103 protein-coding genes, 1 tRNA gene, 7 pseudogenes and 1 other annotated feature (2 of these 112 cut by a window edge) are annotated in these 115,343 nt (G+C 55.3%); of the genes and pseudogenes, 61 read left to right on the top strand and 50 right to left on the bottom strand.

The window, feature by feature from the left end:
• From dnaX to O1723_RS16405, 7 genes are all read left to right on the top strand, one after another.
• Positions 1 to 1,843, top strand: partial view of a DNA polymerase III subunit gamma/tau gene (gene dnaX / locus O1723_RS16435; RefSeq protein ID WP_023336828.1) — the 3' portion only. 83 nt of this gene lie to the left of the window's left edge; 1,843 of the gene's 1,926 nt are visible here — the last part of the coding sequence; its start codon lies beyond the left edge, outside the window; it ends in the stop codon at positions 1,841 to 1,843.
• Positions 1,173 to 1,237: a sequence feature (DnaX frameshifting element), on the top strand. It overlaps the preceding gene by 65 nt.
• A 54-nt stretch (positions 1,844 to 1,897) precedes the next feature.
• Complete coding sequence (locus O1723_RS16430) at positions 1,898 to 2,230, top strand: YbaB/EbfC family nucleoid-associated protein (protein ID WP_014882811.1); 333 nt, start codon at positions 1,898 to 1,900, stop codon at positions 2,228 to 2,230.
• A complete protein-coding gene (gene recR, locus O1723_RS16425) occupies positions 2,230 to 2,835 on the top strand; it encodes a recombination mediator RecR (RefSeq protein WP_014882812.1) in 606 nt (201 codons plus the stop codon). Before O1723_RS16430 ends, recR begins: the two co-directional genes overlap by 1 nt.
• A gap of 110 nt (positions 2,836 to 2,945) precedes the next feature.
• Entirely contained in the window at positions 2,946 to 4,820 is a 1,875-nt protein-coding gene (gene htpG / locus O1723_RS16420; protein WP_248190909.1) for a molecular chaperone HtpG, read from the top strand.
• A gap of 194 nt (positions 4,821 to 5,014) precedes the next feature.
• Positions 5,015 to 5,659: an adenylate kinase gene (adk, locus tag O1723_RS16415; protein ID WP_006809841.1), complete on the top strand. Its 645-nt coding sequence runs from the start codon at positions 5,015 to 5,017 to the stop codon at positions 5,657 to 5,659.
• A gap of 124 nt (positions 5,660 to 5,783) precedes the next feature.
• On the top strand, positions 5,784 to 6,746 hold the full coding sequence (gene hemH, locus O1723_RS16410) for a ferrochelatase (protein WP_014882814.1): 963 nt from the start codon (positions 5,784 to 5,786) through the stop codon (positions 6,744 to 6,746).
• Positions 6,747 to 6,808: 62 nt separating this feature from the next.
• Positions 6,809 to 8,113, top strand: a complete 1,305-nt coding sequence (locus O1723_RS16405) for an inosine/guanosine kinase (RefSeq protein ID WP_023336829.1) — start codon at positions 6,809 to 6,811, stop codon at positions 8,111 to 8,113.
• Positions 8,114 to 8,297: 184 nt separating this feature from the next.
• Here O1723_RS16405 and ybaL read toward each other — a convergent pair whose 3' ends face one another.
• Positions 8,298 to 9,974: a YbaL family putative K(+) efflux transporter gene (gene ybaL / locus O1723_RS16400; RefSeq protein WP_023336830.1), complete on the bottom strand. Its 1,677-nt coding sequence runs from the start codon at positions 9,972 to 9,974 to the stop codon at positions 8,298 to 8,300.
• A 232-nt stretch (positions 9,975 to 10,206) separates the two neighbouring features.
• Positions 10,207 to 11,409, bottom strand: coding sequence for an MFS transporter (locus O1723_RS16395; protein ID WP_014882817.1), 1,203 nt, complete (start codon positions 11,407 to 11,409; stop codon positions 10,207 to 10,209).
• 164 nt (positions 11,410 to 11,573) lie between these two features.
• On the opposite strand from O1723_RS16395, the gene ushA reads away from it, so the two are divergent.
• The gene (gene ushA, locus O1723_RS16390; RefSeq protein WP_014882818.1) at positions 11,574 to 13,226 is read left to right on the top strand and encodes a bifunctional UDP-sugar hydrolase/5'-nucleotidase UshA; all 1,653 of its coding nucleotides are present in this window, start codon (positions 11,574 to 11,576) and stop codon (positions 13,224 to 13,226) included.
• Positions 13,227 to 13,315: 89 nt separating this feature from the next.
• Here the strand turns inward: ushA and ybaK are convergent, their stop codons facing one another.
• The 3 genes from ybaK to copA form a co-directional block, all read right to left on the bottom strand.
• Positions 13,316 to 13,795: a Cys-tRNA(Pro)/Cys-tRNA(Cys) deacylase YbaK gene (ybaK, locus tag O1723_RS16385; RefSeq protein ID WP_014882819.1), complete on the bottom strand. Its 480-nt coding sequence runs from the start codon at positions 13,793 to 13,795 to the stop codon at positions 13,316 to 13,318.
• A 199-nt stretch (positions 13,796 to 13,994) separates the two neighbouring features.
• On the bottom strand, positions 13,995 to 14,789 hold the full coding sequence (locus O1723_RS16380) for a TraB/GumN family protein (RefSeq protein WP_014882820.1): 795 nt from the start codon (positions 14,787 to 14,789) through the stop codon (positions 13,995 to 13,997).
• 50 nt (positions 14,790 to 14,839) lie between these two features.
• Entirely contained in the window at positions 14,840 to 17,338 is a 2,499-nt protein-coding gene (gene copA, locus O1723_RS16375) for a copper-exporting P-type ATPase CopA (protein ID WP_023336831.1), read from the bottom strand.
• Between the two features lie 108 nt (positions 17,339 to 17,446).
• Between copA and cueR the strand changes: the two genes are divergently transcribed.
• Positions 17,447 to 17,857: a Cu(I)-responsive transcriptional regulator gene (gene cueR / locus O1723_RS16370; protein WP_014882822.1), complete on the top strand. Its 411-nt coding sequence runs from the start codon at positions 17,447 to 17,449 to the stop codon at positions 17,855 to 17,857.
• Here cueR and O1723_RS16365 read toward each other — a convergent pair.
• Positions 17,854 to 18,306: an NfeD family protein gene (locus O1723_RS16365; RefSeq protein ID WP_023332259.1), complete on the bottom strand. Its 453-nt coding sequence runs from the start codon at positions 18,304 to 18,306 to the stop codon at positions 17,854 to 17,856. The genes cueR and O1723_RS16365 overlap by 4 nt on opposite strands.
• Positions 18,303 to 19,217, bottom strand: a complete 915-nt coding sequence (locus O1723_RS16360; protein ID WP_008499312.1) for an SPFH domain-containing protein — start codon at positions 19,215 to 19,217, stop codon at positions 18,303 to 18,305. Before O1723_RS16360 ends, O1723_RS16365 begins: the two co-directional genes overlap by 4 nt.
• Before the next feature lie 136 nt (positions 19,218 to 19,353).
• On the opposite strand from O1723_RS16360, the gene fetA reads away from it, so the two are divergent.
• Together fetA and fetB are read left to right on the top strand one after the other, a co-directional pair.
• A complete protein-coding gene (gene fetA, locus O1723_RS16355) occupies positions 19,354 to 20,025 on the top strand; it encodes an iron efflux ABC transporter ATP-binding subunit FetA (RefSeq protein ID WP_014882824.1) in 672 nt (223 codons plus the stop codon).
• Positions 20,018 to 20,800: an iron efflux ABC transporter permease subunit FetB gene (gene fetB, locus O1723_RS16350; RefSeq protein WP_023336832.1), complete on the top strand. Its 783-nt coding sequence runs from the start codon at positions 20,018 to 20,020 to the stop codon at positions 20,798 to 20,800. The genes fetA and fetB overlap by 8 nt, the downstream gene beginning before the upstream one ends.
• Before the next feature lie 86 nt (positions 20,801 to 20,886).
• On the opposite strand, the gene O1723_RS16345 is transcribed toward fetB, so the two are convergent.
• Genes O1723_RS16345 through tesA form a run of 3 tightly spaced genes read right to left on the bottom strand, consistent with a single transcriptional unit; the run spans position 20,887 to position 23,222 of the window.
• Complete coding sequence (locus O1723_RS16345) at positions 20,887 to 21,741, bottom strand: co-chaperone YbbN (RefSeq protein ID WP_014882826.1); 855 nt, start codon at positions 21,739 to 21,741, stop codon at positions 20,887 to 20,889.
• Positions 21,742 to 21,799: 58 nt separating this feature from the next.
• Entirely contained in the window at positions 21,800 to 22,570 is a 771-nt protein-coding gene (locus O1723_RS16340; protein WP_014882827.1) for an SDR family oxidoreductase, read from the bottom strand.
• 28 nt (positions 22,571 to 22,598) lie between these two features.
• Entirely contained in the window at positions 22,599 to 23,222 is a 624-nt protein-coding gene (gene tesA / locus O1723_RS16335; RefSeq protein WP_032628733.1) for a multifunctional acyl-CoA thioesterase I/protease I/lysophospholipase L1, read from the bottom strand.
• On the opposite strand from tesA, the gene ybbA reads away from it, so the two are divergent.
• From ybbA to O1723_RS16320, 3 genes are all read left to right on the top strand, one after another.
• A complete protein-coding gene (gene ybbA / locus O1723_RS16330; RefSeq protein WP_014882829.1) occupies positions 23,193 to 23,879 on the top strand; it encodes a putative ABC transporter ATP-binding protein YbbA in 687 nt (228 codons plus the stop codon). The genes tesA and ybbA overlap by 30 nt on opposite strands.
• A complete protein-coding gene (ybbP, locus tag O1723_RS16325) occupies positions 23,876 to 26,290 on the top strand; it encodes a putative ABC transporter permease subunit YbbP (protein WP_038421231.1) in 2,415 nt (804 codons plus the stop codon). The genes ybbA and ybbP overlap by 4 nt, the downstream gene beginning before the upstream one ends.
• 182 nt (positions 26,291 to 26,472) lie before the next feature.
• On the top strand, positions 26,473 to 27,618 hold the full coding sequence (locus O1723_RS16320; protein WP_014882831.1) for a porin: 1,146 nt from the start codon (positions 26,473 to 26,475) through the stop codon (positions 27,616 to 27,618).
• Positions 27,619 to 27,705: 87 nt separating this feature from the next.
• On the opposite strand, the gene mnmH is transcribed toward O1723_RS16320, so the two are convergent.
• The 6 genes from mnmH to ppiB all read right to left on the bottom strand — a co-directional run bounded on the left by mnmH (position 27,706) and on the right by ppiB (position 32,181).
• A complete protein-coding gene (mnmH, locus tag O1723_RS16315; protein WP_023336836.1) occupies positions 27,706 to 28,776 on the bottom strand; it encodes a tRNA 2-selenouridine(34) synthase MnmH in 1,071 nt (356 codons plus the stop codon).
• A gap of 94 nt (positions 28,777 to 28,870) precedes the next feature.
• Entirely contained in the window at positions 28,871 to 29,938 is a 1,068-nt protein-coding gene (gene purK, locus O1723_RS16310) for a 5-(carboxyamino)imidazole ribonucleotide synthase (RefSeq protein ID WP_014882833.1), read from the bottom strand.
• Complete coding sequence (purE, locus tag O1723_RS16305; RefSeq protein ID WP_014882834.1) at positions 29,935 to 30,444, bottom strand: 5-(carboxyamino)imidazole ribonucleotide mutase; 510 nt, start codon at positions 30,442 to 30,444, stop codon at positions 29,935 to 29,937. The genes purK and purE overlap by 4 nt, the downstream gene beginning before the upstream one ends.
• Before the next feature lie 170 nt (positions 30,445 to 30,614).
• Positions 30,615 to 30,824, bottom strand: a complete 210-nt coding sequence (locus O1723_RS16300) for a YdgH/BhsA/McbA-like domain containing protein (RefSeq protein ID WP_023336837.1) — start codon at positions 30,822 to 30,824, stop codon at positions 30,615 to 30,617.
• Between the two features lie 136 nt (positions 30,825 to 30,960).
• Positions 30,961 to 31,683: a UDP-2,3-diacylglucosamine diphosphatase gene (lpxH, locus tag O1723_RS16295; RefSeq protein ID WP_023336838.1), complete on the bottom strand. Its 723-nt coding sequence runs from the start codon at positions 31,681 to 31,683 to the stop codon at positions 30,961 to 30,963.
• 3 nt (positions 31,684 to 31,686) lie between these two features.
• The gene (ppiB, locus tag O1723_RS16290; RefSeq protein WP_014882836.1) at positions 31,687 to 32,181 is read right to left on the bottom strand and encodes a peptidylprolyl isomerase B; all 495 of its coding nucleotides are present in this window, start codon (positions 32,179 to 32,181) and stop codon (positions 31,687 to 31,689) included.
• A gap of 175 nt (positions 32,182 to 32,356) precedes the next feature.
• Here ppiB and cysS point away from each other — a divergent pair, with 175 nt between their 5' ends.
• Entirely contained in the window at positions 32,357 to 33,742 is a 1,386-nt protein-coding gene (gene cysS / locus O1723_RS16285; protein ID WP_248190907.1) for a cysteine--tRNA ligase, read from the top strand.
• Positions 33,743 to 33,831: 89 nt separating this feature from the next.
• Here the strand turns inward: cysS and O1723_RS16280 are convergent, their stop codons facing one another.
• From O1723_RS16280 to folD, 5 genes are all read right to left on the bottom strand, one after another.
• Positions 33,832 to 34,359 carry a metal-dependent hydrolase gene (locus O1723_RS16280; RefSeq protein ID WP_023336839.1) on the bottom strand — a complete coding sequence of 176 codons (528 nt, stop codon included), beginning with the start codon at positions 34,357 to 34,359 and terminating at the stop codon, positions 33,832 to 33,834.
• Positions 34,360 to 34,432: 73 nt separating this feature from the next.
• On the bottom strand, positions 34,433 to 35,449 hold the full coding sequence (gene malI, locus O1723_RS16275; protein ID WP_023336840.1) for a Mal regulon transcriptional regulator MalI: 1,017 nt from the start codon (positions 35,447 to 35,449) through the stop codon (positions 34,433 to 34,435).
• An 86-nt stretch (positions 35,450 to 35,535) separates the two neighbouring features.
• Positions 35,536 to 37,035, bottom strand: a complete 1,500-nt coding sequence (locus O1723_RS16270; protein ID WP_014882840.1) for a PTS transporter subunit EIIC — start codon at positions 37,033 to 37,035, stop codon at positions 35,536 to 35,538.
• 282 nt (positions 37,036 to 37,317) lie between these two features.
• Positions 37,318 to 37,530, bottom strand: a complete 213-nt coding sequence (gene ybcJ, locus O1723_RS16265; protein ID WP_004143016.1) for a ribosome-associated protein YbcJ — start codon at positions 37,528 to 37,530, stop codon at positions 37,318 to 37,320.
• A 1-nt stretch (position 37,531) separates the two neighbouring features.
• Entirely contained in the window at positions 37,532 to 38,398 is an 867-nt protein-coding gene (folD, locus tag O1723_RS16260) for a bifunctional methylenetetrahydrofolate dehydrogenase/methenyltetrahydrofolate cyclohydrolase FolD (RefSeq protein ID WP_014882841.1), read from the bottom strand.
• A gap of 309 nt (positions 38,399 to 38,707) precedes the next feature.
• Between folD and fimA the strand changes: the two genes are divergently transcribed.
• The 6 genes from fimA (at position 38,708) to sfmF (ending at position 44,718) form a co-directional block, all read left to right on the top strand.
• Positions 38,708 to 39,271: a type 1 fimbrial major subunit FimA gene (fimA, locus tag O1723_RS16255; protein WP_014882842.1), complete on the top strand. Its 564-nt coding sequence runs from the start codon at positions 38,708 to 38,710 to the stop codon at positions 39,269 to 39,271.
• A 67-nt stretch (positions 39,272 to 39,338) separates the two neighbouring features.
• Complete coding sequence (gene fimI, locus O1723_RS16250; RefSeq protein ID WP_014882843.1) at positions 39,339 to 39,884, top strand: type 1 fimbrial protein subunit FimI; 546 nt, start codon at positions 39,339 to 39,341, stop codon at positions 39,882 to 39,884.
• A 34-nt stretch (positions 39,885 to 39,918) separates the two neighbouring features.
• Positions 39,919 to 40,611, top strand: a complete 693-nt coding sequence (gene fimC / locus O1723_RS16245; protein WP_023336841.1) for a type 1 fimbria chaperone FimC — start codon at positions 39,919 to 39,921, stop codon at positions 40,609 to 40,611.
• Positions 40,612 to 40,625: 14 nt separating this feature from the next.
• Positions 40,626 to 43,187: a fimbrial biogenesis usher protein gene (locus O1723_RS16240; RefSeq protein WP_023336842.1), complete on the top strand. Its 2,562-nt coding sequence runs from the start codon at positions 40,626 to 40,628 to the stop codon at positions 43,185 to 43,187.
• Entirely contained in the window at positions 43,180 to 44,187 is a 1,008-nt protein-coding gene (fimH, locus tag O1723_RS16235) for a type 1 fimbria D-mannose specific adhesin FimH (protein WP_248190904.1), read from the top strand. The genes O1723_RS16240 and fimH overlap by 8 nt, the downstream gene beginning before the upstream one ends.
• 9 nt (positions 44,188 to 44,196) lie before the next feature.
• A complete protein-coding gene (gene sfmF / locus O1723_RS16230) occupies positions 44,197 to 44,718 on the top strand; it encodes a fimbria assembly protein (protein ID WP_023336843.1) in 522 nt (173 codons plus the stop codon).
• 51 nt (positions 44,719 to 44,769) lie between these two features.
• On the opposite strand, the gene fimZ is transcribed toward sfmF, so the two are convergent.
• From fimZ to O1723_RS16215, 3 genes and pseudogenes are all read right to left on the bottom strand, one after another.
• Complete coding sequence (fimZ, locus tag O1723_RS16225) at positions 44,770 to 45,402, bottom strand: fimbria biosynthesis transcriptional regulator FimZ (RefSeq protein ID WP_248190902.1); 633 nt, start codon at positions 45,400 to 45,402, stop codon at positions 44,770 to 44,772.
• An 812-nt stretch (positions 45,403 to 46,214) separates the two neighbouring features.
• A complete protein-coding gene (locus O1723_RS16220) occupies positions 46,215 to 46,931 on the bottom strand; it encodes a helix-turn-helix transcriptional regulator (RefSeq protein ID WP_023336844.1) in 717 nt (238 codons plus the stop codon).
• Between the two features lie 24 nt (positions 46,932 to 46,955).
• Positions 46,956 to 47,468: pseudogene (locus O1723_RS16215) on the bottom strand (EAL domain-containing protein); the annotation flags it as partial.
• Positions 47,469 to 47,542: 74 nt separating this feature from the next.
• Here O1723_RS16215 and O1723_RS16210 point away from each other — a divergent pair.
• A protein-coding gene (locus O1723_RS16210) for an IS3-like element ISSen4 family transposase (protein ID WP_096147877.1) occupies positions 47,543 to 48,663 on the top strand; the annotation gives its coding sequence in 2 pieces (ribosomal slippage) (positions 47,543 to 47,801 and positions 47,801 to 48,663; 1,122 coding nt in all).
• A gap of 33 nt (positions 48,664 to 48,696) precedes the next feature.
• Here O1723_RS16210 and O1723_RS16205 read toward each other — a convergent pair.
• Positions 48,697 to 48,879, bottom strand: a pseudogene (locus O1723_RS16205) (EAL domain-containing protein); the annotation flags it as partial.
• A 278-nt stretch (positions 48,880 to 49,157) separates the two neighbouring features.
• Here O1723_RS16205 and O1723_RS16200 point away from each other — a divergent pair.
• Positions 49,158 to 49,234: transfer RNA gene (locus tag O1723_RS16200), tRNA-Arg, on the top strand.
• 15 nt (positions 49,235 to 49,249) lie between these two features.
• On the opposite strand, the pseudogene O1723_RS16195 reads toward O1723_RS16200, so the two are convergent.
• From O1723_RS16195 to O1723_RS16175, 5 genes and pseudogenes are all read right to left on the bottom strand, one after another.
• Positions 49,250 to 49,559: pseudogene (locus O1723_RS16195) on the bottom strand (tyrosine-type recombinase/integrase); the annotation flags it as partial.
• 113 nt (positions 49,560 to 49,672) lie between these two features.
• Entirely contained in the window at positions 49,673 to 51,145 is a 1,473-nt protein-coding gene (locus tag O1723_RS16190; RefSeq protein WP_248190901.1) for a hypothetical protein, read from the bottom strand.
• On the bottom strand, positions 51,142 to 52,083 hold the full coding sequence (locus tag O1723_RS16185) for a glycosyltransferase family 2 protein (RefSeq protein ID WP_014882853.1): 942 nt from the start codon (positions 52,081 to 52,083) through the stop codon (positions 51,142 to 51,144). Before O1723_RS16185 ends, O1723_RS16190 begins: the two co-directional genes overlap by 4 nt.
• The gene (locus tag O1723_RS16180; protein ID WP_014882854.1) at positions 52,080 to 52,442 is read right to left on the bottom strand and encodes a GtrA family protein; all 363 of its coding nucleotides are present in this window, start codon (positions 52,440 to 52,442) and stop codon (positions 52,080 to 52,082) included. The genes O1723_RS16185 and O1723_RS16180 overlap by 4 nt, the downstream gene beginning before the upstream one ends.
• A gap of 539 nt (positions 52,443 to 52,981) precedes the next feature.
• Complete coding sequence (locus O1723_RS16175; protein ID WP_023336847.1) at positions 52,982 to 54,115, bottom strand: acyltransferase family protein; 1,134 nt, start codon at positions 54,113 to 54,115, stop codon at positions 52,982 to 52,984.
• A gap of 284 nt (positions 54,116 to 54,399) precedes the next feature.
• On the opposite strand from O1723_RS16175, the pseudogene O1723_RS16170 reads away from it, so the two are divergent.
• The 8 genes and pseudogenes from O1723_RS16170 to pheP all read left to right on the top strand — a co-directional run bounded on the left by O1723_RS16170 (position 54,400) and on the right by pheP (position 66,239).
• A pseudogene (locus O1723_RS16170) lies at positions 54,400 to 54,811 on the top strand (HumD family translesion DNA polymerase).
• Positions 54,812 to 55,093: 282 nt separating this feature from the next.
• A complete protein-coding gene (locus O1723_RS16165) occupies positions 55,094 to 56,314 on the top strand; it encodes a cytochrome P450 (RefSeq protein WP_023336848.1) in 1,221 nt (406 codons plus the stop codon).
• 332 nt (positions 56,315 to 56,646) lie between these two features.
• Positions 56,647 to 57,663 carry an iron ABC transporter substrate-binding protein gene (locus O1723_RS16160; RefSeq protein WP_014882857.1) on the top strand — a complete coding sequence of 339 codons (1,017 nt, stop codon included), beginning with the start codon at positions 56,647 to 56,649 and terminating at the stop codon, positions 57,661 to 57,663.
• 24 nt (positions 57,664 to 57,687) lie between these two features.
• Positions 57,688 to 59,262: an ABC transporter permease gene (locus tag O1723_RS16155; protein WP_014882858.1), complete on the top strand. Its 1,575-nt coding sequence runs from the start codon at positions 57,688 to 57,690 to the stop codon at positions 59,260 to 59,262.
• 1 nt (position 59,263) lies between these two features.
• Positions 59,264 to 60,286 (top strand): ABC transporter ATP-binding protein, encoded by a 1,023-nt coding sequence (locus O1723_RS16150; RefSeq protein ID WP_014882859.1) that lies wholly within the window; start codon positions 59,264 to 59,266, stop codon positions 60,284 to 60,286.
• Positions 60,287 to 60,463: 177 nt separating this feature from the next.
• Positions 60,464 to 62,647, top strand: a complete 2,184-nt coding sequence (locus O1723_RS16145) for a TonB-dependent receptor (RefSeq protein WP_023336849.1) — start codon at positions 60,464 to 60,466, stop codon at positions 62,645 to 62,647.
• A gap of 127 nt (positions 62,648 to 62,774) precedes the next feature.
• Complete coding sequence (locus O1723_RS16140; RefSeq protein WP_023336850.1) at positions 62,775 to 64,748, top strand: PhoX family protein; 1,974 nt, start codon at positions 62,775 to 62,777, stop codon at positions 64,746 to 64,748.
• 102 nt (positions 64,749 to 64,850) lie between these two features.
• The gene (gene pheP, locus O1723_RS16135; RefSeq protein ID WP_014882862.1) at positions 64,851 to 66,239 is read left to right on the top strand and encodes a phenylalanine transporter; all 1,389 of its coding nucleotides are present in this window, start codon (positions 64,851 to 64,853) and stop codon (positions 66,237 to 66,239) included.
• 110 nt (positions 66,240 to 66,349) lie between these two features.
• On the opposite strand, the gene O1723_RS16130 is transcribed toward pheP, so the two are convergent.
• Positions 66,350 to 66,649, bottom strand: a complete 300-nt coding sequence (locus O1723_RS16130) for a helix-turn-helix domain-containing protein (protein ID WP_014882863.1) — start codon at positions 66,647 to 66,649, stop codon at positions 66,350 to 66,352.
• Positions 66,637 to 66,999: a type II toxin-antitoxin system RelE/ParE family toxin gene (locus tag O1723_RS16125; protein WP_014882864.1), complete on the bottom strand. Its 363-nt coding sequence runs from the start codon at positions 66,997 to 66,999 to the stop codon at positions 66,637 to 66,639. The genes O1723_RS16130 and O1723_RS16125 overlap by 13 nt, the downstream gene beginning before the upstream one ends.
• Positions 67,000 to 67,204: 205 nt before the next feature.
• Between O1723_RS16125 and O1723_RS16120 the strand changes: the two genes are divergently transcribed.
• From O1723_RS16120 to O1723_RS16105, 4 genes are all read left to right on the top strand, one after another.
• Positions 67,205 to 68,440: an MFS transporter gene (locus O1723_RS16120; protein WP_023332295.1), complete on the top strand. Its 1,236-nt coding sequence runs from the start codon at positions 67,205 to 67,207 to the stop codon at positions 68,438 to 68,440.
• Between the two features lie 15 nt (positions 68,441 to 68,455).
• Positions 68,456 to 69,481, top strand: coding sequence for a sugar phosphate isomerase/epimerase family protein (locus O1723_RS16115; RefSeq protein WP_032665301.1), 1,026 nt, complete (start codon positions 68,456 to 68,458; stop codon positions 69,479 to 69,481).
• Positions 69,474 to 70,616: a Gfo/Idh/MocA family protein gene (locus O1723_RS16110; protein WP_023336852.1), complete on the top strand. Its 1,143-nt coding sequence runs from the start codon at positions 69,474 to 69,476 to the stop codon at positions 70,614 to 70,616. The genes O1723_RS16115 and O1723_RS16110 overlap by 8 nt, the downstream gene beginning before the upstream one ends.
• Positions 70,617 to 70,691: 75 nt before the next feature.
• Positions 70,692 to 71,663 carry a LacI family DNA-binding transcriptional regulator gene (locus O1723_RS16105; protein ID WP_014882868.1) on the top strand — a complete coding sequence of 324 codons (972 nt, stop codon included), beginning with the start codon at positions 70,692 to 70,694 and terminating at the stop codon, positions 71,661 to 71,663.
• Here the strand turns inward: O1723_RS16105 and O1723_RS16100 are convergent, their stop codons facing one another.
• Positions 71,664 to 72,908: a mechanosensitive ion channel family protein gene (locus O1723_RS16100; protein WP_248190898.1), complete on the bottom strand. Its 1,245-nt coding sequence runs from the start codon at positions 72,906 to 72,908 to the stop codon at positions 71,664 to 71,666.
• A 66-nt stretch (positions 72,909 to 72,974) separates the two neighbouring features.
• Positions 72,975 to 74,411 carry an MFS transporter gene (locus O1723_RS16095; RefSeq protein WP_248190896.1) on the bottom strand — a complete coding sequence of 479 codons (1,437 nt, stop codon included), beginning with the start codon at positions 74,409 to 74,411 and terminating at the stop codon, positions 72,975 to 72,977.
• Positions 74,412 to 74,518: 107 nt separating this feature from the next.
• Here O1723_RS16095 and O1723_RS16090 point away from each other — a divergent pair, with 107 nt between their 5' ends.
• Together O1723_RS16090 and O1723_RS16085 are read left to right on the top strand one after the other, a co-directional pair.
• Positions 74,519 to 75,388: a helix-turn-helix transcriptional regulator gene (locus tag O1723_RS16090; RefSeq protein ID WP_014882871.1), complete on the top strand. Its 870-nt coding sequence runs from the start codon at positions 74,519 to 74,521 to the stop codon at positions 75,386 to 75,388.
• A gap of 153 nt (positions 75,389 to 75,541) precedes the next feature.
• Positions 75,542 to 76,144: a hypothetical protein gene (locus O1723_RS16085; RefSeq protein WP_479983841.1), complete on the top strand. Its 603-nt coding sequence runs from the start codon at positions 75,542 to 75,544 to the stop codon at positions 76,142 to 76,144.
• Positions 76,145 to 76,171: 27 nt separating this feature from the next.
• Here the strand turns inward: O1723_RS16085 and nfsB are convergent, their stop codons facing one another.
• The 3 genes from nfsB to O1723_RS16070 form a co-directional block, all read right to left on the bottom strand.
• On the bottom strand, positions 76,172 to 76,825 hold the full coding sequence (gene nfsB, locus O1723_RS16080) for an oxygen-insensitive NAD(P)H nitroreductase (RefSeq protein WP_014882873.1): 654 nt from the start codon (positions 76,823 to 76,825) through the stop codon (positions 76,172 to 76,174).
• 120 nt (positions 76,826 to 76,945) lie between these two features.
• Complete coding sequence (locus O1723_RS16075) at positions 76,946 to 77,314, bottom strand: MmcQ/YjbR family DNA-binding protein (RefSeq protein WP_014882874.1); 369 nt, start codon at positions 77,312 to 77,314, stop codon at positions 76,946 to 76,948.
• Complete coding sequence (locus O1723_RS16070) at positions 77,304 to 77,894, bottom strand: TetR/AcrR family transcriptional regulator (RefSeq protein WP_014882875.1); 591 nt, start codon at positions 77,892 to 77,894, stop codon at positions 77,304 to 77,306. Before O1723_RS16070 ends, O1723_RS16075 begins: the two co-directional genes overlap by 11 nt.
• A gap of 190 nt (positions 77,895 to 78,084) precedes the next feature.
• Here O1723_RS16070 and O1723_RS16065 point away from each other — a divergent pair, with 190 nt between their 5' ends.
• Positions 78,085 to 79,188, top strand: coding sequence for a RomA family MBL fold metallo-hydrolase (locus O1723_RS16065; protein ID WP_023332301.1), 1,104 nt, complete (start codon positions 78,085 to 78,087; stop codon positions 79,186 to 79,188).
• Between the two features lie 32 nt (positions 79,189 to 79,220).
• Entirely contained in the window at positions 79,221 to 79,562 is a 342-nt protein-coding gene (locus O1723_RS16060; RefSeq protein ID WP_014882877.1) for a RamA family antibiotic efflux transcriptional regulator, read from the top strand.
• A gap of 56 nt (positions 79,563 to 79,618) precedes the next feature.
• Here O1723_RS16060 and O1723_RS16055 read toward each other — a convergent pair whose 3' ends face one another.
• Positions 79,619 to 79,867 carry a DUF1158 domain-containing protein gene (locus tag O1723_RS16055; RefSeq protein WP_023332302.1) on the bottom strand — a complete coding sequence of 83 codons (249 nt, stop codon included), beginning with the start codon at positions 79,865 to 79,867 and terminating at the stop codon, positions 79,619 to 79,621.
• Positions 79,868 to 80,355: 488 nt separating this feature from the next.
• On the opposite strand from O1723_RS16055, the gene O1723_RS16050 reads away from it, so the two are divergent.
• From O1723_RS16050 to O1723_RS16040, 3 genes are all read left to right on the top strand, one after another.
• Positions 80,356 to 83,064, top strand: a complete 2,709-nt coding sequence (locus tag O1723_RS16050; RefSeq protein WP_023336856.1) for a cation-transporting P-type ATPase — start codon at positions 80,356 to 80,358, stop codon at positions 83,062 to 83,064.
• A 109-nt stretch (positions 83,065 to 83,173) separates the two neighbouring features.
• Positions 83,174 to 84,235, top strand: coding sequence for an efflux RND transporter periplasmic adaptor subunit (locus O1723_RS16045; RefSeq protein WP_023336857.1), 1,062 nt, complete (start codon positions 83,174 to 83,176; stop codon positions 84,233 to 84,235).
• Between the two features lie 9 nt (positions 84,236 to 84,244).
• Positions 84,245 to 87,379, top strand: a complete 3,135-nt coding sequence (locus O1723_RS16040) for an efflux RND transporter permease subunit (protein ID WP_023336858.1) — start codon at positions 84,245 to 84,247, stop codon at positions 87,377 to 87,379.
• Here O1723_RS16040 and O1723_RS16035 read toward each other — a convergent pair.
• Positions 87,330 to 88,451: a YbdK family carboxylate-amine ligase gene (locus tag O1723_RS16035; RefSeq protein WP_014882882.1), complete on the bottom strand. Its 1,122-nt coding sequence runs from the start codon at positions 88,449 to 88,451 to the stop codon at positions 87,330 to 87,332. The genes O1723_RS16040 and O1723_RS16035 overlap by 50 nt on opposite strands.
• A gap of 105 nt (positions 88,452 to 88,556) precedes the next feature.
• Here O1723_RS16035 and O1723_RS16030 point away from each other — a divergent pair, with 105 nt between their 5' ends.
• Positions 88,557 to 89,447, top strand: coding sequence for an oxidoreductase (locus O1723_RS16030; protein ID WP_023336859.1), 891 nt, complete (start codon positions 88,557 to 88,559; stop codon positions 89,445 to 89,447).
• On the opposite strand, the gene O1723_RS16025 is transcribed toward O1723_RS16030, so the two are convergent.
• Positions 89,444 to 90,238, bottom strand: a complete 795-nt coding sequence (locus tag O1723_RS16025) for an AraC family transcriptional regulator (RefSeq protein WP_014882884.1) — start codon at positions 90,236 to 90,238, stop codon at positions 89,444 to 89,446. The two genes, O1723_RS16030 and O1723_RS16025, sit on opposite strands and share 4 nt — an antisense overlap.
• 76 nt (positions 90,239 to 90,314) lie before the next feature.
• Between O1723_RS16025 and O1723_RS16020 the strand changes: the two genes are divergently transcribed.
• From O1723_RS16020 to O1723_RS15970, 11 genes are all read left to right on the top strand, one after another.
• Positions 90,315 to 92,297, top strand: coding sequence for an FUSC family protein (locus O1723_RS16020; protein WP_248190891.1), 1,983 nt, complete (start codon positions 90,315 to 90,317; stop codon positions 92,295 to 92,297).
• Positions 92,290 to 92,505, top strand: a complete 216-nt coding sequence (locus tag O1723_RS16015; protein ID WP_014882886.1) for a DUF1656 domain-containing protein — start codon at positions 92,290 to 92,292, stop codon at positions 92,503 to 92,505. The genes O1723_RS16020 and O1723_RS16015 overlap by 8 nt, the downstream gene beginning before the upstream one ends.
• Positions 92,502 to 93,386, top strand: a complete 885-nt coding sequence (locus O1723_RS16010) for an efflux RND transporter periplasmic adaptor subunit (protein WP_248190890.1) — start codon at positions 92,502 to 92,504, stop codon at positions 93,384 to 93,386. Before O1723_RS16015 ends, O1723_RS16010 begins: the two co-directional genes overlap by 4 nt.
• A gap of 51 nt (positions 93,387 to 93,437) precedes the next feature.
• Entirely contained in the window at positions 93,438 to 93,875 is a 438-nt protein-coding gene (locus tag O1723_RS16005) for a DcrB-related protein (protein ID WP_023336862.1), read from the top strand.
• Between the two features lie 17 nt (positions 93,876 to 93,892).
• Positions 93,893 to 98,080, top strand: coding sequence for an RHS repeat-associated core domain-containing protein (locus O1723_RS16000; protein WP_032665305.1), 4,188 nt, complete (start codon positions 93,893 to 93,895; stop codon positions 98,078 to 98,080).
• A 2-nt stretch (positions 98,081 to 98,082) separates the two neighbouring features.
• The gene (locus O1723_RS15995; protein WP_023336864.1) at positions 98,083 to 98,640 is read left to right on the top strand and encodes an imm11 family protein; all 558 of its coding nucleotides are present in this window, start codon (positions 98,083 to 98,085) and stop codon (positions 98,638 to 98,640) included.
• 161 nt (positions 98,641 to 98,801) lie between these two features.
• Positions 98,802 to 99,368: a hypothetical protein gene (locus O1723_RS15990; protein WP_023336865.1), complete on the top strand. Its 567-nt coding sequence runs from the start codon at positions 98,802 to 98,804 to the stop codon at positions 99,366 to 99,368.
• A 157-nt stretch (positions 99,369 to 99,525) separates the two neighbouring features.
• Positions 99,526 to 99,912 carry a hypothetical protein gene (locus tag O1723_RS15985; protein ID WP_014882892.1) on the top strand — a complete coding sequence of 129 codons (387 nt, stop codon included), beginning with the start codon at positions 99,526 to 99,528 and terminating at the stop codon, positions 99,910 to 99,912.
• A gap of 233 nt (positions 99,913 to 100,145) precedes the next feature.
• A complete protein-coding gene (locus O1723_RS15980) occupies positions 100,146 to 101,114 on the top strand; it encodes an IS5-like element IS903B family transposase (RefSeq protein ID WP_000654804.1) in 969 nt (322 codons plus the stop codon).
• 307 nt (positions 101,115 to 101,421) lie between these two features.
• Positions 101,422 to 101,730: an HNH endonuclease signature motif containing protein gene (locus O1723_RS15975; protein ID WP_248190753.1), complete on the top strand. Its 309-nt coding sequence runs from the start codon at positions 101,422 to 101,424 to the stop codon at positions 101,728 to 101,730.
• Positions 101,730 to 102,116: an SMI1/KNR4 family protein gene (locus tag O1723_RS15970; RefSeq protein WP_014882894.1), complete on the top strand. Its 387-nt coding sequence runs from the start codon at positions 101,730 to 101,732 to the stop codon at positions 102,114 to 102,116. Before O1723_RS15975 ends, O1723_RS15970 begins: the two co-directional genes overlap by 1 nt.
• A gap of 486 nt (positions 102,117 to 102,602) precedes the next feature.
• Here O1723_RS15970 and O1723_RS15965 read toward each other — a convergent pair whose 3' ends face one another.
• From O1723_RS15965 to O1723_RS15950, 4 genes and pseudogenes are all read right to left on the bottom strand, one after another.
• Complete coding sequence (locus tag O1723_RS15965; RefSeq protein ID WP_014882896.1) at positions 102,603 to 103,076, bottom strand: GNAT family N-acetyltransferase; 474 nt, start codon at positions 103,074 to 103,076, stop codon at positions 102,603 to 102,605.
• Positions 103,077 to 103,244: 168 nt separating this feature from the next.
• On the bottom strand, positions 103,245 to 103,835 hold the full coding sequence (locus O1723_RS15960) for a hypothetical protein (RefSeq protein ID WP_014882897.1): 591 nt from the start codon (positions 103,833 to 103,835) through the stop codon (positions 103,245 to 103,247).
• Positions 103,836 to 103,966: 131 nt separating this feature from the next.
• Positions 103,967 to 104,384: pseudogene (locus tag O1723_RS15955) on the bottom strand (helix-turn-helix domain-containing protein).
• Positions 104,381 to 104,690 (bottom strand): annotated as a pseudogene (locus O1723_RS15950) (type II toxin-antitoxin system HigB family toxin). The pseudogenes O1723_RS15955 and O1723_RS15950 overlap by 4 nt, the downstream one beginning before the upstream one ends.
• A 146-nt stretch (positions 104,691 to 104,836) precedes the next feature.
• Between O1723_RS15950 and O1723_RS15945 the strand changes: the two are divergent.
• The 3 genes and pseudogenes from O1723_RS15945 (at position 104,837) to O1723_RS15935 (ending at position 108,304) form a co-directional block, all read left to right on the top strand.
• Positions 104,837 to 105,625: a phosphotransferase family protein gene (locus O1723_RS15945; protein ID WP_032665307.1), complete on the top strand. Its 789-nt coding sequence runs from the start codon at positions 104,837 to 104,839 to the stop codon at positions 105,623 to 105,625.
• 324 nt (positions 105,626 to 105,949) lie between these two features.
• Positions 105,950 to 106,263 (top strand): annotated as a pseudogene (locus O1723_RS15940) (IS110 family transposase); the annotation flags it as partial.
• A 346-nt stretch (positions 106,264 to 106,609) separates the two neighbouring features.
• Complete coding sequence (locus O1723_RS15935) at positions 106,610 to 108,304, top strand: thiamine pyrophosphate-binding protein (RefSeq protein ID WP_014882900.1); 1,695 nt, start codon at positions 106,610 to 106,612, stop codon at positions 108,302 to 108,304.
• On the opposite strand, the gene O1723_RS15930 is transcribed toward O1723_RS15935, so the two are convergent.
• The 6 genes from O1723_RS15930 to O1723_RS15905 form a co-directional block, all read right to left on the bottom strand.
• Entirely contained in the window at positions 108,305 to 109,219 is a 915-nt protein-coding gene (locus O1723_RS15930) for a LysR family transcriptional regulator (RefSeq protein ID WP_023338151.1), read from the bottom strand.
• A 420-nt stretch (positions 109,220 to 109,639) separates the two neighbouring features.
• Positions 109,640 to 110,425 (bottom strand): flavin monoamine oxidase family protein, encoded by a 786-nt coding sequence (locus O1723_RS15925; protein ID WP_014882902.1) that lies wholly within the window; start codon positions 110,423 to 110,425, stop codon positions 109,640 to 109,642.
• Positions 110,422 to 111,105: a cupin domain-containing protein gene (locus tag O1723_RS15920; protein ID WP_023336871.1), complete on the bottom strand. Its 684-nt coding sequence runs from the start codon at positions 111,103 to 111,105 to the stop codon at positions 110,422 to 110,424. The genes O1723_RS15925 and O1723_RS15920 overlap by 4 nt, the downstream gene beginning before the upstream one ends.
• A 39-nt stretch (positions 111,106 to 111,144) precedes the next feature.
• Entirely contained in the window at positions 111,145 to 111,489 is a 345-nt protein-coding gene (locus O1723_RS15915) for a carboxymuconolactone decarboxylase family protein (protein ID WP_007712977.1), read from the bottom strand.
• 33 nt (positions 111,490 to 111,522) lie between these two features.
• On the bottom strand, positions 111,523 to 111,801 hold the full coding sequence (locus tag O1723_RS15910; protein WP_014882904.1) for a hypothetical protein: 279 nt from the start codon (positions 111,799 to 111,801) through the stop codon (positions 111,523 to 111,525).
• Between the two features lie 216 nt (positions 111,802 to 112,017).
• A complete protein-coding gene (locus tag O1723_RS15905; protein WP_014882905.1) occupies positions 112,018 to 112,932 on the bottom strand; it encodes a LysR substrate-binding domain-containing protein in 915 nt (304 codons plus the stop codon).
• A gap of 176 nt (positions 112,933 to 113,108) precedes the next feature.
• Between O1723_RS15905 and O1723_RS15900 the strand changes: the two genes are divergently transcribed.
• The 4 genes in view from O1723_RS15900 to O1723_RS15885 are tightly spaced (at most 45 nt apart) and all read left to right on the top strand, a layout consistent with a single transcriptional unit that may run on beyond the window.
• Positions 113,109 to 113,885, top strand: a complete 777-nt coding sequence (locus O1723_RS15900) for an SDR family NAD(P)-dependent oxidoreductase (RefSeq protein ID WP_014882906.1) — start codon at positions 113,109 to 113,111, stop codon at positions 113,883 to 113,885.
• Positions 113,886 to 113,930: 45 nt separating this feature from the next.
• A complete protein-coding gene (locus tag O1723_RS15895; RefSeq protein ID WP_014882907.1) occupies positions 113,931 to 114,413 on the top strand; it encodes an OsmC family protein in 483 nt (160 codons plus the stop codon).
• A 37-nt stretch (positions 114,414 to 114,450) separates the two neighbouring features.
• Positions 114,451 to 114,969, top strand: a complete 519-nt coding sequence (locus O1723_RS15890; RefSeq protein WP_023336872.1) for a carboxymuconolactone decarboxylase family protein — start codon at positions 114,451 to 114,453, stop codon at positions 114,967 to 114,969.
• Between the two features lie 26 nt (positions 114,970 to 114,995).
• On the top strand, positions 114,996 to 115,343 hold the start of the coding sequence (locus O1723_RS15885) for an alcohol dehydrogenase catalytic domain-containing protein (RefSeq protein ID WP_014882909.1). The gene runs 681 nt beyond the window's last position; 348 of the gene's 1,029 nt are visible here — the first part of the coding sequence; its start codon is at positions 114,996 to 114,998; the stop codon falls past the right edge of the window.

The raw sequence follows: 115,343 nt of genomic DNA, 5'->3' as shown, positions 1-115,343 counted from the left end.
GGCGAACGGCTTGTCGCTAGGTCGCATCCATCACGCCTATCTTTTCTCCGGCACCCGCGGCGTCGGTAAGACCTCAATTGCCCGTTTGCTGGCGAAAGGTCTCAACTGCGAAACCGGGATCACCGCCACGCCGTGCGGCGTGTGTGATAACTGCCGGGAGATCGAGCAGGGGCGTTTTGTCGATCTGATCGAGATCGACGCCGCCTCGCGCACGAAAGTGGAAGATACCCGCGATCTGCTGGACAACGTACAGTACGCCCCAGCGCGCGGTCGCTTCAAGGTCTACCTGATCGATGAAGTGCACATGCTGTCGCGCCACAGCTTTAACGCCCTGCTGAAAACGCTGGAAGAGCCGCCCGCGCACGTGAAATTCCTGCTGGCGACGACCGATCCGCAAAAGCTGCCGGTCACCATTCTGTCCCGCTGCCTGCAGTTCCACCTGAAGGCCCTGGACGTAGAACAGATCCGCGCCCAGCTCGAACACATTCTCGACGAAGAGAAGATCGTCCACGAGCCGCGCGCCCTGCAACTGCTGGCACGTGCAGCGGACGGCAGCCTGCGTGATGCGCTGAGTCTGACCGACCAGGCGATTGCCAGCGGTGACGGTAAGCTCTCTACCGAAGCAGTCAGCACCATGCTCGGTACGCTGGATGACGATCAGGCGCTTTCACTCATCGAAGCGATGATTGCCGCCAACGGTGAGCGCGTCATGACGCTGGTCAATGCTGCTGCTGGCCGGGGGATTGAATGGGAAGCGCTGCTGGTTGAGATGCTCAGCCTGCTGCACCGCGTGGCGATGCTGCAGCTTTCTCCGTCGGCAATTGGCGCAGATATGGCCGCCATTGAACAGCGGATGCGTGAACTTGCCCGCACCGTGCCGCCTGCCGATGTACAGCTTTATTACCAAACCCTGCTGATTGGCCGTAAAGAGCTGCCGTTCGCGCCGGATCCCCGGATGGGCGTAGAAATGACGCTGCTGCGCGCGCTGGCGTTCCACCCGCGCATGCCGCTGCCGGAGCCGGAAGCGCCGCGGCAGTCTTTTGCCCCGGTCGCCCCAACGGCGGTGATGTCACCTCAGCAGGTGCCACCGCAGCCGACACCGCCGCCGCAAAACGTGCCGCTGTCGGATGCCACCAGTTCGGTGCTTGCCGCTCGCAGTCAGCTGCAGCGTGCGCAGGGAGTAACCAAACCAAAAAAGAGTGAACCGGCAGCGCCAGGAAGAGCGCGGCCGGTGAACAACGCCGCGCTTGAACGACTGGCCTCGGTAACGGAGCGCGTACAGTCGCGTCCGGCACCGTCCGCGCTCGAACAGAAAGCCCCGGCGAAAGAAGAGGCATACCGCTGGAAGGCGACCACCGTTGTCGAAACGGTAAAGGAAGAGGTCGCTACGCCGAAAGCGCTGAAAAAGGCGCTGGAGCATGAGAAAACGCCGGAGCTTTCCGCGAAGCTCGCAGAAGAATCTATTGCCCGCGATGCCTGGGCCGCTGAGGTCAGCAAACTCCAGCTGCCGAAGCTGGTCGAGCAGGTTGCGCTGAACGCCTGGAAAGAGCAGGACGGTAATCAGGTGCGTTTACACCTGCGTCCTGGTCAGCGACACCTGAATTCGCCAGGCGCGCAAAAGGCGCTGGCCGAGGCGCTCGCCACATTACAGGGTGCGCCGGTTGAATTGACTATCATTGAAGATGATAATCCGGCAGTGAAAACGCCGCTTGAGTGGCGCCAGGCCATTTATGAAGAGAAACTCGCGCAGGCGCGCGAGGCGATTATTGCGGATAACAACATTCAGACCCTGCGCCGGTTCTTCGACGCCGATCTGGATGAAGAGAGTATTCGCCCCATTTGATCGTGAGTCTGACTTACGGTTGTAATCCTTAAACGTGAAAGAAGAGAGAAGCCTATGTTTGGTGGAAAAGGCGGTCTGGGTGGCCTGATGAAGCAGGCTCAGCAGATGCAGGAAAAAATGCAGAAGATGCAGGAAGAGATCGCTCAGATGGAAGTCACGGGTGAATCCGGTGCCGGTCTGGTCAAGGTGACCATCAACGGTGCGCATAACTGCCGTCGCGTTGAAATCGACCCAAGCCTGCTCGAAGACGACAAAGAGATGCTGGAAGATCTGGTTGCTGCCGCGTTTAACGATGCTGCGCGCCGTATCGACGAAACCCAGAAAGAGAAAATGGCCTCTGTTTCCAGCGGTATGCAGCTGCCGCCGGGCTTTAAGATGCCATTCTGATGCAAACCAGTCCGCTGCTCACGCAGTTAATGGAAGCTCTGCGCTGCCTGCCGGGCGTTGGCCCGAAGTCGGCGCAGCGCATGGCGTTCACGCTTTTGCAGCGCGATCGCAGCGGCGGGATGCGCCTGGCGCAGGCTCTGACCCGCGCGATGTCAGAAATTGGTCACTGTGCGGATTGCCGCACCTTTACCGAGCAGGATGTGTGTAACATCTGCTCGAATCCGCGTCGTCAGGAGAACGGTCAGATTTGCGTGGTGGAGAGTCCGGCGGACATCTATGCCATCGAACAAACCGGTCAGTTTTCCGGCCGCTATTTCGTGCTGATGGGGCATCTCTCCCCGCTGGACGGTATCGGCCCGGACGATATCGGTCTTGACCGCCTTGAACAGCGTCTTGAGTCCGAAACGATTAAAGAGGTGATCCTCGCCACCAACCCAACGGTGGAAGGGGAAGCAACCGCCAACTACATCGCCGAGCTGTGCTCACAGTACGGCGTAGACGCCAGCCGCATCGCCCACGGCGTGCCGGTGGGCGGCGAGCTGGAGATGGTGGACGGCACCACGCTGTCGCACTCTCTGGCCGGGCGTCACAAGATTATTTTCTGACCAAGCGGAGGCTGCGTTCGCGGCCTCCGCTTGAAATTTCTCTCCCTTATCCCCATCTCTCACTCAACGTTTTACAACCCCATTAAATGGCATTGTTGAGGTCGACTTAGATGAAAGGACAAGAAACCCGTGGTTTCCAGTCAGAAGTAAAACAGCTTCTGCACCTGATGATCCATTCCCTGTATTCCAACAAAGAAATCTTCCTGCGTGAGCTGATTTCCAACGCCTCCGATGCGGCGGACAAGCTGCGCTTCCGCGCGCTGTCTAACCCGGATCTGTACGCAGGCGACGGCGAGCTGCGCGTGCGCGTCTCTTTCAATAAAGAGAACCGTACCCTGACCATCGCTGATAACGGCATTGGGATGAACCGCGACGAGGTGATCGACCACCTCGGCACCATCGCCAAATCCGGCACTAAAGCGTTCCTTGAGTCAATGGGCTCTGACCAGGCGAAAGACAGCCAGCTGATCGGTCAGTTCGGCGTGGGCTTCTACTCAGCGTTCATCGTGGCGGACAAAGTCACCGTGCGTACCCGTGCGGCGGGCGACAGCGCGGAGAACGGCGTGCTCTGGGAATCCAAAGGCGAAGGTGAGTACACCGTTGACGACATCACCAAAGCAGACCGCGGGACTGAAATCACCCTGCACCTGCGTGAAGGGGAAGATGATTTCCTGAACGACTGGCGCGTACGCTCCATCATCAGCAAATATTCCGATCACATCGCTCTGCCGGTTGAGATTGAAAAACAGGAAGAGAAAGACGGCGAAACCGTGGTTTCCTGGGAGAAAATCAACAAGGCGCAGGCGCTGTGGACGCGCAACAAGTCTGAAATTAAAGACGACGAATATAACGAGTTCTACAAGCACATCGCCCACGACTTTACCGACCCGCTGACCTGGAGCCACAACCGCGTGGAAGGGAAGCAGGAGTACACCAGCCTGCTGTACATCCCGGCGCAGGCCCCATGGGATATGTGGAACCGCGATCACAAGCACGGCCTGAAGCTGTACGTGCAGCGCGTCTTCATCATGGACGACGCCGAGCAGTTCATGCCGAACTACCTGCGCTTCGTGCGCGGTCTGATCGATTCCAACGATCTGCCGCTCAACGTCTCCCGCGAGATCCTGCAGGACAGCACCGTTACCCGTAACTTGCGCAACGCCCTGACCAAACGTGCGCTACAGATGCTGGAAAAACTGGCGAAAGACGATGCGGAAAAATACCAGACCTTCTGGAAACAGTTTGGCCTGGTGCTGAAGGAAGGCCCGGCAGAAGACACCGCAAACGTTGAAACCATTGCTAAGCTGCTGCGCTTCGCCTCCACGCACACCGACTCCTCCGCGCAGACCGTGTCGCTGGAAGAGTATGTCTCCCGCATGAAAGAAGGGCAGGAGAAGATCTACTTCATCACCGCCGACAGCTACGCGGCGGCGAAGAGCAGCCCGCACCTGGAGCTGTTGCGCAAGAAAGGCATCGAAGTGCTGCTGCTGTCTGACCGCATCGACGAGTGGATGATGAACTACCTGACCGAGTTCGACGGTAAAGCGTTCCAGTCGGTTGCAAAAGCCGATGAGTCCATCGACAAGCTGGCGGATGAGGTAGATGAAAGCGCGAAAGAAGCCGAGAAGGCGCTGGAGCCGTTCGTTGAGCGCGTGAAAACCCTGCTGGGTGACCGTGTGAAAGAGGTACGTTTCACTCACCGTCTGACCGATACCCCGGCCATTGTCACGACCGATGCCGACGAAATGAGCACTCAGATGGCGAAGCTGTTCGCTGCGGCGGGCCAGGCGGTGCCGGAAGTGAAATATATCTTTGAGCTTAATCCGGATCATCCGCTGGTGAAACGCGCGGCGGATACCCAGGACGAAGCACGCTTTGCCGAGTGGGTTGAGCTGCTGCTGGATCAGTCCCTGCTGGCCGAGCGCGGCACGCTGGAAGACCCTAACCTGTTCATTAAACGTGTGAATGCGCTGCTTCTGGCGTAACTGACCACGCCTCCCCTGGTCTTCTCCCTCTCCCCGTGGGAGAGGGCCGGGGTGAGGGCCCAGACCGCACTCACCCAAATTATCTCCCCCCGTTAACCGTTTCAGCCTTCCCGCCTTCCTTGAGCGATGTCCGTTCTGGTGGTATTGTTTAGCGCTTTTGAAAAATTGAAACGACATTTGAGGGGATTTTCGCAATGCGTATTATTCTGCTTGGCGCTCCGGGCGCGGGTAAAGGAACTCAGGCTCAGTTCATCATGGAGAAATACGGTATTCCGCAAATCTCCACCGGTGACATGCTGCGCGCCGCTGTAAAATCTGGCTCCGAGCTGGGTAAACAAGCGAAAGACATCATGGACGCAGGCAAGCTGGTAACCGACGAGCTGGTTATTGCGCTGGTCAAAGAGCGCATTGCTCAGGAAGATTGCCGTAACGGTTTCCTGCTGGACGGCTTCCCACGCACCATTCCTCAGGCTGACGCCATGAAAGAAGCGGGCATCAACGTGGACTACGTTCTCGAGTTCGACGTACCGGACGAGCTGATCGTTGACCGTATCGTTGGCCGTCGCGTACACGCTGCTTCTGGCCGCGTTTACCACATCAAATTCAACCCGCCTAAGGTTGAAGGTAAAGACGACGTGACCGGCGAAGAGCTGACCACCCGTAAAGACGATCAGGAAGAGACCGTGCGTAAACGCCTGGTGGAATACCATCAGATGACCGCGCCGCTGATCGGCTACTACACCAAAGAAGCGCAGGCGGGTAACACCAAATACGCCAAAGTCGACGGCACCAAAGCCGTGGCTGACGTACGTGCAGAGCTGGAAAAAATCCTCGGCTAATCGCGCGCCTCTCACCCGGGTCCCCGGGTGAGAAATATTCTCACCTTACCTATTACAGCAATGGGTTTCGTTTAAACGCATTTCCGCTACAATTGACAACCTATCAAATGGTTAAGAGGCGTGAATGAGTCAGGCGAAAACCGGCATCCTGCTTGCCAATCTGGGCACTCCAGAAGCACCTACATCAGACGCGGTAAAACGCTACCTGCGACAATTTTTAAGCGACACGCGCGTTGTGGATTTCCCGAGACTGCTGTGGTGGCCGCTGCTGCGTGGCGTGATTCTGCCGATTCGTTCTCCGCGCGTCGCCAAACTCTATCAGTCCGTCTGGATGGAGGAGGGCTCGCCGCTGATGGTTTACAGCCGTCGTCAGGAAAAAGCGCTGGCTGCCCGCCTGCCGGATATGCCCGTCGCGCTCGGCATGAGCTACGGAAAACCGTCCCTGGAAAGCGCAGTGGAATCACTGCTGGCGCAGGGTGTAGACCATATCGTGGTGCTGGCGCTCTACCCGCAATACTCCTGCTCGACGGTGGCCGCCGTCTGGGACGAGCTGGCGCGCATTCTGGCGACCCGTCGCCGCATTCCTGGCGTGACCTTTATTCGCGATTACGCCGATAACGATCTCTACATCAAGGCGCTTGCCAACAGCGCGCGCGCGTCGTTTGAAAAGCACGGCGAGCCGGATCTGCTGCTGCTCTCCTATCATGGGATCCCACAGCGTTTCGCCAACGAAGGGGATGATTATCCGCAGCGCTGCCGCGATACCACCCGTGAGCTGGTTTCCGCCCTCGGCCTGCCGCCGGAAAAAGTGATGATGACCTTCCAGTCGCGCTTCGGTCGCGAGCCGTGGCTGACACCGTACACCGATGAAACCCTCAAAATGCTTGGCGAGAAGGGGGTTAAGCACATTCAGGTGATGTCGCCAGGCTTCTCGGCGGACTGCCTGGAAACCCTGGAGGAGATCGCGGTGCAAAACCGGGAATTTTTCCTTGAGGCTGGCGGCGAAAAGTACGAGTACATTCCGGCGCTTAACGACTCGCCTGAACATATTGACATGATGGTCTCGCTGGTGACGAACAGCCGCTGATCGCACTCCAGGCCGGGTTTGTGCTACCATTCCCGGCCCATATTCTTCATACAGTTCAGACCATGAAATTTCCCGGTAAACGTAAATCCAAACACTACTTTCCCGTTGATGCGCGCGATCCGCTCCTGCAGCAAATCCAGCCTGAAAATGAAACCAGCGCCGCCTGGGTCGTTGGTATCGACCAGACGCTGGTGGACATTGAAGCGAAAGTGGATGATGAGTTTGTCGCCCGTTATGGTCTGAGCGCCGGTCACTCCCTGGTGATCGAAGACGACGTTGCCGAAGCGCTGTACCAGGAGCTGGTGCGTGAAAATCTCATTACCCATCAGTTTGCCGGGGGGACCATCGGTAACACTATGCACAACTACTCCGTGCTGGCTGATGACCGCTCGGTACTGCTCGGCGTGATGTGCAGTAACATTGAAATCGGTGGTTATGCCTACCGCTATTTGTGCAACACCTCCAGCCGTACCGATCTGAACTATCTTCAGGGCGTTAACGGGCCGATTGGCCGCTGCTTTACGCTGATCGGCGAATCTGGCGAACGGACTTTTGCCATCAGCCCGGGTCATATGAATAAGCTGCGCGCCGAGAGTATTCCGGAAGCGGTGATTGCGGGTGCCTCTGCGCTGGTATTGACCTCCTATCTGGTACGCTGCAAGCCGGGCGAGCCGATGCCGGAAGCGACCATGAAAGCGATCGAGTACGCCAAAAAGTACGACGTGCCGGTGGTTCTCACGCTGGGCACCAAATTCGTGATTGCCGATAACCCCGAGTGGTGGCAGGCGTTCCTGAAAGAGCACGTCTCAATTCTGGCGATGAACGAAGAAGAGGCCGAAGCGCTCACCGGTGAGAGCGATCCGCTGCTGGCCTCTGACAAAGCGCTGGACTGGGTGGATCTGGTGCTCTGCACTGCCGGCCCCGTCGGGCTCTATATGGCGGGCTTTACGGAAGAAGAGAGCAAACGCAAAACCCAGCACCCGTTGCTCCCTGGCGCGATTGCCGAGTTCAACCAGTACGAGTTCAGCCGCGGTATGCGCCATAAAGATTGCCTCAACCCGCTGCGTATCTACTCCCACATTGCGCCTTATATGGGCGGACCGGAGAAGATCATGAACACCAACGGGGCGGGTGACGGCGCGCTGGCAGCACTGCTGCACGACATTACCGCCAATGCCTACCACAAAACCAACGTACCCAACTCCAGCAAACACAAGTTCAACTGGCTGACCTATTCGTCGCTGGCGCAGGTGTGTAAGTACGCGAACCGCGTGAGCTATCAGGTGCTGAACCAGCATTCACCGCGCTTAACGCGTGGCCTGCCGGAACGGGAAGACAGCCTCGAAGAGGCTTATTGGGACAGGTAAAAGCAAAACGGCAACCCGGTTGCCGTTTTTAGTGTTTTTTCCCTCTCTCCGTGGGAGAGGGCCAGGGTGAGGGCATCAGACCGCACAAGGTAAAAGCAAAACGGCAACCCGGTTGCCGTTTTTAGTGTTTGTTCCCTCTCCCCGTGGGAGAGGGTCAGGGTGAGGGCATCAGACCGCAAAAATCTTACCCCGTAGCAGCTTCTTCAACCGGCGGTTTCGCCAGCAGCGTCAGCATCGTGTTCGCAATCTCACGTTCGCCCATCACTACCTTATCCGCACCGCGCTCGGTGATGTACTCCACCTCATCGTCATAATGTGCCCGGGCGATAATCTCAATATTGGGGCACTTCTCACGCGCGGTGGCTACAATCTCACCCGCTTCATAGCCATTCGGAATAGTCAGCAGCAGCCAGCGCGCGCAGTCCAGATGCGCCAGCGCCATAATCTCCTCGTTCGCCGCATTGCCCAGTACCGCACGTATACCACGCTCGCGCAGTTCATCAACGCGGGTGCGTGAGGTTTCAATCACCACCAGCGGAATGCCCTGCGCCATCAGCTTCTCACCGAGCAGGCTGCCCACGCGACCAAAGCCGACCAGCAGCGCATGGTTGCAGATATCCACCGGGATCTGCTTCTCCTCTTCGATGGCTTCTTCCAGCGTCTGCTCTTCCAGCGTTTCGGTTTTATCGAGGTATTTTTCCAGCAGGGCAAACAGGACCGGGTTCAGCATAATCGACAGAATTGCCCCCGCCAGCACCAGATTCTGCCCGGCCTGGGGCAGCAGGTTCAGAGCCATACCCAGACCCGCGAGGATAAAGGCGAACTCACCAATCTGCGCCAGGCTGGCGGCAATCGTCAGCGCCGTACGCGGGGAGTGGCCGAACATCCGCACCAGGAAGAAGGCGGCGAGCGACTTACCGAAGATAATGATCGCCAGCGTGCCCAGCACGGCCAGCGGCTGCTGAACCAGAATCATCGGATCAAACAGCATGCCGACGGAGACAAAGAACAGCACGGCGAAGGCATCACGCAGGGGCAGGGTGTCATGCGCGGCGCGGTGGCTCAGCTCAGACTCGTTCAGCACCATTCCGGCGAAGAACGCGCCCAGGGCAAAGGAGACGTCGAACAGTTCAACAGCGCCAAAAGCGATCCCCAGCGCCAGCGCCAGCACGGAAAGCGTAAACAGCTCGCGGGAGCCGGTCGCCGCGCTGCGGGACAGGATCCACGGCACCAGACGACGGCCCACCAGCATCATGATGGCGATAAACGCCACCACTTTACCTATGGTGATACTCATATCCAGCGCCAGCGAGGCGAAGCCGATGTTGTCTTTTTCCATCATTCCGGCGACGGCTGGCAACAGCACCAGCGTCAGCACCATCACAAGATCTTCCACAATCAGCCAGCCTATCGCGATTTGCCCGCGCTGGCTGTCTATCAGCTGTCTCTCTTCAAGCGCGCGCAGCAGCACCACGGTACTGGCGGTTGAGAGACACAGCCCAAATACGATACCGGTCATCAACGACCAGCCCAGCACGGCCGAAAGCGCCATCCCCAGCAGCGTCGCCACCCCTATCTGGGCGATCGCGCCAGGTATGGCGATCGACTTTACCGCCATCAGGTCCTTCAGGGAAAAGTGCAGGCCAACACCAAACATCAGCAGAATCACGCCTAATTCCGCCAGCTCAGGCGCCAGCTTGGTATCCGCGACAAAACCTGGCGTAAACGGTCCCGCCAGAACCCCCGCTAATAAATAGCCGACAAGAGGAGAAATACGCAGTTTATTGGCAATCATGCCAAGGATAAAAGCGAGCACAAGTCCACCAACAATGGTGGTGATAAGCGGTGTGGCGTGGTGCATTCCGTCTCCTTTCGCGGTGAGTGTTCCATTTTTGGCGTGAATACCAAAAGACCAGGTAATAGTTTATGACAATTTTTGCCCTTATGTTTATGAATAATTGTTGAAGTTTGAATAAAACGGCAATATGCGCGTAAAAAAGCGCATATTGATAAATTCAGGTCAGGGATGGAGAGGAAACCCTTATGGCATAAGGGGGGCAGGTAGCCAAAGTTTTACTTTGGCTACCTGTAATTCACGCTTTGTGACGGTTATCAGGCAGGAATATGGTCAACATCCCCAGAAGTGGCAGGAAAGCGCAGATTTTGTAAACCAGGAAGATGCTGGTGTGATCCGCGACCATCCCCAACACCGCTGCACCAAGCCCGCCCATACCGAAGGCGAAACCGAAAAAGAGTCCGGAAACCATACCGATACGGCCCGGTAACAGCTCCTGGGCATAGACCAGAATGGCGGAAAATGCCGAGGCGAGGATAAAACCAATGATCACGGTTAAAATGCCCGTCCATTCGAGGCTGGCATACGGCAAAATAAGGGTAAACGGCGCGACACCGAGGATAGAGCCCCAAATAACATATTTCCGGCCAATCTTATCGCCCACCGGCCCGCCAATAACCGTTCCGGCAGCAACCGCGAAAAGGAAGGCAAACAGGTGGATTTGCGCATTTTGTACCGATAATCCGAATTTTTGCATCAGATAAAAGGTGTAATAGCTGCTGATGCTTGCCATGTAGAAGTATTTCGAGAAAATCAGCACCAGCAGTACGGAAACCGCCAGAATGACCTTATTCCGGGGCAGGGGATTGATAACCTTCGCTTTAGGTCTCCCCTTATTTACGCGATGCTGAGCGGCATACCAGCGGCTGATCTGCGCCAGCACGATAATTGCCAGCAGTGCGGCCAGCACAAACCACGCCACGTTCCCTTTGCCATACGGGGCGATAATCACCGCCGCCAGCAAGGGGCCGAGGGAGCTGCCAAAGTTACCGCCGACCTGGAAAAGTGACTGCGCCAGCCCGTGACGGCCGCCGGAGGCCATACGCGCCACGCGTGAGGACTCAGGGTGGAAGACGGACGACCCGGTACCCACCAGCGCGGCAGCAATCAACACCGCCTCAAAGCTGCCAGCCATCGCCAGCAATACCAGACCGCTCAGGGTAAAGCACATGCCAATCGGCAGCGACCACGGCATCGGGTATTTGTCCGTCCAGTAGCCCACCACCGGTTGCAGCAGCGAGGAAGCCAGCTGGAAGGTGAGGGTGATCATCCCGATCTGCACGAAAGTTAACGAAAACTCGGACTGCAGCAGCGGATAAATTGCCAGAATCAACGACTGGATCATGTCGTTGAGCAGGTGCGAAAGACTGATTGCGCCTAATACCTTAAAAGAGGTGCGCGATTTTGGCGGCGACGCCGGGGTTGATTCGCTGATTGCCATAAATACCACGTTGTTTTGTTATTAGAGATGCAGGGTGTAATTATTATCCGACTAACATACCCGCCCGGGACATTTGAAGAAAGTCGCAATTCTGAAAACTTATTTGTCTATTATTGTGAGTCACTGTAATTTTTGCCTTTGTCTATTGGTCAGGGAGAGAGAAGATGAAGTTAATGAAGCGGGGCGTCGCGCTGGCGCTCATCGCCGCATGGGGTCTGGTTAGCCTGCCCGCGCAGGCGTATGAAAAAGATAAAACCTATAAAATCACCATTCTGCATACCAACGATCATCATGGTCATTTCTGGCGCAGTGAATATGGCGAATATGGTCTGTCGGCGCAAAAAACGCTGGTGGACGGCATTCGCAAAGAGGTGGCAGCCCAGGGCGGCAGCGTGCTGTTGCTCTCAGGCGGTGATATTAATACCGGCGTGCCAGAATCTGATTTACAGGATGCCGAGCCGGATTTCCGTGGCATGAATCTGATTGGCTACGACGCGATGGCCGTCGGTAACCATGAGTTTGATAACCCGCTGACGGTGCTGCGTCAGCAGGAAAAATGGGCCAAATTCCCCTTCCTCTCCGCCAACATTTACCAGAAAAGCACCGGCGAACGGCTGTTCAAACCCTGGGCGCTGTTTAAGCGTCAGGATTTGAAGATCGCAGTCATTGGCTTAACCACCGACGATACGGCAAAAATCGGCAATCCCGAGTTCTTTACAGATATTGAATTCCGCAAACCGGCAGACGAAGCGAAGCTGGTGATTCAGGAACTGCAGCAGAATGAAAAGCCGGACGTGATTATCGCCACCACGCACATGGGGCACTACGACAACGGTGAGCACGGCTCCAATGCACCCGGCGACGTGGAGATGGCGCGCAGCCTGCCTGCAGGGTCACTGGCCATGATTGTGGGGGGGCACTCACAGGATCCGGTGTGCATGGCATCGGAAAATAAAAAACAGGTGGATTACGTGCCGGGCACGCCGTGTGCGCCGGACCGTCAGAACGGTATCTGGATTGTGCAGGCCCACGAATGGGGTAAATACGTGGGCCGGGCGGACTTTGAGTTCCGTAACGGCGAGATGAAACTGGTGCACTACCAGCTCATTCCGGTCAACCTGAAGAAGAAAGTGACTTACCCGGACGGGAAAAGTGAGCGCGTACTTTACACGCCAGAGATCGCTGAGAACCCGCAGATGCTCTCCCTGCTGACACCGTTCCAGAACAAAGGCAAAGCGCAGCTGGACGTGAAAATCGGTACGCTTAATGGTCGTCTGGAGGGGGACCGCAGTAAAGTCCGCTTCGTGCAGACCAACATGGGACACCTGGTGCTGGCGGCGCAAATGGCGCGCACCGGTGCTGATTTTGGCGTGATGAGCGGGGGCGGCATTCGTGACTCTATTGAAGGCGGAAATATCACCTACAAGGATGTCCTGAAGGTGCAGCCGTTTGGTAACGTGGTGGTCTATGCCGACATGACCGGCAAAGAGGCGATTGACTACCTGACCGCCGTCGCGCAGATGAAGCCGGATTCCGGGGCCTATCCGCAGTTTGCCAACGTCAGCTTTGTGGCAAAAGACGGCAAACTGAATGATCTGAAGATCAAAGGCGAGCCGGTCGACCCGGCGAAAACCTACCGTCTGGCGACGTTGAGCTTTAACGCCACCGGCGGCGACGGTTATCCGCATATTGATAATAAACCGGGCTATGTGAATACCGGCTTTATTGATGCGGAAGTGCTGAAGCAGTACATCGAGCAGAATTCACCGATTGACGTGAACGCGTATGAGCCGAAGGGTGAGGTGAGCTGGCAGTAGTCTGGTATTTTGCCGGGTGGCGGCTTCGCCTTACCCGGCCTACATGCGAATCGTAGGCCCGGTAAGCGCAGCGCCACCGGGCAATTTTCTCAATCCCTGCGCGCAATATCCGCAAACTTCGCGTCCAGCATTTTCGCCAGATCGCCCGCCGCCAGCTCGATATCCAGCCCGCGTTTGCCGCCTGAAATATAGATCGTGTCAAATTCCTGCGAAGGGGCATCAATCAGCGTCGGCAGGCGTTTTTTCTGCCCCAGCGGGCTAATCCCGCCCACCAGGTAGCCGGTGGTCCGTTGCGCAACCATCGGATCTGCCATATCCACCTTTTTCGCCCCCAGCGCCTTCGCCACTTTCTTGAGATCGAGCTGTCCGGCGACGGGCGTGACCGCCACGGCGAGATGTTTCATATCGCCGTTCACCGCAACCAGCAGCGTTTTGTAGACCTGGTCAGCGTTCAGCCCCAGTTTGCGCACCACTTCGTCGCCAAAGTTGGTTTCATTCGGATCGTGATCGTAAGTGTGGATCCGGAAAGAAATGTTGTTTTTTTCGAGTAATTTAACGGCGGGAGTCATAGCTATCCTTCTTACGACAGACAAATCATGCCAACAGCATACGCCTGACGTTTGTCTAAAAAATAGCACCATCTTGCGCAATAGTATTGGCAGTGATGGTCACTTTGAGCGACAATCGGCTCAACCGAAGGTCTCCTTCGGCATAATAAAAACGATGAAATTCCTCTTTGACGGGCCAATAGAGATATTGGCCATTTTTTTATTTCAGCAGCGACGGCAAATTCCCTTCTCCGTACAAATGTAACGCCCCGACCGCAACCACGTATTCCCCGGCAGGTAATGCATGCAGCGTCTCTCGCCAGGCATTGTTGCGCGCATTCATCAGCACATCATACAGCGATTCGCTGAACGTTGACGGCAGCGCCAGCTTTCCGTCTGCTGGCGGCGCATCCAGCCACCAGCCAATCATGGTTTGCAGCAGACGTGCGTTGGTGTGCCAGTGGGTCAGCGTATCATCCAGCAGCATGCGGCCGTCGTCCGGAAGCTGACGCAGGAGCGCAATCTGGCTGTCCGTTCCTTCCAGTTCAATGATGGGCAGATTGCGCGCTCTTGCCAGATTGAGCAGCTGGTAATCAATACCGTAGTCACCGCGCAGACCCAGTCGCTGCGCCTGCGTGGCCTGTAGCACCATCGCAATTTGCCAGAGCGGCAGGGCGTCAATCATGGAGAGCGACACGCCGGTTTCATCGGCGACGCGCGTCAGTTCCGCCAGCTGGGCTTCGTCCAGACGTTCCGCCAGGGTCAGATCGCTTTCAAGCCCGGCAAACGGTGACTCCTGGCCCGAAATATCCGCCTCGACGACCAGCGCGTCGGCGCGCTTCAGCCGTTTTATCAGACCGGGGGGCAGAGGCGACATATCCTGCGTACCCATATGGATGCTGCCGACCAGATGCAGGTGCTGACCGCCGGGCAGGGAGATATCCAGGCCGGGCCACGCATAACGGCGGGGAAAGAGGGCGCGAAACGAGGTTTTTATACGATTAAACAGGCTCATACGCGCTCCATAAACGGAAAGGTTCATGCTAGCGCGTACGAGAACAAGGTTCAATCTTTCGGTTTAAAGCGCAACAGGCGGTTGGCATTGCTCACCACTGTGATGGAGGAGAGCGCCATTGCCGCACCTGCAACCACCGGGTTAAGCAGCGTGCCGGTCAGCGGCCACAAAATGCCGGCGGCAATTGGAATACCGAACGAGTTATAGATAAATGCCCCCAGCAGGTTCTGCTTCATGTTGCGCAACGTGGCTTTCGAAATGGCCAGTGCATCAGCAACGCCCATCAGGCTGTGGCGCATCAACGTGATGGCGGCGGTTTCAATGGCGACATCGCTCCCGCCCCCCATGGCGATACCGACGTCTGCCTGGGCCAGCGCCGGGGCATCGTTGATGCCGTCGCCGACCATCGCCACCTGACGGCCCTGACTTTGCAGTTTCTTGATGGCGTCCGCTTTACCGTCCGGCAGTACGCCCGCAATCACCTCATCAATTCCGGCCTCTTTCGCGATGGCGTTGGCGGTGGTCGGGTTATCCCCGGTCAGCATCACCAGACGATAGCCCGCGCGGTGCAGACGCGCCAGGGCATCCACGCTGTCCTGACGAAGTGGATCGCGCACGGCCAGCAGGGCAGCGGCTTTGCCATCCACCGCCAGCAGAACCGGGGTTGCCCCCTGAGATGCCTGCGCTTTCAGTTCGCTTTCCAGCGCCGCGGTATCAATACCGTTTTCATTGAGCAAGGCCTGGTTGCCCAGCAGCAGCGTATGCCCCTCGGCTTCACCGCTGACACCGAGCCCGCGCAGCGTGCGGAAGTTACTGACCTGCGGCAGAGCCGCAGCATTCGCTTTCTCGAGAATGGCGCGCGCCAGCGGGTGGCTGGAGCCTTGCTCCAGCGCGGCGGCGAGACGCAGCGCGTCCTCCTGCGCGATGCCTGCGGTGTTCACGGCCACAACCTGCGGTTTCCCCTCGGTCAGCGTGCCGGTTTTATCAAACACCAGCGTATCCAGCGTACTGGCCCGCTGCAGTGCGTCCGCATCCCTGACCAGCACGCCAAACTCGGCGGCACGGCCTACGCCGGAGATAATGGACATCGGCGTGGCCAGGCCAAGCGCGCATGGGCAGGCAATAATCAGCACCGTGGTGGCAATCACCAGGGTGTAGACAATCTGTGGCGCAGGGCCGAAGAAATACCAGATCGCCGCGCTCAGCAGGGCAATACCGACCACCACCGGCACAAAAATGGCCGAGATTCGGTCAGCAAGCTGGCCAATCTCCGGCTTGCTGCTCTGAGCCTGGCGCACCATTCGGATAATACGCGACAGCGTAGTATGGCTACCAACCGCACTGGCGGTGAACAGCACGCTGCCATCCTGAACGACCGTGCCGGCATGGACGGCATCGCCGTCGGATTTCTGCTGAGGGATGGGTTCCCCGGTCAGCATCGCTTCATCCAGCCAGGCTTCGCCCTGGGTTATCGTGCCGTCAACGGGCACGCGATCGCCGGTGGTCAAACGCAGCGTCATGCCGGGCTGCACTTCCGCCAGCGGGACGCTTTTTTCCCCCTCGTCCGTGACCACGCGGGCCGTCGGTGGGGTTAAATCGAGTAATCGTTCCAGCGCTTTGGAGGAGCGCTGACGGGCGCGGGCTTCCAGCATATGGCCTAAGTTAATCAGGCCGATAATCATCGCGCTCGCTTCATAATAGAGATGGCGCGCTTCCATCGGGAACCACTGCGGCCAGACGTTAACGCTCATTGAATAGAGCCACGCCGCGCCGGTACCGAGTGCGACCAGCGTATCCATCGTCGCGGTGCGGTTTTTCAGGCTCTTCCAGGCGCTGGTATAGAAATGGCCGCCTGCAAACACCATGACCGCAAGGGTAATCAGGCCAATCACCAGCCACAGCGTGCGGTTGTCGACGGTGACCATCATATTGTCACCCATCATGCCCCACACCATCACCGGGATCCCCACCAGCAGGGCGACAATCGCCTGCCAGCGGAAGCGCTTCATGGTGGCGATAGCCGTTTCCTGCTGGCGCTCGCGGCGTTCGACATCATCTTCGATGGCCTCTGCGCCGTAGCCCGCTTTCTCCACGGCCTGCACTAACTCTGCGGCGGAGGCACTGCCCATCACCAGAGCAGTACGCTCCGCAAGGTTTACCCGTGCCTGTGCGACGCCCGGTACCGCCTGTAAGGCATTTTGTACTCGGGAGACGCAGCTGGCGCAGCTCATACCGTTGATCAGCAGCTGTTGGCTGTCATCAATATCATCCGCTGCCGGAAGCTCAGGAGTGGCCGCTGTCAGTGCTTCCGACGGGGATGATGACTCTGCCAGCGGTTTAGCCTTTGGGTGGCTCAGCTCTGCCCCATAACCCGCTTGTTTAATGGTATCGATCAGCGCATCCGCGCTGGCGCTGCCGGTCACGGCGGCATGGTCGATAGTCACCTCAGCGCTTTCAACATCAGGACGCTGTTCCAGGCTTTCTTTAACGCGTTTGACACAGTGGCCGCAGGAGAGGCCGTCCAGCGTCAGGTCAATAGTGTGAGACATAACAAAACTCCCGTATAATGAACTGGTCAGTTGTTGACCGGAGTAACGCTTTTAGCTAACTGTTATGAAGGTTAAACCTTCCATCAAGGGGAAGGTCAAGGGGGAAATGTGAATATCAGTGACGTGGCAAAAAAAACCGGCTTAACCAGCAAAGCCATTCGCTTTTATGAAGAGAAAGGGCTGGTAACGCCGCCGTTGCGCAGTGAAAACGGCTACCGCAGCTACACGCAACGGCATCTTGATGAACTGACGTTACTGCGTCAGGCAAGGCAGGTGGGGTTTAACCTGGAAGAGTGCGGCGAGCTGGTAAACCTGTTTAACGATCCGAAGCGCCACAGTGCCGACGTGAAAAAACGCACGCTGGAAAAAGTGGCGGAGATCGAACGCCATATCATCGAATTACAGTCGATGCGTGAACAGCTGTTACAGCTGGCGGATTCCTGTCCGGGTGATGACAGCGCCGACTGCCCGATTATCGACAATCTTGCCGGCTGCTGCCACCGCAAAACCCACGCTTAACAGGCTTTTACCCGCAGGGTAATGCCTTCTACCGCAATGACCTCAACCCGTGTTCCGGCGCTGAGGTCGTCGTCGGCCACCACCGGCCACGAGCTGTCACCTACGCGCATATGCCCGCGCCCGTTCACCAGCGGGGTGTCGAGCGTAAAACGCTTGCCGACGATCTGCTGTCCGCGCTGGTTAAGGTGGGCATCCAGCGGTTTCTGTTCGCTTACCTGTCGGTTCAGCCAGCGCCACCACAGCCAGGCGGCCACCAGCGTCAGCACGGCAAACAGCGCCCCCTGCCATGCCCAGTCAAGCGGCAGAAGCCAGACGACCAGGCCGGTAATGACCGCGGCAACACCGCTCCACAGCAGGTAACCGTTGCCGCCCAGCATCTCGGCGGCCAGCAGTAAGCCACCGAGGCTTAGCCAGAACGCATGAGGATGTGCGACGATCAGTTCAATCATTTTTTACGCTCGTTTCCGCTGTCTTTAATCAGTTCGGCAATCCCTGCGATAGAGCCCATCAGGCTGCTGGCATCCAGCGGCATCATCACCACTTTGCTGTTGTTCGCGGAGCCGATCTCTTTCAGTGCATCGGTATATTTTTGCGCGACGAAGTAGTTCACGGCCTGGATATCACCGGCGGCAATCGCCTCGGATACCATCTGGGTCGCGCGGGCTTCCGCCTCTGCAGAACGTTCACGCGCTTCTGCCTGTAAGAATGCGGACTGACGATCGCCTTCCGCTTTCAGGATCTGCGACTGTTTTTCCCCTTCCGCTTTGAGGATTTCGGCCTGACGCACCCCCTCGGCTTCCAGAATATAGGCACGCTTGGTTCGCTCAGCCTTCATCTGGGCGTTCATGGAGGCGATCAGTTCTGCCGGCGGGCGCACGTCGCGGATCTCGATACGGGTGACTTTGATCCCCCACGGGTTCGTGGCCTCATCGACAATGTGCAGCAGGCGGGTATTGATGCTGTCGCGCTGGGAGAGCATCTCGTCCAGCTCCATCGAGCCAAGCACGGTACGGATGTTGGTCATCGTCAGGTTAACGATCGCCAGCTCCAGGTTGCTCACCTCATAGGCCGCTTTCGGCGCATCAATCACCTGAATAAAGCAGACGGCATCAATGGTAACGTTGGCGTTATCTTTGGAGATCACTTCCTGAGAAGGGATATCCAGCACCTGTTCCATCATGTTGATCTTGCGACCGATGCGGTCCATGAATGGGACAATCAGGCTCAAGCCAGGCTGTAGCGTGTTGGTATAGCGGCCGAAGCGCTCGACGGTCCACTGATAACCCTGAGGGACAATTTTGACGCCTGCGCCGACGATAACCAGCGCAACGAAGATAAGGACAGGAACAACGATGAGCATAAAAACCTCCTGTTTTGCATGCTATGGCAGAAATGAAATCACTTTTTGTTGATCCTAAGTATACGAGGAAAGTCGCTTTATTATCACTCATCGCCGTAAACTACTGCTCATTATTGGGATAAAGGCAGAAGATCACATGAAGGATAACAGCGCGGTATTAACCATTGAGGACGTGGGCTACCGCACAGGCGGTACCACCATTCTGAATAATGTCAGTTTTAGCCTCTTGCCGGGCGAGTTTCGACTGATTACCGGCCCCTCAGGCTGCGGGAAAAGTACGCTGCTTAAAATCATTGCGTCGCTGCTTACGCCAACGTCGGGAAAGATCTTCTTTGAGGGGAAGGATATTTCAACGCTTTCACCCGAGGCTTACCGCCAGCAGGTCTCTTATTCGGTGCAAACCCCGAGCCTGTTCGATAGCACGGTGTACGATAACCTGCTTTTCCCCTGGCAGATCCGACATAAGACGCCCGATCCTGAACGGTTTTCCGCCGACCTGGCACGCTTCAATCTGCCGCCGGACACGCTGACAAAGTCCGTTTCCGAACTGTCGGGCGGCGAAAAGCAGCGCGTCTCGCTGATCCGTAATCTGCAGTTCTTACCGAAGGTGTTACTGCTCGATGAGATCACCAGCGCGCTCGATGATGCCAACAAGCGCAACGTCAATGAAATCATTCATCGTTACGTCCGCGAGCAGAATATTGCCGTGCTGTGGGTGACGCATGACGCTAACGAAATTACCCATGCGGATGACGTACTGACGCTCCAGCCGCATGGCGGAAAAATGCAGGAGGCAAACCGTGGGTGAGCACAATATTACGAACGAATCCCTGGCGTTTTCGATGGTGCTGGTGCTGATCGCGATTGTCGTCAGCTACCGTGAAAAGCTGGGGCTGGAAAAGGACATTGTGTGGAGTATCTGCCGCGCGGTGATTCAGCTCATTATTGTCGGCTATGTGCTGAAGTATATTTTCAACGTCAACCACGCGGTGCTGACGCTGCTGATGGTGTTGTTTATCTGTTTCAATGCGGCGTGGAACGCGCAAAAGCGCAGTAAATACATCGATAAGGCGTTTGTCTCGTCGTTTATCGCCATTACCACCGGAACCGCATTAACGCTGGCGGTACTGGTGCTTTCCGGCTCAATTGAGTTTACGCCGATGCAGGTTATCCCTATCTCAGGGATGATTGCCGGGAACGCCATGGTGGCCGTCGGGCTGTGCTATAACAATCTCGGCCAGCGCTTCAGCAGTGAACAGCAGCAGCTACAGGAGAAATTAAGCCTGGGAGCGACGCCTAAAGTGGCCTCCGCGCGGCTGATTCGTGAGAGCATTCGCTCATCGCTGATCCCCACGGTAGATTCAGCCAAAACGGTCGGGCTGGTGAGCCTGCCGGGCATGATGTCGGGGCTGATTTTTGCCGGTATCGATCCGGTAAAAGCGATTAAGTATCAGATTATGGTGACGTTTATGCTGCTCTCAACGGCAAGCCTGTCCACTATCATTGCCTGTTACCTGACCTATCGGAAGTTTTACAACGCGCGCCATCAGCTGGTGGTGACGCAGTTGAAAAACGTGCGGTGATTATGCCGGGCGGCACTGCGTTTGCCCGGCCTACGATCCGCACTTTTCCAGGCCCGGTAAGCGAAGCGCCACCGGGCATTTTTTTGTTAGTACAGCAACGCGTACAGCTGACGACGATACTTCGACGCCAGCGCATCGCCGGTGCCCAGCGCGGCCAGGATCTCCTGGAACATCTTGCGCGCCTGACCGTCTGCGGCAGCGAGGTCTTTTTGCAGATGGCTAAACAGCAGCTCAAGCGCTTCTTCGTTACGCCCCACCTGATGCAGCTGCAGCGCCAGCTGGCTTGCCAGAGCCGCATCGGCCGGGTTGTCAGCGACCTGCTGCTGCAGTTGCTGAATTTCCGGCGTATCTGCCGCCTGTTTCAGCAGTTCAATCTGCGCGACCAGTCCCTGATAGCGGGTGTCCTGATCCTGCAAGGGAACCGTTTTGAGCACGGCTTCGGCGTCTTCTGAACGGTGCAGGGCAATCTGCGTTTCCGCCAGCAGCAGGCCAATCTGACTGTTCTGATTCGAGAGCTGCCACGCGTCTTTAAGCAGCGGCAGCGCCTCGTCGTATTTGCCTTCCTGCATCAGCGCCATGGCTTCCTGCGCTTTCAGCTCTTCTTCGCGCGGGAGGACTTTATCCAGCAGGGCGCGAATGGCCTCTTCCGGCTGTGGCCCCTGGAAGCCATCAACAGGCTGACCGTTCTGGAACAGGTAGACGGTAGGAATGGCGCGCAGACCAAACTGAGACGCCACCATCGGCTCTGCGTCACAGTCCAGTTTGGCAAGAATGAACTGACCGTTGTACTGCGCGGCAAGGCTTTCCAGCACCGGCGTCAGCTGTAAACAGTGCTGGCTGCGTTCAGACCAGAAGTAGAACAGCACGGGTTTTGCCATCGACTGTTCGAGGATCTGTTGCAGGTTTGCTTCAGTAATATTGACGATATTCTGTACGGACATGCGGCCTTCTCTTTTATCGGTTTGTTATTTACATGGGGGTGAGCGCTGTCGCTTCAACTCAACCGTGTAAAATTTTGTCCATCATCCGGCCCGGTAGCAGACGTTTTAACCAGCCAACGGCATGGGTGACCAGCGTTACCGGGTAGCGCATTTTGGGATGTTCACTCTCAAAAGCATGGCGCACTTTGGCAACCACCGCTTCGGGCCCGAGCGTAAATCGTGCGGCAATGCCGGGGTTTTCGACCGGTTTATCCGCCTGCGTCTGGTTAACGTTTTCGGTAAAGCGGGTGCGGATCGGGCCGGGTTCTATCAGGCTGACCTTAATGCCGCTGTGACGTAACTCCATGCGCAGGGCGTCGGACCAGGCCTCCAGCGCATATTTGCTGGCGGCGTAGGCGCCGCGGCCGGGCGTTGATATCAGACCCATCACTGACGATGTCATCACGATGCGCCCCTCGCCGTGCGGCAGCATGGCGGGGAGCAGACGCATGGTGAGCTGATGGACACCAAAGAAGTTGGTTGAAAACTGTTTTTCCAGCGTTTCGCGCGAGAGCGTATCCAGCGGGCCATACACGCCGTAACCGGCATTATTAAAAAGCCCGTACAGACGATTGTCGGTCAGGGCTATCACCTCATCGGCGGCGCGTTCGACGCTTTCCGGGGAGTCCATATCCAGCAGCACGCCGGTAAAGCCCAGCCCGTTCATGCGTTCGACATCGTCGGGTTTGCGGCAGGCCGCCAGCACCCGAAATCCCTGACGCTTTAATTCGAGCGCGCTTTCAAGACCGATTCCGCTGGAACATCCTGTAATTAAGACCGATTTTTGCATAACTTTACCTGTCAGGATCTCCGCTTAATCAGGAGTCATGTTTAACTAAAGGAGCCAGCCGCGTTGCCATCCAGTCGGCAATAAACGGCTGCGCATCGCGATTGGGGTGGATCCCGTCGTCTTGCATCCACTGGGGTTTGAGATAGACCTCTTCCATGAAAAATGGCAGCAGCGGAATATCAAACTCTTTGGCAAGCTTAGGGTAGATCGCGCTAAAGGCTTCATTATACCGACGACCGTAGTTAGCGGGCAGGCGAATTTGCATCAGCAGCGGCTGGGCGTTTGCCGCCTTGATGTCCTGCAAAATGGTGCGCAGCGTCTGTTCCGTCTGCTGAGGCTGGAAACCGCGCAATCCATCGTTGCCGCCAAGCTCAACCAGCACCCAGCGCGGCTGATGCTGTTTGAGTAGCGCTGGCAGGCGCGACAGGCCCTGCTGCGAGGTATCGCCGCTGATGCTGCCGTTGATAACCGTCGTCTTGCTCTGCCATTTTTCGTTGAGCAGAGCGGGCCAGGCTGCGCTGGCCGCCATGCGATAGCCCGCGCTCAGGCTGTCGCCGAGAATCAGTAACGTGTCCGCTGCCGCCGCGCGGAAGGTCATCAGAATCAAGAACAGGAAGGGCAAATGCCAGCGGAAAACAGTGTTGAAGTTCATCGTCTTAAGAAGTCCGTCGGTCAGGGGGAACACGAGCTTTCCATCCTTACTGGAGTTGAACTCGTTGTCAAACGCGCTGAAACCATCGCGCTGATTGGCGAATCCGGTTCCGGCAAGTCCACGCTGCTGGCGATTCTGGCCGGTCTGGACGACGGGAGCAGCGGCGAGGTTCATCTTGTCGGGCAGCCGCTGCACCAGCTTGATGAAGAGGCGCGTGCTGCGCTGCGTGCGCGCCACATCGGGTTTGTCTTTCAGTCTTTTATGCTGATCCCCACGCTGAACGCGCTGGAGAACGTCGAACTCCCGGCGCTGTTGCGCGGTGAAAAGAGTCGCGAAAGCCGCGCCCATGCGAAGGCGCTGCTGGAACAGCTCGGTCTGGGCAAGCGCCTCAGCCATCTTCCCGCACAGCTTTCCGGCGGGGAGCAACAGCGTGTGGCGCTGGCGCGCGCCTTTAATGGCCGCCCGGAAGTGCTGTTTGCTGATGAACCCACCGGCAACCTTGACCGTAAAACCGGCGACAAAATCGCGGATCTGTTGTTCTCGCTTAACCGTGAACACGGTACCACACTGATCCTCGTGACCCACGATCCGCAGCTGGCCGCCCGCTGCGACCGGCGTCTGCGGCTGGTCAACGGTACGCTTCAGGAGGAAGCATGATTGCCCGCTGGTTCTGGCGCGAGTGGCGCTCGCCCTCGCTGCTGATTGTCTGGCTGGCGTTAAGCCTGGCGGTGGCCTGCATGCTGGCGCTCGGCAGCGTCAGCGACCGTATGGAAAAAGGGCTCAGCCAGCAGAGCCGGGAATTTATGGCCGGGGACCGGGCGCTGCAAAGCTCGCGTCCTGTTCCGCCGGGCTGGATTGAGGAAGCGCACAAAGCAGGGTTGAAGGTGGGGGAGCAAATCACCTTCCAGACCATGACCTTTGCGGGGGACACGCCGCAGCTCGCCAGCGTGAAAGCCGTGGATGATGTCTACCCGATGTACGGTGACTTACAAACCAGTCCGCCGGGGTTAAAACCAACGCCCGGCACGGTGCTGCTGGCATCGCGTTTAATGGCGCTTCTGAACCTGAAAGCCGGTGACAGTATTGACGTGGGCGATGCCACGCTGAAAATTGCCGGGGAGGTGGTGCAGGAGCCCGACTCCGGCTTTAACCCCTTCCGGCTTGCGCCACGCCTGCTGATGAACACGGCGGATGTTCCGGCAACCCATGCTGTCCAGCCGGGCAGCCGCGTCACCTGGCGCTACAAGTTTGGCGGCACGCCAGCCCAGCTTGATGCGTATGAAAAATGGCTGCTCCCGCAGCTTAAACCGGAGCACCGCTGGTACGGGCTGGAGCAGGACGAGGGGGCGCTCGGTAAATCTCTGGAGCGCTCTCAGCAGTTCCTGCTGCTTTCGGCGCTCTTAACTCTGCTGCTGGCGGTAGCGGCAGTGGCGGTGGCGATGGGGCATTACTGCCGCAGCCGCTACGATCGGGTGGCGATCCTTAAAACCCTCGGCGCGGGACGGGCGCAGCTGCGCAAGCTGATCGTCGGCCAGTGGCTAATGCTGCTGGTTTTGTCAGTGTTCACTGGCGGAATCATAGGGCTGCTGTTTGAAAAACTGCTGATGGTGATGTTAAAACCGGTGCTTCCGTCCGCATTGCCACCCGCCAGCTTCTGGCCGTGGCTGTGGGCGATTGGCGCGATGGTCGTGATCTCGCTGCTGGTGGGGCTGCGGCCCTACCGACTGCTGCTCGCGACGCAGCCGCTGCGCGTGCTGCGTAATGATGTGGTGGCGAACGTCTGGCCGCTGAAGTTCTACCTTCCGGTGATTATTGCGGTCGCGGTGGGGCTGCTGGCCTGGCTGATGGGCGGCAGCACGCTGCTGTGGGCGGTGCTGGCCGGTGCGGTTGTGCTGGCGCTGCTGTGCGGCGTACTGGGCTGGATACTGCTCAACGTTCTGAAGAGGCTGACGGTGAAATCGCTGCCCGTGCGCCTGGCCGTTAATCGTTTGCTGCATCAGCCCTGGTCTACGCTCAGCCAGCTGTCGGCGTTTTCACTGTCGTTTATGCTGCTGGCCCTGTTGCTGGTGCTGCGGGGCGATCTGCTGGATCGCTGGCAGCAGCAGCTTCCCCCGGAAAGTCCGAACTATTTTCTGATCAATATCGCGCCTGAGCAGGTTACGCCGCTGAAGGGTTTCCTCTCTGAGCATCATATTGTCCCGGAGTCGTTTTATCCGATTGTTCGCGCCCGTCTGACGCAAATCAACGGGCGGTCGACGGAGGGGAACAAGGACGAGTCGCTGAACCGCGAGCTTAACCTGACCTGGCAGGAGAAACGGCCCGACCATAACCCGATCACGGCAGGCACCTGGCCGCCGAAAGTGGGGGAGGTATCAATGGAGGAAGGGCTGGCGGTGCGCCTGAACGTGAAGCTCGGGGACAGCGTGACCTTCACCGGCGATACCCAGGACTTTACCGCCAAAGTCACCAGCCTGCGAAAGGTGGACTGGGAAAGCCTGCGGCCCAACTTCTTCTTTATCTTCCCGCCGGGGGCGCTGGATGGACAGCCGCAAAGCTGGCTGACCAGCTTCCGCTGGGAAAATGGCAACGGTATGCTGACGCAGCTTAACCGGGAATTCCCGACGGTCAGCCTGCTGGATATTGGGGCGATCCTGAAGCAGGTGGGACAGGTACTGGAGCAGGTGAGCCGCGCGCTGGAGGTCATGGTGGTGCTGGTGACCATCTGCGGCGTGCTGTTGCTGCTGGCCCAGGTGCAGGTGGGCATGCGTCAGCGCCATCAGGAGCTGGTGGTCTACCGCACGCTGGGGGCCGGGAAGCGGTTGCTGCGGATGACGCTCTGGAGCGAGTTTGCGCTGCTGGGGCTGGTGGCAGGTCTGGTGGCCGCGATTGGCGCCGAGACGGCGCTGGCGGTGTTGCAGACACGTGTCTTCGACTTCCCGTGGGAGCCTGACTGGCGTCTCTGGCTGATTCTGCCTCTCTGCGGCGCGGTGCTGCTCTCCCTCTGCGGGGGCTGGCTCGGAACGCGCCTGTTAAGGGGCAAAGCACTGTTCCGGCAGTTTATGGGGTAATCCAGCTCCGTGATAATTGCACACCGGTTTTTATGCCGGTGTGCAATATTTTAAAAGCACAAAGTGATAATACCCACGTATTTAGTAGCACAAAACATTAAAAACCCGTCCACACAGCCCGATTATTTCCAGTTAATATTCACCCGCTAAATATTTAGCAGCGTGTCTATTAAGGAAAAATAATGACTATAAAAAAATCAGCGCTGGCGGTAACGATTGGCGCGGCAGTGGCATTAACGACCTTCGCTTCTCAGGCGGAAATCACCGTTCTTAAACAGGATCCGCAGGCGGGTAACCCGCTGAGCCGCCTGAACTTTACCGTTGGCGGCAGTATTCGTCCTCAGTTCCAGAACATGACCGGCGACGACGGTAAAAACAGCTACAAACGTAACGGCTTTGACGGTGGTACCCGTTTCCGTTTCGCGGCTGATTACTACCTGTTTGATGATATTAGCTGGATAAGCTACTACGAACTGGGTGTGAACATCCCTGCCCAGTTTAACTGGGATCATCACTATGCAGACGGCGCACACGATACCACTCGCCGTATGCTCTACACCGGCCTGAAGAGCGATACCTGGGGTACGCTGACCTTCGGTCAACAGAACAGCGTTTACTATGATGTGGTGGGCGCGAAAACCGATATCTGGGACTACGACATGATTGCTCAGGCGCCAGGTAACGGGATCAACGGCGACTACGACGGTTCGTACCGTTCACGCCAGATGCTGAAATACAAGAAAACCGTGGGTGATGCCGACATCTATGCATCTTACCTGTTTGAAGACAGCGAATACCTGCCGGGTAACGGCCTGCGCTATAAGCGTAAAGGCGGCGGTTCACTGGGCCTGGATTACCACCTGACCACCGACCTGACCTGGGGCGCAGCGTGGAACTACACCCGTGCGGACATGCGTAACCCGGACAACGGCGACAGCAAAACCTACGACCAGAACATCCTCGGTACCGCGCTGAGCTGGACGCCGGACAACTGGACCTTCTCCGCAGGCGGCGGCTGGTATCAGAACTTCCTGACCACCAAAAAAGTGTCTGTTAACGACTACTTTGCGGGCGACGCGTGGGGTATTGAATACTTCGCAGGGTATAAATTCCCGATCGGCCAGTATGCGGTGAAATCCATCCAGCCTTACTTCATGGGCGACCGCATTGAGTATGTGAATGGCCGTAACTACCAGCGCATCGACAATGGCGTGGGTATCAGCTTCCAGCTGGATTACGGTTTCCGCGTGGATTACGAACACGTGTTCACCTCCAGCACCGACAACCTGGGTGACATGAACCTGGTGCGTCTGCGTTACGACTTCTAAGTCGTCTGTTCCCCGGTGGCGCTGCGCTTACCGGGGCTACAAAAGCACGCGTAGGCCGGGTAAGGCGTAGCCGCCACCCGGCTTTTTTCAGCGATTCAACCAGTCCGCAACCTCTGCGAACGTGCCGTGATAAATAATCTTCTCCGCTTTCTTCTCAAGCTGATAGCTGTACATCGGGTCGTAATAGTCGTTAAGCAGGGGCGCAAGCCAGCTAAAGTGAACCTCGGTGCAGCCCGTCCGTTGCTGTTCAAGCAACGCGGAATCGAGTAGGGCAGTCAGTTCCGCAAAACGCTGCAGCCCGAGGCGGCGGCGAATGGCGAACAGTCCGTGGTGCAGATACGCGCTGTACTCTTTCCAGCCGGCCTCTTCACCATAAGCGGCAGAAAAATCCGCCCACATGTGGTCGAAGTACTCTTCGCGCAGGCGCTCAAGACGAATATCAAACGGATCCTCGACAACCGCGATGGGCGCTTCATTCATGCGGTCGCGCAGGCACTCCGGCAGGTGGTTGGAGCCAATCATTCGACCTTCATCTTCCAGCACCCAGCGTGCGGCATCTTTTTTTAACAGCTCGACGGCAAGATGATTTTCAAAGCTGGCCTGGGACAGTTGCGGAGTGAGAGTGCGGCCAAAGGACGAACCGCGGTGGTGCGCCAGCCCTTCCAGATCGATACCCTGCGCATGCTGCTTCACCAGCAGGGTTTTCCCGTTTCCGGTACAGCCGCCGATAAGCACCATCGGCTTTTGCGACTGCTCAATCGTCACCTGAATCGCCGTCTGGCGCAGGGCTTTATAGCCGCCGCGGATCAGCGGGTAATCGACACCGGCCTCTTTCAGCCAGGCCTGTGAGATATGTGAACGCTGGCCCCCGCGCGCGCAGCAGAGATAACCTTCAGGGTGAGCAAGGCTGGCTTCACGCCAGGCGTTAATGCGCGCCTCACGCGTCTCGCCGTTGACCAGACTGTGGCCGAGCGCCAGTGCGGCCTCGGGGCCCTGACGTTTATAGCAGGTGCCCACGGCGGCGCGTTCGTCGTCGTTCATCAGCGGCAGGTTAAGGGCGGCGGGCATCGCGCCCTGGGCAAATTCTATCGGCGCGCGAACGTCGATTAAAGGGGTATCAGACGCGAGGATCGCGCGATAGTCCGTTCCATCATTCATGGGTATTCCAGAAATAAAACCAGCAATGGCGGGGATTTTACGCGCGAGAGGAGAGGCCGGGGAAGGGGAAGATCAACTCCCCGGCACTTATCGCTTATTTAAGCTTTGACTGAGCCCAGACAATACCGCTCGCGTATTCCGGCGGCAGGAGAGGGATCATGGCTTCCAGGGTGGCGCTCAGGCGGCCCGTGTCGCTATCGTTCAGGTTCAGGTGACCCACTTTACGACCCTGGCGGACCTCTTTGTCATACCAGTGCAGATGCACCAGCGGCAGCTTGAGCCAGTCGTAGTTCAGATCGGTCCCGATCAGGTTGATCATTACCGACGGGCTGTTCACGACCGGCTGCGGCAGTGGCAAATCGGTGATGGCACGCAGGTGGAGCTCGAACTGGCTGATGGAGGCACCGTTTTGCGTCCAGTGGCCGCTGTTATGCACGCGCGGCGCCAGCTCGTTGATCAGCAGGCCGGATGGGGTAACAAAACACTCCATCGCCATCACGCCCACGTAACCCAGCTCGTGCATTATGGCTGAGAGCATGTCTTCCGCCTGCGCCTGCTGGTCGGCATTTGCCTGAGGGAAGGCGACGCTGGTGCGCAGAATGCCGTCCTGATGCAGGTTATGCGTCAGCGGATAAAAGACGGTGTGTCCGTCATGCCCGCGTGCGCCAACCAGGGACACTTCGCCGCTAAAGTTGATGCCCTGCTCAACGATACACTCGCCGTAGCAGTCGTCCGGCAGCTCCGCGGTTTCGTGCGCACGCAGACGCCACTGGCCGCGGCCGTCGTAGCCGCCGACGCGGCGCTTCACGATCGCCAGCTCGCCCAGCATCGCGAACACGTCATTCCACTCGCCTTTATCGGACAACAGCTGCCACGGCGCGGTCGCCAGACCGAGCTTGTCGAACAGCTGCTTTTGCGTCAGACGGTCGGCAATGATCGGAAACACGTCGCGGTTAACGAAGGCGTTATGGCGGGCCAGCTCGCGGGTCAGCGCGGTTTCCGGCCAGCGTTCGATCTCGGCGGTGATCACGCTCTGGTGGAACGGTACCGCTTCCGGTTCGGCATCCAGCCCGACAGGCCAGACGGCAATACCCAGCGGTTCACCGGCCTGGCGCAGCATGCGGCCTAACTGGCCGTTACCGAGGACGCAAACCTGCTTCATGCCGCACCCCGCGGGTCTGGATTATCCAGCACCTCATCGGTCTGGGCTTTACGCCACTCCGCCAGACGCTGGTGTAATGCTTTATCGTGCGTCGCAAGAATTTGCGCCGCCAGCAGGGCGGCATTAGCCGCACCCGCTTTACCAATCGCCAGTGTGCCGACAGGGATACCGCGCGGCATCTGGACGATGGAGTAGAGGCTATCCACACCGCTTAACGCGGCGCTTTGGACCGGGACACCGAGAACCGGTACCAGGGTTTTAGCGGCAATCATGCCGGGCAGATGTGCTGCGCCGCCCGCACCGGCAATGATCACCTCATAGCCATTCTCTTCGGCGCTTTCGGCGAAGCTGAACAGTTTGTCCGGTGTACGGTGCGCGGAGACCACTTCAACGTGGTGCGGAACATTCAGGATTTCAAAGATTTCGGCGGCGAACTGCATGGTAGCCCAGTCGCTTTTGGACCCCATCACGATGGCGACACGCGCCGGATTATTGCGGGAAGACATGCGTCTTAAAACTCCTGTGGTGCGAAACACACTGCTTTCGAGGGCACAGAGAATAGCATGTTATACGGGCAAGGAAAACGGTTGCGCGGTTAAATCTTGAGCCGTTGTAGGCCGTAAGGCATAACAAAACAGACCGCATCTGGCGGTCTGTTTTCGTCGATGGGCAATCATTATTTAGTCAGTTCTGCCGTCATGTGTACGCGGTTGTTGAACTGGGCGCTCGTGATTTTGTAAGACGCGCCTTGTTCAGCAGCCTGCGCGGCAATTTTCGCTTCTGCACGGTCAAGGGTAGAGGCGGTTGCGCTCACACTTTGAGCGAAAGAACCGAAAGAAACCAGGGAAAGAGCGGCAACTGCAACGAAAGTTTTGATGGATTTCATGGTCGTATTCCTTAAGTATTTTATCTGTGATAGGGCGTGTTGCCCTGATGTGATAAATAATAGGCCGACCACGGGCTGATTAAAATCGAAACAATTTGCCGATATTGTTCAAAAAAATAGAATGATAGTGTGAGGGTTAAAACGGAAACGCAATCAGCTCAACACCCTCAGGCGTCACTTTGACCATGGAACCTTCGCTGTGCCAGGCACCCAGTACGACGCGATGGGCCGGTTCGCCGTTGGCAAGAAGGGAATGAACGTCAGGGCGGTGGGTATGACCGTGGATTAACCACTGAACCCCATGTTTTTCCATTACGCTCACTACGGCCTGCGGATTGACGTCCATGATGGTCATGGATTTACTGCTGTTAGCGGCTTTACTGCCCGCACGCATTCTGGCTGCGATGCGTTTACGGACAAAGAGCGGCAGGGCAAGAAACAGCGTCTGGATCCAGGGGGTGTGAACTTTGGCGCGAAACGCCTGATAGCCGGTATCGTCCGTGCAGAGCGTATCGCCGTGCATAATCAGCAGCCTGCGGCCATAGAGGTCGAGCACCTGTTCTTCCGGCAGCAGCGTCATGCCGCTTTCGCGGGCGTAGCGCTTGCCGAGCAGAAAATCACGGTTGCCGTGAATGAAATAGCAGGGGACACCGGAATCAACCAGCGCCTTAATGGCGGAGGCGATTTCACGATGCAGCGGGTCAGGATCATCGTCGCCAATCCAGGCTTCAAACAGGTCGCCCAGGATGTACAGCGCATCGGCGCTTTTCGCTTCACCGCGTAAAAAACGCAGAAAACCGGCGGTGATCGCCGGTTCTTCTGTTTGCAGATGCAGATCCGCAATAAAGAGTGTCGCCACGAATTACTCGCTGACGGTCACGCTTGTAATCACAACGTCTTCTTTAGGAACGTCCTGGTGCATGCCGCTGCGGCCAGTAGAGACGGCTTTGATCTTATCGACCACGTCCATACCTTCAACCACTTCTGCGAACACGCAGTAGCCCCAACCCTGCAGGCTTTCGCCGGAGAAGTTCAGGAAGTCGTTATCAGCCACGTTGATGAAGAACTGCGCGGTCGCGGAGTGAGGCGCCTGGGTACGGGCCATTGCCAGCGTGCCACGGGTGTTTTTCAGGCCGTTGTTGGCTTCGTTTTTGATCGCTTCTTTCGTCGCTTTCTGCTTCATACCCGGTTCAAAACCGCCACCCTGGATCATAAAGCCGTTGATCACGCGGTGGAAAATGGTGTTGTCGTAGAAACCTTCGCGGCAGTAGTCCAGGAAGTTTTTAACTGTTTCAGGCGCTTTGTCATCAAAGGTTTTGATTACGATATCGCCATGATTAGTGTGGAAAGTAACCATTTTTGCATCCTGTTCCGTTATTGTGGTACGTCGACCCGCGTTCGGGTCACATATAGGGGCTTGTTATAGCATAACCACAGGACGCGATCACCTTGCATTGTGTGCTGATCCTATTCCGAATTATAGGTATTATAGGGAACAAACAACCCACACACGTGTTTACATGGAATCTTCGATGTTAAAAATCTTTAATACAATGACGCGCCAAAAAGAGGAATTTAAACCTATTCATGCCGGGGAAGTCGGCATGTACGTGTGTGGTATTACCGTTTACGATCTCTGTCACATCGGCCATGGGCGCACCTTCGTTGCCTTCGACGTGGTGTCACGTTACCTGCGTTTTTTAGGCTACAACCTGAAGTACGTCCGCAATATCACCGACATCGACGACAAAATCATCAAACGCGCGAATGAAAACGGCGAGAGTTTTGTTGCGCTGGTGGATCGCATGATTGTCGAGATGCACAAAGATTTCGACGCTTTAAACATTCAGCGTCCGGACAGCGAGCCGCGTGCAACTCACCATATTCACGAAATCATTGAGATCACCGAGAAGCTGATCGCACGCGGTCACGCCTATGTGGCGGATAACGGCGACGTGATGTTCTCCGTGCCAACGGACCCGACCTACGGTGCGCTTTCCCGTCAGGATCTGGATCAGCTGCAGGCTGGGGCCCGTGTGGACGTGGTCGACGTGAAGCGTAATCCAATGGACTTCGTGCTGTGGAAGATGTCCAAAGATGGTGAGCCAAGCTGGCCATCTCCGTGGGGTGAAGGGCGTCCGGGCTGGCACATTGAATGTTCCGCGATGAACTGCAAACAGCTGGGCAAACACTTCGACATTCACGGCGGCGGTTCGGATCTGATGTTCCCGCACCACGAAAACGAAATTGCGCAGTCCACCTGTGCCCACGGCGGCGAGTACGTGAACTACTGGATGCACTCCGGAATGGTGATGGTTGACCGCGAGAAGATGTCAAAATCGCTGGGCAACTTCTTTACCGTGCGCGACGTGCTCAAGTATTACGATGCGGAAACCGTGCGTTACTTCCTGATGTCCGGCCACTATCGCAGCCAGCTGAACTACAGCGAAGAGAACCTGAAGCAGGCGCGTTCGGCGCTGGAACGTCTGTATACCGCGCTGCGCGGTACCGACAAGTCTGTTCCTGCCGCAGGCGGCGACGCCTTCGAAGCCCGCTTTGTTGAGGTGATGAACGACGACTTCAATACTCCGGAAGCCTACTCTGTGCTGTTCGATATGGCGCGCGAAGTGAACCGTCTGAAGTCAGAAGATATGGCGGCGGCGAATGCGCTGGCCTCTCATCTGCGTAAGCTCTCTTCCGTGCTCGGCCTGCTGGAGCAGGAGCCAGACGCCTTCCTGCAGAGCGGTGCGCAGGCGGACGACGGCGAAGTGGCGGAAATTGAAGCCTTGATCAAGGCACGTCTGGAAGCGCGTCAGGCGAAAGACTGGGCGGCGGCAGATGCGGCGCGTAACCGTCTGACCGAGATGGGGATTATTCTGGAAGACGGCCCGCAGGGCACCACCTGGCGTCGTAAGTAATTTTCCCCTTACCCTAACCCTCTCCCACAGGGAGAGGGAATTGTTAGGTTTTCTCCCTCTCCCTGTGGGAGAGGGCCGGGGTGAGGGCATCAGCGCGCACGTTTTCTCCACCACAGCAACCCCATCAGCACCACTCCCGGCAGCCAGACCCACAGCAACTCTGAAATGATCACCTGATGTCCGTACGGCGTGGTATAGCGCGACAGGGCAAACGGCGCGACTTTTATCACCTGCCACGGGGCAAAGAAGCGTTCATCTGACCACGGCCACAGCCAGCCGACCCCTTTTTCGCCGGTCGTCACGGAATCCAGCAGGCTGTGAGACAGCAGTGACACGGTCAAAAAAAGCCAGCAGCGCGTCAGAGGAGTTTTGAACCATCGTCGGCCAATCAGCACGCAAAGTATCGGCACCACAAAGGCAAACAGCAGGGAATGGGTAAAGCCGCGATGGCCGAAAACATTGCCGTAAGCGACGCCGAACTTAAACGCCAGCACGTCGGCGTCCGGCAGCATGGCGAGGACAATTCCGGCAAATAACAGGCGGGGAGGGATAACTTTACTTCCCAGGCCTAAGCCCAGGCAAAGGGGAACAGCTGCGTGAGTGATAACGGTAGGCATTGCATTTATCCATGGCAAATCATGGAAATATAGCAGGGTAATGGCGGAAAATACGCTGTGCTATATTCTGATTTTACGCCGACTCGCGTGCGATAAGCTGCCCGGAGAGGGTGATGCGTTGCGTTTGCAGATCTGGCTCTTTCAGCTTACGGATAATCAGCCCTGCCGCCTGACGCCCGGTTTCATCGCTCGCTGAGGAGACATAGGTCAACGACGGTGAGGTAAGGTTAACGTGAAGCATATCTTCAAAACCGACCAGCGCGACCTGCTGCGTCAGAAACACATCTTTACCCACCGTACGCCCCACCTGGTGAATGCCTGAGATGGAGCCGAGCATGGCATCAGGGGAGTGGCAGAGCAGGGCGGTGATGGTGTTGTTCTTCTCAAGCAACTGGCGCGTTGCCATCGCCGCCGCCTGGGTATCATCGGGGCAGGCGGGAGAATATTCGTCACGCCAGACCAGCCCGCTTTGCGTCATGGCACTGCGAAAACCGAGCAGACGTTGCTCGCGGAGAAGACAGCCGTCGCGCCCGCCAATGTAGGCAATATTGCGATGTCCGCGCTCGATAAGATAGCGCGCGGCCAGGTTCGCGGCCTGGCGGTTATCGCGCATGACCAGGTTACATTTTTCATCCAGCAGCGACTGGGAAACGACCACCAACGGCAGCGGGCAGTGGCGAATGTGTTCCGGCAGCGTTGCGGTGCGGGTATCGGACGCCAGATAGATGACTCCCGCCACGCCCTGCTGCTTAAACGAAAGCAGGGTGCGTTCAAGATGTTCACCGTCATTCAGTGGCTGACCGAGAAACACCATATAGCCTTGCTTCTCCAGCTCCTGAACAATGCTCGCCATCACCTTGATGGAAAAGCTGTCGCTGAAGTCCCGCAGGATCAGGCCAATTAAGTTAGAGGTGTTGGCGCGAAGGTTGGCAGCGGCGACGTTATGAACATAGCCCAGCGTCGTGATGGCGGCGTTGACCTTCCCGATCGTTGCCTCTGAAATTTTCCCTTTCTGGCGCAGCACCAGCGAAACGGTTGAGACCGAGACGCCCGCGTGCTTTGCGACATCAATAATGCTGACTTTCTTCAAAACCGCTCCCTGAAATTAACCGATTATCAGCCAGATAAAGTAATGCGTCCCCCAGCGTACAGGAGACGCATCACGCCGGCATCTTATTATTTGCCAATCATGGTGGACATGGTCTGGGCGATAAACTGTGCTCTGGCACCGAAAATCACCTGAATACCGTTGTCGCCAACGAAGACTACGCCGCGGGCGCCGAGTCCGTTCAGGCCGTCTTTATCCACTGCCTCGCTTTTCGCCACTTCCAGACGCAGGCGGGTAATGCAGGAGCCAACGGAATCGATATTCTGCGCGCCGCCCAGCAGGCTGATAATCTCTGTGGCAAGTTCGGAATCGGACTTGTCATTTGCATTGGCAGTGACATCGGTACGACCCGGAGTTTTGACGTCGAAGCGACGGATCACGAAGCGGAACGTAAAGTAGTAAATCAGCCCCATTGGAATGCCGATGATAATGGCATTCAGGAAGTTGGTCTTGTAACCGTTAAAGGACGGCAGGATCCCGAACGACAGGTAGTCGATAAAGCCCGCCGAGAACGATTTGGCGATATGCGCATGCAACAGGTACATGGTCATGTAGGCCAGGCCCGCCATGATGGCATTAAAGACGTAGAGAATCGGCGCCACGAAGATAAAGGTAAACTCTACCGGTTCGGTGATCCCCGTCAGGAAGCAGGTGAGCGCCGCCGAGAACAGAATACCGGCCGCAATCTTTTTGTTTTTCGTGTGGGCTTCGTGATACATCGCCAGGCACGCCGCAGGCAGCGCGAACAGCATCAGCGGGAATTCACCCTGCATGAATTTACCGGCGTTCTGGTAGGTGTCGCTGCTGAAGGATTTCACCCCTTCTTCCAGCATCTTGAACCAGATGGTCTGGTCGCCATGTATCACCTGGCCTGCCTGAGTTGTGTAATCCCCAAACGAATACCAGAACGACGGATACCAGATATGGTGCAGGCCGAGGGGGATTAGCGCACGCTCCACCAGGCCGAAGATAAAGGTCGAGGCCGCCTGGTTATCGCCGTTAACAATCACCGAGAGTGCGTCGATACCGGCCTGAATATGCTGCCAGACGTACGGCAGCAACAGCCCCATCAGGAACGAGAGGAACGCGGTGGCAATCGCCACGAAGCGCTTACCGGAGAAGAAGCCAAGGAACTCCGGCAGCTGCATGGTGTGGAAGCGGTTAAAACACCAGGCCGCAAGGATACCGCAGATCAGGCCGCCGAAGACGCCCATCTGCAGCGTGGGTATGCCGACCACCATGGCGTATTTCCCGCCCTGCGAGGCCATTTCCGGCGTGATGCTTAGCACGGTGCTGATGGTGATGTTGGTGACAAACACCGAGACCGCCGCAGAGAGCGCCGCAATACCGGACTCTGACGCCAGGCCCACGGCGGAGCCAATGGCGAACAGCATCGGCAGGTTGTCAAAAATCACCCCGCCCGCGTTCATCATCAGCGGCAGATGGAACTTGTCGCCGAAGGCCAGCAGCAGGCCCGCAGCGGGAAGCAGTGAAATTGGCAGCATTAAGGCGCGACCAATCATCGATAACTTAGACAGCGATTTAACAAACCCTGATATCAGACCCATGCTGATTTCCCCCGAGTAGCGCTTTTTTTGGCGCTGTTATTGTAAGTAGAACGTTTTAGTAGAACGTTCTACTTATCGTGGAGAAAGCATGAAAAACGCGCAACTGAATTCTCACCTTTCAACAGATGAAATAGTGATTATTTGAAGTTGATCGATAATTAACCGTGATGATTGTGGGGGGATGGTGAGAGAAATTGCCGGGTGCGGCTTCGCCTTACCCGGCCTACAAATGGAGACAGTACGTAGGCCCGGTAAGCGCAGCGCCACCGGGCATCAGACGGCTCAGGCCGTAACCGTCACGCTCTGTCCTTCAAAACTCACGGTCTGGCCCGCGACAATTTTGCAGCGCTTGCGGGTTTCCACCGCGCCGTCGACTTTTACCAGTCCATCGGCAATGGCGATTTTGGCCTGCGCGCCGCTTTCGCTCCAGCCTTCCAGCTTCAGCAGATCGCACAGTTCTACGTGCGGGTGTTTACCTAATGAAAATGTCGCCATCTTACGCGTCCTCTACGTCGTGATACTCTTCGCATGCCTGCAACGTATTCTGAATCAGTGTTGCTACGGTCATTGGGCCTACGCCGCCCGGTACTGGCGTGATGTAAGAGGCGCGTGCCGCCGCATCTTCATATACTACGTCGCCGACCACTTTGCCGTTTTCCAGACGGTTAATACCGACGTCCACGACAATTGCGCCTTCTTTGATCCACTCTCCAGGAATAAAGCCCGGCTTGCCAACCGCCACGATCAGCAGATCGGCGTTCTCGACGTGGTGACGCAGGTTTTTGGTGAAGCGGTGGGTCACGGTGGTCGTGCAGCCAGCCAGCAGCAGCTCCATGCTCATCGGGCGGCCCACGATGTTGGACGCACCGATGACAACGGCGTTAAGACCGTAAGTGTCGATGTTATAGCGCTCCAGCAGCGTCACGATACCTCGCGGGGTACATGGGCGCAGACGCGGCGCGCGCTGGCACAGACGACCCACGTTGTACGGATGGAAACCGTCAACGTCTTTATCCGGAGCGATACGCTCCAGCACCTTCACGTTGTCGATGCCTGCTGGCAGCGGCAATTGAACCAGAATACCGTCGATCTCTTTATCGGCGTTCAGGGTGTCAATCAGTTCCAGCAGTTCCGCTTCGCTGGTGGTTTCAGGCAAATCGTAAGAGCGGGAGACGAACCCCACCTCTTCACACGCTTTGCGCTTGCTACCGACATAAATCTGCGATGCCGGGTTGCTACCAACCAGCACAACGGCGAGCCCGGGAGCGCGTTTTCCGGCAACTTTACGTGCCTTCACTTTTTCCGCGACCTCAGAGCGCACCTGCTGCGCAATCGTTTTACCGTCAATTATCTTTGCTGCCATCAGAGAGATGATTCCGTCTGTAACGTTTGAAAGGGGGGATTGCCTGTATTTTGTCAGAAGCGAGCGCCGCTGTCAGTCACCCTTTACGCGTTTTTATCAGCGAGACGCAAAAACCCTTCTTAGTGGGTGGTCAATTTCTTAGGCAGTATTAGGATGTGACCTGGCGAAATGGCAGCGTTTTGACATATTTAAAAACCTATTCCTGCGCTACTTTGTCTCCTCCGAAATAAGCTTTCAATTAATCAATTGAACGTATTTCTTATTCCCGATTTTCGCGGGAAGGGTTATTTACATTTTAAAGGAATAGACATGAAACTCAGCAACATTGCTTCTACTGTTATTGCTACACTGGCCCTGGTCGCGGGTGCCGCTCATGCTGAAGATCCAGCCACGCCGGTAACCGTAAATGGCGGTACCGTGCATTTTAAAGGTGAACTGGTTAATGCTGCTTGTTCAGTAAATACTGATTCTTCCGAGCAGACCGTTAATCTCGGTCAGTATCGTACCGCGAAATTCACCAAAGTGGGCGACACCACCTCTAATATTCCATTCAACATTGAGCTGAATGACTGCGATCCGCTGGTCGCTAAAACCGCTGCGGTTGCCTTCACCGGTCAGATCGACCCAACCGACAAAACCCTGCTGGCCGTGACGTCCGGTAACAACGACAACACCGCAAAAGGCGTGGGTATCGAGATCCTCGACAGCAAATCCAGCGTGCTGACCCCAGACGGTGCGACCTTCTCGGCCGCTCAGACGCTGATTGAAGGGACTAACACCCTGAAATTCACCGCGCGTTATAAATCAACGGCTGCGACCACTGAGCCTGGCCAGGCGAACGCTGACGCCACCTTCGTAATGAAATACGAATAATTCCCTCGCACAAGGATGTTCAGGCCTCAGGGATGAGGCCGTCATACGCAAATGCCAGGAATGAAGGATGACAAGGACTGGAACACTACTGCTGTTAACCCTTGCGATGGCTGGCCCGGCATCGGCACATACCGTGGTGATCGACGGTGGCAAAGTGCATCTTCGCGGGGAGCTGGTAAACGGCGGCTGCGCCGTGGCACCCGACAGCCAGAATATGCGCATCGACATGGGGCAGTACCGAACCAATTCATTTTCCGGTGTGGGCAGTTTCTCAACGGTTAACGTGCCCTTCACCGTGCGACTGCTGGATTGCAGCGTGGATGTCTCGCGCACCGTAGGGATCCAGTTTCAGGGTGTTACACCAGAGGAAGATCCGCAGGTTTTTCTGGCGACATCGCGGCCAGGCGAAACACCTGTCAGTAGCGGCGTGGGGCTGGCGCTTTTTGATGAACAGCAGCGTCAGATTATCCCAAATGCGACGGCCGTTAGCTGGTTGCCGGTGAATACCAGCGAGCTCGCATTTCATTTTAGCGCCCGCTATCGCGCTATTTCCGAACACCTCGTGCCAGGCAATATTCAGTCGGATGTCTGGTTTACGTTGATTTATCCATAACACCTGCGAACACATTATTAAAGGTACGGTTTTGATGAATATGCTAATTAAACCAGGACTGATGTTATCGTTTATTTTAATGATGGTTTCTACTTGCGCGAATGCTTCCGGCGGTATTGCGCTGGGGGCCACACGCGTTATTTACCCGGCGGATGCGAAGCAAACGTCGCTGGCGATCACCAACAGCAATAAACAAGAACGCTATTTAATTAACGCGTGGATCGAAAATGCAAACGGGCAGAAGGAGAAAACCTTTGCCGTCACGCCGCCGCTGTTTGTTAGCGAGCCGGACAGTGAAAACACGCTGCGTATTATTTACGCCGGGCCAGCGCTGCCCGCCGATCGCGAGTCGCTCTTTTACATGAACGTGAAGGCGATCCCGTCAGTGAACAAAGCAAAAACAGAAAACAATAACGTGCTGCAGCTGGCAATCCTTTCGCGTATCAAACTGTTTGTACGCCCGAATAATCTGGCGATGCAGCCAGAAGAGGCACTCTCTCAACTGCGTTTTGAGCGCGTTGGTAACCATCTCAAGGTCAGCAATGCGTCTCCTTACTACATCACCCTGGTCAACCTGAAGCTGGGCGGTCAGACGCTGGATAACCTGATGGTGGCACCGAAAAACTCGGCTCAGCAGGTGCTGCCAGCCGGTGCCAGCGGTACGCTCTCATGGCAGAGCGTGAACGACTACGGTGCCATTACACCGGCGCGTAGCGTCAACCTGTGAGCAGAGACAGGGCGATGAAAAACCATCAGGGACGTTACTGCCCGGTTGCGCTGGCGCTGATGGCCGCGCTCTGGCCCCAGGCTGGCTGGAGCGAAAGCTACTTCAACCCGGCCTTCTTGTCTGACGATACTGCCAGCGTGGCGGATTTGTCGCGTTTTGAACAAGGACACCAGCAGGCACCCGGCGTTTATCGCGTGGATATCTGGCGTAACGATGAGTTTATCGGCACTCAGGACGTGCGTTTTGAGCAGGCTGAGAATATGCCACCGGTGGCGGGCGGTCTGACCCCGTGCATTACGCGCGCGATGCTCGATCGCTTTGGCGTCAACGTTGCGGCGTTTCCCGAACTGGCTAACGTGCAGGGCGAAACCTGCGTTCCGTTGACCACGGCCATTCCCGGCAGCGAAACGGTATTTAACTTTGCCTCACAGCGTCTGAACGTCAGCCTGCCGCAGGTGGCGATGCAAAACAGTGCGCGCGGCTACATCCCGCCCGAACAGTGGGATGAAGGTATTCCCGCCGCCCTGGTGAACTACAGCTTCACGGGCAACCGGGGAAGCGAAGACGACAGCTACTATCTCAACCTGCAGAGCGGGCTGAACTATGGTGCCTGGCGTTTACGTAACAACGGCGCATGGCGTTACACCCAGAATAACGGGCAGCGGCACAGTGAGTGGGAGAATATTGGCACCTGGGCGCAGCGCACCGTTATCCCGCTCAAAAGCGAACTGGTGCTGGGCGACAGCAATACCGGGAATGATGTTTTCGACAGCGTCGGTTTTCGCGGCGGACGACTCTATTCGTCCGACAGCATGTACCCGGACAGCCTGCAGGGCTACGCCCCGACCGTGCGCGGTATTGCCAGGACGCCAGCCAAAGTTGTGGTGCGTCAAAACGGCTACGTTATCTATCAAAGCTACGTTCAGCCTGGTGCCTTTGCCATCACCGATCTTAACCCGACCTCCTCAAGCGGTGACCTGGAGGTGACGGTGGAAGAGAAAGACGGCAGCCAGCAGCGCTACACCGTGCCGTATTCCACCGTCCCGCTGCTGCAGCGAGAAGGGCGCTGGAAATACGATCTCGTGGCGGGGGACTATCGCAGCGGTAACAGCGACCAGGATACGCCGTTCTTCACCCAGGGCACCCTGGTGACCGGTCTTGCCAACGGCTTTACCCTGTATGGCGGTACGCAGCTGGCGTCACGCTATACCGCGCTGGCCGTCGGGGCCGGGAAAAACCTCGGTGACTGGGGCGCGGTATCGGTCGATATCACTCATGCCCGCAGCCAGCTCGCGGACGACAGCAAGCACGAAGGGCAGTCGCTGCGTTTTCTTTATGCCAAATCGCTCAACGGCTTCGGCACCAACTTCCAGCTGCTGGGCTACCGCTACTCCACCAAAGGGTTTTACACCCTGGATGATGTCGCCTGGCGCTCAATGGAAGGCTATCAGTATGCCGATAATCAGGACGGTAACGATGTGCCTGACGTACAGAGTTATCACAACCTGACGTGGAACAAAAAAGGCCGCTTTCAGCTCAACGTCTCTCAGTCACTGGGGGATTACGGCTCGGTCTATATTTCCGGGAGTGAGCAAACCTACTGGGGGACGGACGAAACGAACCTCTGGTATCAGCTGGGTTACGCGGGGGGCGTGAAGGGGATCAACTATTCCGTCTCGTGGTCGTGGAACAAATCCGTCGGTATCGACGGGACTGACCGGATCGCGTCGTTCAACGTCTCCGTGCCGTTTAGCTTGTTTACCCGTCAGGGCTATCGCCGGGACAGCGCGATTGACCGCGCCTACGCCACGGCATCCGCCAGCCGAAACAGTGAGGGTGATACCAGCTGGCAAACCGGCGTCAGCGGCACGCTGCTGGAGGACCGCAACCTGAACTACAGCGTGACCCAGGGACACGCCAGCACCAACGGCTCAAGCGGAAGCGCCAGCGCCAACTGGCAGGCAACCTACGGCACGCTGGGGGTGGGCTACAACTATTCCCGCGATCAGCACGATTTCAACTGGCAGCTCTCCGGCGGGGTGGTCGGCCATGCTGATGGCGTGACCTTTAGCCAGCCGCTGGGCGACACTAACGTGCTGATCAAAGCCCCGGGGGCATCAGGCGTCAGCGTGGAAAACCAGACCGGCGTGAAGACCGACTGGCGCGGCTATGCGGTGATGCCGTATGCCACCGTCTATCGCTATAACCGCGTGGCGCTGGATACCAATACCATGAGCAACAACACCGATATCGAAAATAACGTGAGCAGCGTGGTGCCGACCAAAGGCGCACTGGTGCGCGCCAGCTTTGACACCCGTATTGGCGTGCGTGCCCTGCTGACCGTCACACGTGGTAACCAGCCCGTGCCGTTCGGCGCCGTGGTGCGTGAAACCCAGAGTGGCGTGACCAGCATGGTGGGGGATGACGGGCAAATTTACCTGAGTGGGCTGCCGCTCGAAGGCGAACTGCTGATCCAGTGGGGGAACGGGGCACAGTCCCAGTGCCATGCGCCTTACAGCTTGCCTGAAAAGAGCCTGCAACAGGCAATCACACTTAAGGGGATCCGCTGTGATTAAAATCCACATTTTTGCTTTATCACTTCTGGCTTTACTGCCCGCGTCAGACGCACTGGCGACCGTGTGCGTCAACGAAAATGGCGTGCCGACAGAGGTGTACTACGACCTGACGGATAAATTCAACAGCTCGAATAACCAGGTGGGTCAGATTGTGACCCTCAGCGAAAAATCGCAATGGGTGGGGGTGAATGCCGTCTGCCCGAAGGGCACGACCGGCAATACCACCAGACGCAGCTACGTCACCGATTACCCGATCACCGGGACCAGCGATCGCTACCAGTATCTGAAGCTTAACGACTATCTGGATGGGGCCATGAAAATCACGGACAGCTATGCTGGCGAGTTTTACCCCCCGCAAAACTATATCCAGATGGGGAGCCATCCGAACGTCTCAAAAAACAAACCGTTTGGCGTTAAGGATTCCAACCTGGTTTTCCGTCTTAAGGTGACCCGGCGTTTTATCAACATGGTGGTGATCCCGCGTGCCACGATGTTCCGTGTTTACGTGACTACGACCGCCTCTGACCCGTTAACCACACCGGTCTATACCATCAGCTACAGCGGAACCATTCAGGTACCGCAAAGCTGCGCAATCAATGCCGTTAATGTGGTTGAGTTTGATTTCGGGGACATTGGCGCCTCCTTGTTCAGCAAAGCGGGCGCGGGTAACAAGCCGGAAGGGGTTTCATCGCAGAGTAAAACCATCGCGATTAAATGCACTAACGTCGAGGCGAATGCCATGCTGACGATGCGCGTTGAGGCTGAAAAGGTCTCCAGTAATGCACTGGTATCGGATAACCCGGATGTGGGGTTCATCATTGCCAACGAGAGTGGTACGCCGTTAACGCCTAACAACCTGACGAGCAAAATTCCGTTCCGTCTGGACGACAGCGCGCAGGCGCAGGTGGGGATCCGGGTCTGGCCAGTGAGCGTGACGGGCAATAAGCCCGCGGAAGGGCGCTTTACCTCGCGCGGGTATTTGCGTGTGGATTACGACTAAGGAGCCGATATGCGAAACGGGATCCGTTTTATCACCGTAGCGCTCTTTGCGCTTTGCACACAGGCTCAGGCGGAAACCGCGTTGGGCGAAATTAACATTCAGCTCTACGGCAATATCGTCGATTTTACCTGCGTGGCCGAGGGGAACGACAGTGACAAAACCGTGACGCTGGGCACCTGGCCCACGAAGCAGCTCAGCACTACCGGGAGCCGCACGCAGCCCATGCCTTTTACGCTGAAACTGACCGGCTGTCCGCCAGGGGCCGCGTCCATTACGTTTTCCGGTAAAGCTGACGGGAGCAACAGCGGGTTGCTGGCACTGAACGACGCCAGCACGGCAAGCCGCGTCGCCGTCGAGATCAGGGATGCGGATAAATCGCGTCTGGATCTCCAGCAGGCCAGCCAGCCGGTCACGGTCGATGCGCAGGGGAATGCGACACTGTCATTTTATGCCAATTATATTGCTACTGCCGATAACCCTCAGCCCGGAAAGGCTGATGCTGATGCGACCTTCATGATTAATTATAATTAGCACTGACCGCACTCCCTGCAGCTCAGATAAACTGCAGGGAGTGAATTCAGGTTATAGTAGTTCGTGTGCTTTAGCGTAATCAATTAATTCCACGATGCTTTGCACCCCCAGCTTGGAATAAATATTGGATTTGTGCGCGCTAATGGTCTTGTTGCTTAATAGCAATTGCTCCGCAAGTTCCTTATTGGACAGTCCATTCGCCAGATAACGTAATACCGTAACCTCGCGATTCGATAACGGCATATCTGCCAGCTCTCCCTTTCCCGACCCCATATGGTTTATAAAATTCAGCGTCTCCGACGGGAAAAAAGAATAGCCCATCAGGATCATCTCTACGGCGTTGTAGATCTCACCCAAATCTTTTCGTTTACTGACAAAGCCGTTGGCCCCGGCGCGAATGGCACGTCCGGCGTAAAACAGTTCTGATTTAGATGATAAGAAAAGAACCTTAATCTCTTTATTTAAGTTTTTGATTCTCTTAAGTAAAGCAAAGGCATCTGTGCCCGTAAGTTCAATGTCAAGGATCACCAAATCGATAGGGTGATTGCGGATGCAGTCAAGAACTTCATGGCTATCGCCAGACTTAAGCTTGACGATGATATTCTTATTTTTCTGTAGCAGGACTTCTATCGACATTCTGACGATAGGATGTTCGTCCATAATGATAACGGATGCCGGTTTCATTTTTAATGCCTCAGATTGTTAAAAGCGTTATGTAGAGTTTTGTAAAACTCTCGAAATGCCGGAAGGATATAATGAGCAGATCCCTATACCGTAGTATTTCCCTGGAAAGAGCGAAAGCATCCCTGTTTACGTAATGAAAAGAACTCTGCCTCAGCGCGGTCGTCTCATTTGGCTGGTGTTGGCAAAAAGGTTTTTCTTATTCAATTTTGATACGCATCTTATTATACAGGGTAAGTTTTTTCCGAAAACCCTGTAAATTACGTTCCGCTTATTGGTTTGTATTATCTTCTGGATCTGAATGGCCTCCTTTTTAAATTTAGCGGAATTATCCTGGTATCCCATTTACCGCATCTTTTCATCTTTATGTAATAACAAAAAATAACAGATGTCTCTTTATGTTGCAAAAATGTTAATGAAATGGCGTCTCGATTTCAGGCAGGATCTTGAGAATAGGAGGCGAAAAAGTGCCCTCTCAGGGCCTCAGACCTTCATCTGAAAGTCCTTAAGCGATATCAACGTCGCTCCAGGATCGTACAGGAGAACGTGCTGCCAGCTTCGCTTCCCGCTCCTGGTGCGTAAAGGGAAGCTGCTTGTTTTTACATCATTATCATCTCGTTAACGCCTTCTGCATTCACTTAACGGATGGAGGAAAGTGCTGCAGTTGATTCAATCTGTGACATTTCACATGGTTCAAGGCCATAAATTAGGAATAGTTATAAAATCGACTTTATTGTTATTATTTAACATTAAATTAACATAATGGCTAAGTAAATTCTTAAAGCGCTTTAGGAAATAAGGGGTTAGGACGTAAGTTAAAACGAGCAGTCTGAGAGGTTATTAAGAAGGTGTAACAATTCCTGGCGATGGCTCAGCCCGAGCTTCATCAGGATGCAGCTGAGGCGATAGATAATGCGGCTATAGGGACGATTCTGCAGAAGGGCAATCTGTCGTAACGTCTTGCCACGGGCAAGTTCCTGCAAAATGGGCCATTCGTTGCGCGAGAACCAGTCTCTATCGGAGCCCTGAAGGGGGCGGGGTTCCATCAGGCTGTGCTGAAACCCTGCTGCGTTCATCTGACGTTCGAGCACATGAAAAGGACCTGCCGCTTTGCAGAAGAGACGCGCGTCATAATTATCAGCCCGGATCAGCAGCCACGGCGTCAGGAAGGGGGGATACAGGCTATGTCTTCTTAACTGATCCAGCTGATCAATCAGCCCCGTGGAACGGCTTTCAATATCCACTACCAGACGGGCCGAGGGCCATTGGCTCTGCGCACCCAGCGCATCGTCCAGCGAAGTGAAGTCGCAACAGCTGCTTAGCGGAAACTGCCCATTGAGAAAACCGGAGCGCAAAAAATTGTCCTCCGTTACCAGGATGATAAACGGGGCATCGGTTTTTCGGGGCTGGTTGATGGACTGGCTCAAAAACTCGAGTCGGTCGAAAAAGGGGGGGGCAAAAGGTGAGTGCGTAAATCCCAGTGCATCACTTCCTGTACGCCGCCGCCGGTAACGGCGCACTGTCATTCGCATGGCCTCCCTCCTGGAAATGGCGTGTTAATCCTCCGGCCATGTCCAGGACGGCCAGTAATATCCCTGGCCGAGATCGGCACCCGCCTGCAGTGCCCAGATACGATCGCGTTCAGTCTCAATACCTTCGATGAGTACGCTTCCGGCCAGCTGAAAGCAAAGTGAAACCAGTTTCCTCAGTGCAGGTGTGGCGCGTAAACGCCAGAATGCGTTCTTATCGATTTTGATGCCGTTCAACGGTAATCGACAAAATAAAAACGGCTGAATGATAGTTTCGTCGATATCATCCAGCCAGATAGTGTGTCCCTGTTCCTGAAGTTGCCGCAGGTTGTTAACGACGCTCTGCTTCTGTGCGGCGGAGAGCGTCAGAAAGAGAGGGAGGTCGACAATCTCAATATTCAGCGGCGCGGTTTTCATATTGATGAGCCGCACAAAAGGCGCAGGTGCTGTCAACACGGTTATCGGCAGATTAATAAAAAGATTATTGCCGTGCGGGGTATTTTTTAATGCGGCCAGCTGCGCTTCAAGCAGCGTCAAAGACGCTGACCTGCTCCCCGTTGATTAGTACACCCCGATGTTAGTAATGTCTTCATAAGCCACATGAGGACATCCCCATGAAGAAGCGTTTTTCCGATGAACAGATCATCAGTATTCTCCGCGAAGCCGAAGCTGGGGTACCCGCCCGTGAACTCTGCCGCAAGCATGCCATTTCCGATGCCACGTTTTACATCTGGCGTAAGAAGTATGGCGGTATGGAGGTGCCTGAAGTTAAGCGCCTGAAGTCGCTTGAGGAAGAGAACGCCAGACTCAAGAAGCTGCTTGCCGAAGCCATGCTGGATAAAGAGGCGCTTCAGGTGGCTCTTGGGCGAAAGTACTGACGACAGACCAGAAGCGGGAAGCCGTGATGTTGATGTGTGATGCGACCGGTCTGTCGCAACGTCGTGCCTGCAGGCTTACAGGTTTATCCCTGTCGACCTGCCGCTATGAGGCTCACCGTCCGGCTGCTGATGCGCATTTATCAGGGCGCATCACTGAGCTGGCACTGGAGCGCAGGCGTTTTGGCTACCGTCGTATTTGGCAGTTGCTGCGCCGTGAAGGGCTTCATGTTAATCATAAGCGCGTGTACCGGCTTTATCACCTCAGTGGCCTGGGCGTAAAACGCAGAAGACGTCGTAAAGGGCTGGCAACAGAACGTCTGCCGCTGCTCCGTCCGGCGGCGCCCAATCTGACCTGGTCGATGGATTTCGTCATGGACGCACTTTCCACCGGTCGCAGGATCAAGTGTCTTACCTGCGTCGATGATTTCACAAAGGAATGCCTGACGGTCACTGTTGCCTTTGGGATTTCAGGCGTTCAGGTCACGCGTATTCTGGACAGCATTGCACTGTTTCGAGGCTATCCGGCGACGATAAGAACTGACCAGGGGCCGGAGTTCACTTGCCGTGCACTGGATCAATGGGCCTTTGAGCATGGTGTTGAGTTGCGCTTAATCCAGCCGGGCAAGCCAACGCAGAACGGATTTATTGAGAGCTTTAACGGACGATTTCGCGATGAATGTTTGAATGAGCACTGGTTCAGCGATATCGTTCATGCCAGGAAAATTATTAATGACTGGCGGCAGGATTATAACGAATGCCGCCCGCACTCCACGCTGAATTATCAGACACCGTCTGAATTTGCAGCGGGCTGGAGAAAGGGTCATTCTGAGAATGAAGATTCCGACGTTACTAACTGAGTGTTGTATCTAATCGTGGGGGCAGGTCAACGCGTCTGCCGACTGATGGCGGAAGAAGTCCTCGCTATGCCCGGTGTCGGACAAGACGCTCAGGACCTCCACGCCGACCCGGCGCCGGGCGTTGAGGGCGACGATAGGCTCCAGTTTGATGCCGACGATGTCCTGAGAAATAGACTGTAATCGGGGGGGCGTATCGAACGGGTTTTGCGCTGTCACTCCATTGTCCTGTTGTCTGTCAGCCTCCAGGCGGCCGGGATACCTCGCTCTAGTGTGACGAGCTGACGTTCAGGAAAACAGCAGGCGTTACTTAAATGCAACTAAGCCTTTTCGCAGCGCTAAATTTTAAGGTGAAACAGCGAGAAATGTTGAGAAAATAACCGTATTTACAATCGGCTAGCGGTAATTGCCTCTGAAAGCGGAAAAGGCATTGACTCACCTGCCATTGACCGTATAATTCTTCGCGTTTCACCGCCGCGAAGTTCACTCTTCTCAGTGCGCCCTTAGCTCAGTTGGATAGAGCAACGGCCTTCTAAGCCGTAGGTCGTAGGTTCGAATCCTACAGGGCGTGCCATTCGATATTAGTAAGCTAAGCCAGTTTCGAGCCAGCCTGATTTTCTCCTTGTGTCGTATTTGTGTCATGGTCGCTAAAATTGGCAGCTATTTTCCGTGCATGTTCGCATAAATGGTTAGGTGCAAGGTGGGCATTTCGAGGGACCATTTCGATCGACCCCCAGCCCCCCATTTCCTGAAAAAGGACAGCGGCACGCTGGGCTGAATTAACCCGCTCGCCCAGGTATGCCGCAGATCGTGAAATCGCAAGTCCTCAATGCCCGCTTTATCCAGCCAATGCGCTAGGCGCTATTGTCGTCCACTGGCATTTTGCGTATTACCGGAGTCAAATTTTTAATGCCGCGTTGATAGCTTGGGGTGAACTAATACCTACCTTGAGCTTTTTACTATCACCATTGTAGATAAAGCATTAATATCCCCCTCATAGGAGGGGGAGTTATCAGATCGGCATACCATATTTAGCGTTCATTTCTCTGTCAGGTTGGATTTTTATCTCGATATTACGAGGTATTAATCCATTTGACTTCAGCGTCTCAGAGATTGCTTTTCCTCTGGTCACGGGGAAAGGCCAGTTATCATTATTGTCACCCTTAGGGACATGCAATGTCATCGTCCTCTGATTGCTTTCAACAGCTCTCTGAATCTGATCAATCATATCTTGTCCAATTGCATTTGCCACGGAGAAAGGAATGTTTCCATTGTGAGACTCGCGCAAAGAATGTGATTGATCTGTAGCCTTATTAACCAAGCACAGTAAAATTATTGGGACAATATATTGAACAGCCTCAAAGCGATCGATGATGTATCCAAGTCCTATGCTAGCTGCCACTATTAAGTACATAAATGTACCCCACATTGCTACTGGTCGAGTCGCGTAGTTTGCGCTAGCTTTTGCGCACACCAAAATAAGGGCTAATGTGGTAATAGCTCCAGTAATTACTGATACACAGAAAGCATATCGTTTCCCTTCACATGATTTTTTTCTCAGCAAGAACACTACGCCGCAAACCAATCCAACAGCCAGAACAACGAAAAATGTTCGGTCTATTAGTTTAAGTAGTGAGTAAAACGAGTTGACCGTACCTGAAATATCTAGGTGATCTTTTGACATGCGATCTGCTCTTCCTCCGTTCATTTCAAACACAGCAGAAATGACCCACATTATCAAAGTGATACAGTGGAAAGGGTAAGCCTTAACTGTCTCAACAATTTTGAATCTGTTGTTAATAAGTTTCAGCAGAAGTATAACTCCGCACATGACAGCAAGCACAATACTAGCGAATATATTCGAAAACACACACAGATAAATGGCAAATATCAATATCCCAGAAAATATAGCTTTTTCGTAAAAGAAAGACTTTAATGAGGGCGACATTCGCAAAACGTAAAGTGCTAGAGTTCCGTTTATAAGCGCTGGGATAATGTAGTGATAATAACAAGTAAGGTTTTGCTCCCATAACAGGTATGGGCTGTTATTATTGTTAAGAGTTCTGAATAGGCCAAACATGCACAGTAAATAGAATATCACCATCGCTGAGCTTGTATATGTTGACAGGCCTACAGCCTCTCTCATCATAAGGTAGAATTGATAAAGGAACGCCACAACAAGAATTGCAACTAACATCGCTGTAAAATAGGCAATAGCTTCAAGGAAAGTAAATCCAAGTTGCATTAGGAGCGATGAGGCTATGTTACCAAAGAGAGGGAAAGCTACTTCAGGCACAACCTTAATCGGATTAAAACCTCCCCATTGCGGATATGCCTGCCTACCGGAAGAAAGGTTAATCCACTCATCACCTGAGATGATTGTCACCGGATGGATAACCGTAAAAAACACAGCCACTACAGCGAAAACAAATGTGAATAGCATCCATTCAAAATGAGTTTTTTTTTCCAAAGCATGACTAATCATTTATCGTCCTTCCGATTATCCTTAAGTTCGTTTTTGATGATGTAACGAGGTCTTCCCTTAACTTCAACATATATCCTGCCGATATACTCGCCAAGTACGCCTATACCTATCAACTGAATTCCGCCCAGGAAAAGTATTGAAACCAGCATTGATGGATAGCCGCGAACCGGATTGCCGAATGCTAACGTGTCGACGATCATACATGCGCCATAGATGAAGGCCATACCAGCAACGAATAAACCAATGTAAGTCCACATGCGCAGAGGGAAAGTTGAGAAACTGGTTATACCCTCCAATGCAAGATTCCACAGCTTCCAACCATTGAACTTAGAATCCCCAGCAACACGTTCAGCACGAGCATATTCAACAACATCAGTGCGGCCGCCAACCCAGCTCAAAATGCCTTTCATGAAAAGATTGCGTTCTTGCATTTGCTTAATGTTTTCAACTACATCTCGAGACATCAGACGGTAGTCGCCAACGTTTTCCTCGATCTGCGGATTGCTTATTTTGTTGTGCAGTTTATAGAACCATTCAGCAGTCTTGCGCTTGAGTCGTCCATCCGCAGAGCGGTCTGTTCTCTTAGCCAAAACCATATCTGCCCCTGCTTGCCATTTCTCTATCAGGTATGGAATAACCTCAATCGGGTCTTGCAAGTCCACGTCAATCGGGATAATCGCGTCACCGGTCGCATGGTCAAGACCCGCAAATAACGCAGGCTCTTTTCCAAAGTTGCGGGTGAAGGAAAGTGGTATTACAAGCGGGTCAGCTACAGCAAGCGCGTTTATGATTGATTCTGTGGCGTCTTTACTGCCGTCATTGATAAAGACTATCTCGACTTCGTGTTGTTGCAGATCTTCAAATTCGCGCACTGTTTTATAGAAGATCGGAATTGCTTCCTCTTCATTAAATACAGGAACGACCAGAGAAATTTTCATTTCGCATCCCTAAAGACAATGAACCGTGAGTATAAAAAACCGGCTACAAGACTGAATCCGGAAAAGGCGACAAGGGTAACGACAGGTGGAGCGCCGATTAAATCCGCGATATATCCTGTCACGCCAGCCATAACGCCCATGAAAACGATGAACGCGATGTAACGCGCAGAAGTGGCCTGAGCCTTGAACGTCCATTTTGCATTCGCAAAAAAACTGAAAGTTACCGCAATACAGAAAGCAACGACGTTCGCAACGGTCTGGTTAGCATCGAGGAAATGCATAAGCGCACCGAAACACAACCAGTGAAGAGCAGTGTTGACCACGCCCACTGAAACATAGCGAGTAAACAGTTTTACCATTTTAGAAATCAGTTAATTCTGAAAGGCGAGGATTTTAACACCACTGCGAAGCATGATCGACCCTATTATTTAGTGAGGCTGTGTATGGATACAGTTGTTTGTATGATATTCATGCCACGCACAGCAGAGGTGAGCACCTCTTTCGTTGCGCGCATTCATCTCACCCATAGTTACTTGAGTTCAGACCGCGTCATTGAACAGTTACGGGAGTTCAACTGGCATTTTACCTGCAGCGGAGCTAAGTCTTGGATAGAGCGTTACCCCCTCTCCCGACTTGGCCGATAAGACAACAGACTAAAGCAATAACAGTTACTGGATCATGCATAACATGGTGAGGTTTTTCTGAAGGGGCTTTTCCTCACCAGTCATGGAGTATTAGGAACAGGGGGTTAACTATCGATCTTCTATGCGGGATTGATGGCAACTACCGGTTATTTGGAACGTCAAAGGTTGGGCTGTCAATATGGCAATGTCTGCAGATAGAGCGAGTTTGGCATTACGAGAGAATAAAAAAGGCGACCGCATCAGGTCGCCATAAATTATGAAGCAGTATTAGTTTTGTATAATGATGCTTTTTTCGATTTGATGAATGGCCTCTCCACAAAATGGTAGGTCAAAGAGGATAGCAGGCAAATTGATATGTATGCTGAAACAAATAATGTGATGACCTTGTAGTCAGTATGCGAAACATCATCCTTACTAATTACTTGACTTAAAGGGAAAAGTATCAATCCCTGGGTTAAGTACAGGCTATAGCTAACAGCACCAAGTCTCTTTGCAGCCTTAGTTGCCAGTAACCCGAATATGTCGGCACCGGAGATTACAGAGAAAAATATTACGCATAAAAAAAACTTTTCCGGAGACCTGAACAGGTCTGGCTGTGCAAAGCCAGTAATCAGAACTGTAGCCACTAAAAGTATGTTTGCATGCAGTCTGGAGATAATTATTTTGTCCTTAAGTTCCCTGCAAAGCATCCCGGCGAAAAAATATGACCATAGATATGCATCTCTTGTAAAGCCAGGCAATAAATATACAGAAAACGCAAAAAGGACTATGGTTAACTCCATAGACCACTTTTTAAGAATAAAAAGTAAAGGCAGTGAAAAGTAGAACATCCATTCCCACCTCAACGTCCACGTTACACCAGCCAGTGCCATCCATGATTTATTAAAGTCAGTCACATTAGGCTTGCTATTCCAGAGGCCACCATCGAACCATGACATTGTTTTTGAAACTGTATCCAATGTAATAGGGTCATGATCTGTTAATGAAAACAACAAAACCAATCCAGCAAAAGAGCATGCAGTTGCTAGCGGAACGATTCTTAAAAATCTCTTCTTATAAAGGTCTACCCAGTCTACGGTTTCCTTATTTCTCACTTTTCCCCAAAAGAGATATGCCGTAGTCATGAAAAAAAGCGCAACGCCGTATTTACCCATGTATGTGAGCCATAAAGAACTTGGTGACCACATGCCCTTTGTAATATAAGAATGCAAACAATCAAGATGATGGAGAATAACAAATGATGCCAATAAAAACCGCATGCCATCAAGACTATTGGAACGAACCGCTTCGGTTTCTTCATCAATAAACCTGAAAACAGGGAGACTGAAAATTAAAAGCGCAATAATAAGGCTAAAAAGCGCCATGCTAATTGTGTAAGTGACGTCCATTATTTATATACCTTTATAATATCAACTATTAATCTATTATTCGCCATGTCACTTCAAAGTCATTTGAACTTTAGAATGGCGAAGAGTCTAGCATTGAGAGAGTCTGAAATCGACGGTCATGGCGTTTTCTTGCTGTCTAGTTGGTGACATCGATTAAGGTGGAGCTTAAAAACTAAATTTTTTTGAATCTAGCATGACTTGGGGATTCCTCTCATCTCAACGCTTGCTCAACTGCATCAATCATTCATTCTGTTCATGCATCCAGTAATTATTGGAGGCGTATCATGGGGCTTCCACCGCCAGCGCAAGACTATGCAGAGAAGCGCATGTCGTTCGACAAGCGCATCATAACCAGATCGTCATCGACATATCTGATGAGAGCTGGTGCAACGCATCACTGCGAAGGAGGCTTGAGCGGAGTTGTTCTGGAAGTGGATATCTCATTGAGTGTGCGACGGATCATTGTTGGTACAAAGCATGGCAGGTGAGTTGAGGATAAAGCGATACCGCAAATCGCCAAAACCGCACCTGGAGGATTTGCAGGCGGGTAGACGTGATGAGATTCCGGTTCACGATGACGGAACGAGTCTGGATGGGGTATTCGGAGTGATAACGTATCTCACCAACGATACACGAACAGGTGAGTTTGAAGGTTACCCGGTGATGCAGGAATCAAATTACACAGCTATGCCATGAGGCATACTGTGTACCCTCTGTTTAATAAATGTGTCATGCATTGATGAACCATAACGCAACGCAGAAACATGTAACGACACTTAATGACAAAAAAACGGCGCGAATGCAGCAAAGATAATTATATAACATTGAGTTAAATCGAACCGTGCGTTCTTCTAAACCATATGTAGTAGGCTAGAATCCTACAGGGCGTGCCAATGATCCCCCCTTTTTTCTATATTTGAACTGCAACATATCCCTGCTTTACTGAAAGGTGATTAATCCTGCGATGAGGGCTCACCCGTGGCATATGTTGAAAAAGCACTTCGGTTTAATCCTGCCTCACCTGTCTTTCAGGAAAATCTTCATAACGTCTACCACCACATGCGAAACCACCAGCCTGTAGCGCGAATCGGCAAAACGTGGGTGCTTACCCGCTATCAGGATGTTTATCAGACGCTTAAAGAGCGAGCATTCGTCTCCTCGGGTATACCTGAAGATGTGCATAGCGAAATGGAAAAAGAGTGCTTCAGCCTCTCGCCCCCCATACGCGATCTTCTCTACGGCATTGTGCTGTTTGAAGACGGGAATGTGCATCGCGCGCACCGTCAGGCGCTGCAAGCTCTGTTTACCGGCGAATCCTGGGCTGCGTTAACCCAGTTGATTTCTGACGAGTCACATACGTTGGTGGCAGAGTTAACCACCACCGGCACGTTTGACGGCATTCGCCAGATTGCTGCCCCGCTCTGGGGGAAGCTGTTCACCGCCTGGCTCAACCTGCCGGAAGCGCAGCAGGAGGTGGTTGAACAAGAGAAAAGTGCCATCAGGCTGTTGCTGGACCCCAGCGCAATTGATCGAGAGGGATTACAGCGGCTGATCGTGGCGCTTTCCCGTCTGGATGACAGTTTTCGCCAACTCGCGCAGGCACACAGCCAGGGTTACGACTCGCTTTTTTATCGCAGCCTCCTGAAAGGATATGGCGGCGATCGGGATGCGCTTGCAACGCGGTTTAGCACAGACTGCGTCACTATGCTGATCGGCGGGAGTGAAACCAGCGAAGCGTTAACCGGAAACCTGGTGTATATGCTGGCACAACATCCTGAATTACAGGCGTGCGTCAGAAATAACACGCTGCGGATGAAAGATGTCGTCAGTGAAACCATGCGCTTTGAGTCTCCGTTGCAGATGGGCAGGCGAAAGGTAGTGGCTCCCGTGCAATTTCTGGGACGCGAACTTAAAGCGGGGGATAACATCTTAGTATGCCTTGGTTCTGCAAATCGCGATGAAAGCGTATTTGAAGAGGCGTGGCGTTTTATTCCTGGCCGCAAGAATGCCCAACGTCAGCTGGGATTTGGCGCAGGCGTGCACCAGTGTATTGGACAACTGCTGGCGCAGTGTCAGGCTGAAACCCTTGCCATGGCTTTATGCGAGCGCGGGACGCTCTCTCTCGACGGTGAGGCTAAATGGTCGACGCGAAGCCTGATTCTGAGAACTCTGGAGACGCTGCCGGTAAAAATTACCTGAGGTAATAATAAGGACAACGCTATGAAGGGAATCATATTTTCACGGCGGAAGTGGTGAACGTTTTTTATTCTTAAATTGTCAGATAAATAACGACGTAATAAATAGAAGGCTAATGATATTTTGTAGTGTGTTGTCTTAAGGTTTTCTTAATCTTTAATTAATCCGTTTTTTAAATCTGGATTTTTATCACTTCACTCCCCGCAAAAAAGAAATTTTACACTTTTACGCTTAAACTGGATTGATACTAATTATCATTAGCGTTTTTGTATGCTTTAATCCTGTCCCACAACGCTATGCGTCATTATTCCCGTTGCTCTATTAAGGATATGTTCATGAATTCTCGCCTGCTGTCCTGCTTCTCGCTTGCCTTGTTGTCATCATCGCTTTTCCTTTCCACACAATCCGTTGCCGCCGATAACAGCGAAGGCATTGTGGTATACAACGCGCAGCATGAAAACCTGGTGAAGTCGTGGGTTGACGGTTTTACCAAAGAGACCGGCATTAAGGTCACGCTGCGTAACGGCGATGACAGCGAGCTGGGTAACCAGCTGGTTCAGGAAGGCAGCGCATCACCTGCAGACGTATTTCTGACGGAAAACTCACCGTCCATGGTACTGGTGGATAACGCCAACCTGTTTGCCCCGCTGGATGCAGACACCCTGAAGCAGGTACCGGCAGAGTACCGCCCGGCGCATGGCCGCTGGATCGGCATTGCCGCCCGCAGCACCGTATTCGTCTATAACCCGGCAAAACTGAGCGAACAGCAGCTGCCTAAGTCGCTGATGGATCTGGCCAAACCCGAGTGGAAAGGCCGCTGGGCGGCATCACCGTCAGGCGCGGATTTCCAGGCCATCGTGAGCGCAATGCTGGCGCTTAAAGGCGAAAAAGCCACGCTGGAATGGCTGAAGGCGATGAAAGCGAATTTCGTGGCCTATAAAGGCAACAGCACCGTGATGAAAGCCGTCAACGCCGGCCAGATTGATGGCGGGGTGATTTATCACTACTACCGTTTTGTCGATCAGTCCAAAACGGGTGAGAACAGCAAAAACACCAAACTCTACTACTTCAAACACCAGGATCCGGGCGCGTTCGTCAGCCTTTCCGGTGGTGGCGTTCTGGCGTCCAGCAAACACAAAGCGCAGGCCCAGGCGTTCATCAAATACATTACCGGTAAAGAGGGCCAGGAAAGCCTGCGCACCAACAATGCCTTTGAATATGCGGTGGGCGTGAACGCGGCCTCTAACCCGAAACTGGTCCCGCTGAACGATCTGGATGCACCGAAAGTTGAACCTTCAACGCTCAACAGTAAAAAAGTTATCGAGCTGATGACGCAAGCCGGTCTGCTGTGATCCTGAGAGTGAAGTGAAGGTCTTATGTCTGGTCTGAGTCTCGACCTCGGCAAAAACAGCGTGCGGGAGCCTGGCCGCAGGCGTCCTGCACTGCCGATGGTAGCGTTAGCTGTCCTTTTTTCTTTACTGGCACTTCTGCCCCTGGGTTTTATCATTGCCATAGGCGTTGAGACGGGCTGGGAAACGATTAGGGCGCTGGTATTTCGCCCACGTGTTGCTGAACTGCTCAGTAACACGCTGTGGCTGACGGCGCTGGCGTTACCGCTGTGTATCGTGACGGGCGTGGCGATCGCCTGGCTCACGGAGCGCACGCAGCTTGCCGGGCGAGGGATCTGGTCCGCGCTGGCGGTCGCCCCTCTGGCGATCCCCGCGTTTGTGCAAAGCTATGCCTGGGTGAGCGTGGTTCCCTCGATGCATGGCCTTTCCGCGGGCGTGTTCCTCTCCGTTTTAGCTTACTATCCGTTTATTTATATGCCGGTTGCGGCGGTGCTGCGTCGTCTTGACCCGACGCTGGAAGATGTGGCCGCCTCGCTCGGCACCCCGCCGTGGCGGGTCTTTTTCCGCGTGGTGCTGCCGCAGCTAAAACTGGCTATCTGCGGCGGCGCGCTGCTGGTGGCGCTGCACCTGCTGGCGGAATACGGTCTGTACGTGATGATCCGTTTTGATACCTTCACAACGGCCATCTATGACCAGTTTCAGTCCACCTTCAGCGGCCCGGCAGCGAACATGCTGGCGGGCGTATTGGCCTTATGCTGCCTGGCGATCTTAGTGCTGGAAGGCGTGACGCGCGGGAAAGCGCGCTATGCACGCATTGGCGCTGGCGCGGCACGTGAACAGAAACGCTGGCCGCTGAAGCCTGCGGCGGCTGCGCTGGGACAGCTGTTTTTCCTCGCGCTGGTCATGCTGGCGCTGGGCGTGCCGTTACTTGTCCTGTGCCGCTGGATTTGGCTCGGCGGCGTACAAAACTGGATGAACGCCGATCTCTGGCACTCCCTGCGCCAGACGCTGATGCTCGGCGTGGGCGGAGCGCTCCTGACGACGGCCTGCGTGATCCCCATCGCGTGGCTTGGGATCCGCTACCCGCACCGTATTTTCCGGATGCTGGAAGGGTGCATCTACATCACCAGTTCGCTGCCGGGCATTGTCACCGCGCTGGCGCTGGTCACGGTCACTATTCATTACGCTCGCCCCATTTATCAGACGGAAATCACCCTGTTCCTGGCCTATCTGCTGATGTTTATGCCCCGCGCGCTCATTAACCTGCGGGCAGGGATTGCCCAGGCGCCGGTGGAGCTGGAAAACGTGGCGCGCAGCCTGGGCAGCACGCCTGCGAAAGCGCTCTGGAGCGTTACCCTGCGGCTGGCCGCACCGGGCGCTGCGGCAGGCGCCGCGCTGGTATTCCTTGGCGTCAGCAACGAATTGACCGCCACGCTGCTGCTCTCGCCGCTGGGAACCCGCACGCTCTCCACCGGATTCTGGGCGCTGACCAGTGAAATTGATTATGTGGCCGCCGCGCCCTACGCGATGCTGATGATCCTGATCTCACTCCCGCTGACCGCCATTCTCTATATGCAGTCGAAAAAAATTGCAGGGCTATGACATGCTTGAATTAACCGCCATTTCAAAATCGTTTTCGGACGTGCAGGTGCTCGACAGCTTAAACCTGAGCGTTGCGCCGGGGAGCCGCACGGCGATTGTCGGGCCCTCCGGGTCGGGGAAAACCACGCTGCTGCGTATTCTCGCCGGGTTTGAGACGCCGGATACCGGCCGCATCGTCATGCAGGGAAAAACGCTGTTTGATGAAAATCATGTTGTTCCTGCTCACCTGCGCGGGATCGGTTATGTGCCTCAGGAGGGCGCGCTGTTCCCCCATCTCAACGTGGCAGATAACATTGCCTGGGGGCTGGACGGTACCCGCCACGAGAAGCGCCAGCGCGTTGAGGTGCTGATGGAGATGGTCTCTCTCGACAGGCAGCTCGCGACGCACTGGCCCCATGAGATTTCCGGCGGACAGCAGCAGCGCGTGGCGCTTGCCCGTGCGCTGGCCCAGCGTCCTTCGCTGATGCTGCTGGATGAACCGTTCTCGGCGCTGGATACCGGCTTGCGCGCCATGACGCGTAAAGCAACGGCCGATCTGCTGGCGGAAGCGGGCGTGGCCTCAATTCTGGTCACCCACGATCAGAACGAAGCGTTGTCTTTTGCCACGCAGGTTGCCGTGATGCGTTCTGGCCGCTTCACGCAGGTGGGAACGCCTTATGACGTCTATACCCGTCCCGTTGACGAAGAGACGGCGCTGTTTCTTGGCGATGCCGTGATCCTGCCTGCTCAGCTCGCTGGCGGTTACGCCGTGTGTGCACTGGGCGAGGTGCCGACGGACAATCCGCATGCAACAGGAGAGGGCCGGGTAATGATGCGTCCTGAACAATTGCGCGTGACGGCATGTGCGCCTCATGAAAGCCCGGTCTCCATTCTTGATGTCGACTTCACCGGTCAGCTGTCTACGCTGACGCTGGGATTAGCGGGGCATGAACAGCCCGTTATCCTCAGGACCGTCAGTCAGCCGGGCTGGCACCCGGGCGCGGCGGTACGCATTGATGTGACGGGCACTGCGCGCGTTTTATAATCATAACCACCCCAAAACGGGGTGGTGGTTCCCCATCGTCCTCATTACCTCCCTTCATGAACGCGTGACGCTTGCCAATGCATGGATAATGCGTATAGTTCTCATTTGCATTGCAGTTAATACATTCTAAGGCCCGACAACGGGTCATTTTTTCGCGCACTTTCAAATGAGTTAACGATGGACAACACCAAAATACACAAAACGCTGCTGGCGCTCGCCATTGGGGCGGTGACACATTCCGTCCAGGCGGCGGATGATAAAAAAGAAGATACGCTTGTTGTGCAGGCTGCACCTGCCAGCGACTTTAAACCCGGCGGCGACCAGCTGGTACCGGCCTTTCTTGACGGGCAGGTGGCGAACGGCGGGCGCATGGGGATGCTGGGCCAGCAGAACGCCATGGACGTGCCGTTCAACATCATCAGCTACACCTCGAAGCTGGTGGAAGATCAGCAGGCGAAAACCATCGCTGACGTGGTCGCCAACGATGCGGGCGTGCAGTACGTTCAGGGATACGGTAACAGCGCGGAGACCTACCGCATTCGTGGCCTGAAGTTTGACGGCGACGACATGACGTTTGGCGGGCTGTCCGGCGTACTGCCGCGTCAGGTGGTGGATGCGCAGATGGTTGACCGCATTGAGATCTTCAAAGGCGCCAACGCGCTGATGAACGGCGCGGCAAGCTCTGGCGTGGGCGGGATGATCAATCTTGAGCCGAAACATGCGGGCGATACCCCGCAGGCAAAAGTGGGCGTGGATTACACCTCAGATTCGCAGTTTGGCACCACGCTGGATGCAGGCCGTCGCTTTGGTGACAGCGACCAGTTCGGCGCGCGCGTGAACCTGGTCCACCGTGAAGGGGAAACCGGCGTACCAAACGACCGTCGCCGCACCACGCTGCTCTCCACCGGTCTTGATTACAACGGCGACAACGTCCGCACCTCCCTGGATCTGGGCTATCAAAAGAAAACCTTCCACGGCAGCCCGACCAGCGTCAACATCTCGGCGGTGGATTTCGTGCCTGAACCGCCGAAAAACGATCGTAACTTCTCCCAGAAGTGGGCCTACAGCAACATCGAAAACGAATTTGGGATGTGGCGCAGCGAATACGACATCACCGATAACTGGACCGCCTATACCGGCCTGGGCGCGCAGCACGCGCACGAAGAAGGGATCTACAGCGCGCCGAAGCTGTTGGACAAAAGCGGCAAAGCCACGGTCAGCCGTCTGGATACTAACCGCATTAGCGATTCCGTTAGCGGCATGGCGGGCATTCGCGGGAATTTCACTACCGGCTTTGTGTCGCACAAGGTGAACGTGGGGTATTCGGCGACGACCAAAAACGAAAAAATCGCGTGGAAAATGTCGGCGACGAAGGATAACCCGACCACCAACATCTACCACAACACCGGCGTTGATATGCCGGACAGCTCCAACTTCAATGGATCAGGTGGCAAATACAGCGATCCGCTAACCAGCGGGCGCACCCGTACTCAGGGCTGGCTGCTGAGCGATACGCTGGGCGTCCTGGACGACAAGCTGCTGTTCACCGCGGGGGCGCGTCATCAGAAAGTGGTCATCCGCGGGTATAACAAAATTACCGGTGCAGAAAACGACGCGGACGGCTTCGACGGTAGCCGCTGGATGCCAACCTACGGCGTGGTTTATAAACCGTGGGAGCAGATTTCCCTTTACGCCAACCACACCGAAGCGCTGCAGCCGGGAAAAACCGCGCCGGACACCGCTACCAACTACGGTCAAAGCACCGGTATTGTTCACTCTAAACAGAATGAAATCGGCTTGAAGGCAGACTTTGGTCGCGTGGGCGGCTCTCTGGCGCTGTTTGAGATCAAAATGCCATCGGCGATCCTCGACGATGACAATCACTACGGCCTGGACGCTGAACAGCGTAACCGTGGCGTAGAGCTCAATGTTTTTGGCGAGCCCATGCTCGGGATGCGCCTGAACGCCAGCGCCACCTGGCTGCAGGCCGAGCTGGCCAAAACCAAAAACGGCGTGAATCAAGGCAACGATGCGATTGGCGTGCCGAACTTCTATGCCGTGCTGGGGGCAGAGTACGACATCAAGCCAGTTGACGGCCTGACCGCCACCGCACGCGTGAACCACTCGGGCACGCAGTATGCCGATCTCGCGAACAGCAAAAAGCTGGACAGCTATACCACGCTGGATCTGGGCATGCGCTACCGCTTCGCGTTAAACCACAATGCAAACCAGATGACCGTGCGCGCAGGCATCGACAACGTGACCAATGAAAACTACTGGGCCAGCGTGGACGATTCCGGTACCTACATCACTCAGGGCGAACCGCGAACCTTTAAGGTCTCGGTGGGCTACGAGTTCTAAGCGTTCCACCTCGTTATCCGGGGCAGGGACGCCCCAATCCCGCCGTTATCCTGTTATAAAATTGTAACAAAAGCTTCTTACACTGTTCGCCAACTCCTTACCTCTTGGCCAATGACAGGAAGCCGCTATGGGCAGACCCCTCAAATCCGTTTTTAAAAAAGAACATCGCGACGACATCACTAACCGCAGCGCTAACCCGGTTTTCTCCGAGGTTGCAGAGGTTTTCCTCTCCCGCCGTCGTTTTCTCCAGATGGGCGCCGTGGCGGGTGCTGCCGTTTCCTTTCCCTTTTTGATCGAACCTGATAGCGCCATTGCCGCGGTATCGAAGCCGTCCGCGCTGGCAAAAGCGGTGTCGCTTGGGTTTACCAGTATTCCCGTTTCCACGGACGATACGGTGAGGGTGCCGGAAGGTTATATTGCCCGCCCGTTTTATCGCTGGGGTGACCCGACGGGCATCAAAGACCACATGCCGGCATTTAAGCCAGATGCCAGCAACACGACCGACGAACAGGCCGTGCAGGCGGGGATGCACCACGACGGTATGGCGTGGTTTAGCCTGCCGCAGGGGGAGCAAAACCCGGAACATGGTCTGCTGGCGCTGAACCATGAATACATCGACAACGGGATGCTGTTTACGGACGGTATGGGGAACTGGAACCTCGACAAAGCCCGTAAGGGACAGAACGCGATGGGCGTGTCGGTGGTGGAAGTGAAAAAAACGGGCAGTGACTGGCAGGTGGTTCGCCCGTCTTCTTATGCCCGCCGTATCACCGTCAATACGCCGATGCAGCTTACCGGCCCGGCGCGGCATCAGGACTTAATGAAAACCGCCGCCGACCCGCAGGGGGAGCGCGTGCTGGGCACCATGCAAAACTGCGCCAACGGCCACACGCCGTGGGGCACCTACCTCACCTGCGAGGAGAACTGGTCGGATATTTTTGTCAAAAAAGCCGATCTCAATCCGCTGGAAAAACGCTACGGCATCAGCGACAGCGATGAGTCCTACCGCTGGAACGAGGTGGATGAGCGGTTTAGCGTCGATAAAACGCCTAACGAGCCTAACCGGTTCGGCTGGGTGGTAGAGATTGACCCCTACGACCCGACCTCCACACCGCGCAAGCACACCGCACTTGGCCGCTTCAAGCACGAGGGGGCCGCCGTTACGCTCGCCGCCGATAATCGCGTGGTGGTCTATATGGGGGACGATCAGAAGTTTGAGTACATTTATAAATTCGTCTCTGACAAAAAATACGATCCTGCGAACCGTGAGGCCAATATGCAGCTGCTGACCTCGGGTACGCTGTATGTTGCCAGGTTCAATGAAGAGGGAAGCGGCGACTGGCTGCCGCTGATCTTCGGGCAGAATGGCCTGGATAAAAGCCACGGTTTTGAAAACCAGGGCGATCTGCTGATTAAAACCCGCCTGGCGGCTGACGTGGTGGGGGCGACGAAAATGGATCGCCCGGAGTGGATAGCCGTCGATCCGCACGCCAGCGGCAGCGTCTACTGTACGCTCACCAACAACAGCGATCGCGGTAAAGAGGGGAAAGCCCCGGTCGATGCCGCCAACCCGCGTGCTAATAACGTGTTTGGTCATATTATGCACTGGCACGAAGAGGGGGCCGATCCTGCCGCCGCACGCTTTACATGGGATATTCTGGTCATGGGCGGGCGCACAGACAGCGACGATCCGAAGGCCAAAGGCTCTATGCAGGGCGCGGCATTCGGCAGCCCGGATGGTCTGTCGTTCGATCATCAGGGCGTTCTGTGGATCCAGACCGACGTCTCTTCCAGCACGATCAACAAAAAAGCGTATGAGGGGATGGGCAATAACCAGATGGTGGCCACCATTCCGGGCAGCAATGAGTTTCGTCGTTTCCTGACGGGCCCGCGTGGGTGTGAAATCACCGGTATTGCGTTTACGCCGGACAACCGGACGCTGTTTATCAATATTCAGCATCCGGGAGAGGGCGGGGATGACATTACCGACCCGGCCAATCCGCGTGCTGTCTCTAACTGGCCAGACGCCAGCCCGAACGGACGCCCGCGTTCGTCAACGGTGGTGATCGTCAAAGCGGACGGCGGGATCATCGGGTCGTGACGTTAATCCGCCGGGCGCATGCGCTGGCCCGGCGTTAAACTTGCTACCACCAGCATGAAGTGTTAAAACGTGCCCCTTCTAAAAAAGAGACAGGGGTAGGGCGTGAAAGACGCGTCATCCGCTTCAGGCCATGGTAGCGCTGAAGCCTCGTCGGATCAGAATCCGACGCTGCAACGTGGTTTGCAAAATCGACATATTCAGTTAATTGCCCTCGGCGGCGCGATTGGTACCGGGTTGTTTCTCGGCATCGGCCCCGCCATTCAAATGGCTGGCCCTGCAGTACTGCTGGGATACGGCATCGCCGGGATTATCGCCTTCCTGATCATGCGCCAGCTCGGCGAAATGGTCGTTGAAGAGCCGGTGTCAGGCTCCTTCGCACACTTTGCTTACAAATACTGGGGCCCGTTTGCAGGCTTCCTCTCCGGCTGGAACTACTGGGTGATGTTCGTGCTGGTGGGGATGGCCGAACTGACCGCCGCAGGCATCTACATGCAGTACTGGCTCCCGGATGTCCCGACGTGGATCTGGGCGGCGGCATTTTTCATCATCATTAATGCCGTTAACCTCGTCAATGTGCGCCTGTATGGCGAAACCGAGTTCTGGTTTGCGCTGATCAAGGTACTGGCGATTATCGGGATGATCGGCTTTGGCCTGTGGCTGCTGTTCTCCGGTCACGGCGGCGAGCGGGCAACCATTGATAACCTCTGGCAGCACGGCGGCTTTCTGGCAACCGGCTGGAAAGGACTGGTTCTCTCTCTGGCGGTGATCATGTTCTCCTTCGGCGGGCTGGAGCTGATTGGTATTACCGCTGCCGAAGCGCGCGACCCGCATAAAAGTATCCCAAAAGCGGTCAACCAGGTGGTGTACCGTATTCTGCTGTTTTACATCGGCTCGCTGGTGGTTCTGCTGGCGCTCTATCCATGGGTGGAAGTGAAATCTGACAGCAGTCCGTTCGTGATGATTTTCCACGATCTGAACAGCAATGTGGTGGCGTCGGCGCTGAACTTCGTCATTCTGGTGGCGTCGCTTTCGGTCTATAACAGTGGCGTTTACTCCAACAGCCGTATGCTGTTTGGCCTTTCCGTACAGGGGAACGCGCCGAAGTTCCTGACCCGCGTCAGCCGTCGCGGTGTGCCGATTAATTCCTTGTTCCTTTCCGGCGCGATTACGTCATTAGTGGTGCTGATCAACTACCTGCTGCCGAAAGCGGCATTTGGCCTGCTGATGGCGCTGGTTGTCGCCACGCTGCTGCTGAACTGGATCATGATCTGCCTGGCGCACCTGCGCTTCCGTGCAGCGATGCGACGCAAGGGACGCGAGACGCAGTTTAAAGCGCTGCTCTACCCGGCAGGGAACTATATCTGTATCGCGTTCCTGGGGCTGATTCTGGTGCTGATGTGCACGATGGATGAGATGCGTCTCTCAGCGATGCTGCTGCCAGTGTGGGTGGTGTTCCTGTTTATTGCGTTTAAATTATCCCGTAAAAAGTAGCACGTTTTTCGCCCGGTGGCGCTTCGCTTACCGGGCCTACATGTCCGGGGCCATTATTATTTTGTAGGCCGGGTCAGGCGAAGCCGCCACCCGGCTTTGAATGTGCGATATCAAATCTGAAACGCTATTCGTTTCCCATTCGGTAACGTCACATCAATGCTCATTTCACCGCCGAGCGCACTGACATAGCGTTTGAGTGTTGAAAGCCGGGGATCGTTTCCCGGCTGTTCGATTTTTGCCACAGTTGGTTGTTTTACCCCCATTGCCGCGGCCAGTTCTGTCTGCGAAATATTGAGCTCTTCCCGCAGTTGGTTCAGGGCAACAATTCTGCGTATTACATCAACTTTAGCCGCAATACGCTCCTGACTTTCCGCGCTCTGTTGTGCCATGAGTTCTTTTAGCGTTGCCATATGGCCTCCTTATCCGCCAGATGTCTGCTGTACTCAACGTCAGCCAGCGTAATCATTTCGTTATAAAACCGTTTTTGATTGCAACCGGTTTTGTTTCCAGCACAGAGCACAATTGCCTTACGGTCAGGATCAAAAGCAAAAAAAGCTCTGATGGGATTTCCCGCATGTTGAATCCGTAATTCCTTCATGTTCGCATAGGCTGAAGCCTTCACGGTATCTACGTATGGCCGCCCAAGCGTTGGGCCAAACTCAGCAAGAATATGCATCATCGCTAGCACATCTTCTTTTAATGCTGTTGTTTGTTCGAAGTACCATTGATCAAATCTGTCCGTTGTCTCGACATTCCACATCGTTTCTCCTTTAGCTTCCTCGCTATATTATTTTATAGCCTGTAGGCTATAGTGACAATCAGAACGCCTCGTTTAGTCATACATCGACCTTTATCGTGACCCCCCTCCCAATTCTGTTTCGATCCACAGGATCTTTATTTTGTAATCGATTACTTTTTAATTGCTGTCATTTGTAATCGATTACTTTTTCCGGGTGAGGCTTATCATGGTGTCAACTGAAAGTAGTGAAAAGGCGATAACACAGCACCGGCTGCTGGTGCCGCGTCTGTCGTTAATGATGTTTCTGCAGTTTTTCATCTGGGGTAGCTGGTCAGTCACGCTTGGCCTGGTGATGACCCGGCACAACATGTCTCTGTTAATTGGCGATGCGTTCTCCGCCGGGCCCATCGCCTCCATTCTCTCGCCGTTTGTGCTCGGCATGCTGGTGGATCGTTTCTTTGCCTCGCAGAAGGTGATGGCGGTGATGCACCTGGCGGGCGCGGCAATCCTCTGGTTCGTGCCGGGGGCGCTGATTGCCGAAAACGGCGCGCTGCTGATTGGCCTGCTGTTTGGTTACACGCTCTGCTATATGCCAACGCTGGCGCTGACCAACAACATCGCATTTCACAGCCTGGCGAACGTGGATAAAACTTTCCCGGTGGTGCGCGTGTTCGGCACCATCGGCTGGATCGTGGCGGGAATTTTCATCGGCGTGACCGGCGTGGCGTCCAGCGTCACCATCTTCCAGGTGGCGGCAGCCAGCTCCCTGCTGCTCGCACTCTACAGCCTGACGCTGCCGCACACGCCAGCGCCAGCGAAAGGGCTACCGGTGCAGGTGCGCGATCTCTTTTGTGCCGATGCCTTTGCGCTACTCAAAACCCGCCATTTCTTTGTCTTCTCCGTCTGCGCGATGCTGATCTCCGTCCCGCTTGGCACCTATTACGCCTATACCGCCTCGTATCTGGCGGATGCCGGTATTGCAGACGTCAGCACCGCCATGTCCTTCGGGCAGATGTCAGAGATCTTCTTCATGCTGGTCATTCCGCTGCTGTTCCGCCGTCTGGGGGTGAAAGTCATGCTGCTGATCGGCATGCTGGCGTGGTTCGTGCGTTATGCCATGTTCGCGCTGGGCGTCAGCGAGGAAGGACGCATCCTGTTGTACCTGGGGATCCTGCTGCACGGCGTCTGCTACGATTTCTTCTTCGTCGTCGGCTTTATCTACACCGACCGCGTGGCGGGTGAAAAGGTGAAAGGACAGGCGCAAAGCATGATTGTCATGTTCACCTACGGCATCGGCATGCTGCTGGGCTCTCAGATTTCCGGCGCGCTTTATAACCGTCTGGTGGCCGGGCAGACCGTGCCGCAGGCATGGGTGACATTCTGGTGGATCCCGGCGGTGGCTGCCGCGGCGATCGCGCTGATTTTCCTTCTCACGTTCAGGTATGACGATGACAAGGCGTAATGTTCAGGAGGGGTTATGAGGACGATGAAAGGACCGGGCATTTTTCTGTCGCAATTTATTGGCGAGAAAGCGCCGTTCAACACGCTCGACGGACTGGCAGGCTGGGCGGCGGCGAAGGGTTACAAAGCGGTGCAGATCCCCTGCAATCATCCGCACATTTTTGATGTCGAAAAAGCGGCAGAGAGCCAGGCCTACTGCGATGACATTACCGGCAAGCTGGGCGCGCACGGGCTGGTCATCAGCGAGCTGTCGACCCATCTGGAGGGGCAGCTTGTGGCGGTAAACGAGGTCTACAGCGACGCGTTTGACCACTTCGCCCCCGCCGCCGTGCGCGGTAATGATACGGCTCGTCGGGCATGGGCAACGGAAAAGCTAAAGCAGGCGGCAGTCGCCTCAGCCAGACTCGGCCTGAAAGCGCACCCCACCTTCTCTGGCTCGCTGGCGTGGCCGTTTTTCTATCCATGGCCGCCGCATAACGAGCAGCGTTTTCAGGCGGCATTCGAGGAGCTGGCAAACCGCTGGCGACCGATTCTGGATACCTTTGACGAACAGGGCGTGGACGTCTGTTTTGAGTTGCATCCGGGCGAAGACTTGCACGACGGCGTGAGCTTTGAGCGTTTTCTGGCGCTTCTGGATAATCACCCGCGCTGCAATATCCTTTACGACCCGAGCCACATGCTGTTACAGCAGATGGATTACCTGACCTTCATCGACATTTACCACGCGCGCATCAAAGCCTTCCACGTCAAAGATGCCGAGTTCCGTCCTAATGGGCGCAGCGGCGTGTACGGTGGTTACCAGCCGTGGATCAACCGCGCCGGGCGCTTCCGTTCGCTCGGCGACGGACAGATCGACTTCAAAGGCATTTTCAGCAAGCTGACCCAGTACGATTATGACGGCTGGGCGGTGCTGGAGTGGGAGTGCTGCCTGAAAGACGGTGATACCGGCGCAAGTGAGGGAAGCGAGTTTATCCGCCGCCACATCATCCCCGTATCCGGGCGTGCGTTTGATGACTTCGCGGCAGGGGGCAGCCATGATTAATGTCGGGATTGTCGGCAGCGGGTTTATCGGCCCGGCGCATATCGAGGCGCTGCGGCGTCTCGGGTTTGTGCAGGTGGTGGCGCTCTGCGACGGCACGCTTGCCAGCGCGCAGGAAAAAGCACGCCAGCTTAACGTGCCCCACGCCTGCGCCAGCGTGGCGGAACTGCTCGCACTTCCTGACCTGCACGTGGTGCACAACTGCACGCCCAATCATCTGCACGCGGAGATTAACCGTCAGATCCTGCGCGCGGGAAAACATGTCTTTTCTGAAAAACCGCTCTGCATGACGTCGGACGAGGCGCGTGACCTGGTGGCGCGGGCGGAGCAGGCTGGCGTGGTGCACGGCGTGAGCTTTGTCTATCGCCAGTTTGCGATGGTGCGCCAGGCGGCGAGCATGATGCGCGCGGGCAGCCTCGGGCGGCTATTCGCCTCACACGGCAGTTATTTACAGGACTGGATGCTGCTGGAAACCGACTACAACTGGCGGGTGGATGCCGCGCTTGGCGGGGCTTCGCGCGCGGTGGCGGATATCGGCTCCCACTGGTGCGATACGGTGCAATTTGTGACCGGCAGGCGCATTACCGAGGTCATGGCCGATCTCTCCATCGTCTGGCCGACGCGTAAGGCCAGCATGGGCGGTCATCAGACCTTCTCCCACGATGAGGCGGCGGCGTATACCAACACACCGGTCAGTACCGAAGACTTCGGCTCAGTGCTGTTCCGCTTTGACGATGGCAGCAAAGGTTGCTTTAGCGTCTCGCAGGTGAGCGCCGGGCGTAAAAACCGCCTGACGTTTGAGATTAACGGCAGCGAGCAGTCAGTGGCGTGGGATCAGGAGGTGCCGCAACAGCTGTGGATCGGCCATCGCGCGCTGGCAAATCAGACGCTCACCGACGATCCGGGCTTGATGAACCCTGACGTGGCCAGCAGCGCACACTTCCCCGGCGGGCACATCGAAGGCTGGCCTGACGCCTTTAAAAATATGATGATGCAGTTCTACCGCGCCGTGCAGGCGGGAGCGATGCCGCAGGCACCGCAGTTTGCGACCTTCCACGATGGCGCAAGCGTGATGTATATCATTGATGCCATAGTGAAAAGCCATCAGCAGCAGCGTTGGGTATGCGTGGCGCAATGACGTGTTGCCCGGTTCGCCGGGCAACAAATTTATGGTAGCCTGCACAAAACGCTAACCGCAGGATGTGTCGTCGCTATGTCAATTCAGAAAATCGCTCAGCTGGCCGGGGTCTCCGTGGCGACGGTCTCCCGCGTGCTCAATAACAGCGACACCGTGAAGGCAAAAAACCGCGAGCGCGTCCTGCAGGCCATCAAAGAGAGCAACTACCAGCCTAATTTACTGGCCCGTCAGTTACGTACTGCCCGGAGCTATATGATCCTGGTGATGGTCTCAAACATTGCCAACCCGTTCTGCGCCGAAGTGGTGAAGGGCATCGAAGAAGAGGCGGAGAAAAACGGCTATCGGATCCTGCTGTGTAACTCCGGGTCGGACATCGAACGTTCCCGTTCGGGCTTGAGCCTGCTGTCGGGCAAAATCGTCGACGGCATTATCACCATGGACGCTTTCTCAAAGCTGCCGGAACTGGCCGCGCTGATTGGCTCCGCACCGTGGGTGCAGTGTGCCGAATATGCCGATGCCGGCGCGGTTTCCTGCGTGGGGATTAACGACGTTGATGCGTCGCAGCATGCCGTCAGCCAGCTTGCCGACGGTGGACGCAAACGCATCGCGATGATCAACCACGACCTGAGCTATAAATATGCCCGTCTGCGCGAGCGCGGCTATAAGAGCGTGATCCACCTGAAAGATCTGGAGTATCAGGCGGTTGAATACGCCAGCGATCTCAGCTTCCGCGCCGGGATGGTGGCGATGCAAAATCTGTTGCAGGATAATCCACCTGATGCGGTGTTTGCCGTCTCCGATACGCTGGCGGCGGGCGCGCTGCGCGCCATTCAGCAGGCCGGGCTGCGGGTGCCGGAGGATATTGCTGTTGTGGGATTTGACGGTACCGAGCTGGCGGACATGATTTCGCTGACCACCATCGAACAGCCGTCGCGGGATATCGGGCGCAAGGCGGTCGACCTGCTCTTAAATAAAATCGACAACCCCGAGGCGCCCACGGAAAGAGTGATGATGGACTGGCGCTTTATTTCCCGCGCCAGTACCTGATTATTGGGCTATAACCCCTGCCAGGGAGCGAATATCGTTCCCGGTAGGTGACTGATGAATACGCAGACCAAACTCCTCCACCACCGCAAAAATATGATCGAAGATGTCAGCCTGAATCTCCTCATATTCTGCCCAGATCACCGTGTTGGTGAAAGCGTATATTTCAATCGGCAGGCCGTTGGCATCCGGTGCCAGCTGACGCACCATTAACGTCATATCTTTGCGAATGCGCGGGTGGTTACGCAGATATTCATTCAGGTAGGCGCGGAAGGTACCAATATTGGTCATTTTGCGCAGGTCTAATACCGATTCACCTTCGCCATTTTTCCGATTCCACAGGCTAATTTCCTCATGTCGTGCGGCCAGATACGGCTTGAGCAGTTTCGCCTGAATCAGCTTCTGCTGCTCCTGCTCGTCCAGGAAGTGAATGCTGGTGGTATCGATATTCAGGCTGCGCTTAATGCGTCGGCCGCCGGAGGCCGACATGCCGCTCCAGTTGATAAAGGCGTCAGAGACCAGCGCCCACGTTGGGATCGTGGTGATGGTGTTATCGAAGTTGCGCACTTTAACGGTGGTCAGGCCGATGTCCGTAACCGTGCCGTTGGCACCGTATTTCGGCATCTCCAGCCAGTCGCCAAGCTTGAGCATGTCGTTGGCGGAAAGCTGGATCCCGGCGACCAGTCCCAGTATCGGGTCTTTAAAGACCAGCATCAGAACGGCGGCCATAGCACCCAGGCCGCTAATCAAAATGGCCGGTGACTGACCGATCAGCAGAGAGATAATTAAGATCCCCACCAGAATCGCGCTCACCAGCTTGATGCCCTGGAAGATCCCTTTCAGCGGCAGCTGTGAGGCGGTCGCCATTTTCTGCGAAAGATTGAATATGACGTCCAGCAGCGAGAAGAAGGAGAGCAGGGCATACACCATCACCCACAGCTTCGCGCAGGTGGTGAGCATTTCTGCCGCTTCGCTCCCTTTTTGCAGCCAGAGAACGGCCTGAACGTTGACGATTATCCCCTGAAGGGTAAATGCCAGACGGTGAAATAATTTATTCTGGGTAATGATCTGCAACCATAAATGGCTGCTGGCCCGGGCGCGTTTCTCGAATGCGCGCAGCACGACTTTGTGCAGAATAAAATGAACGAAGATGGCAGTAAGAAAAATAATACCAAAGATAATCACTAAAGAGGTGGTGTGATTAATTTCAATGCCTAACTCTTCAACCTGAGCAATTAATTCCTGCATAACGTCTCCTGTATTGATGCAGCCCCATAATGGCGGCTGCGGATCTATTATGCAAATACCTCAGGCTTATTTGCTGGCCTGGCAGACCTTCACGACGGGTAAACACAGCCGATGGCGGATGCGCAGCGTTGCCAGCGCCAGGATGACCATCAGGCCGGTTTCCACCGTCAGGAAAAGGTTAATCGCCTGGGCGTAATCCCCGTGATGATGTTGCAACCCGTGCAGCAAAATCGCCCCGAAAATGGCCGGGCCAAGCCCCAGCGCGGCCTGCTGCAGGGTGCTTAAGATGGCGCTGGCGGCCCCTGCGTCATCAGGCTGAATATCGCGCATCCCGATGCGGTAGAAGCTGTTCACAATCAGCGCCTGACCGTAGCCTACCAGCCCGGTGGCTGGCGCCAGCGTCAGCGCCGTATTTTGCACTCCCCAGTAGCGGAACGTGGCGATCAGCGCCAGCAGGCCGATTATCTGGATTGCCAGGCCGGTGAGCAGAATCGTGCTGGTGCTGTAGCGCGCAATCAGCCGCGGCGCGAACCACGCGGAGATAAAATAGGTCACCCCGAGGGCGATAAAACTGTTCCCGGACTGCCACGGCGCCATCCCCAGACCGGTTTGCATGGTCAGCGCCATACAAAACATAAACCCGGACCAGACGCTGAAAAAGAGCAGCGCAATCACGATGCCAAAGCGAACGCTGCGTAGCTGAAGCAGACGCGGTGGGATCAGCGGATGGGCATTTCCACGCTCTTTTTTGCGCGCATTCTGTGCCATCAGCCAGGCCAGCGGAATAATGGCGAGAAGCATAACCTTTAGCGACCACGGCCAGTGCCACTGTGGGCCGAGCGCCATCGGGAACAGCAGACAGCAGAGCATGATGGCCAGCAAGACGGTCCCTGCCCAGTCGATGCGCGACGGCGTTTCACGGCGGGTTTTCGGCACGTAGCGACGGCTCAGCGCCAGCACCACCAGGCAGATGGGGACGTTAATAAAGAAGGCGTTACGCCAGCCCAGTCCGGCGATATCCGCCGATACCAGCCAGCCGCCGCCCATCTGGCCGACGATAAACGCAATCCCCCCAATGCCGCCGAACAGGCTAATCGCCTTCGCGTGGGCTGTGCCTTTTAACGTGACGTGCAGCGTGGCAAGAATTTGCGGCATGATCAGGGCGGCACCCGCCCCCTGAACAATACGCGCGGCCAGCAGTTGTTCAATGTTCCCCGCCATTCCGCACAGCAGCGAGGCCAGGCCAAAGATTGCCACACCCCACATAAACAGGCGACGGCGGCCAAGATTATCTCCCAGCTTGCTGCCGAGCGCGAGGCAGACGGCAAACGCCACGCCATAAAGCGCGACAATCAGCTCCAGCTCGGTGGCGGTAGCGTGCAGTGAATGGGTAATGGCGTCCAGCGCCACGTTAGTGATTGAGGTATCAATCATGGGTAGCATCTGGCCGGTTAACAGCAATATCAGGCCTGCGCGACCCGGTGAAACAACTGACGTATTCATGGTAACTCCATTGCGTCATTCATCAGATGGTCGTAGCATCAACCATCTGATAAACGGGTACCAGTTCTTGCTTATACTGGTACTGGCACTACCATGCAGGGGGATTTATGGCGTTGATGTCTGAACCCGTCGCCTCACTTCAGGATGACACGCGAAAACAGCTGGGCGCATTTTTACGCGCCCGGCGTGAAAGCCTCGATCCGCAGCGTCTCGGTTTGCCGCGCAGCGGACGCCGCCGCACGCCGGGTCTGCGCCGCGAAGAGGTGGCGATGCTCGCCGACGTGGGTGTGACCTGGTATACCTGGCTTGAGCAGGGCAGGGACGTCAATCCGTCCAGCGCGGTGATGGCAGCCATAGCGAAAGCCCTGCAGTGTACTCCGACCGAAGCCCGGCATCTTTTCGTGCTCGCCGGTTTGCCGCCGGGCGAAGCACCGCAGGCGGTCTGCTGCGAGGGGATCAGCGAAGGCACGCGTCGCCTGCTGGATACGCTGATGCCAAAACCTGCCAGCATCCAGAAACCCAATTTCGATATCGTGGCGTGGAACGACAGTTTTGGGCATCTGATGGGCGTTGATTTCAATGAAATCCCGCCGGAGGACCGCAACTGTATTTACCTGTTTCTCACCCATCCCGCGTGGCGCGCGCGGCTCGGCAGACGCGATGATGTGCTGCCGATTTTTGTCTCCTATTTCCGCGCGGCGATGGCCGAGCACCGTGGCGACCCGCTGTGGGAAGCCAAACTGGCGCGCTTCTTTGCGGTGTCTGAGGAGTTCAAAACGCTGTGGCACCAGCGCAACGACGTGCGCGGCGTGGAGAACCAGCTCAAGCTGTTTACCCATCCCGAGCTGGGGGATTTTACGCTGCAGCAGATGTACTGGTACTCCGCACCGCGAAACGGGTCGCGGCTGCTGGTCTATTTACCGGTGGACGAGGCGGGGGAGAGGGCGATGGCATGGCTGGCGGAACAGGCTAAATAATTTTTTTGCGAGGCGTTTTCAGGGAATCAGCACGGATCCTGCCGTGTCGGTTCACATTGCGTAAGATAAGGTCTGAATGAGACCAACCTGCTGAATCTACATCATTTAGATGAGTAGTGAAGTGGACTATACTTACGCGATGAGAAACCACCGATGTCGCCACTGATGATTGATTCCGCAGAATTTAGCCAAAAACTTGGGCTTATCACTCAAAACGTTGAACATACTGAAGCGTTTATGTTGCGGGGCACGGTGGATTTTCATCTGCCAGGTTTTTTGTTGCCTGTGGGGTATCGGCTTCTGAAGTCGCGCTATAGCGATGAATACCGTCTCGTGACGACCGACGACGGTAAGCCTTATACGGCATATGCCGTGAAGCTGACGTTTCATAAAGAAATTACCTTTCCTCACGGTGCCGCCACGCAAGTGATGGTCTGGCGTACGCCCCGCGCGGTCCATCAATCCGTTATCAGCGGGTTGCCACAACTTTTCTTTCAGTGGGTGCTCAGCGAATACGATATCGTGGTCTCAGACAGCGAGCAAACGGGAGACGGGCAGCGGTTTTGGTTGCGGATGATAGACTGGGCGTTCAGCATGAATTACCAGATAAGCGTGGCGGACGGTACGGTAGGCGCAGAGTGGGAATTAACACCAGTGAGTTCATACGCTGAACTGGAAGAACGCTGGATTGCTTTTGCCTGGGGAAACGATCGTGACGTCCATCCGCATCGCAGACTGGTCATCAGTAAAACGTAACGGGCCGCGCGCGGCGGCCCGTCGGGATTAGCACTCGGTCACAATCGTGCTCAGCGGCAGGCGAGACTTCGGCAGCGTGGCGTTGAAATCTTCCACGCTGTGATGGCCAACCGGCACCACCACTACGCTGGTGAAGCCTTTCTCTTTCAGGCCAAACTCTTCGTCGAGGATCGCGGCATCGAAACCTTCGATTGGCACTGCATCCAGACCCATGGCACCCACGCCCAGCAGGAAATTACCGACGTTCAGGTAAACCTGTTTCGCCATCCACTGGTCATCATCTTTCAGATCCACACGGTGCATATCGGCGAAGTAAGTCCGGCCCTTATGGTTCGCGGCTTTGGCTTCTGGCGTGTTAAAACGACCATCGGCTTCTTCCTGATCCACGACACGCTCAAGCCAGGCATCATCCATCGCGGTTTTCGCGCAGAACACCACTACGTGAGAGGCGTCCAGCATTTTGCGTTCGTTGAACACATAGGTACCTGCGGCGGATTTCGCCACGCGCGCTTTACCTTCCTCGGTGCTGGCCACAATAAAGTGCCACGGCTGGGAGTTGGTGCTGGACGGGCTGTACTGCAGCAGGGTTTTGATTTTTTCTGCTTCTTCAGCGGTCAGTTTTTTAGTCGGGTCGAACGCCTTGGTGGAGTGGCGTTTCAGGGCGACAGAAATGATATCCATAACTACTCCTGGTAATGAAATTCGCCCGTACGCGGGCGCGAAAGGAGAGCAGATTACCGCGCAAAGCGGCAAAAGATAAGTGCATTTCGAGCGCTTAATCTGTTCGTCTCAGACGAACAATCAGGCGGGGCGTATCCACTTCTGGTCTTTCTTCGGCAGTTTATCAACGACCAGATTCCAGGAATCTGCAATCAGGTCGGCAACCAGTTCCGGGGTGATGTCCTCGGTGCCGTAAAGGGAAATCCAGTGTTTTTTATTCAGATGGTAACCAGGCTCAACGCCCCGGTAGATCTGCTGATTTAACAGCGACGTTTCCGGATCGGATTTCAGGCTAACGTGCGGCCGTCCGTGTGCGGTTGCCATCAGCATGAAAATTTTTCCGCCGACCTTGAAGACGTCGTACTCCGGGCCGAACGGCCAGCAGTGTTCGGTAAAAGGCATCTCCAGCGCGACGCGCTTCGCGTGTTCCTGCAAGGATTTACTGTCCATCGCTCTCCTCCTGAGCCAGTCCGCGCCACATGACTTCAAAACCCAGGGCTTTAAAATCGACGGCGCGGGACGGATCGCGGGTGGCAAACTCCATCGTGCTTTCGGCCAGCGATAAAAACAGCGCATCGCCAAACGTTTTGAATTCATCCGACATAAACACCGGGCGCACCGAACGACGGCACAGCTCATGCAGTTCCGGGAACATCTCTTTCACCGCCATCTCCGTTTCGGCGCTCAGCTTTTCACTGACCCCAATCTGGCGGATAGCCGCATGCGCCACGGGGTTACGAATCCCCCAGTCCACATAGCTGTTCCAGATATTGCGGGTATGTTCTTTCGGCAGCGTGATGGTGCGATCGAGGTTCGCCAGCATGGTCTGGCAGAGATCCTGCTTCAGGTGCAGATAGAGGGCATTCAGCAGATCGTCTTTGGTAGCAAAGTAGCGGAACAGGGTGCCTTCGGCGACACCCGCCTTACGGGCAATGAGCGCCGTTGAGGCGGCAATACCTGACTGTGCAAATGCCGCCGTTGCGGCGTCCAGTAAGGCCTGTTTTTTATCTTCACTCTTCGGACGTGCCACTAAATTTTTCCCCCTTTCACTGATAAAAACCCCGATTGAAACACGTGCTTTGACACGCTGCAACGCGGAATGTCAAAGATCGAAAACGTCTTGACGACTTTCTCATCATATCTATAATGAGTGCTTACTCACTCATAATCAAGTTTACCCCACGCAAACCATCGGATGGCTCGCGTTTTCGGGTCAGGATATGAAAAAAACTCTCTTCATCTGCGTGGTGTTCGTCATGATTATTGCTTCAGCTGCGAGTTTACCGTTTGTTCTGAATGCCGGTTTTGGCCAGCCACCGCAGGGTGCGCAGCTCACGGAAGTGGAAGCGTCTCCGCACTACTACGAGGGGAAATTCCACAATACGCTCCCGACGCCTGGCTTTACCGGCCAACAAAATATGCTGGTGGCGTGGTGGCAATTCCTGACCCGTAAAACCGAAAATGCCCGCCCGGCTCAGCCGCTGCCGCTGGTGAAAACCGATCTGGCGAGCCTGCCGCTGGAGCAGGACACGCTGGTGTGGCTCGGCCACTCCTCCTGGTATCTGCAGCTGGCGGGAAAACGCATCCTGATCGACCCGGTCCTTGGTAACTATGCCGCGCCGTTTTCGTTTCTCAATAAAGCCTTTGCGGGGGAGTATCCGTGGCGCGCGGCGAGCATGCCGGAGATCGACCTGCTGATTATCTCTCACGATCACTACGACCACCTGGATTACGCCACCATCAGGGCGTTATTGCCGAAGGTGAAACGCGTGGTGACGCCGCTCGGGGTAGGGTCACATCTGCGCTACTGGGGGATGAAGCCAGAGATTATCGACGAACGCGACTGGAACCAGTCGGTGCACATCAGCGATGCGCTGACGGTTCACCTGTTGCCCGCGCGTCACTTCTCCGGGCGAGGCATTAAACGTGACCAGACGCTGTGGGGCAGCTTTATGTTTGTCACCCCAGAGCAGAAGATCTACTACAGCGGAGATTCTGGCTACGGCCCGCACTTTAAGGCAATCGGCGAGCAGTTTGGTGATGTGGATTTAGCCATCATGGAAAACGGCCAGTATGACCAGGACTGGAAGTACATCCACATGCTGCCAGAGGAGACGGCTCAGGCGTCGGTCGACCTGAATGCAAAGGCGGTGGTGCCGGGGCATAACGGTCGTTTTGTGCTGGCAAAACACACCTGGAACGACCCACTGATCCAGCTGGCAAAAGCCAGCAAGGATAAAAACTATCGACTGCTCACGCCGGAACTGGGCGAGCCCGTTCGGGTGAGTGATACCACACAAACTTTTCGTCAGTGGTGGGAATAATGTTTAAGCAAGAAGCAGAAGGGGAGAGCAGTATGACCATTTCCGCTCAAGTCATTGATACGATCGTCGAATGGATCGACGACAACCTGCACCAGCCGTTACGCATTGAAGACATTGCCCGCCATGCGGGTTACTCCAAATGGCATTTGCAGCGGCTGTTTATGCAGTATAAAGGTGAAAGCCTGGGGCGCTATATTCGCGAACGCAAGCTGCTGCTGGCGGCACGGGATCTGCGTGAATCGGACGAGCGCGTTTATGAGATCTGCCTGCGCTACGGGTTTGAATCGCAGCAGACGTTCACGCGCATCTTTACCCGCACCTTCCATCAGCCGCCAGGGGCGTACCGCAAGGAAAACCACAGTCGGACGCACTGAAACTGACAACACACAGGCCGGGTAAGGCGAAGCTGCTACCCGGCTTTTTTATGCATTCATGACGCCAGTGAAAACCAGCGGCGCCAGACGAAACGCAGCACGAAGAATTCGATAGCGCCAAGCAGTAAAAACCACACGCAAAACAAAATGGTGTAAAGCTGGTTCAGATCGACCATGTGAAAGGTCGTCATCAGCTTTTGCGCCAGCACCAGGCCCAGCGACGGAGCGGGTAACAGCAGGCAAGAGATCAGCGCCAGTAATAAAATGCCCCCGGCAGTCAGCAGCGATTCTAACGGGTGTTTCATCGTAATGTTAATCGTCAGTTAAAAATGTCATTGTCCGGCATCCTTTAACGTAAAGCAATATCAACCTGCCTGGGCTTTTTTAATGAAATAATCACCTTCTCCGGCAAATAAAGCGCGTAAGGAGAATGATTTAATCGTAGTGATTAAATTAATATTATGCCATGTAAATAAATGTCTGCATCATGAAAATAATTTTACAAAACTATATGTGCTATATCCAATTAACGTCGCAATAACAATGGCTGCGACAATGTATAACGCCAGGCGTCGTCCGCGATAAATACCAAACATGCTTCCCCCTCGTTTAGCGTTGGTTTAGAAATATTTTGTAAAAATCAGCTTGTCGAAATAATCGTAATTAATTTTGAATAACCCAGCGGTAAATATATTGCGGTAGATCAATTTTAGCCGCAAGACTTAAAAATGAATAAATTAAAGCCCGAAAGGAATTCAGGCTTCTGTTCACCGGATATTGAAGGAAAAATACGATGACCGAAAAAAAATTATCCCCAAACATGCCGCCTTCCGGCGGGCTGGCATACCAGCAGACCGTAGAGCAGGTGCTGGCTCATACGCAGAGCCAGGTGAGCGGTCTGGACCGCGCAGAGGCGCAGGCGCGTCTGCAAAAACATGGCCCGAATGCATTGCCGGAGAAAAAAGGCAAGCCGGGCTGGCTGCGCTTTCTCGCGCATTTTAACGATGTACTGATTTACGTCCTGCTTGCCGCCGCGGTATTAACCGCGGTCATGGGGCATTGGGTTGATACGTTGGTTATTTTAGGCGTGGCGGTTATCAATGCCTTAATTGGTCATATTCAGGAAAGCAACGCGGAAAAATCCCTGAAGAGTATTCGTAACATGCTCTCCAGCGAAGCGCGCGTCATTCGTAATGGCAATCATGAAACGCTCCCCACAACTGAAATAGTCCCGGGCGATATTATTGTATTACGCGCCGGGGATCGTATTCCGGCGGATATGCGTTTAATTGAGGCGCATAATTTACGCGTGGAAGAGGCGATTCTGACCGGTGAATCCACCGTAGTGGATAAACATACTCAGCCGCTGAACGGTGAGCTGCCGCTGGGCGATCGCACCAACCTGGTCTTCTCCGGCACTACCGTGAGCGCGGGCGGTGGCGTGGGCGTGGTTATTGCCACCGGGCAGGAGACCGAGCTTGGCCATATCAATCAGATGATGGCGGGCATTGAAAAACACCGCACGCCGCTGCTGGTGCAGATGGACAAGCTGGGTAAGGCGATCTTCGCCATTATTCTGGCGATGATGGCCGCGCTGTTTGTCTTCAGCCTGGCATTCCGCGAGATCCCAATGGGCGAGCTGCTGCTCTCCCTCATCAGCCTGGCGGTCGCCTCCGTACCGGAAGGTCTACCTGCAATTATCTCCATTATCCTCTCCCTGGGCGTGCAGGCGATGGCGCGCAAGCGGGCGATCATCCGCAAGCTGCCGACGGTTGAAACCCTGGGCGCGATGACCGTGGTCTGCTCGGATAAAACCGGCACCCTGACCATGAACGAGATGACGGTCAAAGCCATCATCACCGCCGACACCTGCTACCGCGTGGACGGCAACAGCTATGAGCCGGTGGGCAACATTTATCTGGAAGGCAGCGATGAGCCAGTGCAGATCCAGCCGGGCACCGTGCTGGAGCAGTACCTGCGCACTATTGACCTCTGTAACGACAGCCAGCTGATTCAGGACGAGCGCGGCCTGTGGGGCATCACCGGGGGGCCAACCGAGGGCGCGCTGAAGGTGCTGGCGGCGAAAGCCAACCTCGCGCCGGTAACAACGACGCTGGTTAACAAGATCCCGTTTGACTCACAGTACAAGTACATGAGCACCCACTACCAGATTGGCTGCGAGGAGCAGATCCTGATCACCGGCGCGCCGGACGTCATTTTCGCCCTGTGCGCGCAGCAGCAAACCCGCCACGGTGCAGACGCCTTCAACCGCGCGTACTGGGAAAACGAGATGGAGCGCTATGCGCGTCAGGGACTGCGCATGGTTGCGGCGGCGTTTAAGCCAGCCAATGGCGAAACGGCGCTCACGCACGACGATCTGAGCCACGGGCTGATCTTCCTCGGCATTGCCGGAATGATGGATCCGCCGCGCCCGGAGGCGATTGATGCCATTAACGCCTGTCAGCAGGCGGGGATCCGCGTGAAGATGATCACCGGGGATCATCCGCAGACGGCGATGAGCATCGGCCAGATGCTGGGGATCACCAACAGCGAGCAGGCGGTGACCGGCTATCAGCTTGAGAAGATGAACGATGCCGAGCTGGCGGATGCGGCGGTGACCTATGACATCTTTGCCCGTACCAGCCCGGAGCATAAGCTGCGCCTGGTGAAAGCGCTGCAGGAGAAAGGTGAAATCGTCGGTATGACCGGCGACGGCGTGAACGATGCCCCGGCGCTGCGTCAGGCGGATGTCGGCATCGCAATGGGCATCAAAGGCACGGAAGTGACCAAAGAGGCGGCGGACATGGTCCTGACGGACGATAACTTCGCCACCATCGCCAGCGCGGTGAAAGAGGGGCGTCGCGTTTACGACAACCTGAAGAAGACCATCCTGTTCATCATGCCGACCAACCTGGCGCAGGGGCTATTGATTGTGATTGCGCTGCTGGCGGGGAACATCATTCCGCTGACGCCAGTGCTGATTCTGTGGATGAACATGGCGACCTCCGCCACGCTCTCCTTCGGTCTGGCCTTTGAAGCCGCCGAGCGCAATATCATGCGCCGTCCACCACGTCAGACCGGGCAGCACGTGATGGACGCCTACGCGGTGTGGCGCGTGGCCTTTGTCGGCACCATGATTGCCATTGCCGCCTTTGCGCTGGAGGCCTGGCTGGCCCCGCGCGGCCACAGCGCGGAGTTCATCCGCACCGTGCTGCTGCAGATGCTGGTCTGCGCCCAGTGGGTGTACATGATTAACTGCCGCAACACTGAAGGGTTCTCCCTGAACCGTGGTCTGCTGGCGAATAAAGGCATCTGGCTGGTCACGGGCGTGTTGTTCCTGCTCCAGGCCGCCATCATCTACCTGCCGTTTATGCAGATGCTGTTTGGCACCGAAGCGCTGCCGCTCCGCTACTGGTTTGTGACGCTGGCGGTTGCAATGGGAATGTTCTTCGTCGTCGAAATCGAGAAGCGACTGACCCGCAGGTTCCGTAAGGCTGCATAACAAAACCTTACCCCTCACCCCGCCCTCTCCCACAGGGAGAGGGAACTCTGACCTCCCTCGCCCTGTGGGAGAGGGCGGGGTGAGGGGGAAATCACGCTGAGGTACTTCCATGAAATTCCCACTCCTGTTCGCACTCCTTGCCTGCACCCTGCAACCCGTCTTCGCCGCCATTCCCGTGCGCGTCGCCAACGTGGAGCAGACCGCCCACGCCGCCGAGCGTCAGATCCCGGGGCGCATTGAAGCCATCCACACCGTTGAGCTGCGCGCCCGCACGGAAGGTGTTATCACTAAAATCCACTTTCGCGACGGGCAGTATGTGAAAAAAGGGGATGTGCTGTTTGAGCTGGACGATGCCGAGCCGCGTGCCGCCGTGCGTCTGGCGCAGGCCGAAGTCAACAGCGCTGAAGCCACGCTGCGCCAGGCGCAGCAGCAGCTTTCCCGCTTTGAAAGCCTGGGCAGCAGCAAGGCCATCAGCCGTCATGACGTGGACAACGCGCGTATGCAGCGCGACGTCGCCCGCGCTGCGCTGGAGCAGGCCAAAGCCCGGCTCGACGCACGCAACGTCACCATGAACTACACCCGCATCACCTCGCCGATTGACGGTCGCGTGGGGCACAGCAACTTCCACGCAGGTAGCCTGGTCAACCCCGCAAGCGGCGTGCTGGTGGAGGTAGTACAGCTTGATCCGATCCGCATCGCTTTTGCGCTGGAAGAGCGCGCCTTTGCCACCAAAGCCGGACAGCATGCAGATATCAGCGCCATGAAACAGGCGTGGCAGGTATTCATTGACAGCAACGGACAGCGTATCCGCGGTGAACTGACCTCGGTGGATAACCGCATCGACCCGCGCACCGCCAGCGTGATGCTGCGCGCCGGGTTTGCCAACCCGCGCCATCAGCTGTTGCCCGGCGGCAACGTAAATGTGACGCTGCGCCCGGCCAGCGAGCAGCCGGTACTGACGCTCCCTGCCGCTGCGGTCCAGCAGAATGGCGATGGATTCTTTGCCTGGGTGGTGAGTGCCGACGGAAACGCCGAAAAACGCCCGCTAAAAATTGCCGGGCAGGTTGGGCAGCTGTTCCAGATTGCTTCCGGTGTTAAGCCTGGTGAGCGAGCGATCACTGACGGTGCACAGCGTGTACAGCCCGGTGCTGCCGTCCAGATACTGAATTAAGGAGCCATCATGCTGACGTTTTTCATCAAACGCCCGCGCTTTGCGATGGTGATAGCGCTGGTCATTACCCTGCTGGGGGCCATCGCGCTGAAGATTATCCCGGTGGAGCAGTATCCGCAGATCACGCCGCCGGTGGTGAATGTCTCTGCCAGCTGGCCGGGGGCCAGTTCGGCTGACGTGGCGGAGGCCATCGCCACGCCGCTGGAGACGCAGCTTAACGGCGTGGATCACATGCTGTACATGGAGTCCACGAGTTCGGATGAAGGCACCTACAGCCTTAACATCACCTTTGCCGCGGGGACCGATCCGGATTTAGCCGCCATCGACGTGCAAAACCGCGTGGCGCAGGCCGTGGCGCAACTGCCAGCGGAGGCGCAGCAAAACGGCGTGCAGGTGCGCAAACGCGCCACCAATCTGATGATGGGGGTAAGTCTTTACTCACCTGACAATACCCACACGCCGCTGTTCGTCAGTAACTACGCCAGCACCCAGGTGCGTGAGGCGCTGTCGCGCCTGCCGGGCGTCGGTCAGGTGCAGATGTTTGGCGCGCGCGACTACAGCATGCGCATCTGGCTGCGTCCAGACCGCATGAACGCCCTGAACGTTACCACGGACGACGTGGCGCAGGCGCTGCGCGAGCAGAACGTGCAGGGAGCGGCGGGCCAGGTCGGCACGCCGCCGGTGTTTAACGGCCAGCAGCAGACCCTGACCATCAACGGGCTGGGGCGCCTGAACCAGTCTGATGATTTTGCTGACATCATTATCCGCGCTGGCGAGATGGGCCAGTTGGTGCGCCTGAAGGACGTCGCCACCATCGAGCTTGGCTCGCGTAGCTACAGCTCCGGCGCGCAGCTGAACGGACACGACTCCGCCTACCTCGGCATCTACCCGACACCGTCCGCCAACGCCCTGCGCGTGGCCGACGCGGTGCGCGCCGAGCTGGAGCGCCTCGCGTCGCGCTTCCCGGACGACCTGGTCTACGAGGTGAAATTCGATACCACCACCTTCGTTGCGGCCACCATCAAGGAGATCGGCGTCTCGCTGGCGCTGACGATGCTGGCGGTCGTTGTTGTTGTATCCCTGTTCCTGCAAAGCTGGCGCGCGACGCTGATTGTTGCGCTCGCCATTCCGGTGTCGCTGGTGGGCACGTTTGCGGTGCTGTACACGCTGGGCTACTCCGCCAACACGCTCAGCCTGTTCGCCATCATTCTGGCGCTGACGATGGTGGTGGATGATGCCATCGTGGTGGTGGAGAGCGTCGAAACGCTGATGGCCGAAGGGCAGAGCCGCACGGCGGCGACCACGCTGGCGCTGCGCCAGATTGCCGGGCCGGTGATAGCCACGACGCTGGTGCTGCTGGCGGTATTTGTGCCGGTGGCGCTGCTGCCGGGGATTGTCGGTGAGCTTTACCGCCAGTTCGCGGTCACGCTTTCCACGGCGGTCACGCTCTCAAGCCTGGTGGCGCTGACCCTGACGCCCGCGCTCTGTGCAATGCTGCTGCGCCCGCGTCCGGCACAGCCCGCTGCGATTTTTCGCGGATTCAACCGCGGGCTGGATGCCACGCGCAATCGCTATACCCGGATCGTAAGCGTATTCACCCTGCGCCCGTGGCTGGCGCTGCTGGCCACCGCAGGCGCGGCGGCCGTGGTGGCGTTCAGCTTTACGTCGATGCCAAAAGGCTTCCTGCCACAGGAGGACCAGGGCTACTTCTTTGCCAGCGTTCAGCTGCCGGAAGCCGCCTCGCTGGAGCGCACCGAAGCGGTAATGACCACCGCACGCGAATTAATCGCTAAAAATCCGGCGGTGGAAGACGTGATTCAGGTCTCCGGCTTTAACATTCTTAACGGCACCAGCGCTTCCAACGGCGGGTTTATCTCCATCATGCTCAAAGACTGGAGCGAGCGCCCGCCGCTGGACGAGGTGATGGCTACCCTGCAGCGTCAGCTGCTGGCCCTGCCGGAAGCGACCATCATGACCTTCGCGCCGCCGACCCTGCCGGGGCTGGGCAACGCCTCCGGCTTCGATCTGCGCATACAGGCGCAAGCGGGGCAAAGCCCGGCGGAGCTGGAGCGCGTGACGCGCGGGGTGCTGATGAAAGCCAATCAGCACCCGCAGCTAAGCCGCGTGTTCACCACCTGGAGCAGCAACGTCCCGCAGCTGACGCTGACCGTCGATCGCGAGCGTGCGGCCCGTCTCGACGTGCCGGTATCGCGCATCTTCAGTAGCCTGCAAACCGCCTTTGGCGGCACGCGCGCCGGGGATTTCAGCATCAACAACCGCGTTTACCACGTTGTTATGCAGAACGAAATGCAGTGGCGCGAGCGCGCTGAGCAAATCAGCGAGCTGTTTGTGCGCAGCAACACTGGCGAGCGGGTGCGCCTGAGCAACCTCGTCACCATCACGCCGGGCGTTGGCGCGCCGTTCCTGCAGCAGTACAACCAGTTTCCGTCCGTGTCGGTGAGCGGCTCGGCGGCGGAAGGGGTGAGCAGCAGCACCGCGATGGCGGTGATGAGCGAAATTCTGGCAGAGATCCTGCCTGCCGGATACGACTATGCCTGGAGCGGCATGTCGTATCAGGAGCAGCAGACCGGCAATCAGGCGATATGGATTGTGCTGGCGGCGGTGGTGATGGCGTGGCTGTTTCTCGTCGCCCAGTATGAGAGCTGGACGCTCCCGGCGAGCGTGATGCTCTCGGTGCTCTTCGCCCTCGGCGGGGCGCTGGTCTGGCTGTGGATGGCGGGCTACGCCAACGATGTCTACGTGCAAATTGGTCTGGTATTGCTGATCGCGCTGGCGGCCAAAAATGCGATTCTTATCGTGGAGTTCGCCCGCGCCCGGCGCATGGACGGAATGACGATTGTCGATGCGGCGAGGGAAGGGGCATCGCGCCGCTTCCGCGCGGTGATGATGACCGCCGTGTCGTTTATTATCGGCGTCATGCCAATGATGCTGGCGACCGGGGCGGGTGCCCAGAGCCGTCGCATCATTGGCACCACGGTGTTCAGCGGTATGCTGGTGGCGACCGTCGTGGGGATCGTGTTCATTCCCGCGCTGTTCGTGCTGTTCCAGCGTCTGCGTGAGTGGGGCCACGGCCTTACGGACTCGTCGCCCACAGCTCGCAGTGCTTCTGAACGAGAGAAATAAGCGAGCCGCCGTCGGCAATAAAGTCCCGCATGCGCTGCGCCTCGCTCTTGCCCTGCTTTAACAGCAGGGCAATTTCAGTGATTGCGCTTGTCGCGCCGAGCTTCTCGGCCGATGGCGCAACCTGTTCCAGCAGCCAGGCGATATCTTCCGCCACGGTTTTCTGTTCGCCGGTATGCACGTCCGTCAGAATCCCCTCCAGCCCGTAGCGACAGGCCTGAAAACGGTTAAATCGGTACAGCAGAAAATCCTTCTCCTGATGCTTATAGGGCCGCGTGGTCAGCAGCCAGTGGGAGGTTGCCTGGATCAGCCCGGCAATGTTTATCGCGTGGCCGAGCGTCAGCGGCGTATCCATCACCCGCACTTCCACGGTACCAAAGTGCGGGCTGGGGCGAATGTCCCAGTGCAGGTCTTTAATGCTGTCGATCATGCTGGTGGCGCTCAGGCGGCGGAACAGCCCCTCGAACGCCTGCCAGTTGTTGACCCACGGCATCTGGCCGTTATCCGGAAATCCCGAAAAAATATTCAGACGCGATGAGGCGAACTTCGTGTCCGTGCCCTGCATGTAGGGTGACGCGGCGGCGAGGGCGATAAAGTGCGGCACAAAGCGCGACAGACCGTGCAGCAGGTAAATGGCATCGTCCCCGGTTCGACAGCCGACGTGTACGTGCTGGCCGAACACCGTGGCCTGCAAAATCAGGTAGCCAAAGCGCTCCAGCGTGACGTTATAGCGCTCGTCATCGCACACCTCCTGGCGCTGCCATTTCTGGAACGGATGCGTCCCGCCGCCGCAGATCTGGATATGCTGCTCCGCCGCCGCGCGCAGAATACTCTGCTGCATCACCGAGAACTGCGCCGCTGCCTGGTCGATGGTCTGGCATACGCCGGTGGCGATTTCGAGCATGCTTTCGGTGATGTCGTGCTTCACTTCTCCGCCTTTGATGTCGTCTTTGACGGCGGCGATCAGCGCGGAAGAGTCCTGGCTCAGATCGTACCCGGGCGGATTAACCACCTGCAGTTCGAGTTCGATGCCGAGGGTGAACGGTTCAGAGGACGTGAAATCGGGTAAAGGCATAGCGCACTCCGTTGTCAGTTGTGTGTTGAGTATAGACAACGACGTGGCGCTCACTTTTCAGGGTGGTATAACTGTTAGCAGGCTTAGCGAAAAGGGGAGTTAATCATGTCTGACAATCCAGTGATTGCGCTGATAGGTCCCGGTGCGATTGGGACCACCATTGCCGCGGTGCTGCATGACGTGGGCCGCACGCCGCTGCTGTGTGGACGTACCGCACATCCGGAATTACGCCTGCGTTATGACGAGGGCGAAACGGTGGTACCCGGTCCGGTCTTAACCGATCCTGCCGTCATTACGCGTCCCGCCGATCTGGTTTTTATCGCGGTAAAAACGACGCAAAATGCCGACAGCGCCGGATGGCTGCGCGCGCTGTGCGATGAAAACACCGTGGTCTGCGCCCTGCAAAACGGCGTGGAGCAGAAAGCCCAGCTTGAGCCGTGGGTCAACGGCGCAACGGTGCTGCCGTCGGTGGTCTGGTTCCCGGCACAGCGCGAGCCGGATGCCTCCGTGTGGCTGCGTGCCAAACCGCGCCTGACGCTGCCGAAGGTGCCGCAGGCGCAGCGGGTGGTGGATGCGCTTCTCGGTACGCGCTGTGAAGTGGAACTCTCGGCAGATTTCGCCACGGTCGCCTGGCGCAAGCTGCTGCAAAACGCGGTCGCCGGGCTGATGGTGCTGGCTAACCGCCGCGCCGGGATGTTCAGGCGTGAGGACATCAGCGAACTTGCGCTGGCCTATCTGCGCGAGGGGCTTACCGTTGCCCGCGCCGAGGGGGCGAAGCTTGACGATGCGGTGGCTGGGGAGATCCTGGCGAACTTTCAGCGTGCGCCTGAAGACCTGGGCACGTCGATCCTGGCCGATCGTCAGGCCAACCGTCCAATGGAGTGGGATATCCGCAACGGCGTGATCCCGCGCTATGGCCGCAAACACGGGATTGCGGTGCCCATCAGCGACGTGGTGGTGCCGCTGCTGGCGGCGGGGAGCGAGGGGCCGGGTTAACGGCCGCTGTTTTTCCGTTCGGCAAAATAATGCGCGGGTGTGCTGCCCATCGCTTTTCTGAACATGGTGATAAACGCATTCACGGATTCATACCCAAGCGTTGCCGCCACGTTCTGGACAGGTACGCCGCTGGCCAGCTCCCGCAGGGCAATTATCAAATGCAGCTGCTGGCGCCAACGTCCGAAGCTCAACCCGGTCTCGCGTTGCATCAGGCGCGCAAACGAGCGCTCGCTGAGGGCGAGCCGTTTCGCCCAGTCTTTCAGGGTGCTTCTGTCCTCAGGGCGGCTGACCAGCGCGTCGGCCATGGCGCGAATTTTCGGGTCGGTCGAGACCGGCAGGCTGAGCTTCTGCTGCGGCATGCTGGCGAGCTCATCCAGCGTGACCCGGGTCAGTCTGGCGGCGTGGCTGTCGGGAGGATAATCCACGCCTTCGCGCGTCAGGCGGTCTACCAGCTCCGTAATCAACGGCGAGATCGCCAGGGTGCAGCACCTCTCCGGCAGCGCCGCCGCGCCGGGCTCAATAAACAAATAGTTCAGATGCGCGTTCCACGTCGCTTTCGCGCTGTGCGGGATCCCGCCGGGGATCCAGACTGCGCAGTCTGGCGGCACGATCCAGATGTCATTCTCCGCGTAACAGCTGACCGCGCCGTAACGGGCAATAATCAGCTGGCCCTTGCGATGGGTATGCACCGGCACTTCCGCAGCGTAGTCCACAAAGTCCAGATGACGCGCCACGGCAGGAGAGGCGGTAGAGTCAGGGTCATACAGCGTATTAGCGGATTGCGGCTTCATGATTCTGGCAACATTTAGGTATTTTTTGACAGAATAGAGTATTTAAGCGGGTCTGCAAGCCGGTAATAATCCCGGCATGAATAAAATCTTCTCTCATCACGTGCGTCTCCCCGCCACATTGCGAAACGATGCGGGCGCGCTGATCTACTCCGCGAAGAGTTTTGCCGCGGCGATGCTGGCTTACTACCTCGCGCTGTCGATAGGTCTCGAACGTCCCTCATGGGCCATTATTACGGTTTACATCGTATCGCAGACGTCGGTCGGGGCGTCGCTGAGCAGAAGCCTCTACCGGCTGGTCGGGACCGTGGCGGGGGCCAGCGCGACCGTTGTGATCGTGCCCATCTTCGCGAATATGCCGATCCTGTGCAGCGTGGTGCTGACGGGCTGGATCACGTTCTGCCTGTGGCTCTCCCTGCTGGAGCGCACGCCCCGGGCCTATGCCTTCGTGCTGGCCGGTTACACCGCGAGCCTGATTGGTTTTCCCGCGGTATCCGATCCGGGTGGCATTTTTAACGTTGCCCTCGTCCGCGTGCAGGAGATCGCAATTGGGATTTTCTGTGCGGGGCTGATTCACCGCTACGTGCTGCCCGCACGCGTATCAGGGCTATTCAACGCGAAATTATCCCAGACGCTACAGGCCGCGCGCGGTCGGGTGGCGGACGCCCTGGCGGGTAAACCCGGCGCGGCTTCCGGCCCCCTGCATCTGGCCCTGGCGCTGCAGTTCCTGCAGGGGATAAGCCACCATGTTCCGTATGATTTTGCCCTGTCCGCTCCGGTGCGGCAGGCCAGAAAAGCGATTCACGATCGGCTGGCACGGCTCGCGATCGTCAACTGTGAACTACACGATCGCTTGCTGACGCCCGGAATTCTGCCCGCCGACATGCTGGCATTGCGGGAGGATGTTCAGGCCTGGCTTGCCGCTGAAGACGCGGGGGCCAGCAGCGCGGCTGAGGCGTTGCGGCTCCGCTGTACGCTTCTTATCGATCGGTATGCAGCGCATGCGCTGACGATTGACGACGCGCTGCAGGTCAGTTTTATTCGCTACCTCTCAGAGGCTATCGCGCTTCTGGAGCAGTGCGAGCGTCTTTCCGGGGCTATCCACCACGCAAAACCTGCGTTTGGGGAGATGCAAACCCGCGCGGCAAAAGGCTACGTTTTCCACCGCGATCCGCTTACCGCCGCCCGCACGGCGCTGGGGGCTTTCGTCATCATTCTGAGCGGTTGTCTGGTCTGGATTTTCTCTGCGTGGCAGGATGGCGGTACGGCGGTCTCTATCCTTGGCGTCTGCTGCACGCTGTTTGGCAGTTTCGACACGCCGGCGCCCCACATCGTGAAATACATCATTGGCTCGTTCTGGGGCGTGGTGATTAGCCTGCTCTACAGCTTTGCGCTGCTGCCGCAGGTAAGCGATTTCCCGGTGCTGGTGGCGGTGCTTGCTCCGGCGTATCTGCTGGCCGGGTCGCTTCAGGCGCGCCCGCCAACCACGTTTATGGCGATGGGCATCACCCTGACGCTGCCCATTCTGTGCGAGCTGGGCGCGCACTACAGCGGCGACTTCGCCGTCGCGGCTAACACCGCCATTGCGCTCTTTGCAGCGACCGGCTTTGCCGTCATCAGCATGAGCCTGATGCAAACCGTGCAGGCGGACGCCGCCATCACGCGTCTGCTGAACCTCTGCCAGCGCGACATTCGCCGCAGCGTGAAAGGCACGCTGCGGGTCGACGAAACGCACTGGATCAACCTGATGATGGACCGAACCGCCCTGTTGCTGCCGCGTTTGCAGCGCAGCGAGCGTGCGCCAGAGCAGGCGCTTGAAAGGCTTTTGCACGCGCTGCGCCTGGGGCTTTCAGTCATGCATATACGCCGCAGTGACACACCGCCCGGCAGGGAGGTTGACGCGCTATTTCATCGGATAAACGCCGCGGACCGCCACGCCTTAGGCGAACGCATTACCGCCATCATCGAGCAAAACCTGCCTGCCGCAGATGAACCTACGCGCCAGTTTGTCTTCAGGCTGGTGGATCTTCACTGTGCATTACGGGGGCCAGACCATGGTTAACGATATTAATATCGGCGGCGTTTTTATTCCGGGGCTGCTGATGGCCGCCCTCGCGACGCTGGTCTGCACGCTGAGCCTCGTCGCGCTTTTCTCTCTCAGCAGGGTCTACCGGCGCTTGCCGTTTCGCCCGCTGATGGATGTTTCAATCTGGATTGTCATCTTTTACCTGCTGATGCAGGGCCTGATCGCGTTGGGGTTATTGTCATGAAATCACTGCTCTCTTTACTGGCTCGCTATGCGCTGACGTTAAGCACCGTCGCAGCGGCCACGCTGCTGGCGTTTATGATGTGGAAACACTACGCGCAAACGCCGTGGACCCGCGACGGCCGCGTGCGGGCGGACGTGGTGCAGATTGCGCCGGACGTCTCCGGGCCCGTCATCAGCGTGGCCGTGCGGGACAACCAGTGGGTGAACCGGGGCGATGTGCTCTACGCCATCGATCCGCGCTGGCTCAGGCTGGCGGTGGCCAGCGCGCAGGCGGATGTGGAATCGAAACGCCATGAGATGCTGATGCGCCAGGACGCGGCCCATCGCCGCACGCTGATTAAAAACGCCATTTCGAGCGAGGATGTGCAGCAAACCGGCAGCGCGGCGAACGTCGCGGCGGCCAATTATCACGGCGCGCTGGCCGCGCTGGATCTGGCAGAGCTGAATCTGGCGCACGCCACCGTGCGTTCGCCGGTCTCGGGGTACGTTACGCACCTGCGGCTTCGGCCCGGAGATTACGCGACGGCGGGGGAGACAAAGGTCGCCATCGTCGATGCCCACAGCTTCTGGGTGGTGGGGTATTTTGAGGAGACTAAACTGCGCCATATTCGCGTCGGGGATGCCGCGCAGATAGTGCTGATGGGATACGATCCGGTCATCACGGGGCACGTGGAGAGCATCGGGCGTGGGATCGGGGACAGCAACGACGAAACGGGCGGGCTGGGGCTGCCCGACGTCGAACCCACCTTTAGCTGGGTGCGGCTGGCGCAGCGCGTGCCGGTGCGTATTCATATCGACAGGTTGCCGGAGGGGGTTGAGCTGGTGGCGGGGCTGTCGGCGAGCGTGGCGGTGGGGCGAAAATCTGGGGATAGTCAGCTTTAAACACATATGCGAAACTTACCGCTTCTGAAAATATGTGGTGGGACCCGCTCAATGTCAGAACCAACTTCGCAGTGCCTTTTCAGTGAAGGTCTGATCGATTTTCCTGAAGGTTATCAGGATCGTACCGTCAACGTCTTCGCGCCGCCCGCAGCGGACGCGCCAGCGTTCAACCTCTCCCGTGATGCCCTCAACGCTGGCGAAGCGCTTGCCGCGTACATCGATCGCCAGCTCGCCCTGATGGAAAAACACATCAAGGGATGGAAGCAGGGGGAGCGTAGCGCCGCTACGCTGGGTGACGGCCTTTCACAGGGTGAAACCGTCCATGCCAGCTACCTGCGCGACGGCAAACGCATCTGGCAGCAGCAGGCCGTGTTTAACGTCGACGGCAATAAAATTCTGGTCTTCACCATGACCTGCACCCGCGCGCCGGGCGATGCTGACCGCGCGCTGTTTGGCGATCTTCTCAGGAGTTTTCGCTTCCACCATTAACATCAGGGACCGTTGTTATGTTTGAAGCTGCACGCGTAGGTGATGATATCGGCCACTCCGGTGCGCTTGCCGGGATGATTGCCGGAACGATTGTCGGCGGCCTGATTGCCGCCGCCGGGGGCATTCTGGCGGGGGCGATGTTTATTGCCGGACTTGGCGCATCCTGCCTGGGCGTGGGCGTCCTGCTCGTCGGCGCGAGCCTGGCCGTGGGGTACTACACCGGGGAGCTGGCGACCGCCGCCCGCGACAGCATCGCGGACGCCGGGGCATCCAGTATGACGAAGAAAGGCGTCATCACTTCCGGCTCGCCCAATGTGTTTATCAACGGTAAACCCGCCGCGCTTGCCACCGATAGCACCGTCGACTGTTCTGACGACGGCTCGCAGCAGATGGCCGAAGGCTCTAAGCGAGTCTTCATTAACAGCCAGCCTGCGTCCCGCATCGGGGATCGTACCACCTGCGACGCGAAGGTGATGACCGGTTCGGACAACGTCATCATCGGCGGCGACCCGCAGCAAACCCTGCCCATTCAGTCTGAAGTCCCCGAGTGGCTGTATAAAGTCTCCGATCTTACCCTGCTGTTCGCCGGCCTGCTCGGCGGGTGGGGCGGTGCCGCTGGCAAAGTTGGGGCGCTGTCTAAGCTGCTTGGGAAAATTCCCGGTATCAATAAGCTGGCCCGTATCGCCTGCCGCGCCGGCACGCTGATGACCGGCGTTGCCGCCGCGGGGATCATCGCCCGCCCGGTGGATATCGTCAGCGGACAGAAGTTTCTCAGCGGGGATGATGAGCTGGACTTCGTCCTGCCTTCCCGTCTGCCGGTGCGCTGGCAGCGCTACTGGCGCAGCGGCAACCCCGGTGACAGCGTGCTGGGCCGCGGGTGGAGCCTGTTCTGGGAAAGCCGCCTGGAGCCGTATCAGGACGGGCTGGTGTGGCGCGCGCCGTCCGGTGATTACGTCGCCTTCCCGAATGTCCCGAAAGGGATGCGCACCTACTGCGAAAGCGAAAAAAACTGGCTTGAGCACCACTCTGACGACAGCTGGTCGGTGTATGACGTCAGCGGCGAGCGCTGGCACTATGCGCCACTTAAGGATGATGCCCCGTCGCTGCTCCAGCACATCTCTGAACCCTGCGGCAACGCTATCCTCTTAGAGTGGAATGCGAATAATACCCTGCATGCCCTGACCGACAGCGCGGGCCAGCGCGTAGTCTGCCGCTACGACCGTGACAGGCTTGCCGGTGCCTGGCTGGATGACGAGATCTGCCTGGTCAGTTACGCTTATGATGAACAGCGCCAGCTGGTCTGTGTGACCGGCCGGGGCGGTAGCGTGCGCCGACGCTTCCGCTGGCAGGACGGGCTGATGAGCGCCCATGAGGACGCCAACGGCCTGCTGAGCGAATACCGCTGGCAGGAGATTGACGGCCTGCCGCGCGTGGTCGGCTTCCGCCACAGCGGCGGCGAACAGCTGACGTTCGAATACGATTTTGATAACGGCACCCGCCGTGCGACCCGCGATGACGGCGCGCAGGCGCACTGGCTGGTGGACGACGACGACAACGTTGCGCGCTTCACGGATTACGACGGTCGTCAGACGACGTTTGTTTACCGCGACGGCGAACTCTGCGACGTCATTCTCCCCGGCGGCGCGATGCGCCGCAGCACGTGGGACAAATACGGCCGCATGATCAGCGAGACGGACCCGGCGGGCCGCCGTACGGAGTATCACTGGTATCGCCTGACCGACCGCATCACCCGGACAGTGTATCCGGACGGTACCTCATCGCAGGCCATGTACGACCTTCGCGGTCGCCTGCTGTCGGAAACGGATCCGGCCGGTAACGCCACCGCGTATGACTATCCCGACGATCGAGAAAACCTGCCGGAGAGCATCACCGACGCCATTGGCGGCGTGGTGCGTCTGGCCTGGAACCACCTGGGGCTGCTGACGCAGCGCACCGATTGCTCCGGCAGCGTGACCCGCTTTACCTACGACCGATTCGGGCAGTTGATTGCCAGCGAGGATGCGGAAGGGAATATTACGCGTCGGGAATGGAGCCGTGCCGGGCTGCTGAGCGCCGTGATCCACCCGGACGGCAGCCGTGAGTCGCTGGTGTGGAACGAACGCGGCCAGCTCACGGGCTGGCGCGACCCGCTGGAAAGCGAAGTGAGCTGGGCCTATAACGCGCTCGGCCTCCCGGTCAGCCTTACCGACCGAATTGGCCGCGTGCGCCAGTGGCGCTATGACCCGCGCGGTAACCTGTTGCGACTCGATAACGGCAACGGGGCGGAATACCGCTTCACCTACGACGCCGCGGGCCGCCCGCTCAGCGAAACGCGCCCGGACGAGACCGTGCGCCATATGGAATGGGACGCGCGAGGGTTCCTCTGCGCGCTCGAAGAGAACGGCCGGCCTGCCGCCGACGGAGGCATCGCCCGTCGCGTCCAGCAGTTCAGCTATGACGACAGCGGGCTGCTGATCGGGCGCACTCAGCGTCACGCGGAGTACCGCTACTTCCGCGACCTGAGCGGCCAGATTACCCGCATCCGCCGCACGCCAACCGCAGAAGGCGTTGCCCTGGGTATCGAAAGCGATGAGATTGTTTACCGGCACGATGCCAACGGGCGCGTGCTGAGCGAATCCGGTATTAACGGCGCGGTGGGCTACGAATGGGATGCACTGAGCAACCTGACCGGCCTGACGCTGCCCGGTGAGCAAAAGCTGGCCTGGCTGCACTACGGCTCCGGCCACGTCAGCGCCATCCGCTTCGGGCAGCAGCTGGTGACCGAGTTCACCCGCGACCGCCTGCACCGTGAGGTGCGCCGCACCCAGGGCGCGCGCGAGCAGGTCCGTCAGTATGACAGCCTCGGCAGACGCACCCTTCAGCGCAGTGAGCTGAGTACGGACGTGACCCTGCCGGAGAAGGCGCTCCTGGAACGCCTGTATCGCTACACCGCGCGCGGCGAGCTTTCCGGCGTCAGCGACACCCTGCGCGGTGAGGTGGATTACGGCTACGACGCCGAAGGTCGTCTGCTGAAGCACTACGAGGCCCGCCAGGGGCACAGCCGCGCGCAGTTCAGCTATGACGCCGCGGATAACCTCGCCGCCAGTGACGATGCGGCACCGGTCACGGATAACCGCCTGCAGCACTGGCAGGCGCTGTTCATGAAATACGACCACTGGGGCAACCTGATCAGCCGCCGCAACGGGCTGTATGAACAGCATTATGCGTATGACGCCGAGAACCGTCTGGTATCCGCGCATGGAACCGGGCCGGAAGGGCGGTTTGAGGCGCGCTATCACTACGACGCGCTGGGCCGCCGCACGCGCAAAATCGTCACTACGACGCACGGCACCACCGAAACGCGCTTCCTGTGGCAGGGCTACCGGCTGCTGCAGGAGCAGCAGGAGAGCGGGCTGTGCAACACCTATATCTACGACCCGAATGAAGCCTGGAGCCCGCTGGCGCGGGTGGATCATCTTCGTGACCAGAACAGCGGTGAGATTTACTGGTTTAACACCGATCTGAACGGCGCGCCGCTGGAAGTGACCGACGAGCGCGGCGCGGTGCGCTGGAGCGGCCAGTACGGCAGCTTTGGCGAGGTGCGCCATCAGAGCGAAGGGTTCTCACGGCTTGTGAATCGCACGGCGATGGCGCATCAGCCGCTTCGCTATGCCGGGCAGTATGCTGATGGTGAGACGGGGCTGCATTATAACCTGTTTCGCTACTACGACCCGCAGGTCGGGCGGTTTATTGTGCAGGATCCGATTGGGTTGAATGGTGGGTGGAACCTTTATCAGTATGCGCCGAATCCGTTGGGGTGGATCGATCCGCTGGGATTGCTGACCTATAACACGATGCCGAGTATTACTGGTTTCCAAAAGCATCATATTATTCCACAACAGTTAAAAGGCCATGATTTAATAAAAGCGGCTGATTTTAATATCCATGATATTAAAAATGTTATTTATTTACCTAAGTCAGCTGATTACCATCCGACAAGAACAATCCATAGTGGGTCTCACCCTGTTTATACAAAAAATATAGGTGACCAGATGGATGCTATATATGAATATGGGAAGGAAAACGGCTGGAAACAAGCAGAGTATAAACAAGCTGTTAGTGAAATTATAAAAAATGAACGTGCCGATTTACGCGGTGGAAAAACTATTCTTAACAAAAACTCGGTTAGAAAAGCGAGGTGCTAAGTATGTATGAACTACGAATTGCTTCTGATTACCCCAATAGTTATTGGTTTGAATACCAGCACCCTGACATATCTGGAAGTGCTTTCTCGCAATGTAAATCAATTGAAATTAACGAGGGGTATTTTTTTAAATTAAAATCTAAGGTGAGTGAGAAGGCACTGCTTGCATATGATTTTTATTATAGTGATGGGCCTATATTCATATCACCCAGACTAGCATCACTAATTTCTTGCCACGATGTTTTTCGGACTGATGTTCAACTTATTGACGCAACTGTATCTATAAATGAAACCCAATATCAAGGGTATAAAATAATTAATATACTAAGAGAGGTTTCATGCATTGATATGGAAGCTTCAGAAAGTCAACCTATATTAAGTTATTTACCTCATGGTCCAAGGAAGTTTAGTAAAATAGTCTTCAAAGAAAATGTTATTGAAGATTTTAGTATGGCAAGATGTAGTGAATATAAATCTTGCATAATTATTTCAAATGAATTTAAAGAGTTCCTTTCTAAGAGTAATGTGAAAGGAATAGATTTTGCAGACCCTATTTATTAATGTGAGTATGATTTAAATTAGCCAAAATGATCCGGGGAAATATTTTCCCGGATTATAATAATTCATTTAAATTAAAGTTCAATGGGATATATTATTTTATCATTAACTACTTGCTTTGCAAAGTATAAAAAATAAACCTCAAAGATTGTGCGTTTGAGACAATGGTGGATGAGATTGAAAAAGCATTTAAACAACTTATTGTCATTTGCAATAAATACTCGCTGTCAGGGAGTTTCAGAACCGTCAATGATCTGGACAATGCCTTCCCGTCCAACTTACCTCGTTCGACAGAGGTGGAATTTTTATATGAAAATTATAATCCTGAAAAATTAAAGATTGAAACAGGCTTCGCGCCAATTAAGCTTCACTCAGTCAGTGAGCTCTTAAAGGCTCAAAATGGTTATGAGTACTTACTAAAAAATTACCTTGTTATTGGTGATGATTTAGGTGGAGGTAAACCTATAATTGCGGTTGTCGATGAAGGGAATACCCCTATTTATGCAAGTTATGATGTAATTGAACCATTTAAAATAGCTTGTAGTCTCTCTGGATTTATATTTTCATTGGCTGAGCTTATTGATTTGGTATATGGTCAATATGATATCTTTGATATAGCAGATGATAATGACGAAGTAAAAGATGATTTTATTGATGAGTTGCGGAAAAGAATTGTGCCTCTTATCGGTAATGAAAGTTTTAATGCGTTTTATAATTATTTTTATGGGTAAATTGTTTTCGTTCAAAAGAGAGTCAGCGATAATATTATTTTTTTTCAAAGGGGTGCTCTCTCTGATTCTTACAGATATTTTATGCAAGAATTAAAATGGTTATGCTGTGTATTTATTTAATTGAATTAATCATCATGAATGAAAGGAGAGGGATTCTATGCAGACTACGCGAGTAATGGGAGAAGGATATGAACCTTACGTTGAGCAATTAGGCGACAAACTGATTTATTCATTACCTGTTGAATCTGGATTTGTCAGCTTTTATTTTGAGTTTGATATTCGTCAGACCGATCTTGACGTCCTGCTGTCCGATCATTACCGGCGGGCCGTCATGGAAGTGACCGCACACACTCTGCTTCAGCACTCGACGTTGAAGGGACACAAACGATTTACTCAGAACGATTTTGATAACCTTATTGCCACTACCCTTCATGCATCGCAAGAGCATCTTAGCGCATTCATTTCTCAGATTAATCGGGAGCACAATATTTCGATTGAACATTATGTGAATGACATAGTGAATAGACGCATAACTAAAGGATGAAAAGACCGATTCCAGATAAAATCAATATTCATCTTAGAATCACGCTGTAACTACAACTCTTTTCAACCTCTTACTTCCCTAAGAGGCCAAATCGATTTCGTGATAACTGGCGAATGCTGCGAGGTACATCATCAGAGCAAAGGATTTTCACGGATTGTGAAACACATCAGCCGTTTCGCTATGCCGGGCTATAAGCTGACGGGCTTTGTTGAATAAATCGAACTTTTGCTGAGTTGAAGGATCAGATCACGCATCTTCCCGACAACGCAGACCGTTCCGTGGCAAAGCAAAAGTTCAAAATCACCAACTGGCCCACCTACAATAAAGCCCTCATCAACCGTGGCTCCATAACTTTCTGGCTGGATGATGAAGCTATTCAGGCCTGGTATGAGTCAGCAACACCTTCTTCACGAGGCAGACCTCAGCGCTATTCTGACCTTGCCATCACGACTGTGCTGGTCATTAAACGCGTATTCAGGCTGACCCTGCGCGCTGCGCAGGGCTTTATTGATTCCATTTTTTCTCTGATGAACGTTCCGCTACGCTGCCCGGATTACAGCTGTGTCAGCAGGCGGGCAAAGTCGGTTAATGTCAGTTTCAAAACGCCCACCCGGGGTGAAATCGCACACCTGGTAATTGATTCCACCGGGCTGAAGGTCTTCGGTGAAGGCGAGTGGAAAGTCAAAAAGCATGGCCAGGAACGCCGCCGTATCTGGCGTAAGCTGCATCTCGCCGTTGACAGTAAAACACATGAAATCATCTGCGCTGACCTGTCGCTGAACAACGTTACGGACTCAGAGGCCTTCCCCGGGTTAATCCGGCAAACCCACCGGAAAATCAGGTCAGCCGCCGCCGATGGCGCTTACGATACCCGGCTATGTCACGATGAACTGCGGCGTAAGAAAATCAGCGCGCTTATCCCTCCCCGAAAAGGTGCGGGTTACTGGCCCGGTGAATATGCAGACCGTAACCGTGCAGTGGCTAATCAGCGAATGACCGGGAGTAATGCGCGGTGGAAATGGACAACAGATTACAACCGTCGCTCGATAGCGGAAACGGCGATGTACCGGGTAAAACAGCTGTTCGGGGGTTCACTGACACTGCGTGACTACGATGGTCAGGTTGCAGAGGCTATGGCCCTGGTACGAGCGCTGAACAAAATGACGAAAGCAGGTATGCCTGAAAGCGTGCGTATTGCCTGAAAACACAACCCGCTACGGGGGAGACTTACCCGAAATCTGATTTATTCAACAAAGCCAAGCTGACGGTGAATCTGGACCGTACTATAACCTGTTTCGCTGCTATGACCTACAGGGCGGTCGGTTTATTGTACAGGATCAGTTTTGGTTGAATGGTGGTTGAAACCTTTATCATTATGCGGCTAATCCGTGGGGATGGATTGAGCTGCTGGGTCTTGCCATCGATCCAATCGCTAAGCTTAGTGAGCGTGGATACAGTACTGTTGATCAAATCCCTACAGGTGGGTTGGATTATTCGGGAAGTAATGACTTGTATAATAAAGCTGGCATTAATCCTGTTGTTTCTATTGAATATACCGGAGATTATTTGCAAGATTTCCATGTTGGAAATATAGAGGCTGGATTGAATCAAAAAACTACGCCAAGTGTTTATGTCTGGCACCATCTTGATGATTATAATCCTGAAACTAACAAAGGGACTATGCAGTTGGTTAAACATAGTGCTCATCAGGGAATTTCGCATACTGGTGGCGTTAGTCAGTACAAGGCTGCCACTGGAAATGCCTATACTCATCCAGCTAGAAAACGTGCCCGCAGAACCGTTGGAGGAAAATGCTAATGTATCTTACTGATTCAGAAAATAAACTGACTGTAGACGAAATAAACGCGTTCAATGCGTACTTTGATCACCATCTTCCCGCATCATTTCTTGATTTTTATCTTAAAAATAATGGTGGGTATCCTCATGATAATGAAGAGGGTAATCCTTTTATGCTTGGCGGTTTTAACCCTATAAAATATGGTGACCTGCCAATTGAGCAACTCTATCATGATCTTATCGAGTCGTTTGGCGAGTTAAAGAATATGGTTCCTTTTGCTTATGATGACGGTGGGAACACTTTTCTATTATCTCTCAAATCTGATGATTCATTAGGGAAGGTGTTTATTTTTCTGATGGATGATAAAGAGGTTGAGTTGGTCGCTGATTCGTTCTCGGAATTTTAGAAGAATTATTTGCATGAAAGTAAAGAGGCTGTTTCTAAAATTATCGGTGGTGAGGTTGTCTTTTTGAAAGCTCAAAGTCAGAGTCTGGCTTAAATATTTAAGTTCAGTCATTAATTTCAGAGTTTCTAGATTTATAACCCGGATTATGCCGGCTTTATTAATAGGGTGTGGTAACTATTAAATTTTCATATCCGATAACAGCTTTGCCTCAAAGAACTGATGCATAACCTAATATTATTTATGGTTATGCAGAGCCGTTTCGTGCAGAGGGCACAATTGTTGAGCCAACTTCAACGGCGAACAGAATAGCTGCGTCACTTTTTTACTTAACACCTGGTTGAATTCCATCCTAATCAATTCCCCACAAATGTCCCTACCGGCACTCCAAAACGCTTCGCCAGCTCGCGCATATGCTCCAGCGTTAATGTCGGGGTCGTGCTCGACAGTGGGCATTACCTCGACGGAATTCTTTTTAATAAGCGCCGATTAAATAGCGCGCTTCATCATCACGTAATCGCCAAAGATAACATCTGGCTCCCAGCCATCGTTTTTATAAAACGCAAGGGCAGGCACATTTTTTTGATAAACACCCAGCTTCAGCGTTTTAATATTTAACGCATTGGCTGCCTGATAAAGTTGCGCCATTATACGTTTAGCCAGGTGTTGTCGCCGATATGACGGAGCAATAGCAATCGTTAACTCAGGACCCGAAATCCCAGGTTTGTCCCCTTCGGGGAAATTCCTGAGCCAGGCAGCCCCTGCTGGAGTTCCATCTGTGGATTCCGCAATAATACCCACCTCGCCCGCTTCAGGGAAATTTTCTATATATGCATATGAATGGGGAAAATTTTCAATATTATCTATATCAAATGTTTGTTCAGAGGCTATCGTTGCCTCATAAAGCATCTGCACCATAAAAGGGCGATCTTCTGCTGTAATTAATCTAAATCTAAAATCCATTATCAGTATCTTCCATAACGTATTGTACACAATTGGCTTAAGGCGCAAACGATACATGCCATCTGTGATGAGCTCAACGTATAAGAAGGTTATTTACAATCAGCTGGCGGTTTGAGACCAAATGGCATTAGCGTTGCTGATTAACGCTGTAACGTTTTCGTTAGCATCTCACTCCAGCCCTTCAATATTCGACTTAAGTGCCTTCAGCGTTCTTTTACGGATCCAGCCGCTGCCTGCCCGAATGACCAGCCAGTAAGCTGTCATTTTTAGCTGAGTGCTTCTGTCGGGACAATAAACAAAGGTTTCCGTGGAGAGCTCATGTTGGCCTGGTGCGCGTTCCGTTACCTGATAGCGCAGCAGCAGCTTTGCTTTACCCGCAGCGACTGGCGTCTGAAAAGCGCTGGCATCTGGCATGTTTTCAAGGTTGAAATCTGTACGCCAGAATTGTCCTCTTAACCCGTAACAGATCTCTGACGCTGATTGGGTCAAAAGGGTAAAACTGTGCAACCCAAAGTTACTCATCGACCCGGCCTGTTTATTCCGTAATAATTTTTTCGGTATTTGCCGCAAAGACATTAACCGCCGAATCACGGCATCCTGACGAATGTCAAAGTTTGCAATCAACGGCAGAATATTTTCAGGGTGGGAAGTGTGGATGACCATTTGGTGTTTTTCATGAAACTGGAACTGGGGGAGAAAAGCGGGAACATCCTGCCAGTTAGCAAGCGCTTTGCGGGTAACGAATCCTGGGTTCAGCATCTCTTATCCTTGTCACTCCTTGAGTTCAGCCAGAGTAACAGATGGTGTGCCGCAGACAATTACCAGGAAAAGGGAGTGGGGAAGCGTTAGGATGTCTTCATTAATTCCCTGTCACCTTAACCTGCTTTCGATCAATTCCCCACAAACGCGCTCACTGGCAATCCAAAACGCTTCGCCAGCGCGCGCATATGATCCACCGTTAACGTGCGCTGTCCGTTGAGGATCCGACTCACCAGAGACTTCTTGCCAATCTCGTTCTCAAAGTCGCTCTGAGTGAGTTGGTAATGATCCATCAGCGTTCTCAGCAGCGCAACACCTGACGGAATGCTGGCAGCGCGCGCGTTAAATTCTGCAAACTCCGGGGACTCGTTTTCGTACTTATCGATTTTGGCTGTGCAATTCTACCAGCGGGCTATCGGGGTCATGCTCAATCAGATACTCCACAAGTGTCAGCGCATCCTCATAATCTTGTCGTGACGGGCTTGATCCCAGGAAAGGGAGCTCGTTTGTCAGATCATTTGCCGCTTTGATGGCTGCTGCATAATTCATTCTTTCGTTCTGCGGTAGAGGTCCGTGAGCTTGTCACACTCTGCGTGTGTGCTGATGTGTTTGATGACGATCTTTCCCCGCTCAAAATCAGCAAAAACATTATCCGTAAAGGCCAGCCACTTATATCGATGACCTGCCAGTTTTCCCGATACTTTATCCTGTCCAGGTTGGAGAAGCGCTTTCGCATATAGTCTGGTGTCGGTAGTGCTCCATTTTTAGTACCCGATAAAGATCGTTTGCGGCGACTGCTTGATTTGGAAATTGTCTGGTGGCCAGAGTACAAACACTGAATGAGGTGACTGTGATAGATATGTCCGCTTTGTGCCAGGAGCGGACGTTGCCATACGCGCAAATTAGGAATGGTGCTTTATAACTTCATCCGCACCACTACCTATTTGCATTACACTTAATAAACAAGAACAACCAATCCGCTAATTTTGGAGGGATAGTGCATGTCTGCCATGGATTTATCCAAAATGGGCACTGCCAGAGTGGCTCTGAATACCAGTGATTGTGATCATATAGTTATAGAGAAGTGGCCTGTCAGCGAAGTTGAGTGGGCCTTTTATAAATACGTGGCAACAGAGCTTAATCAGGCAGTGGTTGCAACTCCTAAGCTCTTGTCTGCTGATGCAGCCTTACGCCAATTAAGTATGGAGTATATTCCTTACTCGGTTGAACAAGCCAATGTGGCAAATGATTATGCCATAGCTATGCTGGGCCGCCTGCATCGTTATCCTGCGCATTCTGAATGGCTTTATCACACTCATACATGGACAGAAAAAGCGTTAGAAAACTCTCTCGTGCTTTTGGCGTTACCAGAAAAAAGTGCACAGCAGCTACGACGATTTCAGCAATGTAGTAATGAGTTATTTGGCTACCAAAGCCTGGTTTCAGGCGACAGCAACGCAGGCAACTGGGGAATGAGAGAAAACGGTGATTTAGTTCTTTTTGACTGGGAAAGATTTGGCAAAGGGAGTCCTGCTATCGACCTAGCTCCCCTTATAAAGGGAATGGGGAAAAAACAAATGTTTATGGCCCTTTCAGAACGCTATTGCGAGCTATCCTCCCACAAAAATATCATAGATCTGGCCAGAGAAATTGCTATAGCCAAAGCCTGGATTGTCACGGAAGTGATTACCCTACTTCAAAAGCGGCAAAAGGCTGCATTTCCCATTTATCTAAACTGGTATAGAGAGCATCTTCCAGACTGGTTAGACAACGTCAAAAAAATGTTATGAAGAATGAATTTAAAAAAATGCACTTTACCGGAATGTCCTATCCTCGCTCACAGCAGACCTTTGGCCCAGTGAGCTTGTCCGCTTTGTGCCAGATATAGTCATTCACACCCTGAGATTTACACTATTAAGTGATTCAGGGTATGCGCGTATTGGTTAGGAATATTGTGCCAGAATCATGTGATTTGATGATTGCCGCTTTGCTTTCGAGCCAGTAAGTGCTCCACGTTCGCTAACGAATACTCAGGGCATGCAGAAAAACTGCTGACTATATTTTTTTCGAAGAGCGTGGAATGCATACCAATCCCCGATAAAAAGGAGTTGGTGATGACTGCGAAAGATCAGTTTGCTGCTCATGTTGGTTTGGACTGGGCGGATAAAAAACAATATACCTGCGTTCAGTTTAAAAACGGTGATCGCATATTTCATATGATTGAACATACGCCTGAGACACTTGATATCTGGCTCAATGAGTTACACCAGAGAGCGAAAGGCAGGATTGCTATTGCCGTTGAGCTGAAGAAAGGCCCGGTGGTGTATGCACTCCAGAAGTACCCATTTGTCACTGTTTTCCAGTACACGCTTTGTCACTGGCCCGCTACCGACATGCTTTCTGGCCCAGTGGTGCGAAAAATGATCCGCCGGCATTGGCTTATAACAAACCAAGACCAAACCAGCGACAAAGCCAATTCTTGAGTTTTAAAAACAAGAACTATACACATTCCTATACATATTAGATCTCTGTTAGGGCAATTTCTGGCCCCGCTTGCCATCTGCTAACTCATCTATCTACCGTATCTTTCAGTTCACAGGGCAAGCGGGAAAATAACGCTGGTTGTGCCTAGTGAGTACCAGTAACAGCAACCATACCTTTTTTGGTATAAGCCACTACTTTTATAGCATTTGATACGGAAGTCAGCCTGTCATTAACATTGCTCCACACGACAAAAGGGTTAATGAACTAACTGAATGAACAGGTGAATTAAAATGTCCAATACATTAACAAAAGTACAGGATGCAAACGCTCGCCGTGGTGGTGATGTACTATTAGAAGTTCTTGAAAGTGAAGGAGTTGAATACATTTTCGGCAACCCGGGCACCACGGAATTACCGTTAATGGATGCACTTTTACGCCGCCCTAAAGTGTCCTATATTCTGGCTCTCCAGGAGGCTAGTGCCGTAGCAATGGCTGACGGTTATGCCCAGGCATCCGGCAAGCCTGGTTTCCTCAACCTCCACACGGCGGGCGGCTTGGGTCACGGCATGGGCGCTTTACTTAATGCGGCCTGCTCTCAAACTCCTTTAGTGGTCACGGCTGGCCAGCAGGATACGCGGCACTTTATGACCGATCCCCTGCTGCTTGGCGATCTGTGTAATATCGCAAAACCTGCCGTTAAATGGGCGCGTGAAGTGACCAGCGCGGATCAGCTTCCCGTGTTGCTGCGTCGTGCATTTCATGATGCCGACGCCGCCCCGAAAGGCGCGGCCTTCCTGTCGCTGCCAATGGATGTAATGGAGGAATTGAGCACTGTTAACATCGGCTCTCCGTCTAATATCGAACATAAATCTGTTGCGAGTTCTCTGCCTCTGCTAGCTGAAAAACTCGCGGCGTTTGCCCCTGGTAAAGTGGCAATCATTGCAGGCGACGAGATCAGCCAGTCCCAGGCGGCTAAACAGGTTGTCGATCTAGCTGAAATGCTCGCGGCTGACGTGTACGGCTCAACGTGGCCTAGCCGTATTCCATACCCTACCGCCCATCCACTATGGCGTGGGAACCTCACGACGAAAGCAACGGAACTTAATAAGGCGCTCTCCGGATATGATGCGATCTTTGCGCTGGGTGGAAAATCCCTTATCACTATCCTGTATTCAGAAGGTGACGCGGTGCCAGCATCCTGTCAGGTGTTCCAACTATCCGCCGATTCTGGCGATCTGGGGCGCACTTACGTTAGTGAATTGTCTGTTGTGGGTGATATTGCGCTTTCTCTCGATGCGCTGTTACCTCACCTGCACAAAACCACCGCGGATCGTCGCTCTGATTACCTGCGCCGTTTTGATGAGGCCAAGGCAAAATTTAACGCTGACAAAGCGAATCATGAGGAGCTGGTTAACGAACAATACAACGCAGCTGTAATCACTCCGGTAGTGGCTGCGTTCGAGGCTGCGCGTGCAATCGGGCCAGATGTGGCGATCGTGGATGAAGCTATTTCGACGTCGGGGGGCTTACGTAAAGCACTGAACAGTCCTAAAGCCGATCAATATGCTTTCATGCGTGGCGGCGGTCTGGGCTGGGGCATGCCTGCAGCGGTTGGTTACTCCCTGGGATTAGGTAAAGCTCCGGTGGTGTGTTTTGTCGGCGATGGGGCTGCCATGTACTCCCCACAGGCGCTGTGGACAGCTGCGCATGAGAAATTACCCGTCACGTTTATCGTGATGAATAATACTGAATATAACGTTCTTAAAAACTTCATGCGCTCGCAGGATGAATACACTTCAGCCCAGACAGATCGGTTCATCGCTATGGATTTAATCGCACCTGCCATTAATTACCAGGCTCTGGGCGCTTCGATGGGGCTGGAAACCTGCAAAATTCATCGCGCCTGTGATATAGCTCCTGCAGTCGAAGCCGCGATTGCCAGCGGCAAGCCCGGGTTGATTGAAATCATGATCAGCAAAGGTTAATTACTCTCCAGCCTGTGCTGTGTTCAGTTCGTCACGGATTTCGCGGCACAGGCTTAAAAACCGCTTTAGGCTCGGGTTTTTGTTTCTCGCATTCCACATTAAAACATTCTGTACCGTATTTGCTCCTGCGAGTTCTTTGTAAACCACTCCTCGTATTTGCGCATGCTGCATACTTGCCGGAATAAGCGCTACCCCAAATCCGTTAGCCACGAAATTAACGATCGTCTGCTGGCTTGATACCTCTAATCCGATATGAGGGCTAAAACCCGCTTTCTGACACTGGCTTAGAATAGTGTCGTACAGCATGGGTGCCATAGCTCGAGGCACGGTAATAAACTGATCGTCCCCCAAGCAAGCCAGGTTTAACGCTTCGTTATCAGCGAAATGGTGGTTGGCCGGTAAAGCTGCTATTAATGGCTCCTGCAAAATCACAAGAGAATTAATATCTGACGTGGTGGGCTCTCCAAATGAGATTGCCGCATCAATGCTCCCATCCTGTAAGGCGCTAATTAAGTCCGTTGGCACCAGCTCTTTAAATAGCAACTTAACGTCGGGGTAACTGGCTTTGTGTCGCATGGCGACCTGCGGTACCACGCTGTAGGACGCGTACATAGTCGCCGCAAGCTTCAAAAATCCCTGTTGTCCATCCGCTACTGCTCGCACGTTATTACAGGCCTGTTGCATAAGGGCCAAGATTGCGTGAGCGTCTGTTAAAAATTGTTCACCGGCAATTGTCAGCCTCACGCCTTTCGCATCCCGGGTAAAAAGTTTCGCCCCTACGTTGCTTTCAAGCTGTGCGATCTGCCTGCTCAAGGGAGGCTGTGAAATGCTCAGCCTCTCCGCCGCACGACCAATGTTCCCCACTTCTGCCACAGTACAAAAGCTTATTAATTGATTAAAAGTCGGTTTCATCATGTAGTTTTCTTAAATGAAAATCATCCTCTCATGGTAAATCATTAATTTCTTATGTGAAGATGACTCATCTACCCTGTCTTCCTCAATTTTCTATATAAGCAGAAAAGTACCGTTCTTCTTGGGATAACGGGATAACCTCAAAATAAAACAATATTATCAATTACTTATAAAACTGAGTTTATCCCAGTTATCCTAAAAAAAGGCAGTTTATCCCAAGCTTTTTAACGCGCCGCTCACTTTTTTGAATATTAATTAAGCAGCGCAGTTGTAATCTGATGCTGTTTTGGTGCGTTAGTAGTTGCCGCCTCGCAGATCGTCAGGAAACGGCCGTAGCGGCGATCTGGCGGCGTAAAAAATCCCTGTAGCCTTCATATACCTTATGTTCGGCATTGTGCAGCTTATAGTGCGCTTTTTGCCTGGCTAACTTGATGGCGCGTTCTTCCATAGATGCGCTCTTAACGGCCGGCGCTGTTTCTCGCTCTTTCTAAACGTTGAACGTACCATTGGCCCCACGCGGCTTCCTGCATTCCCTGAAAGCTGCCGCTCATGCAATATGTCTGTTTTATATACAGCGACATATTTTGCATGGGGAGCCATCCATGTCGGGATTTTCCGCCAGTTTGACAGTACCTGTTCCGGCATCGCCGGTCTGAAATCTATTTTAGCTGCCAGGGCAGGAGGCAAAGCGAGGAAGACATGCTCACCGGAAAATACGGCTTTTTTACTGCCTTCGGACCGGGTATGGATCTGCACTTCCTTGCCAGCCCGGGAAACCGCCACCACCTGATGGCCGATTTTAATCTTCTCAGCCGGGATCTGACTTTTAAGTGCCGCCGTCAGCGCCTGCATTCCTCCCTTAAGCCTGAAAGACGCCGGGGAGCTCTCCCATGCCGGGTAGCGTTCGGGGGGCGAATCCAGCTGGCGTTCGTAGAGCATGTCACCCGGACGGCCGTGCGACATTACCGGAAGATTAAGCCGCTCGATCAGTTGCGCGAAGTCCGGTTGAATATCAGGCCAGAACCACGCTGCTCCCATATCTACATGAATGCCAGCGGAGGTGCCCGCCAGTTCCAGGCCAGACAGCACGCGCCCGCCCGTTCTGTCACGAGCCTCAAGGATCACATAATCAACACCCGCTTTTTCAAGCAGCGTGGCGGCATAAAGGCCGCTTATGCCCGCACCAATGATAACAGCGCTCTGCTTCATAATGTCGCTCCGGTCAGGGTTGTCGGGCTGAGATGTCCCGTTTTCAGATAAAAAAGTGCGCCAGAGGCGGTGGCTATCAGAGCTGGCATATCACCCGGTGGAAACCGCAGCCAGCTTCCTGCCCCATAGCAACCTTCCGGCGCATGGAGTTCCCCCTGCAGAAGAAGGATCTCTGCTCCGCCAACAAGCGGTGCACAGAAGATCCGCTCGCCCGGAGCAAGCTTCTGAAGCTGAACGGTTTCTGAAGCACCGGAGAATAAAGGGCAGACTTGTCTTTGCGGCTGACCGTGCCAGTTAGCTGCCTCCTGCGTATTTATCCTGACCGGCTGGCGCTCATCGGCAGACATCTGGCGCAGCTTGACGAAAATGGTTGTACCGTCGCGACTTGAGGGCTGGTGAGAAGAACCGTCCGGGCTGCGCAGATACCAGCCGGCAGGATAGTCGACCCCGTTTTCGGTAAAAATACCGTCGAGCACCAGAATCTCTTCTCCGCCGGGATGGCTGTGTGCGGGAAATTTGGATCCGGGCGCATACCTGACAAGGCTGGTTGCGCGGGCCTGCTCGAGACCAATCCGGTCAAGCATCAAGCGTTCAACGCCGGGCTGGGGAGAAGGTATCCACTGATAATCATCCGGGGTGACGATCGCACGCTGCGAAAAATCAGAATTCAGTAACATCATAGTCAGTGATTAGACGGCCCACAGGGGGCCGTCTAAGGCCTATTTGTTCGGCAGATTATCGTACACATCCAGAGCACGCGCGGTGTACGTCAACGCTGCGCCGGTATTCAGGTTAATGGCAACGGCCAGCGCTTCGGCGATCTCTTCGCGCGTGGCACCGTGCTTGACCGCAGCGTCCACGTGTACGGCCAGGCAACCGTCGCAGCGGGTGGTGACGGCCACCGCCAGGGCAATCAGTTCATGGGTTTTGGGATCGAGGTGCTTGTTTTCTGACGCCCCCTTATCCATTTGCTGAAAGCCTTTCATAAACTCTGGCTGCAGTTTGGCAAATTTGCCGATGGTGGCAAGCAGGCCACTGCGATATTCATTCCAGTTTAAGAACATTGAAAACTCCGGTTGTTGTTTGTTTCAGAAAAGTCATTCCATGACGTCGAAAATACGTACGTCAGGTGCGCTGTTTAAATAGGGTTTTAATCCTGCAACGACATCCTGCGTGAACAGCGGACTGTCAAGGTATGCCTGCGCTACAGTCGTAAAGCCGTGCAGCACCTGGACATCCTCATCACGGACAAGCAGCTCTTTAGAGGTGGCACCCTCGATGGTGGTCAGAAACGGGGTTTTGTATTTCTGGTATACCCCCGCGGCTGCCGCACGGTTTTCATTACTGATATCCAGGGGGATTTGCAGATAAGCCATCGTTCTCTCCTTCGCTCAGGGTTGAGGTAACACGCCCGTTTAAAAACCCGGCCTGTATTACCTTTCGTTGAGGGCGATTATCAGAAAGCCAGACAGCTTCAACAAATCAGATAATCTTGCGGAGCAGAGAAGAAATTCTATGTCGTGGTTTGGCAGGGAATAAGCATTACGCGCCCAGCGTGATTGCAGGAGCAGCGTAATGCCTGAGTGGGCAGTTTATGAAGGATCCGAGACGACATCCTGAAGAAGCCAGTCGTGGAAAACTTTCACTTCATCACGCATGACTTTTTGCTGCGGGGTCACCACATAATAAGACCACTTTAGCGGCCACCGATGGTCAGGATGCAGCTGAACCAGCTGTCCGGTTTCGATAAGTTTTTTCACCAGAGCGTATCGCACGATGGCCACGCCCCTGCCGCTCAGGGCCGACAGGATCACAGCTGAGGTGGAGTTAATATGCAGCCCGCTTTCCAGCGCTTCGGGGGCACCGACCTCCATCAGGACATCATTCCATGACGGAAAATCAGCCCCCGGGTGGGGCGTGTCATCATGAATGAGTTTTTGTGTGGCGAGCCATTCACTGCAGGCCATTTTCCCGGACGGCACCAGGTGTGGACTGCAGATCAGTACCGCTTCCTCATCCATCAGCCAGGTTTTATTCACGCCTGGCCAGTCGCCCTGGCCGCAGCGAATACCGATATCCGCCTCGCCGTGCGACACGTCCATCAGTTTTTCCGTCACGTTAAGCCGCAAATCGATATTCTCATGGGATTCCGCAAACCGGTTCAGACGGTCCATCAGCCAGTTCATCATCAGTACCTGCGAAGCCGTCACCACCACCACCGAGCGCGACCGGCGACCACGAAGCTTGTTTAATCCGGTTTCCAGTTTGTCGAGCCCCTGCGTGATGTCCTGGAGTGCCTCCTGCGCTTCGTCAACCAGCGTCAGCCGCTCTTTTCCTGAGCGGGTGCGGTGAAGAAGCGGGTGCCCGACCCAGTCTTCCAGCGAGCGCACCAGCTGGCCTACTGCGGCGGGCGTAACGCCCAGTTCCTGAGCCGCGCCGGTAAAGCTGCCATGCCTGGCGGTGGCTTCAAAAGCGTGCAGCCATTTAAGTCGGTTTAGCGATCGCATTGTGGTCATCCTGATTCATAATTTTCCTCAGTATACGCCAGCGAGAAAGATTTTCTTTCCTGAGTCGCAATTTCTTCTCAGTCGTCAATCAGGGGCCCGGGTGGCATTCTGATTTCACACGATGAGGAGCGCGGCTTTTCATCAATGACAACCATATGAATTCAAAGAGGTTAGCGATGAACGCATCTTTTGCCGGTAAAAAACTGTTAGTGGTCGGTGGTACAAGCGGTATGGGCTTCGAAACGGCGAAGCTGGTTCTGAAAAACGGTGGCAGCGTTGTGCTGGTTGGCAATCGCCAGGACAAAGCCGAGCAGGCCCGCCAGGCGCTGGCTGCTGATGGTCAGGTTTCTATCATCGTTGCCGACCTGATGAAAGAAGAAGGTATGCAGCACGTGGTGAACACCATTAACGCCGAACACAAAGATATCAGCCTGCTGGTCAATGCGGCTGGCGTATTTTTCCCGAAACCGTTCACCGAGCATGAAGCGTCAGACTATGACATGTATATGAGCATTAACCGCGCGACATTCTTTATTACCCGTGACGTGGTGCGCAATATGATCGAGGCCGGCATTAAAGGCTCCATCGTTAATATCGGCTCCATGTGGGCACAGCAGGCCATCGGCGCCACGCCGTCTTCAGCTTACTCAATGGCGAAAGCGGGTCTGCACGCGCTGACCAAAAACCTGGCCATTGAGCTGGGTGAAAAAGGGATCCGCGTGAATGCGGTGTCTCCGGCCGTTGTTCACACGCCGATTTACGAAGGCTTCATTCCGAAAGACGACGTGAAGGACGTGATGAACAGCTTTGACAGCTTCCACCCGATCGGCCGCGTGGGTACCCCGGTCGATATCGCGGAAACCGTTGCTTTCCTGCTTTCTGACAAGACAGGCTGGGTCACCGGCGCTATCTGGGATATTGATGGCGGTGTGATGGCTGGCCGTAACGCCTGATAACCATGCCGCACGCGCTCACCCGCGTGCAGCACTGGAGTAATTATGCAAATCCAGACTGCGCATTATGACCTTGTCACCTCGTGGCAGGGGGGCATGGCCAGCCGGACGCTCTGCCAGTCCTTTTCCGCAGACAACGCTCCGTCTGCCCTGCAAAGTCATGTTATCGATTCCGATGAACCGGTTTCGCTGGGTGGAGAAGGGCTGGCTCCTGACCCCCAGGAGCTGATGCTCGCTGCGTTTAACGCCTGCATAATGGCCGCCTTTATTCTCGAAGCCAGGGCTGAAGGTCTCGCCCTTACGCATCTTGAAATTCACACTGACGGGCACCTTCCGAAGGGTATACCTGCCTCCGGTGACAGACCTGCAGAGGATGCCTCCGGCAGGCTTGTGTATGTCATCCACGTAAGCGGTAGCGGCACGGTGCATCAGTTTGAAGGGGTCCATCAGCGGGTGATTGACTCCTCCCTGAACCGGTGGTTACTGGCCCAGAATATGCTGATCGAAGGTGACTTAATACTGAGCTGACGCGGCTGGATTGTTTTGTTCAACAGGAAAAAATGATATGACCACACCAAGAGTAACCCCCTGGCAGGATGAAGAGCCCGTTGACGCCAATCTTCTCAACGCGATAAAGGCCCGTCGGCCCGGCGGAAAACTGATAGCTATTGACCGGGTATTACTGAAGAGTGCCCCCATGGCCACGGGCTGGAACGAACTGATGGTACGGGTACGTCAGGAATTTTCGTTCAGCCTTGAATATCGGGAACTGATCATGCTGCGTGTTGCCTGGCTGAATAAAGCAGAATTTGAATGGAACGTGCATTACCCTGCCTATCTGGATGCAGGCGGAACGGCTGAAAAAGCAGAAGCCCTGCGGTTATCCTCCGTGCCACACATCTTTAATGACACCGAAACGTTGCTGATACATCTTGCGGACCAGTCCACACGGAACGTCGTGGTTGAGGAGAACATCATCGGGGCGCTGAAAAGCCTGTTAGGTGAAAAAGAGACCGTGGAAGCGGTTGCCACTGTCGCCGCCTATAACATGGTATCCCGTTTTCTCGTCGCCCTTGCCATCTGATATCCCTAATTTTTCCGGTGCAATATATGAATAAAAAATATCACGCTATGCAGATCGTTGCCCCCGGGGTGCTGGAAATGACAGAGCGGCCGGTACCCGCTCCAGGCCCGGATGAGGTGCTCATCAGAATTGAAGCATGCGGCGTATGCGGTGCCGATCTCCGGGACGCGGAAAAAGCGCCGCAGGCGGGCCAGCCCGGCCGTATACCGGGACATGAAATTGTCGGATTTATTGCCCGGAAGGGGAACAGGGTACCCGATATCTGGCAAACCGGTCAGCGGGTTGGCATCGGGCGTCTGGGGGGATACTGTCAGCACTGCAAACCCTGTCGCAGCGGGCTTTTTCACCTCTGTGAAAACCAGCTTACGCCAGGA

It is taken from the genome of Enterobacter cloacae complex sp. HYC080_NIDB (assembly GCF_056673325.1).
This window is presented reverse-complemented; position numbering and strand designations above follow the sequence as displayed.

What these genes read in the sequence shown, in the direction of transcription:
- O1723_RS16430 (WP_014882811.1), top strand. Translation starts at nt 1,898, where the DNA reads ATGTTTGGTGGAAAAGGCGGTCTGGGTGGCCTGATGAAGCAGGCTCAG.
- recR (WP_014882812.1), top strand. Translation starts at nt 2,230, where the DNA reads ATGCAAACCAGTCCGCTGCTCACGCAGTTAATGGAAGCTCTGCGCTGC.
- htpG (WP_248190909.1), top strand. Translation starts at nt 2,946, where the DNA reads ATGAAAGGACAAGAAACCCGTGGTTTCCAGTCAGAAGTAAAACAGCTT.
- adk (WP_006809841.1), top strand. Translation starts at nt 5,015, where the DNA reads ATGCGTATTATTCTGCTTGGCGCTCCGGGCGCGGGTAAAGGAACTCAG.
- hemH (WP_014882814.1), top strand. Translation starts at nt 5,784, where the DNA reads ATGAGTCAGGCGAAAACCGGCATCCTGCTTGCCAATCTGGGCACTCCA.
- O1723_RS16405 (WP_023336829.1), top strand. Translation starts at nt 6,809, where the DNA reads ATGAAATTTCCCGGTAAACGTAAATCCAAACACTACTTTCCCGTTGAT.
- ybaL (WP_023336830.1), bottom strand. Translation starts at nt 9,974, where the DNA reads ATGCACCACGCCACACCGCTTATCACCACCATTGTTGGTGGACTTGTG.
- O1723_RS16395 (WP_014882817.1), bottom strand. Translation starts at nt 11,409, where the DNA reads ATGGCAATCAGCGAATCAACCCCGGCGTCGCCGCCAAAATCGCGCACC.
- ushA (WP_014882818.1), top strand. Translation starts at nt 11,574, where the DNA reads ATGAAGTTAATGAAGCGGGGCGTCGCGCTGGCGCTCATCGCCGCATGG.
- ybaK (WP_014882819.1), bottom strand. Translation starts at nt 13,795, where the DNA reads ATGACTCCCGCCGTTAAATTACTCGAAAAAAACAACATTTCTTTCCGG.
- O1723_RS16380 (WP_014882820.1), bottom strand. Translation starts at nt 14,789, where the DNA reads ATGAGCCTGTTTAATCGTATAAAAACCTCGTTTCGCGCCCTCTTTCCC.
- copA (WP_023336831.1), bottom strand. Translation starts at nt 17,338, where the DNA reads ATGTCTCACACTATTGACCTGACGCTGGACGGCCTCTCCTGCGGCCAC.
- O1723_RS16365 (WP_023332259.1), bottom strand. Translation starts at nt 18,306, where the DNA reads ATGATTGAACTGATCGTCGCACATCCTCATGCGTTCTGGCTAAGCCTC.
- O1723_RS16360 (WP_008499312.1), bottom strand. Translation starts at nt 19,217, where the DNA reads ATGCTCATCGTTGTTCCTGTCCTTATCTTCGTTGCGCTGGTTATCGTC.
- fetA (WP_014882824.1), top strand. Translation starts at nt 19,354, where the DNA reads ATGAAGGATAACAGCGCGGTATTAACCATTGAGGACGTGGGCTACCGC.
- O1723_RS16345 (WP_014882826.1), bottom strand. Translation starts at nt 21,741, where the DNA reads ATGTCCGTACAGAATATCGTCAATATTACTGAAGCAAACCTGCAACAG.
- O1723_RS16340 (WP_014882827.1), bottom strand. Translation starts at nt 22,570, where the DNA reads ATGCAAAAATCGGTCTTAATTACAGGATGTTCCAGCGGAATCGGTCTT.
- ybbA (WP_014882829.1), top strand. Translation starts at nt 23,193, where the DNA reads ATGCCAGCGGAAAACAGTGTTGAAGTTCATCGTCTTAAGAAGTCCGTC.
- tesA (WP_032628733.1), bottom strand. Translation starts at nt 23,222, where the DNA reads ATGAACTTCAACACTGTTTTCCGCTGGCATTTGCCCTTCCTGTTCTTG.
- ybbP (WP_038421231.1), top strand. Translation starts at nt 23,876, where the DNA reads ATGATTGCCCGCTGGTTCTGGCGCGAGTGGCGCTCGCCCTCGCTGCTG.
- O1723_RS16320 (WP_014882831.1), top strand. Translation starts at nt 26,473, where the DNA reads ATGACTATAAAAAAATCAGCGCTGGCGGTAACGATTGGCGCGGCAGTG.
- mnmH (WP_023336836.1), bottom strand. Translation starts at nt 28,776, where the DNA reads ATGAATGATGGAACGGACTATCGCGCGATCCTCGCGTCTGATACCCCT.
- purK (WP_014882833.1), bottom strand. Translation starts at nt 29,938, where the DNA reads ATGAAGCAGGTTTGCGTCCTCGGTAACGGCCAGTTAGGCCGCATGCTG.
- purE (WP_014882834.1), bottom strand. Translation starts at nt 30,444, where the DNA reads ATGTCTTCCCGCAATAATCCGGCGCGTGTCGCCATCGTGATGGGGTCC.
- O1723_RS16300 (WP_023336837.1), bottom strand. Translation starts at nt 30,824, where the DNA reads ATGAAATCCATCAAAACTTTCGTTGCAGTTGCCGCTCTTTCCCTGGTT.
- ppiB (WP_014882836.1), bottom strand. Translation starts at nt 32,181, where the DNA reads ATGGTTACTTTCCACACTAATCATGGCGATATCGTAATCAAAACCTTT.
- cysS (WP_248190907.1), top strand. Translation starts at nt 32,357, where the DNA reads ATGTTAAAAATCTTTAATACAATGACGCGCCAAAAAGAGGAATTTAAA.
- O1723_RS16280 (WP_023336839.1), bottom strand. Translation starts at nt 34,359, where the DNA reads ATGCCTACCGTTATCACTCACGCAGCTGTTCCCCTTTGCCTGGGCTTA.
- O1723_RS16270 (WP_014882840.1), bottom strand. Translation starts at nt 37,035, where the DNA reads ATGGGTCTGATATCAGGGTTTGTTAAATCGCTGTCTAAGTTATCGATG.
- ybcJ (WP_004143016.1), bottom strand. Translation starts at nt 37,530, where the DNA reads ATGGCGACATTTTCATTAGGTAAACACCCGCACGTAGAACTGTGCGAT.
- folD (WP_014882841.1), bottom strand. Translation starts at nt 38,398, where the DNA reads ATGGCAGCAAAGATAATTGACGGTAAAACGATTGCGCAGCAGGTGCGC.
- fimA (WP_014882842.1), top strand. Translation starts at nt 38,708, where the DNA reads ATGAAACTCAGCAACATTGCTTCTACTGTTATTGCTACACTGGCCCTG.
- fimI (WP_014882843.1), top strand. Translation starts at nt 39,339, where the DNA reads ATGACAAGGACTGGAACACTACTGCTGTTAACCCTTGCGATGGCTGGC.
- fimC (WP_023336841.1), top strand. Translation starts at nt 39,919, where the DNA reads ATGAATATGCTAATTAAACCAGGACTGATGTTATCGTTTATTTTAATG.
- O1723_RS16240 (WP_023336842.1), top strand. Translation starts at nt 40,626, where the DNA reads ATGAAAAACCATCAGGGACGTTACTGCCCGGTTGCGCTGGCGCTGATG.
- sfmF (WP_023336843.1), top strand. Translation starts at nt 44,197, where the DNA reads ATGCGAAACGGGATCCGTTTTATCACCGTAGCGCTCTTTGCGCTTTGC.
- fimZ (WP_248190902.1), bottom strand. Translation starts at nt 45,402, where the DNA reads ATGAAACCGGCATCCGTTATCATTATGGACGAACATCCTATCGTCAGA.
- O1723_RS16220 (WP_023336844.1), bottom strand. Translation starts at nt 46,931, where the DNA reads ATGCGAATGACAGTGCGCCGTTACCGGCGGCGGCGTACAGGAAGTGAT.
- O1723_RS16190 (WP_248190901.1), bottom strand. Translation starts at nt 51,145, where the DNA reads ATGATTAGTCATGCTTTGGAAAAAAAAACTCATTTTGAATGGATGCTA.
- O1723_RS16185 (WP_014882853.1), bottom strand. Translation starts at nt 52,083, where the DNA reads ATGAAAATTTCTCTGGTCGTTCCTGTATTTAATGAAGAGGAAGCAATT.
- O1723_RS16180 (WP_014882854.1), bottom strand. Translation starts at nt 52,442, where the DNA reads ATGGTAAAACTGTTTACTCGCTATGTTTCAGTGGGCGTGGTCAACACT.
- O1723_RS16175 (WP_023336847.1), bottom strand. Translation starts at nt 54,115, where the DNA reads ATGGACGTCACTTACACAATTAGCATGGCGCTTTTTAGCCTTATTATT.
- O1723_RS16160 (WP_014882857.1), top strand. Translation starts at nt 56,647, where the DNA reads ATGAATTCTCGCCTGCTGTCCTGCTTCTCGCTTGCCTTGTTGTCATCA.
- O1723_RS16155 (WP_014882858.1), top strand. Translation starts at nt 57,688, where the DNA reads ATGTCTGGTCTGAGTCTCGACCTCGGCAAAAACAGCGTGCGGGAGCCT.
- O1723_RS16150 (WP_014882859.1), top strand. Translation starts at nt 59,264, where the DNA reads ATGCTTGAATTAACCGCCATTTCAAAATCGTTTTCGGACGTGCAGGTG.
- O1723_RS16145 (WP_023336849.1), top strand. Translation starts at nt 60,464, where the DNA reads ATGGACAACACCAAAATACACAAAACGCTGCTGGCGCTCGCCATTGGG.
- O1723_RS16140 (WP_023336850.1), top strand. Translation starts at nt 62,775, where the DNA reads ATGGGCAGACCCCTCAAATCCGTTTTTAAAAAAGAACATCGCGACGAC.
- O1723_RS16130 (WP_014882863.1), bottom strand. Translation starts at nt 66,649, where the DNA reads ATGGCAACGCTAAAAGAACTCATGGCACAACAGAGCGCGGAAAGTCAG.
- O1723_RS16125 (WP_014882864.1), bottom strand. Translation starts at nt 66,999, where the DNA reads ATGTGGAATGTCGAGACAACGGACAGATTTGATCAATGGTACTTCGAA.
- O1723_RS16120 (WP_023332295.1), top strand. Translation starts at nt 67,205, where the DNA reads ATGGTGTCAACTGAAAGTAGTGAAAAGGCGATAACACAGCACCGGCTG.
- O1723_RS16115 (WP_032665301.1), top strand. Translation starts at nt 68,456, where the DNA reads ATGAGGACGATGAAAGGACCGGGCATTTTTCTGTCGCAATTTATTGGC.
- O1723_RS16110 (WP_023336852.1), top strand. Translation starts at nt 69,474, where the DNA reads ATGATTAATGTCGGGATTGTCGGCAGCGGGTTTATCGGCCCGGCGCAT.
- O1723_RS16105 (WP_014882868.1), top strand. Translation starts at nt 70,692, where the DNA reads ATGTCAATTCAGAAAATCGCTCAGCTGGCCGGGGTCTCCGTGGCGACG.
- O1723_RS16100 (WP_248190898.1), bottom strand. Translation starts at nt 72,908, where the DNA reads ATGCAGGAATTAATTGCTCAGGTTGAAGAGTTAGGCATTGAAATTAAT.
- O1723_RS16095 (WP_248190896.1), bottom strand. Translation starts at nt 74,411, where the DNA reads ATGAATACGTCAGTTGTTTCACCGGGTCGCGCAGGCCTGATATTGCTG.
- O1723_RS16090 (WP_014882871.1), top strand. Translation starts at nt 74,519, where the DNA reads ATGGCGTTGATGTCTGAACCCGTCGCCTCACTTCAGGATGACACGCGA.
- O1723_RS16085 (WP_479983841.1), top strand. Translation starts at nt 75,542, where the DNA reads ATGTCGCCACTGATGATTGATTCCGCAGAATTTAGCCAAAAACTTGGG.
- nfsB (WP_014882873.1), bottom strand. Translation starts at nt 76,825, where the DNA reads ATGGATATCATTTCTGTCGCCCTGAAACGCCACTCCACCAAGGCGTTC.
- O1723_RS16075 (WP_014882874.1), bottom strand. Translation starts at nt 77,314, where the DNA reads ATGGACAGTAAATCCTTGCAGGAACACGCGAAGCGCGTCGCGCTGGAG.
- O1723_RS16065 (WP_023332301.1), top strand. Translation starts at nt 78,085, where the DNA reads ATGAAAAAAACTCTCTTCATCTGCGTGGTGTTCGTCATGATTATTGCT.
- O1723_RS16060 (WP_014882877.1), top strand. Translation starts at nt 79,221, where the DNA reads ATGACCATTTCCGCTCAAGTCATTGATACGATCGTCGAATGGATCGAC.
- O1723_RS16055 (WP_023332302.1), bottom strand. Translation starts at nt 79,867, where the DNA reads ATGAAACACCCGTTAGAATCGCTGCTGACTGCCGGGGGCATTTTATTA.
- O1723_RS16050 (WP_023336856.1), top strand. Translation starts at nt 80,356, where the DNA reads ATGACCGAAAAAAAATTATCCCCAAACATGCCGCCTTCCGGCGGGCTG.
- O1723_RS16045 (WP_023336857.1), top strand. Translation starts at nt 83,174, where the DNA reads ATGAAATTCCCACTCCTGTTCGCACTCCTTGCCTGCACCCTGCAACCC.
- O1723_RS16040 (WP_023336858.1), top strand. Translation starts at nt 84,245, where the DNA reads ATGCTGACGTTTTTCATCAAACGCCCGCGCTTTGCGATGGTGATAGCG.
- O1723_RS16035 (WP_014882882.1), bottom strand. Translation starts at nt 88,451, where the DNA reads ATGCCTTTACCCGATTTCACGTCCTCTGAACCGTTCACCCTCGGCATC.
- O1723_RS16030 (WP_023336859.1), top strand. Translation starts at nt 88,557, where the DNA reads ATGTCTGACAATCCAGTGATTGCGCTGATAGGTCCCGGTGCGATTGGG.
- O1723_RS16025 (WP_014882884.1), bottom strand. Translation starts at nt 90,238, where the DNA reads ATGAAGCCGCAATCCGCTAATACGCTGTATGACCCTGACTCTACCGCC.
- O1723_RS16020 (WP_248190891.1), top strand. Translation starts at nt 90,315, where the DNA reads ATGAATAAAATCTTCTCTCATCACGTGCGTCTCCCCGCCACATTGCGA.
- O1723_RS16015 (WP_014882886.1), top strand. Translation starts at nt 92,290, where the DNA reads ATGGTTAACGATATTAATATCGGCGGCGTTTTTATTCCGGGGCTGCTG.
- O1723_RS16010 (WP_248190890.1), top strand. Translation starts at nt 92,502, where the DNA reads ATGAAATCACTGCTCTCTTTACTGGCTCGCTATGCGCTGACGTTAAGC.
- O1723_RS16005 (WP_023336862.1), top strand. Translation starts at nt 93,438, where the DNA reads ATGTCAGAACCAACTTCGCAGTGCCTTTTCAGTGAAGGTCTGATCGAT.
- O1723_RS16000 (WP_032665305.1), top strand. Translation starts at nt 93,893, where the DNA reads ATGTTTGAAGCTGCACGCGTAGGTGATGATATCGGCCACTCCGGTGCG.
- O1723_RS15995 (WP_023336864.1), top strand. Translation starts at nt 98,083, where the DNA reads ATGTATGAACTACGAATTGCTTCTGATTACCCCAATAGTTATTGGTTT.
- O1723_RS15990 (WP_023336865.1), top strand. Translation starts at nt 98,802, where the DNA reads ATGGTGGATGAGATTGAAAAAGCATTTAAACAACTTATTGTCATTTGC.
- O1723_RS15985 (WP_014882892.1), top strand. Translation starts at nt 99,526, where the DNA reads ATGCAGACTACGCGAGTAATGGGAGAAGGATATGAACCTTACGTTGAG.
- O1723_RS15970 (WP_014882894.1), top strand. Translation starts at nt 101,730, where the DNA reads ATGTATCTTACTGATTCAGAAAATAAACTGACTGTAGACGAAATAAAC.
- O1723_RS15965 (WP_014882896.1), bottom strand. Translation starts at nt 103,076, where the DNA reads ATGGATTTTAGATTTAGATTAATTACAGCAGAAGATCGCCCTTTTATG.
- O1723_RS15960 (WP_014882897.1), bottom strand. Translation starts at nt 103,835, where the DNA reads ATGCTGAACCCAGGATTCGTTACCCGCAAAGCGCTTGCTAACTGGCAG.
- O1723_RS15945 (WP_032665307.1), top strand. Translation starts at nt 104,837, where the DNA reads ATGTCTGCCATGGATTTATCCAAAATGGGCACTGCCAGAGTGGCTCTG.
- O1723_RS15935 (WP_014882900.1), top strand. Translation starts at nt 106,610, where the DNA reads ATGTCCAATACATTAACAAAAGTACAGGATGCAAACGCTCGCCGTGGT.
- O1723_RS15930 (WP_023338151.1), bottom strand. Translation starts at nt 109,219, where the DNA reads ATGATGAAACCGACTTTTAATCAATTAATAAGCTTTTGTACTGTGGCA.
- O1723_RS15925 (WP_014882902.1), bottom strand. Translation starts at nt 110,425, where the DNA reads ATGAAGCAGAGCGCTGTTATCATTGGTGCGGGCATAAGCGGCCTTTAT.
- O1723_RS15920 (WP_023336871.1), bottom strand. Translation starts at nt 111,105, where the DNA reads ATGATGTTACTGAATTCTGATTTTTCGCAGCGTGCGATCGTCACCCCG.
- O1723_RS15915 (WP_007712977.1), bottom strand. Translation starts at nt 111,489, where the DNA reads ATGTTCTTAAACTGGAATGAATATCGCAGTGGCCTGCTTGCCACCATC.
- O1723_RS15910 (WP_014882904.1), bottom strand. Translation starts at nt 111,801, where the DNA reads ATGGCTTATCTGCAAATCCCCCTGGATATCAGTAATGAAAACCGTGCG.
- O1723_RS15905 (WP_014882905.1), bottom strand. Translation starts at nt 112,932, where the DNA reads ATGCGATCGCTAAACCGACTTAAATGGCTGCACGCTTTTGAAGCCACC.
- O1723_RS15900 (WP_014882906.1), top strand. Translation starts at nt 113,109, where the DNA reads ATGAACGCATCTTTTGCCGGTAAAAAACTGTTAGTGGTCGGTGGTACA.
- O1723_RS15895 (WP_014882907.1), top strand. Translation starts at nt 113,931, where the DNA reads ATGCAAATCCAGACTGCGCATTATGACCTTGTCACCTCGTGGCAGGGG.
- O1723_RS15890 (WP_023336872.1), top strand. Translation starts at nt 114,451, where the DNA reads ATGACCACACCAAGAGTAACCCCCTGGCAGGATGAAGAGCCCGTTGAC.